Here is a 113,744-nt window from a genome sequence, read left to right as displayed (position 1 = left end):
GTGCCCCAGGTCGAGGCGGTGCGCGGCGAGTCGGCGGGCGAGACGGGCGCCCCGCCGCGTCGCGGGGAACCGCTGGGCGAACACGCTTACGGTGACGGCCTCTTGGGCCCGTGAAGCCGGTGCGCTCAGCGTTCCGGCGCCTCCCGGTCCGCCAACAGGGACGACACCCATACAAGCGCGGCTGTATCGGCGCGCACTCTGGACCGGGTGGGCAACTCCCCGTGGCAGGACTGAGATCACGTCGCCCGGGAACGCCCGCGGGCGGGTACGGGAGTCGTTCCCGTGCCCGCCCGTCGGCCCGTGAGACGTGGTTCACTGCACGCGACGGTCACCACAGGCAAGCCCCGAAGGGATCCTCCCCGTGCCGCACAGCATCGACGACGCCTTCACGGCACTCCCCCTGCGCGCCCTCGCCGACGCCGCCCTCGCGCGGGCGCGGTCCCTCGGCGCCTCGCACGCGGACTTCCGGCTGGAGCGGGTGCGCAGCGCTTCCTGGCGGCTGCGGGACGCCAGGCCCGCCGGGTCCTCCGACAGCACCGACCTGGGGTTCGCGGTGCGGGTCGTGCACGACGGCGCGTGGGGCTTCGCCTCGGGCGTGGACCTCACCCTGGACGCCGCCGCGAAGGTCGCCTCGCAGGCGGTGGCGATGGCGCGGCTCTCCGCCCGGGTCATCGAGGCGGCCGGACCGGACGCCGCCCCGGCCACGCCGCACGGGCGGTGGGGGTACGTGGAGCTGGCCGACGAGCCGGTGCACGCCGACCGGACGTGGGTCTCCTCGTACGAGATCGATCCGTTCGACGTGCCGGCCGAGGAGAAGGCGGGGCTGCTCGCGGAGTTCAGCGGGCGCCTCCTCGCCGCGGACGGGGTGGACCACGTGGACGCCTCGCTGCTCACCGTGCACGAGAACAAGTTCTACGCGGACACCGCCGGGACGGTGACCACGCAGCAGCGGGTCCGGCTGCACCCGGTGCTGACGGCCGTGGCGGTGGACGGGGCGAGCGGCGAGTTCGACTCGATGCGCACCCTGGCGCCCCCGGTCGGGCGGGGCTGGGAGTACCTCACCGGCACCGGCTGGGACTGGGACGCGGAACTGGCCGAGCTGCCGGAGCTGCTGGCCGAGAAGATGCGGGCGCCGAGCGTGGAGGCCGGGCGGTACGACCTGGTCGTCGACCCGTCCAACCTGTGGCTGACCATCCACGAGTCGATCGGGCACGCGACCGAGCTGGACCGTGCCCTCGGCTACGAGGCGGCGTACGCGGGCACCTCGTTCGCCACCTTCGACCGGCTGGGCACCCTGCGCTACGGCTCGGAGCTGATGAACGTCACCGGCGACCGCACCGCCGAGCACGGCCTGGCGACCGTCGGCTACGACGACGAGGGCGTCGCGGCGCAGTCCTGGGACCTGGTGCGCGACGGCACCCTCGTGGGCTACCAGCTCGACCGGCGGATCGCCCGGCTGACCGGGTTCGAGCGGTCCAACGGGTGTGCCTTCGCCGACTCCCCCGCGCACGTGCCGGTGCAGCGGATGGCCAACGTGTCGCTGCGGCCCGATCCCGGCGGGCTGTCCACCGAGGACCTGATCGGTGGCGTGGAGCGGGGCATCTACGTGGTCGGGGACCGCTCGTGGTCCATCGACATGCAGCGGTACAACTTCCAGTTCACCGGGCAGCGGTTCCACCGGATCGAGAACGGGCGCCTGGTGGGCCAGGTGCGGGACGTGGCGTACCAGGCGAGCACCACCGACTTCTGGGGCTCCATGGCGGCCGTCGGCGGCCCGCAGACCTATGTCCTGGGCGGCGCCTTCAACTGTGGCAAGGCCCAGCCGGGGCAGGTCGCCGCCGTGTCGCACGGCTGTCCGTCCGCCCTCTTCGAGGGCGTCACCATTCTGAACACCACGCAGGAGGCCGGCCGATGAGCGCGCGTACCGACAAGCCGCACGAGGTGGTCGAACGGGCGCTGGACCTGTCCCGTGCCGACGGCTGCGTCGTCCTCGCGGAGGAGCACTCCACCGCCAACCTGCGCTGGGCGGGCAACGCGCTCACCACCAACGGCGTCACGCGCGGGCGCACGCTCACGGTCGTCGCCACCGTCGACGGCCGGGAGGGCACCGCGTCCGGCGTGGTGTCCCGGTCGGCGGTGACCGCGGACGACCTGGAGCCGCTGGTACGGGCCGCGGAGGAGGCCGCGCGCGCCGCCGGGCCCGCGGAGGACGCGCAGCCGCTGGTCCGGGACGTGCCGGTGTCGGCGGACTTCACGGAGGGTCCCGCGGAGACCTCGTCGGCCGTGTTCGCGGAGTTCGCGCCGGCCCTCGGGGAGGCGTTCGCCCGCGCGCGGGCGGGCGGGCGCGAGCTGTACGGTTTCGCCCACCACGAGGTGACCTCCACGTACGTGGGGACCTCGACGGGGCTGCGGCTGCGGCACGACCAGCCGAACGGGACGCTGGAGGTGAACGCGAAGTCGCCGGACCGGACCCGGTCGGCGTGGGCGGGCCGTTCCACCCGGGACTTCCGGGACGCCGACCCGATCGCGCTCGACGCGGAGCTGGGCGTACGGCTGGGCTGGGCGGCACGGCGGGTGGAACTGCCCGCGGGGCGCTACGAGACGCTGCTGCCGCCGACCGCCGTCGCGGACCTGCTGATCTACCAGATGTGGTCGTCCTCGGGCCGGGACGCGGCCGAGGGGCGCACCGTGTTCTCCCGGCCGGGCGGCGGCACGCGCGTGGGCGACCGGGTCGCCGCGCTGCCGCTGACGCTGCGCGGCGACCCGCGGGAGCCGGGGCTGGAGTGCGCGCCCTTCGTGATCGCGCACTCCTCGGGCGGTGACGCGTCGGTGTTCGACAACGGGCTGCCGCTGGCGGCCACCGACTGGGTCCGCGAGGGCGAGCTGGCCCATCTGCCGACGACCCGGCACGGCGCGGAGCTGACCGGGCTGCCCGTGCGCCCGCCGGTCGGCAACCTGGTGCTGGAGGGGGGCTCCGACCGCTCGCTGGCGGAGATGGTCGCCGGCACCCGGCGCGGGCTGCTGCTGACCTGCCTGTGGTACATCCGCGAGGTGGACCCGGCGACGCTGCTGCTGACCGGCCTCACCCGTGACGGCGTCTACCTCGTCGAGGACGGGGAGGTGACCGGGGAGGTCAACAACTTCCGCTTCAACGAGTCGCCGGTGGACGTGCTGGGCCGGGCCACCGAGGCGGGGCGCACCGGCAGGACGCTGCCGCGGGAGTGGGCGGACTGGTTCACCCGGGCCGCGATGCCCCCGCTGCGCGTGCCCGAATTCAACATGAGCTCGGTCAGCCGGGGCGTATAACCTCGTAGGCATTGACCGCGGCCGTCCCCCGGACGGCCGCACGGCACCGATTCGCAGTAGCGGCATCACCGAGGAGACACGAGAACCGTGACGGACATCGTCGACGAGCTGAAGTGGCGCGGGCTGTTCGCCCAGTCCACCGACGAGGACGCCTTGCGCAAGGCGCTCGCGGACGGTCCCGTGACGTTCTATTGCGGTTTCGACCCGACCGCCCCCTCGCTGCACGTGGGGCACCTGGTGCAGGTGCTCACGGTGCGGCGGCTCCAGCGGGCGGGTCACCGGCCGCTGGCGCTGGTCGGCGGGGCTACCGGGCAGATCGGCGATCCGCGGCCGACGGCGGAGCGCACGCTGAACTCGCCGGAGACCGTGGCCGGCTGGGTGGAGCGGCTGCGCGGGCAGATCGAGCCGTTCCTGTCCTTCGAGGGCGAGAACGCGGCCGTCATGGTCAACAACCTCGACTGGACGCAGAACCTGTCGGCGATCGAGTTCCTGCGGGACGTCGGCAAGCACTTCCGGGTCAACAAGATGCTGACCAAGGACTCCGTCGCCCGCCGGCTGGAGTCGTCCGAGGGCATCAGTTACACGGAGTTCAGTTACCAGCTCCTCCAGGCCATGGACTTCCTCCAGCTCTACCGGAGGTACGGCTGCGTGCTCCAGCAGGGCGGCAGCGACCAGTGGGGCAACCTCACCGCGGGCCTGGACCTGCTGCACCGGCTGGAGCCGGACGCCACCGCGCACGCGTACGCGACGCCGCTGATGACGAAGGCGGACGGCACGAAGTTCGGCAAGACCGAGGGCGGCGCCGTCTGGCTCGACCCGGAGATGACGACGCCGTACGCCTTCTACCAGTTCTGGCTGAACGTGGACGACCGGGACATCTCGCGGTACATGCGCATCCTGTCCTTCCGGTCCCGCGCGGAGCTGGAGGAGCTGGAGAAGCAGACGGAGGAGCGTCCGCAGGCGCGGGCGGCGCAGCGGGCGCTGGCGGAGGAGCTGACCACGCTGGTGCACGGCGCGGAGCAGACGGCCGCCGTGATCGGCGCCTCGCGGGCGCTGTTCGGGCAGGGCGATCTCGCCGCGCTGGACGAGCGGACGCTGGCGGCGGCGCTGTCCGAGCTGCCGCGCGCGCGGGTGGCGGAGCTCGCCCCGGTCGTGGACCTGTTCGCCGAGGTCGGCCTGGTGGCCAGCAAGTCCGCCGCGCGGCGCACCGTGAAGGAGGGCGGCGCGTACGTGAACAACGTGAAGGTGGCCACCGAGGACGCGGTGCCCGGCCGCGAGGACCTGCTGCACGGGCGGTGGCTGGTGCTGCGCCGCGGTAAGCGGAACCTGGCCGCGGTGGAGGTCGGCGCCGGCTGAGACACGCCGAGGGGGCGGTTCCGTGGGCCATCTGGCTCCGGGACCGCCCCTTCGGCGTGTCGCGTCGGTGTACCGGCGGGGCTCAGGCCCGTTCGCGGCGGCGGTTGCCGCGCACCGCCATGTAGAGCGCGTCACCGACGGCGACGATGATGATGGCCGCCACGAGCTGGAACAGGTGCCGCCACCAGTCGATGCCGGAGGTGGCCGCCACCCCGGCCGCGCGGGCGACCGCGTTGCCGACGATGGCGCCGAGCATGCCGAAGATGGTGATCAGCCACAGGGGGCTGTGCTGCTTCCCCGGAATGATCGCCTTGGCGATCAGTCCCAGCACGAAACCGACGATGATCGCCCACAACCAGCCCATGTCTGCCTCCTCGTTTGCCCCACTCGGCTTGGCTCATTCGGCTCGGAGCACTACGGGAAGTCTCCGGTCGTACCGCGAACGGCGCATGCCGGGTACGACCGGACGGGGTACGGCGCCCCGGCGCCGGGCGTACTCCGGGCGGGCGGACCCGGGGCGCCCCGGTCTCGTCGGCGCGGAAGGCGCGGCGTACCGTGGGAAGGGTCCGGGACCGGGACCCCGAGCGGTCACGGACGGCAGCGGGGCGGGGAAGGGACCGATGCGGGCGGTTGGTGGAACGTGATGCGGAAGCGGAATGGCGGCGGCGCCGAGGTGTTCCGGATCACCGGAGCCCGAACGGGCCTCCAGGAGGATGTCCGCGCGCGGCAGCGCCGATACGTGATCTCCATGTCGATCAGGACGGTTTCGGTCATCCTGGCCGCGTGTCTGTGGGGTGTGGAACGGTACGTGTCGATCGTGGCCCTGGTGCTCGGCGCGGTGCTGCCGTACATCGCGGTGGTGATCGCCAACGCCGGCCGGGAGAACGCGCCGGGCCTGCCGTCGACGTTCGTGGCCGCGCCCACGCGCACGATGATCACCCCTCCCGGGTCCGGCGAGGACGCGGCGGAATCCGACGCGGAGGACGCGCAGAAGACCTCCGCCGCCGGGGCGGGGCACGAGCCGCACGGCCGTCCGTGACGGTCCGGCGCCGCCCCGCGGGCGGCGATTCCACGCCAGCGCGCGAGGCGGCTCGGATCAATCGTGTTGTTCCGGTGCCGGGCGGCAGGGGACCCGTGACATACTTCGTAGGCGCTCCGCATCCCCCGTCGGAGCGACGGACCGACGCCGGGCAGCTCCCCCCGTGGCTGCTCGGCGTCGCCTTTTCCGCGGCCGGGTGCCGCGCCCGTTCCGGGGGCTGTGAGACGAACCGTGAGTGACCAGACGCTTCCGATCTGCTCCGCCAAGGGCTGCCGTGCGGCGGCCGTGTGGGTGCTGGCCTGGAACAACCCCAAGATCCACACGCCGGAGCGGCGCAAGACGTGGCTCGCGTGCGAGGAGCACCGCGAGCACCTGTCCCAGTTCCTGGGGATGCGCGGTTTCCTGAAGGACGTCGTGGCCTTCGAGGAGTGGCGGGCCGCCGAGGACGCGTAGGGCCTCTCGTTGGGATCAAGCCGGATCAGGGAGGGGGCCGGCCTGATCCCAACGAAAGACCCCAGCCGCCGAGGTGGTTCGCCCGTCAGCCGCCGATCGCCGACATCGGGCGGTCGGGCTGGACGAAGGACGGGTCGTCGAGGCCCGCGCCCGCCTTCTTCCCCCACATCGCCTGCCGCCACAGCCGGGCGATCTCCTCGTCGGGCGCGTCCGAGCGCAGGGCGGCGCGCAGGTCGGTCTCCTCGCGGGCGAAGAGGCAGGTGCGCACCTGGCCGTCCGCGGTCAGGCGGGTGCGGTCGCAGGCGGAGCAGAACGGGCGGGTGACGGAGGCGATGACGCCGACGGTGTGGGGGCCGCCGTCCACGACCCAGCGTTCGGCGGGCGCCGAGCCACGCTCCTCGGTGCCCTCGGGGGTCAGCTCGAAGCGGGTGCGCAGCGCGGCGAGGATGTCGCCGGCGGTGACCATGCCCTCGCGCTTCCAGCCGTGCTGGGCGTCGAGGGGCATCTGCTCGATGAAGCGGAGTTCGTAGTCGTGCTCGACGGCCCAGGCGAGCAGGTCGGGGGCCTCGTCGGCGTTGAGGCCGGGCATGAGGACCGTGTTGACCTTGACGGGGGTCAGTCCGGCCTCCCGGGCGGCGCGCAGCCCCTCCAGGACGTCCTTGTGCCGGTCCCGGCGGGTGAGCGCCTTGAAGACGTCGGGTCGCAGGGTGTCCAGGGAGACGTTGACCCGGTCCAGTCCGGCGTCCTTGAGGGCGCGCGCGGTGCGGCCGAGACCGATGCCGTTGGTGGTCAGGGAGGTCTCGGGTCGCGGTTCCAGGGCGGCGACGCGGGCGACGATGCCGGGCAGCCCGGGGCGGAGCAGGGGCTCGCCGCCGGTGAAGCGGACCTCCTCGACGCCGAGGGAGGTGACCGCGATGCCGATGAGGCGGACGATCTCGTCGTCGGTCAGCAGATCGGGTTTGGCCAGCCACTGCAACCCTTCCTCGGGCATGCAGTAGGTGCAGCGCAGGTTGCAGCGGTCGGTGAGCGAGACCCGCAGGTCGGTGGCCACTCGTCCGTAGGTGTCGATGAGCATGGGGCCCCCTCCCTCGACATGAGCCGGCGGAGCGCTCCTGGTCTCCACCGACATCTGCGAGCCTACGTGACCCGCGCGGGACCGGCGGATCGGCGGTTCCTACGGCACGGGGGGCGGCCGCGTCGTGGACACCTCCAGGGGTGCCCGCGACGCGGCCGCGCCGTGTACGTGCGGCGTGCGGCGTGCGGCGTGCGGCTCAGTGCGCGCCGGTGCCGGTGAGGGAGCGGACCTCCAGTTCGGCGTACTTGGCGGTGTCGGGCTCCTCCTTGGACAGGAGGGTGCCGAGCCAGCCCATGAGGAAGCCGAAGGGGATGGAGATCAGGCCCGGGTTCTTCAGCGGGAACCAGGCGAAGTCCACGTCGGGGAACATCGCGGTGGGGTCGCCGGAGACCACGGGCGAGAAGAGCACCAGTCCGACGGCGACGACGAGGCCGCCGTAGATCGACCAGAGGGCTCCCTGGGTGGTGAACCGCTTCCAGAAGAGGCTGTAGAGGATGGTCGGCAGGTTGGCGGAGGCGGCGACCGCGAAGGCCAGGGCGACCAGGCCGGCCACGTTCAGGTCGCGGGCGAGGGTGCCGAGGCCGATGGAGACGACGCCGATGAAGACGGTCGCCCAGCGGGCGGCGCGCACCTCCTCGCGGCCGGTGGCCTTCCCCTTGCGGATGACGTTGGCGTAGATGTCGTGGGCGAAGGAGGACGAGGAGGCGAGGGTGAGTCCGGCGACCACGGCGAGGATCGTGGCGAAGGCGACCGCGGAGATGGTGGCGAGCAGGATCGCGCCCCAGGCCGAGTCGACGCCGCCGATGTGCAGGGCGAGCAGGGGCGCCGCGGTGTTGCCGGACGGGTTGGACGCCTTGATCTCGTCCTGGGAGATGAGCGCGGCGGCGCCGAAGCCGAGCGCGATGGTCATCAGGTAGAAGGCGCCGATGATGCCGATGGCCCAGTTCACGGACTTCCGGGCGGCCTTGGCGTTGGGCACCGTGTAGAACCGGATCAGGATGTGCGGCAGGCCGGCGGTGCCGAGCACCAGGGCGATGCCCAGGGAGATGAAGTCCAGCTTGGTGGTGCCGCTCGCCCCGTACTGGAGGCCGGGCTCCAGGAAGGCCGCGCCCTTGCCGCTGTTCTCGGCGGCCTGGCCGAGCAGGTCGGAGACGTTGAAGTGGAACTTGAGCAGCACCAGGAAGGTGATGAGGATCGTGCCGCCGATGAGGAGGACGGCCTTGACCATCTGGACCCAGGTGGTGCCCTTCATGCCGCCGATGGAGACGTACACGATCATCAGGACGCCGACCAGGGCGACGATGAGGACCTTGCCCGCGTCGGAGGTGATGCCGAGGAGCAGGGAGACGAGGACGCCCGCGCCGGCCATCTGGGCCAGCAGGTAGAAGATCGAGACGACGATCGTGGAGGTGCCGGCGGCGGTGCGCACGGGCCGCTGGCGCATCCGGTAGGCGAGGACGTCGCCCATGGTGTAGCGGCCGGAGTTGCGCAGCGGTTCGGCCACCAGGAGCAGGGCGACGAGCCAGGCGACCAGGAAGCCGATCGAGTACAGGAACCCGTCGTAGCCGAAGATGGCGATGGCGCCGGCGATGCCGAGGAAGGACGCGGCGGACATGTAGTCGCCGGAGACGGCGAGTCCGTTCTGCAGGGCGCTGAACTGCCGTCCGCCCGCGTAGAAGTCGGCGGCGTCCTTGGTCTGGCGGCCCGCCCAGATGGTGATGCCGAGCGTGGCGAGGACGAACAGTGCGAACAGGGTGATGATCAGGGGCCGGTGCTCGCCGGCCTCGTTCACGGCCAGGACCGTGTGCTGCGCGGTGCTCATGCGTCGCCCTCCATCCGGGACTTGATGGCCTCGGCCTTGGGGTCGAGCTGTGCGGCGGCGTGCCGCGAGTACCACCAGGCGATGAGGAAGGTGGTGACGAACTGGGCGAGGCCGAGGACGAGCGCGACGTTGATGTTGCCGAAGAGTCGGGTGCCCATGAAGCCGCCGGCGTAGTTCGACAGCAGCACGTAGAGCAGGTACCAGAGGACGAAGGCGATCGTCAGGGGGAAGGCGAAGGAGCGGAAGGAACGGCGCAGTTCACCGAACTCCGCACTGTTCTGCACCTCGGAGAACTCCTCGGCGGAGGGAAGTCGGTGTTCCTCTTTCGAGGGGGGCGGTGCGTCGGTGGCCACGGAGTCTCCTCGTACGACGGTCATGACGGCTGGTACCTCGTTCGGAGGCCGGGGCGGCTCGTGCCCCGGCTTCCCTGTCCAACGACACGGCGCGCCCCGGGGACCGGTTCAACACCCGTCGGACTTTCCGAACTCGGTCGCGGGAAGTCATTGCTGGCCAGCGACTTCGGGAGATAGCTTCACTCTGCACCACTTCCGTCATGTACCTGCCCGACCGCCACCTGTGTTCGGGCCGGTTCTCTTTCCGGATGATGTGGAGACCCCATGGTTCATCTGCGTTCCAGACGCCGGCTGGCCCTCGCCGTGCCCGTCGCGCTGTCCCTGACCGTGTCGCTCGGTTTCCTGCCCGCGACCGCGTCGGCGGCCCCGGACGGACGGACCGCCGCGCGGGCCGCCGGGGCCGCGGACGCGCCCGCCCTGGCGTACGTCGTCAACACGAAGACGGACCGCACCACGCTCGCCACCGTGCGGCACGCGATCTCCCGGGCCGGCGGCACGGTGGTCGAGACGCACGAGAAGATCGGCGTGTTCGTCGTGCACGCCTCGGACCCGGGCTTCGCCGCGGCGATGCGCGCGGTGCGCGGCGTGCAGTCGGCGGGCGCCACCCGCACCGCGCCGCTGGCCCCCGTGGGCACCACCGAGGAGGGCTCCGTGGAGATGCTCTCCGCGGAGCAGGCCGCGCGGACGACGCGCGCCTCCGCCGCCCAGGGGGCCGGGGAGCCCCTGGAGGCGGACCAGTGGGACCTGCGCGCGATAGGCGCCGACAAGGCCGCGAAGATCAACCCGGGCAGTCCCCGGGTCACCGTCGCCGTGATCGACACCGGCGTCGACGACACCCACCCCGACCTCGCCCCGAACTTCTCCGCCCGCCAGTCCGCCAACTGCGTGGGCGGCACGGCGGACACCAGCCCCGGCGCCTGGCGCCCCTACACCGACGGCGACTACCACGGCACCCACGTCGCCGGGGAGATAGCCGCGGCCCGCAACGGGATAGGCGTCGCCGGGGTCGCCCCCGGCGTCAAGGTCGCCGGCATCAAGGTGAGCGACCCGGACAACGGCCTCTTCTACGCGGAGAACGTCGTCTGCGCCTTCGTGTTCGCCGCCGACCACGGCGTGCAGATCACCAACAACAGCTATTACGTGGACCCGTGGATGTACAACTGCATGGACGACCCCGACCAGCGGGCGATCGTCGACGCGGTGAACCGGGCCCAGCTCTACGCCCAGCGCAAGGGCACCCTGCACTTCGCCTCGGCGGGCAACTCCAACCACGACCTGGCCTCGCGGGCCATCGCGGACGGCTCCAGCCCCAACGACACCACGCCGGTGCCGCGCACCATCGACCCGCGCACCTGCCTCGACCTGCCCACCCAGCTCCCGGGCGTCGTCACGGTGAGCGCGACGGGCGCGCAGAACCTCAAGTCGTACTACTCGTCCTACGGCAAGAACGTCGTCGACGTCGCCGCGCCCGGCGGTGACCGGCTCTACCAGATCCCCGACACGCCGTCGAAGGACGGCCGCATCCTGTCGACGATGCCGAACAACCAGTACGCCTACCTCCAGGGCACCTCGATGGCCTCGCCGCACGCCGCGGGCGTCGCCGCGCTGCTCAAGTCCAAGCATCCGCACGCCACTCCGGCCCAGTTGCGGGCGTTGCTGAAGGCCCAGGCCGTCAACCCCGGCTGCCCGGCCTCCTACGACCAGAACGGCGACGGCACGCCGGACGCGGTCTGCGAGGGCGGCAAGCGGGTCAATGGCTTCTACGGCCACGGCATCGTCGACGCGCTGCGCGCGGTGAAGTGACCCGCGCCCGCCGCGCGTCCCTCCCCCGCCCCCGGCCCCCGCGTGCCACCGGTGCCCCCGGCACCCCCGGCGCCTTCCGCACCCTCCGTACTCTCCGCACCTTCCGGCCGTCCCACGGCGGCCGTCCGAACGAACTGGAGTCATCGCCCATGACCGTGACCACCTCGCGTCACCGCCGCGCCATCGCCCTCCCGGCCGGTATGGCCCTCGCCACCGCCCTGGCCTTCCTGCCCAACGTGCAGGCCGCCGCCGCGGAGCCCGCCCCGACCGCCGTCACCGCGGACGCCGACGCGTACAGCTACGTCGTCAACGTCAAGTCCGGCAAGGCTCCTTCGGCGCAGGTGAAGAAGGCGATAGCCAAGGCGGGCGGCACGATCGTCACGTCCTACGACCGGATCGGCGTGGTCGTCGTCCACTCCGCGAACCCCGACTTCGCCACCTCGGTGCGCAAGACGCCCGGCGTCCACTCGGCCGGCGCCACCCGCACCGCCCCGCTGCCCTCGGCCGCCACCACCGACATGGGCGCCCCCAAGGTGCTCAGCGCCCAGGAGGTCGCCGCCGCCGAGGCCGCCGCCCAGGCCGACGGCAAGGACCCGCTGGAGTCCCTCCAGTGGGACCTGCCCGCCATCAAGGCGGACAAGGCGCACCAGAAGTCGCTCGGCAGCAGCAAGGTGACGGTCGCCGTGATCGACACCGGCGTCGACGACACCCACCCCGACCTCGCGCCCAACTTCGACCGCCGCGCCTCGGTCAACTGCGTCGCGGGCAAGCCCGACACCAGCGAGGGCGCCTGGCGTCCGGGCGCCGGCGAGAGCCCGCACGGCACGCACGTGGCCGGTGAGATCGCGGCCGCCAAGAACGGCATCGGCATGACCGGGGTGGCGCCGGGCGTGAAGGTCGCCGGCATCAAGGTGTCCAACCCGGACGGCTACTTCTACGCCGAGGCCGTGGTGTGCGGCTTCATGTGGGCGGCCGACCACGGCGTCGACGTGACCAACAACAGCTACTACGTGGACCCGTGGTACTTCAACTGCACCGACGACGCCGACCAGAAGGCGCTCGTCGAGGCCGTCACCCGGGCCACCCGCTACGCGGAGAAGAAGGGCGCGGTGAACGTCGCCGCGGCCGGCAACGAGAACTACGACCTGGCCTCCAAGCGCCTCGACGACTCCTCCTCCCCGAACGACGGCACCCCCGGCGACCGGGTGATCGACACCTCGAAGTGCTACGACATCCCGACCCAGCTCCCGGGTGTCGTCACCGTCGCCTCGACCGGCGCCAAGGGCATCAAGTCGTCCTTCTCCAACCACGGTCTGGGCGTCATCGACATCGCCGCGCCCGGCGGCGACTCGACGGCCTACCAGACGCCCGCCCCGCCGGCCACGAGCGGCCTCATCCTGGGCACCCTGCCGGGCGGCTCCTGGGGCTACATGGCGGGCACCTCCATGGCCGCGCCGCACGTCGCGGGCGTCGCCGCGCTGATCAAGTCGACCCACCCGCACGCCCCGGCCGCCATGGTCAAGGCCCTGCTGTACGCGCAGGCCGACCCGATGCCGTGCACCAAGCCGTACGACATCGACGGCGACGGCAAGGTGGACGCCGTGTGCGAGGGCAACAAGAACCGCAACGGGTTCTACGGCCGGGGCATGGCGGACGCGCTGGAAGCCGTCACCCGGTAGCGCCCCCGCGGGCCGGGCCGGTCGCCCGCCGGCCGGCCCGGCCCGCATGCTTCTGCCATGGGAGACATCGCGTACGTGTGGTCCGCCCTGGGCGGCGACCCGGCCCTGACGTCCCGCGTGTCGGCCGTCGAGCGCCCCGGTGCGCTCGACGCCCGGCTTCCGGTGCGCGAAGCGGCGCGGGCCTGCGTCGCCGCCTGCGCGCTGGCCGCCGCCGAACTGGCGGCGGCACGGGCCGGCTCGGGACCGGTACCGGCGGTGCGGGTCGACGACGGGGCCGTCGCCGCCGCCTTCACCGGCGAACGGCTGCTGCGCGTCGCCGGCCGGGAACCGGTGGCCTTCGCGCCGCTGTCCCGGCTGTGGCGCACGGCGGACGGCCGGCTGCGCACCCACGCCAACTACCCCCACCACCGCGAGCGGTTGCTGCGCGCGCTGGACGTGCCGGCGGACCCGGACGCGGTGGCCGCCGCGCTCGCCCGGCGGTCCGCGCTCGACGTGGAGGAGACCGTGTCCGCGGCCGGCGGACTCGCGGTGGCCCTGCGCACCCCGGCCCGGTGGGCGGCGTCCGCGCAGGGCGCGGCGGTGGCCCGCCTGCCGCTGGTGGAGCGCGGCACGCTGGACGCGGCCCCCGCGCCCGCCCTCCCCCTCGGCCCGTCCCCGGCGCTGCCGGCCGCCGGGGTACGCGTCCTGGACCTCACCCGGGTCCTCGCCGGACCGGTCGCCACCCGCGCCCTCGCCCTGCTCGGCGCGGACGTGCTGCGCCTGGAGCCGCCCGGCCTGCCGGAACTGCCCGACCTGCACGCCGAGACCGGCTTCGGGAAGCGGTCGGCGGCCCTGGACCTCGGCGCGGGCCGGAACGTCTTCGAGGAACTGCTCGCCACGGCGGACGTGGTCGTCACCGGGTACCGGCCCGGCGCCCTCGACCGGTTCGGGCTCTCGCCCCGGGCGCTGGCGGAGCGCCGGCCCGGTCTGGTCGTGGCGCGGCTGACGGCCTGGGGGCCGACGGGGCCGTGGGCCGGCCGGCGCGGTTTCGACAGCCTGGTGCAGGTGGCCACCGGCATCGCGCACGTCGAGGGCGGTGCCGGGCGGCCGGGGGCGCTGCCGGCGCAGGCCCTGGACCACGGCTCGGGCTACCTGCTGGCGGCGGGGGTGCTGCGGGCGCTGACCGAGCGGCTCCGCGAGGGCGGGAGCCGGACGGTGCGCGTGTCGCTGGCACGGACGGCGGCCTGGCTGCTGGACGGGGTCCCGGCCGACGGTCCCCGTGCCGAGGACGGAGGCGTGCGCCGGTGCGGGGCGGCGCGTACACCGGGCCGGAGCCGTGGCTCGCGGAGCGGGACAGCCCCCTCGGACGGCTGCGGTACGCCCTGCCCGCGGTCTCCTTCGCGGGCGGCCCGGCCGACTGGGCGGCGCCGCCGGGACCGGCGGGGGCGGACCGGGCGCGGTGGTCGTAGCGGGTGGTCGGGGCGGACGCGGCGCGGTGGTCGTCGCGGCGGACACGGGCGGCGCGGGTCGCCGAGGAGGGCGGGGACGGGGCCGGGCCGCCGGGGGTGGTGGGGCTCACGGGCCGGGCGAGGGGCGGGAGACGAGGAGCGGCGGCGGCCGGAAACCGCCCCCGTCGTCGGAACGCCGGACGGCCCCGTGTTTTCCTGGGCTTGCCCGGTTCTGGGAGAGCTGGTGAAGATCTCGGGGTGACCTTGACAAGACCCTCGTCGCCGTCGGCCCGCTCCGGCCGCCACGCCCGGCCCTCCTCCCCCGGCACCGGCCGGGCCGTCGCGCTCCTCGTCCTCGTCGCCCTCGGCGCGCTCATACCCGCGCTCGGCCCGGCCACCGCGCTGAGCGGCACCGGCGAGGCCGGCGCCCCCGGCACCGGGGGCATAGCCCTGCTGCGGACGGTGCTCTTCGCCGCGCTGGCCGTACCCGCCGGCGAACTCTTCCTCGACCGCATGGCCCGCGCCCTGCCCGGCGCTCCCCCGGACCGGCCCCGGAGCTGGTCCGTCCCCGCGGCGGCGGCCGGCCTCGTCGCCGCGCTGGGCCTCGCCTCCGTCGTCGCCACCGGCAACCTGGTGCCCGGCGGCTTCGCCGAGATCGACGTGGGCGGCCTCTACGCCTCCCGCGACGGCCGGCTCGCGCTGCTGGAGGTCAACGCCTTCCTCGCGGCCGGGCTCTGCGCCCTGTCCGCCCGGCCCCGCACCCAGGTCTGGCCGCTGGCCGTCGTGGTGGTCGCCGAGGCGCTGCGCGCGCACCCCGCCTCCGAGCAGAGTCCGCTGCTCGGCTCCGGCCTGACCGTGGTCCACCTCGTCTGCGCCTCGCTGTGGGCCGGCGGACTGGTCCACGCGCTGCGGACCATGCGCCGCTGGCGCGACGCGCCGGCCGGCGCCGCGCTGCTGGGCCGCTACGCGCGCGTGGCGGCCGTACTGCTCGCCGGTGTCACGGCGACGGGCGTGTGCAGTTCGCTGCGCCGGATGCCGGCCGGCACGATCCTGGACCAGTTGACGGAGACGGCCTACGGGCGCGTGCTGCTCGCCAAGGTGCTGCTGATGGTGGCCGTCGCCGCGCTCGCCCTGTGGGCCCGGGTCCGGCTGGCCCGCGCCGAGGACCCGCTGACCGCCTCCTCCCCCGCCCGCGCCGAGGTCGTGCTGCTGGGCCTGGTGGTGGCCGTCTCCGGGCTCCTGACGGCGCTTCCGCTGCCGATCCGGTGGTGACGCCGCCGCGCTCCGGCAGACCGGGCCCCCCGCCTGACGCCCCCTCCCGGAGGGCGCCCGCCGGGCCCGCGCACACCCGCCGCCCCCCGCCCGCGCCCGGGCCGGGGGACCTGCCGGACCGCAACGCCCCTGCCCGGGGAGGGAGCTGACGGGGCGCCGCGACGGGCGGTCGCCGGAGGGGACCTGCGGGGCCGGCCTGTCGGAGACGGCCCGTATCCTCAGTGACCATGCTCGAAGACCGTACGACCGCAGCGCCCTCGGCCACCCCGTGGCCGGCCGCGTATCCGCAGGGGTACGCGGTCGTCGACGTGGAGACCACCGGACTGGCCCGCGACGACCGCATCATCTCGGCCGCCGTCTACCGGCTGGACGCCCGCGGAGAGGTCGAGGACCACTGGTACACGCTGGTCAACCCCGAGCGCGATCCCGGCCCGGTGTGGATACACGGGCTCACCAGCGACGTGCTGGGCGGCGCCCCGCTCTTCGGGGACGTGGCCCGGGAGTTCGCGGAGCGGCTCGACGGACGGGTCCTGGTCGCGCACAACGCCGTCTTCGACTGGCAGATGATCGCCCGGGAGTACGCCCGCGCCCGCAGCGAGCCGCCGGTCCGCCAGCGGCTGTGCACCATCGCGCTCTCCAAGGAGCTGGGCCTGCCGCTGCCCAACCACAAGCTGGAGTCGCTGGCCGCGCACTTCGGCGTCGTCCAGCGGCACGCGCACCACGCCCTCGACGACGCCCGGGTCCTGGCGGAGGCGTTCCGGCCGAGCCTGCTGGCCGCGGCGGCGGGCGGCGTACGGCTGCCGCTGCACGAGTGCCGGCCGCTGACGGAGTGGACGGACCGGCCCTCCCCGCGCATCGGCCGGCAGGGCGGCTACGCGCAGCACGGCTGGCGCCCCTCGCGCAAGCGGCCGGCCTGCCCGTACCCCAACCCCGGCCGGTACGAACCGGGCAAACGCCTCAAGCAGGGGATGCGGGTGGCCTTTTCGGGTGACACCTCCGTCGAGCGGGAGCTGCTGGAGGACCGGGCGGTGGACGCCGGGCTGCACATCGCCACCAGCCTCTCCCGGCTGACCAGCCTCCTCGTCACCAACGACCCCGGCTCGGGCACGTCCAAGACGGTCAAGGCGCGGCAGTTCGGGACCCCGGTGGTGGACGAGGCGGCCTTCGGGCAGTTGCTGGCCGACGTCGAGCCGGCCGACGGGTAGCCGTACGGACGGGTGATTCCGGGCGACCCGCCCCGCGCCCGCTCGCCCGCGCCGGGGCCACGGCCCACCCTGTGACGCATGGCGACATGTGAGGTCTGCGGAAACACCTACGGAATGACCTTCGAGGTCCACGCCCAGGGAGCGGTGCACGTCTTCGACTGCTTCTCGTGCGCGATCCACCGGATGGCCCCGGTCTGCGAGCACTGCCGGGTGCAGATCATCGGGCAGGGCGTCGAGGCCGACGGCCACTTCTACTGCGGCGCCCACTGCGCCCGCGCCGAGGGGAGGGTGGGCATCGTCGACAGGGTGTGACCGGTGCGGAGGTCCGGCGGGGCCGGCCGCCGCCCCGCCGGACCCTCCGCGCGGGAGCCGGACGCCCGCGTTGTACCGTTCGTGGCGTGTACCGCTTCCTGTTGTCCCGCCAGTGGGTGATCCTCACCCTCGTGGCGCTCGCGCTCATCCCGACGATGATCGAGCTGGGCTTCTGGCAGCTGCACCGCCACGAGCGCAAGGTCACGCTGAACGAGGCGATCGCGCGGTCCCTGGCGGCGGAGCCCGTCCCGGCGGAGTCGCTGACCTCGCCGGGAGCGAAGATCCCGGCCGAGCACCGCTACCGCCGTGTGACGGCGACGGGCCGCTTCGACCCGGCCGACGAGGTGGTCGTGCGGCGCCGCACCAACGCGAGCGACAAGATCGGCTACCACGTCCTCACCCCCTTCGTGCTGGACGACGGCAAGGTGCTCGTCGTCAACCGGGGCTGGGTCCCTGCGGACGGCCCGAGCCAGTTCGCGTTCCCCGAGGTCCCGGCACCGCCGGAGGGCGAGATCACCGTCACCGGCCGGCTGATGCCGGACGAGACCACCGCGTCCAGCGGCATCAAGAACGTCGACCGGCTGCCGGACCGCCAGGTCATGCTGATCAACAGCGCCCAGGAGGCCCAGCGCCTCGGCCGGGAGGTCCTCGGCGGGTACGTCGAACTCACCTCGCCCGAGCCCGAGGGCAGCACGCCGCAGCAGATCGGCGCCCCGAACCACGGTGACATCGGCCCCCACATGGCGTACGCGATCCAGTGGTGGCTGTTCTGCGCGGGCGTACCGGTCGGCTGGTTCGTGCTGGTCCGGCGCGAGGTCCGGGACCGCGCGACCGCCGCCCGCGAGACGTCCGGCGCGGACGCGGAGCCGGAGACCGCCGGGGTCTGACCCCGCCGCCGCGGCCACCACGCGGCCCGCGGTCTCCCGTACCGCTCCCGCCCGTCCCCGTACGCGCCCTCGCCCCGGCGTGGCGCGAGGGGGCAGGATGGGGCCATGGATCTTGGACTGAAGGACCGGGTGTACGTCGTCACGGGAGCCACCCGCGGCCTGGGCCACGCCGCCGCGCGCGAACTGGTCGCCGACGGGGCGAAGGTGGTCGTGACGGGACGGGACGAGGAGAGTGTCGCGCGGGCGGCGTCCGCCCTGGGCCCGGGGGCCGTGGGCGTGGCCGCCGACAACGCTGACCCGGCCACCGCCGAACGGCTGATCGGGACCGCCCGGGAGCGCTTCGGGCGTTTCGACGGCGTGCTGATCAGCGTGGGCGGGCCGCCGCCCGGCTTCGTCGCCGACTCCACGGACGCGCAGTGGCAGGCGGCGTTCGAGTCGGTGTTCCTCGGCGCGGTGCGGCTGGCCCGCACGGCGGCGGGCGAGCTGGCGGAGGGCGGCGTGATCGGCTTCGTGCTCTCCGGGTCGGTGTACGAGCCCATCGCGGGCCTGACCATCTCCAACGGGCTCAGGCCGGGCCTCGCGGGCTTCGCCAAGTCCCTCGCCGACGAGCTGGGCCCGCGCGGCATCCGGGTCGTCGGCGTGCTCCCGGGCCGCATCGACACCGACCGGGTGCGCGAGCTGGACGCCCTGTCCGCCGATCCGGAGGCGACCAGGGCGGCGGCCGAGTCCCGCGTCCCGCTGCGCCGCTACGGCGCCCCGGAGGAGTTCGGCCGTACGGCGGCGTTCCTGCTGTCGCCGGCCGCCTCGTACATCACCGGGGTGATGATCCCGGTGGACGGCGGCGTGCGCCACGGCTTCTAGGCGGGCCGCGGGACACCACGAGCCCACCGCCCGCCACGAGACGCCTCGCCGTGCCGCCCGGCGGGCGGCACGGCGAGGCCGAGCCAGCCGGAGCGGGGGGTGGGGACGGCTCAGGTCACCCGTTCCGCGCCGTGCCGGACGGCTCTGAGGCGCACCTCCGCCGGGAGGGAGTCGAGGCCCGCCGAACCGCGGGCGCGGGCCAGCGGGCCGGTGGTGAGGTCGTCCAGCGCGGTCCCCGGGTCCACGTGCGGGGCCAGCACCAGCCGGAGCCGGGTGCGCGGGGCGTCCCGGCGGCCGGTGAGGCGGGCGCGGGCCCGTTCCACCCCGTCGATGCGGCCGGCCTCCTCGGCCAGGGCGTCCTCCAGGGCCCGGCCGCGCACCACGGCGCCCTCGCCGTCGCCCGAGTCGATCAGGACCTCAGCCGGCCGGCGGCGGCGCAGCACCGACGCCAGCCACCACAGGGCGAGCAGCAGCAGGACGGCGAGGGCGGCGATGACCACCGGCCACCACCAGCCCGCGTCCCGCCACCGGGTCCGCTCGGCGTCGCTGAGCAGCACGTCGTGCGGGCCCTGGTGGACCCACCAGCGCGGCGGCGACACGCCGTACCCGACGGCGAGCACGGAGCCGCCGAGGGCGATCAGGACCAGGCCGACGAGGGCGAGCAGCACCCGGTTGACGGTTCTGAGCACCGCCCTCACCCCTTCCGTCCCGGCCGCGTCACCCGTACCGCCACGGCGGGCGTCCGGGCCAGTCCGAGTCCCCGGGCCGCCTCGTCGAGCACTCCGGTCAGATCGCCGCGCACCTCGTCCACCTCCCTGAAGTGCGACACCGCCCGCACCTTCGCCGAACGGCGCCGCATCCGCACCCGCGCCGACTGGACCCCGGGGACCTCCACGGCGCGGTCGCGCAGCACGGTCGCGGCGGCCCGCCGGTCCAGCGCGGCACGCACGTCCGGGTGGGTGCGCCGCATCGGCAGCATCGCCCGCAGTCCCGGGGTGAGGGCCAGGGCGAGCAGCCACAGTCCGAGGGCGGCGGCGACGCCCGCGCCGACCAGGACCCAGGTGTCGTCCAGGTGCCGGTGGGCGAGCTGGCCGGCCAGTTCCCGGCGCCAGTCCATCGCCCGCCGTCCGGCGCGCACGGAGGCGATGTCGTAGAGGAAGAGGCCCGCGGCGCCCAGCAGGACCAGGGCGACGAGGCCGGCGGGGACCCGTCGGGCCGACCAGAAGCGTCCCGACCGGCCGGCGGCGCCGGCGGGGGGCGGGGGCGGCGCGGGCCCGGCACCGTCCTTCTCCAGGACGGGCATCGCGCGGGTCGCGCCCTCGTGCTCGTGCTCGTCGCGTTCGGTCATCGCGTCCTCCGCCGGGCCGCGCCGTACTCCGCCGGGGGGTGCAGCCGCTCCACCTGGACGGCGACCTCAGGCACCGCCATCCCCACGTAACCGCTCACCCGCTGGACCACCTGGTGGCGGACCCGGCCGCAGCGGGCGCCGAGGTCGCTCGGGTAGTCCAGTTCCAGGTGGACGCGGACGCGGGCGGTGTCGTGGTGGACGACGACGGTGGCGTGGGGGCGCTCCGCTTCGGGCGGCAGGGGCCCGACCGCCTCCCGCGCCGCCTGGGCGGCGATCTTGGCGACCACCCGGTCGGCGATCCGGGTGGCGCCGCGCTCGCCCGGCGGCACGGCGCCCGGACCCTCGCCGCGCTCGTCCGCCCCGTCGCTCACGCCTGTCACCGGCGCCGGTCGTCGCGGCTGCGGAAGAAGTCGCCGAGTTCCATGTCCCCCTCCAGGAACCGCCCGACGACGAAGCCGACGGCGCCCAGGGCAGCCACCAGCAGAAAGGCGCCGAACCCGCCGAAGTACCCGGCGAACCCCAGTGCCATGCCGGCGATCATGCCGACCACGGCCATGCTCATGGTGTGCTCCCCTCAGGTCCGCGTACCGGTCACTGGATGCGCGGCTCCGGTTCCTCGTCCTCCTCGTCGGGCAGCTTCACGTCGCTGACCGCGATGTTGACCTCGACGACTTCCAGACCGGTCATCCGCTCCACCGCCGCCACCACGTTCTCCCGGACGTCGCGCGCGACATCGGAGATCGACACGCCGTATTCGATGACGATCTCCAGATCGAGGGCGGTCTGCTTCTCGCCGACCTCGGCCTTCACCCCGCGCGTGACGGACCTGGTGCCGCCGGGGACCTTCTCCCGCACGGCTCCGAAGGTCCGCGACAGTCCGCTGCCCATGGCGTGCACGCCATCGACATCGCGTGCGGCCATTCCGGTGATCTTCTCCACCACTCCGTCGGCGATGGTGGTCCGGCCCCGGGTCCCGGGGTCGCCGCCGCCGCGCCGACCGCCCTGCTTGACCGCGCTCTCGGCCGTCGTCTCGCTCATGGTCGTACGTCCCTTCGGTCGTCCTCCTTCGACCACCGTAAGCAGGGTTCCCCGATCCCGCGCCGTGGATACGGCAGGGTGGAGGAATGACGACGGCGCAACGGTGGGCTCGGACGGTACGGGAGCAGTTGGGGCACGGCAGGTTCCTGCCCCTGGGGGGTCCGCTCGACGGGGTGTGGATCACCGAACGGGCGGCGCGGAACGTGCTGCTGACGGCGTTCGACGAGGTGCGGGGCGCGTGGGCGGGGACGCTGCGCGTGGGGCCGGCCGAGGAGGGGGACGTACGGGAGCCGGCCGTCCCGGCGCCGCCGAGCGGACTGCCGCCCGGCCCGCTGCGCGTCACGGCCGACTTCGCGGCGACGGCGGCGCGTCCGCTGCCGGAGACGGCGGACCGGCTGCGGGGGGCACTGGCCGAGACGGCCGGGCGGCTCGGGCTGACGGTGACGGAGGTGGACCTGCGGGCGACGGACCTGCTGGACCCGTCGGACGAGGGACGGCCGGGCGCCGGGACCGCCGACGGCGGCCCGGCGGCGGGCGGCGAAGAGGCGGCACCGCACGGCGGAGCGGCGGGGGCCGTCGGCGAAGAGGCGGCGGAAGGCGACGGAGCGGCGGGGGCGGCCACCGGGCGGGCGGAGACCGCCGGTTCGGACGCGTCCGAACGGGGGACGGGGGGCTCCGCGCGGCGACCGGGGACACCACCCGGGACCGGGGAGTCCGCCTCCGCCGGGGGGCCGGAGGGCCCGGCCTCGGACGAGGAGCGGGTGGCCGGGGCCGTGCTCGGGGTGGCGGGGGCGGACCGGCTGACGGGCACGCTCGGCCGCGCGGTGCACCTCTCCGAGCCCCCGCCGGGGCAGGCGGCACTGGCCCGGCGGCACGTCCGGGTGGAACTCGCGGTCGGCGCGGATCATCCGCCGCTGGAGGTGGCCCTGCGGGTGCGCGCCGCGGTGTCGGACGCGCTGGCGGACCATCCGACGGTGGCCGTGCTGGTGACGGCGGTCGGCTGAGCACAGCGTGCGCACCCCGCCGACCGCGCCCCCACCGGTGAAGCCGTGCTCAGGCGCCCGTCACTCGCCGAGGCCGGCCAGGTCGCGCAGGCGGCGGGCCTGGGCGGCGCGCTCGGCGGACCGCTGGGCGTCGTAGTCCCGGTCACGGGCGCCCCGGAGCAGCGCCTTGGTCTCGACGACGGCGTCGCGCGGCGCGGACAGCACCGCCGAGGCGAGGTCCCGCACGGCGCCGTCGAGCTGGTCGGCGGGCACGGCGAGGTTGGCCAGGCCCATGGTGACGGCCTCCTCGGCCGGCACGAAGCGCCCGGTGAGGCAGATCTCCAGCGCGCGGGAGTACCCGACGAGGCCCACCAGGGGGTGGGTGCCCGCGAGGTCCGGGACCAGGCCGAGGCTGGTCTCGCGCATGGCGAGCTGCGCGTCCTCGGCGACGATCCGCAGGTCGCAGGCGAGGGCGAGCTGGAGACCGGCCCCGATGGCGTGGCCCTGGACGGCGGCGATCGACACGATGTCGCTGCGCCGCCACCAGGTGAACGCCCGCTGGTACAGGGCGATGGTCGCGTCCAGTTCGGCGTCGGGCTCGCGCGCGAGGCCGAGGAACGACAGCTCGCCGTCGAAGCCCTCCGGCGTGAACGCCTTCCGGTCGAGCCCCGCCGAGAACGACTTCCCCTCGGCGCGCAGCACGACGACGCGGACCGAGCCCGGCAGCAACTGGCCGGCCTCGATCAGCGCCCGCCACAGGGCGGGGCCCTGCGCGTTGCGCTTGGCCGGGTTGGTCAGCGTCACCGTGGCGATGGCGTCGTCGACGGTGAGCCGCACACCGTCCTGGTCGAGAACGGGACCGTGATCGTGGGCGGGCGTGGCCATGGGGCGCCTCCGAGGGGTGCGGTCGTCGTCTCTGCCGGACGCGTGTGCCACGCGACGGCAGAGCTAAGTGACTGCACAGTAACCACCCGGCCGGCCGGAAGACCGACCGGGTGGCCACCATCGGAGCCGTGGGGCCGCCCGGGGCGGTCAGGCCGATGGGGCCTTCTTGCCCCGGGTCGCCCCGCCACGCCCTCGCAGCGTGACGCCCGACTCGCTGAGCATGCGGTGCACGAAGCCATACGAGCGGCCGGTTTCCTCGGCCAACGCCCGGATGCTCGCACCGGCGTCGTACTTCTTCTTCAGGTCTGCCGCGAGCTTGTCGCGCGCGGCGCCGGTCACCCGGCTGCCCTTCTTCAGAGTCTCGGCCACCCGTGCCTCCTCATGGGAAGTGCGCTCTGGTCTCCTCATGATCACCCCTCCCGGCCCGCATGGCCACCCATTCGGCAAGGTCGGTGAGACCGGGATGTGACGACAGGAGCGCATCCACACATGCGGAATCCCGAATTCCACAGGGTCGTGGACGTACCGCCGAACGGGTTCCCGCACGAAGTTCCTGGTCAGAACGGCGTCACGGCCGGGCCTCCGGAAAGGGAGGGCCCGGCCGTGACGTGGGTGGAGGACACACCTCCTGATGAGGAGATCTCACTCAGATGGTGGATCACGGATCGGCCGAATGATCCATCACCGATGGATCATCCATTCGGTCAAGCGAGGGCGACGAGGTCCGCGTAGTCCGCGCCCCACAGGTCCTCGACGCCGTCCGGCAGCAGGATGATCCGCTCCGGCTGGAGCGCCTCGACGGCGCCCTCGTCGTGGGTGACGAGGACGACCGCGCCCTTGTAGGTGCGCAGCGCGCCGAGGATCTCCTCCCGGCTGGCCGGGTCGAGGTTGTTGGTGGGCTCGTCGAGCAGGAGCACGTTGGCCGAGGAGACGACCAGGGTGGCCAGGGCCAGGCGGGTCTTCTCGCCGCCGGAGAGCACCCGGGCGGGCTTGTCCACGTCGTCGCCGGAGAAGAGGAACGAGCCGAGCACCTTGCGGACCTCCACGAGGTCCATGTCGGGCGCGGCGGAGCGCATGTTCTCCAGGACGGTGCGCTCGGGATCGAGGGTCTCGTGCTCCTGGGCGTAGTAGCCGAGCTTGAGGCCGTGGCCCTCGATCACCTGGCCGGTGTCGGGCTTCTCCACCCCGCCGAGCAGGCGCAGCAGCGTGGTCTTGCCCGCGCCGTTGAGGCCGAGGATGACCACGCGGGAGCCCTTGTCGATGGCCAGGTCGACGTCGGTGAAGATCTCCAGCGAGCCGTACGACTTGGACAGGCCCTCGGCGGTCAGCGGGGTCTTGCCGCAGGGCGCGGGCTCGGGGAAGCGGAGCTTGGCGACCTTGTCGGACTGGCGCACCGCGTCCAGGCCGCTGAGCAGCCGGTCGGCGCGGCGGGCCATGTTCTGCGCGGCGACCGTCTTGGTGGCCTTGGCGCGCATCTTGTCGGCCTGGGCGTTGAGCGCGGCGGCCTTCTTCTCGGCGTTGGCCCGCTCGCGCCTGCGGCGCTTCTCGTCGGCCTCGCGCTGCTGCTGGTAGAGCTTCCAGCCCATGTTGTAGATGTCGATGGCGGCGCGGTTGGCGTCCAGGTAGAACACCTTGTTGACGACCGTCTCGACCAGGTCGACGTCGTGGGAGATGACGACGAAGCCGCCGCGGTAGCTCTTGAGGTAGTCGCGCAGCCAGACGATCGAGTCGGCGTCGAGGTGGTTGGTCGGCTCGTCCAGGAGCAGGGTGTCGGCGTCCGAGAAGAGGATGCGGGCCAGCTCGATGCGGCGGCGCTGGCCGCCGGAGAGCGTGTGCAGGGGCTGGGACAGGACCCGGTCCGGGAGGTTGAGCGCGGCGGCGATGGTGGCGGCCTCGGCCTCGGCCGCGTACCCGCCCTTGGTGAGGAACTCGGTCTCCTGGCGCTCGTACTGCCTCAGCGCCTTCTCGCGGGTGGCGCCGCGGCCGGTGGCGATGCGCTCCTCGTTCTCGCGCATCTTGCGGATCAGTACGTCCAGTCCGCGGGCCGACAGGACGCGGTCGCGGGCGAGGACGTCGAGGTCGCCGGTGCGCGGGTCCTGCGGGAGGTAGCCGACGTCGCCGGAGCGGGTGACGGTGCCGCCGGCGGGCTGGCCCTCACCGGCGAGGACCTTGGTGAGGGTGGTCTTGCCGGCGCCGTTGCGGCCGACCAGGCCGATGCGGTCGCCCTTGGCGACGCGGAAGGTGGCGCTCTCGATGAGGATGCGGGCACCGGCGCGCAGCTCGATGCCGGAGGCGGAGATCACGGACAGACTCCAGGGCGGATATGAGGGGCGGGATGGGCGGTCGAGGACGGGTCCCGCCGGCTAATGCGCGAGGAGAATGGCCATGGGGCCAGTCTAACGGGGCCGAGCAAGCGGTTTTCCTCGGTCGCGCGCCCCGCCTCCGGCCGGGTGTCCGCCGGAGGCGGGACGCGGGGCGCGGGCGCGGGGCGTTGTCGGTGGGGGGTGCGAGACTGGCGTCACACGGGACTCCGGCCGTCTCGGCGTCCCGCGCCCCGTCCCCGACGCGCAGGGAGTGATCGGCATGGCAGGCACGGACGGCAACCGCCCCAGCGTCTTCCCGACACTGCTGTACGCGGACGCCAAGGCGGCGATCCGGCAGCTCACCCTGGCCTTCGGATTCACCGAACTGGCCGTGTACGAGGGGGAGGACGGCACGGTGGCCCACGCCGAGCTGGCGCAGGGCCAAGGCGCGGTGATGCTCGGCTCGAAGGGCACGGGGAGCCGGTTCGACGAGGCGATGCGCGACGCGGGCCCGGCGGGGGTGTACATCGCGGTGGACGACGTCGACGCGCACCACCGGCGGGCCGTCGAGCACGGCGCGGAGATCCTGATGCCGCCCACCGACCAGGAGTACGGCTCGCGGGACTACATGGCCCGCGATCTGGAGGGCAACGTGTGGAGCTTCGGCACCTACTCCCCCGGGCTTCCCGGCTGAGGTTCCCGCCGGGCGGGCGGCCGTGCGCCGCGCGCCCGGGGCACCGTCAGTTCCCTCCGGTGTGCACCTGGAAGGCGGCCCGCCGCACCGCTTTGGCGAGCGCCGGGTCGGGGTGGGCGGCGGCCAGCGCCACCAGCACCTGGACGGTACGGGGGTGGCCGACGGCCCGGACCTCGTCGAGCAGGGCCGGGACGGTGGGCTGCACCGCGGCCTCCAGGTGGCGCACGAGCAGCGGGGCCTCGCCGTGGTCGGCGACGGCGGCGGCGGTGTCGACCCACAGCCAGGTGGCCTCGCGCCGGGTCAGGACGTGGTGGGCGTCCTCGGGGTCGTCGCCGTCGTGCTCGGCCAGCCACAGCAGGGCGTAGGGCCGCAGTGTGGGCTCGTCGAGCACGGAGCGGACGTCGGGCTCGGCGGGGGCGCCGACCACGCGCAGCGCGTCGAAGGCGAGACCGCGCAGCAGGGCGTCCTCGCCGCGGGCGGCGGCGAGCAGTTCGGTGACGGCGCTGCCGACGGGCCGGGCGGCCAGCCAGGCCCGGTACTCGGCGCGGGCGGCGTTGGGGCGGAGCTGGGCGCAGCCGCGCAGCATGTCCTCGGCGCCCTGCTCGATGTTGCCGGCGGGACTCTGCGCGGCGACGCAGATCTGCTCCAGCTTGACCCAGACCGCCCAGCTCCCCAGCGGGGTGAGCGTGGCCTGTCCGTCGCCGCAGGTGAGGGCGCCCACGGAGGCGAGGGCGTGCAGGGCCCAGTCGAGGAGGGGGCCGAGTGGGGCGTCGGCCGCCCCGGGCGGCGGGGCGGGCTCCTCCTCGGGGGCGCGGGGGGCCGGGGGGCCGGGTTCGAGCCGGGGCCCGTAGGGCACCTCGCAGCGTTCGGTGCGCAGTTCCGTGACGCGCTGCCCGAGCAGGTCCAGGAGCTGCGTGACGGGGACGGGTCCGGCGGAGAGCTGGAGGAAGGAGAGCACCTGGGGCATCGCGGAGACCACCTCGGCGACGGCGGAGGGCTCCTGACCCGGCGGTTCGGGGTGGGCGAGGGACCAGGCGTCGAAGAGGGCGACCCAGCCGCGGAGCACGGCGCTGTCGTCGCGGTCCCAGGCGCGCAGCCGCCAGCCGGGGCGGGCGGTGTCGCCGTGCACCTCGACGAGGCCGGCGAGGCGGGCGGTGTCCCAGTCGGCGCGGACCCGGTCCACCGTCAGGCCCAGTTCGCGGGCGGCGTGTTCGGCGGTCGTATCGGAGAGGGTGGCCTTGCCGTCGGTGGTGGCGCTGCCCCGGCCGGGGCCGAGGGCCGTGTCGGCCCAGCGGGCGACGCGGACCGCGCCGGCCAGGCCGGAGCGTGCCATCCCGGCCAGCTCCGCGCGGGCCGGGGTGCCTTCCGGGGGGCGCGGCGCGGAGCGGTGCGGGCGGCGCTGGGCCATCGCTCTGGGGGCGGCGGCCAGGGGTCGCGGGCGGACGAGTCGGAGCCTGGAGTCGCGCGGGATACGGGACGTCACGGGGGCAGTCTTCCGTTTGACGGTCCGAAAACCCAAACGGAACGTCCCGGCCGGTTCCCGGGAGGCTCGGGCACGCGTCGCCGAGGGCGCTCCTCGCTCGGATCAGGCCAGTGGCACGATCCGAAACGGAACCGGCGTGCCGGGGCCGGGGCGGCGGCCCGGCGGGGTCACACCAGGGGCGTGAGGAAACGGCGCACGGCCTCTTCGTAGGGCTCGGGGGCGGCGTTCCACATGGCCGCGTGGGGGGCGTGCCGGACGGTGTGGAGGGCGACCATGCGGGGGTGGGTTTCGGCCAGTCGCCGGGAGGGCCCCCAGGGGGCCACCCGGTCGTCCGGGCCGTGGAAGATCAGGGTGGGCACGGCGGGGCGGTACAGGCCGGCCTCGTGGCGGTCCCGGTCGGCGTGGAGCCCGGCGCGGCCCTGGGCGGCGCGCACGGCGAGCGGCAGCAGCGGGGCGGGGGTGTGGCGGGCCGCGGCGAGGGCGCGCAGGGTCGCCTCCCAGCTCAGTACCGGGGAGTCGAGGATCAGGCCCGCGACGCGGTCGCGCAGGTCGGAGAGGGCGGCGGTGCGCAGGGCCATGGCGGCGCCGGTGGACCAGCCGAGCAGCACCACCTGGCGGGCGCCGTGGTCGACGGCGTAGCGGAGGGCGGCGTCCACGTCGCGCCACTCGGTCTCGCCGAAGTGCTGGAGCCCGTCCGGGGAGCGCGGGGCCCCGACGTCGCCCCGGTAGGCGAGGGCGAGCACGGGCAGGTGGCGGCGGTGCAGGGCGGCCATCACGTTGAGGGCGTGCTCGCGGGTGGTGCCGAGTCCGTGCACGGCGATGAGCCAGGTGGTGCGGGCCCCGGGCAGGAACCAGGCGGGCAGCGGGCCGAGTTCGCCGGGCACCCGCACGTCGGTGTGGTCCAGGCCGAGGGCGGTGCGCGGGGTGCCGACGTGCAGGTTGGGGGTGAGCCAGACGTGGTCGCCGGCGGCGAGGGTGCCGTGGGTGACGCCTTCGAGGCGGCGGACGACGGTGTCGGCACCGTGCCGGGTCCCGCTCAGGACGCCGCCGACGACCGCGTGGGTGCCGTCGCCGGCGAGTCCGTACCGGCCGGGACGGAGCGCGGCCAGGTCCCGGGTGAGGGTGATCTGGCCGGCGGCGGTGCCGTGCACGGTGAGCCGGGGTTCGGTGGGCAGCGGCCGGCCGGGGGACGCCTTGAGCGCCGCGTCGCTGGCGAACCGGCCGGCGGCGACGCTCGCTGCGCCGGCCGCCAGGGCTGCGGTGAGGGCGGCGGCCGTGGCTGTGACTGTGCGCATGGGGCCAGTCTCCCGGTGGAGTCGGAGGGCGGCCAGTGGACGGACGGCGGGGGGTGACGCGCCGGGTCCGCGGGCCGTCGGCGCGGGGCGGGGGCGGGGGCGGGTCCGTGCCGCCTCCGGTACCCGGGAAGCGGCGGGGTACGCCCGCCCCGTCACCGCCGGCCGTACCCCCGCAGCCGTCTCGCGGCGTCGGCGAGCTGGGGCTCCGTCAGGAGGGCGGGGGTGCGGCCCGGGACGGCGGAGGCCGTGAGCCACAGGCGGCACATCCACTCGAGCTGGGCGGTGCGGTCGTACGCCTCGTCGAGGCCGGCGCCGTGGGTGATCGTGCCGTGGTTGGCCAGCAGGCAGCCGGAGCGGCCGTCGAGGGCGGTGAGCATGGCGCGGGCCAGTTCCCCGGTGCCGTAGGGGGCGTAGGGGGCGACGCGGACGGGGCCGCCCAGCGCGGCGGCCATGTAGTGGACCGGGGGGAGTTCGGTGACGAGGGTGGAGACCGCGGTGGCGTACAGGGCGTGGGTGTGGACGACGGCGCGGGCGTCGGTGGTGCGGTAGACGGCGAGGTGGAGGGGGAGTTCGCTGGTGGGGACCAGTGTGCCGAGGACCTGGCGGCCGTCGAGGTCGACGCCGGTCACGTCGTCGGGCGTGAGCCGGTCGTAGGGCACGCCGGAGGGGGTGACGAGCACGGTGTCACCGACCCGGACCGAGACGTTCCCGGAGGTGCCGACGACCAGTCCGTCGGCGACCGTGCGCCGGGCGAAGGTGACAAGTGTCTCCCAGTCCCGAGGTGTAGCCGGCCGGTCGCCCCTGTTGTCCGTCATGTCCCGTGCCCCCTTCCGGGCGCCGGGGCCTCCCGGCGCGCTCGCCGCGCCGATCCTGCCAGGGACGTCTCCGGAGCGCAGCGGCGCGGGCACGGAGCGCCAGCGCGGCGGGGGCGGGGCGGGAGCGGGCACCCCCGTTTCCGGTCACCACGGGGCCCGATCCAGTTCATCTTCCGTTCACCCGGGTTACCTACGTTCGTCGCGCCAATGACCTCGAACGATTGCCTGGGTAAATGGAAAGCTTCTCGCTGATCCTCGCGATTGTGGTGGTAACCGCACTCGCGTTCGATTTCACGAACGGTTTCCACGACACCGCGAACGCGATGGCGACGACCATTTCGACCGGTGCGCTCAAGCCCAAGGTCGCGGTGGCCATGTCCGCCGTGCTGAACCTCGTGGGCGCCTTCCTCTCCGTGGAGGTCGCCAACACGATCTCCAAGGGTCTCGTCGACGAGACCGGCATCCGGCCCGAGGTCATCTTCGCCGCCCTGGTCGGCGCGATCCTCTGGAACCTGCTGACCTGGCTGGTCGGGCTCCCCTCCAGTTCCTCGCACGCCCTGATGGGCGGTCTGATCGGTGCCGCGGTCGCCTCCGCCGGCGTCGGCGCCGTCCACGGCGGGGTGCTCCTGACCAAGGTGCTGCTGCCCGCCGTCGCCGCCCCGGTCGTGGCCGGCGTCGCGGCGCTGGTCGGCACCCGGCTCACCTACCGCCTGGGCCGCAAGGCCGACGGCAAGGCCGCCGAGAAGGGCTACCGCGCCGGGCAGATCGCCTCGGCCGGCCTGGTCTCGCTGGCCCACGGCACCAACGACGCCCAGAAGACGATGGGCATCATCACCCTGGCCCTGATCGCCGGCGGCGCCCTCGCCCCCGCCTCCGACCCGCCCCTGTGGGTCATCCTCTCCGCGGGCCTGGCGATCGCGCTCGGCACCTACCTCGGTGGCTGGCGCATCATCCGCACCATGGGCCGGGGCCTCACCGACCTCCAGCCGCAGCAGGGCTTCGCCGCCCAGACCAGTGCCGCCACGGTCATCCTCGCCTCCTCGCACCTCGGCTTCTCCCTCTCCACCACGCACTCCGTCTCCGGCGCCGTGATGGGCTCGGGCCTCGGCCGCAAGGGCGGCGTGGTCCGCTGGTCGACCGCGACCCGGATGTTCGTCGCCTGGGGCCTGACGCTGCCGGCCGCCGCCTTCGTCGGCGCGCTCGCCGAGTGGGTCACCAAGCTCGGCGACTGGGGCACGGCGCTCGTCGCGGTCTTCCTGGTGGTCTCCAGCGCCGCGATCTGGAAGATCTCCCGCCGCGAGGTCATCGACCACACCAACGTCAACGGCGACGAGCCGGCCGCCGGGCCGGAGCCGGAGCCCGTCGGCGTGGTGACCGCGGCGATGGCCGCCGTGACCCCGCCGCCCGCCCTGACCGACGACCTGAAGGCCACCCTCCCGGCCCCCGCCGTGACCGCCGGTGCGCCCGACGCGCCGCCGACGCCGGCCGCCACCCCCGTCTGAGCCCGCCGGGCCCGGCTCCCGCACCGCGCCGGGCCCTCGCGGCCGGGTACGAAGGAAGAGAACCGTCATGAACATCGACTGGGCTGCCCTCGGCTCCGTCTTCGGAGTCAGCCTCGTGGCCACCGTGGGCCTCGTGGCCCTCTTCACCCTCGGCATCGTCGGCCTCTCCCGCCAGGAGCGGGCCGTCGCCCGGGGCGAGTCGGCGGCGCTCGCCGTCACCGGCGCGTACGCCTGCTTCGCGGCCTGCGCCGCGGCGGTGGCCTACGGGATCTACATGATCGTCGCCTGACCCTCCGGAAGGACGGCGTCCCCCGGGGCGCCCTTCGGGAGGACTTCGCGCGGGGCGTGGGACGGGAAGCGCCGTCCCACGCCCCGCGCGCCTCGCGCACCCCGCGCGCCTCGCGCACCCCGCGCGCCTCGCGCACCCCGCGCGCCTCGCGCACCCCGCGCGCCTCGCGCACCCCGCGCGCCGGTGTGCCGGCGCGCACCCGCGCCCTGTGGCCTCCCGCACACTCCTCCTTCGCAGGTCAACGGCAGGTTGACGGGTGTTCGCGGAGCGTGGTGGACTGCCGGGAGCCATCACGGCGGCAGGAGAGGAAGCCGGTGCGAATCCGGCGCGGTCCCGCCACTGTCACCGGGGCGTCATGCCCCGGGAGCCAGGAACTCTCGCCGCCGGTCTCGTCGAACCAGGGCGCGGACACCCTGAGTGAGGACCTATCGCCATGCGCGGCTGCCGTTCGAGGTACACCCACGACGCTCCCCCCGTCCCCCCGGCCGGCTGAGCGCCATGCGGGCCGAACGCGTCTTCGCGTACGGCGCCGCCGCCGGCCTCCTCGGTGACCTCCTCCTCGGCGATCCGCGCCGCGGACACCCCGTCGCCGCCTTCGGGCGGGCCGCGGGTGCCGTGGAACGGGCGCTGTGGCGGGACCACCGGGGCCGGGGCGCGCTGCACACCCTCGTCTGCGCCGGCGGCGCCGTGGCCCTCGGGGCCGGTGCCGCGCGGGCCGTCCGGTCCCGGCCGGCCGCCTCCGTCGCGCTGACCGCCGCCGCCACCTGGGCCGTCGTCGGCGGCACCTCGCTGGCGCGCGAGGCACGCGCCGTCGGGCGGGCGCTGGAGGCCGGGGAGGTGGACACGGCACGGGAGCGGCTGCCGCACCTGTGCGGGCGGGACCCGCGGGCCCTGGACGCCGACGGGATCGCGCGGGCCGTGGTGGAGTCCGTCGCCGAGAACACCTCGGACGCCGTGGTGGGCGCGCTGGTGTGGGGCGCCGCGGCCGGGGTGCCGGGGCTGCTCGGCTTCCGCGCGGTGAACACCCTCGACGCCATGGTCGGGCACAAGTCGCCCCGGTACCGGCGCTACGGCTGGGCCTCGGCCCGGCTCGACGACCTCGCGGGCTGGCCGGGCGCCCGGCTCACCGCCGTCCTCGCCACCGTCGCCGGCCCGGACCCCCGGGGCGCGGCGCGGGCCTGGCGGGCCGACGCCTCCCGGCACCCGAGCCCCAACGCCGGTCCCGTCGAGGCGGCCTTCGCGGGCGCCCTCGGCGTCCGGCTGGGCGGCACGCTCTCCTACGGCGGGCGCGTCGAGCACCGGCCGGTGCTCAACGGGGCCGGGGGCCGTCCGGCCGGGGCCGCCGACATCGAGCGGGCCGTCCGGCTCTCCCGGCGCGTGGGTCTGCTCGCGCTCGGCGTGTGCGCGGGCGCGCGCCTCCTCACGAGCGCCGCACTCGCCTGCACCCGGTCCGGCGCCCGCCCCGGTCGCGCCCGGCCGGCCGCCCTCGCGGGGCGGCCGGCGAAGGGACGGGTGTCGTGAGCGGGGGGCTTCTCGTCGCCGGCACCACCTCCGACGCCGGCAAGAGCGTGGTCACCGCCGGGATCTGCCGGTGGCTGGCGCGGCAGGGGGTGCGGGTCGCGCCGTTCAAGGCGCAGAACATGTCCCTGAACTCGTTCGTCACCCGCGAGGGCGCCGAGATCGGCCGGGCCCAGGCCATGCAGGCCCAGGCGTGCCGCGTCGAGCCGAGCGCGCTGATGAACCCGGTGCTGCTCAAGCCGGGCGGCGAGCGCAGCAGCCAGGTCGTGCTGCTCGGCAAACCGGTCGGCGAGATGAGCGCCCGCGGCTACCACGGCGGACGGCAGGCGGCCCTGCTCGGCACGGTGCTGGAGTGCCTGGCCGAACTGCGCGCCGGCCACGACGCGGTGATCTGCGAGGGCGCGGGCAGCCCCGCCGAGATCAACCTGCGCCGTACCGACATCGTCAACATGGGCATCGCCCGGGGCGCCGGCTTCCCCGTCCTCGTCGTCGGCGACATCGACCGGGGCGGCGTCTTCGCCTCCTTCTTCGGCACGGTGGCGCTGCTCTCCCCCGAGGACCAGGCGCTGGTGGCCGGGTTCCTCGTCAACAAGTTCCGCGGCGACGTGAGCCTGCTGGAACCCGGCCTGGACATGCTGCGCGGCCTCACCGGGCGGCGCACGTACGGCGTGCTGCCCTTCCGGCACGGGCTCGGCATCGACGAGGAGGACGGCATGAGCCTCGCCGCGCCCGGCGCGGAAGGGGGGCCGGGTACCGCGCCGCCGCACGGCGAGGACGTGCTGCGCGTCGCGGTGTGCGCGCTGCCGCTGATGTCCAACTTCACGGACGTGGACGCCCTCGCCGCCGAGCCGGGCGTCGTGGTCCGCTTCACCGACCGGCCCGAGGAGGTGGCCGACGCCGACCTCGTCGTCGTCCCCGGCACCCGGGGCACCGTCCGCGCCCTGGACTGGCTGCGCCGGCGCGGACTCGCCGACGCCCTGGTGCGCCGGCACCAAGACGGCCGGCCGGTGTTCGGCGTGTGCGGCGGCTACCAGCTCCTCGGCGAGGAGATCGAGGACGACGTGGAGAGCCGCCGGGGGCGGGTCGCGGGGCTCGGCGTGCTGCCGGTACGGGTGCGGTTCGCCCGCGAGAAGACCCTCGCCCGCCCGGCGGGCACCGCGCTCGGCGAGCCCGTCGAGGGCTACGAGATCCACCACGGCGTCGCCGAGGTACTCGGCGGGCGGACCCTCGTCTCCGACGGCCGCGGCGCTCCCCTGGACGGCTGCCGCTCGGGGACGACCTGGGGCACCCACTGGCACGGCGCGCTGGAGTCGGACGGCTTCCGGCGGGCCTTCCTGCGCGAGGTGGCCGCCGCCGCGGGCCGCCGTTTCGTACCCGCCCCCGGCACCTCCTTCGCCGCGCTGCGCGAGGAACGGCTCGACCGCCTCGGCGACCTGATCGAACGGCACGCGGACACCGACGCGCTGTGGCGGCTCGTCGAGTCCGGCACACCGCAAGGACTTCCCTTCATCCCCCCGGGAGCGCCCGCATGAGCACTGTGTTGTTGTTGTCGACCGCCGACACGGACCTTCTGGCGGCCCGCGCGGCGGACGCCGCCTACCGGATCGGCAACCCCTCCCGCGTCGACGTCGCCGAGGAGCTGCCGGCCCTGCTGGACGGCGCCGACATCGCCGTGGTCCGCCTGCTGGGCGGCAAGCGGGCCTGGGAGGACGGGCTCGCCGCGCTGCGGTCCGCCGGGGTGCCGACCGTGCTGCTCGGCGGCGAGAGCGTGCCGGACGCCGAGCTGATGGCCGAGTCGTCGGTGCCGGCCGGGGTGGTGGCGGAGGCGCTGCGCTACCTCGTCGAGGGCGGCCCGGAGAACCTCACCCAGCTCGCCCGGTTCCTCTCGGACACGGTGCTGCTGACCGGCGAGGGCTTCGAGGAGCCGCGGACGATGCCCGCGTACGGGGTGCGCGGGGCACGGCCCCTCGTCGACGGCCGCCCGACGGTGGGCGTGCTCTTCTACCGCGCCCACCAGCTCAGCGGCAACACCGCCTTCGTGGACACTCTCTGCGAGGCGATTGAGGCGCACGGAGCCAACGCCCTTCCGGTGTACTGCGGTTCGCTGCGCGGCGCCGATCCGGGGCTCTACGAGACGCTGGGCCGGGCCGACGCCCTGGTCGCCACCGTCCTCGCCTCCGGCGGCACCCACGCCTCGCAGGCGTCGGCCGGCGGCGACGAGGACGCCTGGGACATCGGGGCGCTGGCCGACCTCGACGTGCCCGTGCTCCAGGGACTCTGCCTCACCACCTCACGGGCCGCCTGGGACGCCTCCGACGCCGCCCTGTCCCCGATGGACGCGGCGATGCAGGTCGCCATCCCCGAGTTCGACGGCCGCCTCGTCACGGTGCCGTTCTCCTTCAAGGAACAGGGCCCGGACGACGTGCCGGTCTACGTCGCCGACCCGGAGCGGGCCGGGCGGGTGGCGGGCATCGCCGTACGGCACGCCCGGCTGCGGCACATGCCGAACGCGGACAAGAAGGTCGCGCTGGTCTTCACCGCCTACCCGACCAAGCACTCCCGGGTCGGCAACGCGGTCGGCCTGGACACCCCCGCCTCGGCGGTGCGGGTGCTGGACGCGCTGCGGGAGGCCGGGTACGCCGTCGACGGGTACCCCGACAACGGGGACGAGCTGATCCACCGGCTGATCGAGGCGGGCGGCCACGACGTGGAGTGGCTGACGGAGGACCAGCTCGCCGCCGCGCCCGCGCGGGTGCCGCTGGCCGACTACCGCTCCTGGTTCGCCACGCTGGACCCGGGGCTGCGGGCGGCGATGACCGGGGCGTGGGGCGAGCCGCCGGGCTCGCTGTACGTCGACGGCGACGAGATCGTGCTCGCCTCGCTGCGCTTCGGGAACGTCGTCGTGATGATCCAGCCGCCGCGCGGCTTCGGGGAGAACCCGATCGCCATCTACCACGATCCGGACATGCCGCCCTCGCACCACTACCTGGCGGCCTACCGGTGGCTGGAGAACACCTTCGGCGCCGACGCCGTCGTCCACATGGGCAAGCACGGCACGATGGAGTGGCTGCCCGGCAAGGGGCTCGGGCTGGGCGCCGGCTGCGCGCCCGACGCGGTCCTCGGCGACCTGCCGCTCGTCTACCCGTTCATCGTCAACGACCCCGGCGAGGGCACCCAGGCCAAGCGGCGCGGCCACGCCACCGTCGTCGACCACCTGGTGCCGCCGATGGCCCGCGCCGACACCTACGGCGACCTGGCCAAACTGGAGCAGCTGCTCGACGAGTACGCGCTCGTCTGCGACCTGGACCCGGCGAAGGCGCCGACGGTGCGGGCGCAGATCTGGACCCTGGTCAAGGCGGCCGAACTCCACCACGACCTGCGCGTGGACGACCAGCCGGGCGACGACGAGTTCGACGAGTTCGTCATGCACATCGACGGCTACCTCTGCGAGATCAAGGACGTGCAGATCCGCGACGGACTGCACATCCTGGGCGGCGGCCCGGTCGGCGAGCCGCGGGTCAACCTCGTGCTCGCGGTGCTGCGCGCCTCCCAGGTGTGGGGCGGGCGGGCGAACGCCCTGCCGGGTCTGCGGGCCGCCCTGGCCGAGCACTTCGGGCTGGTGGAGAAGGACCTCCTGGCCGAGCCGGGCGCCCCGGTGAAGGTGCCGGCGGAGCTGACCACCCTGGTGGACGGCCCGGCCCGGTCGGGCGCCGACGCGATCGACCTGCTGGAGCAGGTGTGCCGGCGCTTCGCCGAGGGCCTGGAGGAGCGCGGCTGGGCTCCCGCCGACTGCGCGCCCCTGGTGCGCGAGGTGCTGGGCACCGAACTCGCCGAGGCGGTCGCGGTGCTGGAGTTCGCCTGCACCGAAGTCGTGCCCCGGCTGGCCCGTACCGTCGACGAGATCGGCAACGTCCTGCACGCCCTGGACGGCGGCTACGTCCCCGCCGGGCCGTCCGGCTCCCCCACCCGGGGGCTGGTCAACGTGCTGCCGACCGGGCGGAACTTCTACTCGGTCGACCCCAAGGCGATCCCGTCCCGGCTGAGCTGGGAGGTCGGCCAGTCCCTCGCCGACTCCCTGGTGCGGCGCTACCTGGAGGACACCGGCACGTACCCGAAGTCGGTCGGCCTCACCGTGTGGGGCACCTCCGCGATGCGCACCCAGGGCGACGACATCGCCGAGATCCTGGCGCTGCTCGGCTGCCGCCCGGTGTGGGACGACGCCTCGCGCCGGGTCACCGGCTTCGAGGTGGTGCCGCCCGAGGAGCTGGGCCGGCCGCGCATCGACGTGACGGTGCGCATCTCGGGCTTCTTCCGGGACGCCTTCCCCCACGTCATCGGGCTGATCGACGACGCGGTGCGGACGGTGGCCGAGCTGGACGAGCCGGCCGAGACCAACTACGTACGGGCGCACGCCGACGAGGACACCGCCGAGCACGGGGACCGGCGCCGGGCCACGGCCCGCGTCTTCGGCTCCAAGCCCGGCGCGTACGGGGCGGGTCTGCTGCCTCTGATCGACGCCCGGAACTGGCGCTCCGACGCGGACCTCGCCGAGGTGTACGCGGTCTGGGGCGGTTACGCCTACGGGCGCGGGCTGGACGGGCGCGCGGCGCGCGGCGACATGGAGACGGCGTTCCGGCGGATCGCGGTGGCGGCGAAGAACGTCGACACGCGCGAGCACGACCTCGTCGACGCCGACGACTACTTCCAGTACCACGGCGGCATGGTCGCCATGGTGCGGCACCTGACGGGCGCCTCCCCCGAGGCGTACGTGGGCGACAGCGCCGTACCGGACCAGGTGCGGACGCGCACGCTCGGCGAGGAGACGCACCGCGTCTTCCGCGCCCGGGTGGTCAACCCGCGCTGGATGGCGGCGATGCGCCGCCACGGCTACAAGGGCGCCTTCGAGATGGCGGCCACCGTGGACTACCTCTTCGGCTACGACGCCACGGCGGGCGTGGTCGACGACTGGATGTACGAGAAGCTCAGCGCCGAGTACGTCTTCGACCCCGAGAACCGGGACTTCATGCGCGCGTCCAACCCGTGGGCGCTGCGGGGCATCACCGAACGCCTGCTGGAGGCGGCGGACCGCGGCCTGTGGGCGGAACCGGACGCGCAGACGCTGGAGCGGCTGCGCGCCACCTATCTGGAGCTGGAAGGCGACTTGGAGGGCGACGAGAAGTGACCACCCCGTTCCCGTTCACGGCCGTCGTGGGTCAGGACGACCTGCGACTGGCCCTGCTGCTCAACGCCGTGAGCCCCGCGGTCGGCGGAGTCCTCGTGCGGGGCGAGAAGGGCACCGCGAAGAGCACGGCGGTGCGCGCCCTGTCCGCGCTGCTGCCGCGGGTCGGCGTCGTGCCCGGCTGCCGCTTCTCCTGCGACCCCGCCTCCCCCGACCCCGCCTGCCCGGACGGGCCGCACGCGCCGGACGCCGGCGGGGAGGACCGCCCGGCGCGGATGGTGGAGCTGCCCGTCGGTGCCTCCGAGGACCGGCTGGTGGGCGCCCTCGACATCGAGCGGGCCCTCGCCGAGGGCGTCAAGGCGTTCGAGCCGGGGCTCCTCGCCGACGCCCACCGGGGCATCCTCTACGTCGACGAGGTCAACCTGCTCCACGACCACCTGGTCGACCTGCTGCTGGACGCCGCCGCGATGGGCTCCTCCTACGTCGAGCGCGAGGGTGTCTCCGTCCGGCACGCGGCGCGTTTCCTGCTGGTCGGCACCATGAACCCGGAGGAGGGCGAGCTGCGGCCGCAGCTCCTGGACCGGTTCGGGCTGACCGTCGAGGTCACCGCCTCCCGGGAGCCCGAGGAGCGGGTCGAGGTGGTCCGCCGCCGCCTCGCCCACGACGACGATCCGGCCGCCTTCGCCGCGCGCTGGGCCGGCGAGGAGGCGGCCGTACGGGAGCGGATCGCGGCGGCCCGCGCCCTGCTGCCGGCGGTGCGGCTGGGCGACGGGGCGCTGCGGCAGATCGCGGCGACCTGTGCCGCCTTCGAGGTGGACGGCATGCGCGCCGACATCGTGATGGCGCGGACGGCGACGGCGCTGGCGGCCTGGGCGGGGCGCACCGACGTGCTCGCCGAGGACGTGCGGCAGGCGGCGCTGCTCGCCCTGCCGCACCGGCGGCGCCGCAACCCGTTCGACGCGCCGGGGCTGGACGAGGAGAAGCTCGACGAGACGCTGGAGCAGTACGCCGGTCCGGAGCCGGACCGCTCCGAAGGCGACGGCGGCGACGGCGGGGACGGCGACGACGATCCCGATCCGGGGCCCGGCGGTCCCGGCGGGCAGCCGGAGCCGGAGGACGGCCCCGGCGACGGGGACGCCGGCGGCCGTGCCGGCTCCCCGGCGGACGCGCCGGACACGCCGGACGGCGAGCCCCGGCCCTCCGGCGCCGGGGAACGGGCCCCGGTGGGCGCCGCCGAGCCGTTCCGCACCCGGGTGCTGCACGTGCCCGGCATCGGCGAGGGCGCCGCGGGGCGCCGGTCGCGGGCGCGGACCGAGCAGGGCCGCACCACCGGGGCCCGGCGGCCCCGGGGGGCGCTGACCAGGCTGCACCTGGCGGCGACCGTGCGGGCGGCGGCGCCGCACCAGCGGGCGCGGGGCCGGTCGGGCCCCGGGCTGGTGGTGCGGCGGGACGACCTGCGGCAGGCGGTGCGCGAGGGACGCGAGTCCAACCTGGTGCTGTTCGTGGTCGACGCCTCCGGGTCGATGGCGGCGCGGCAGCGGATGGGCGCCGTCAAGGGCGCCGTGCTGTCGCTGCTGCTCGACGCCTACCAGCGGCGCGACAAGGTGGGCCTGGTGACCTTCCGCGGCTCGGCCGCCGAGGTGGCGCTGCCGCCGACCTCGTCGGTGGACGCGGCGGCGGTCCGGCTGGAGTCGCTGCCGACCGGCGGGCGGACGCCGCTCGCCGCCGGGCTGCTGCGGGCCCACGAGGTGCTGCGGGTGGAGCGGCTGCGCGATCCGGCCCGCCGGGCGCTGATCGTGGTCGTGACCGACGGCCGGGCCACCGGCGGCGTCGAACCGCTCGTGCTCGCCTCGCGGGCGGCGCGGCTGTTCGCCGCCGAGGGCACCGCGTCGGTCGTCGTGGACTGCGAGTCGGGTCCGGTGCGGCTCGGGCTGGCCGCCCGGCTCGCGGACGATCTGGGCGGTGCCGCGGTGACGCTGGAGGAGTTGCGCGCGGACACCGTCGCCGGGCTGGTCAGGGATGTGCGGGACGCCGGGACGAGGAGGGCCGCGTAATGCCGAAGGGACAGCCGAGTGTGGTGCCGGACGACGGCCTGACGACCCGTCAGCGGCGCAACCGCCCGCTGGTGGTGGTGCACACCGGGGCCGGCAAGGGCAAGTCGACGGCCGCCTTCGGGCTGGCGCTGCGCGCCTGGAACCAGGGGTGGCCGATCGGGGTGTTCCAGTTCGTCAAGTCGGCCAAGTGGAAGGTGGGCGAGGAGCACGCGCTGCGGGTGCTCGGCGCCTCCGGCGAGGGCGGCACCGTCGACTGGCACAAGATGGGCGAGGGCTGGTCGTGGGTGCAGCGCGACGCCCAGACGGACAACGAGGACAAGGCCCGCGAGGGCTGGGAGCAGGTCAAGCGGGACCTGGCCGCGGAGACGTACCGGCTGTACGTGCTCGACGAGTTCGCCTACCCGATGCACTGGGGCTGGGTCGACACCGACGAGGTCGTGGAGGTGCTGCGGACCCGTCCCGGCACCCAGCACGTGGTGATCACCGGCCGGAACGCGCCGGGGAAGCTGGTGGACCTCGCCGACCTGGTGACCGACATGTCGAAGGTCAAGCACCCGATGGACGCCGGGCAGAAGGGCCAGAGGGGCATCGAGTGGTGACGTCCGCGCCGCCCCGGCTGGTCGTCGCCGCGCCCTCCTCGGGCAGCGGCAAGACCACCGTGGCCACGGGGCTGATGGCCGCGTTCGCCGCGCGGGGGCTCGCCGTGTCCCCGCACAAGGTGGGACCGGACTACATCGACCCCGGCTACCACGCGCTCGCCACCGGGCGGCCGGGGCGCAACCTCGACGCCTACCTGTGCGGGCCCGGCCTGATCGGGCCGCTGTTCCTGCACGGGGCACGGGGCTGCGACCTCGCCGTCGTCGAGGGCGTGATGGGGCTGTACGACGGCGCCGCCGGGGAGGGCGAACTGGCCTCCACCGCGCAGGTCGCCACCGTGCTGCGGGCACCCGTCGTACTCGTCGTGGACGCCTCGGCCCAGTCGCGGTCGGTGGCGGCGCTGGTGCACGGCTTCGCCTCCTGGGACCCGCGGGTGCGGATCGGCGGCGTGATCCTCAACAAGGTCGGCTCCGACCGGCACGAGGCGCTGCTGCGGGAGGCGCTGGACGCCTCCGGGGTGCCGGTGCTCGGTGTGCTGCGCCGCACCCCGCAGGCCGCGACACCCGCCCGGCACCTGGGCCTGGTGCCGGTCGCCGAGCGGCGGGAGGCCGCCGTGGCGGCGGTGGCCGCGATGGGCGCCCAGGTGGCCGCGGGCTGCGACCTGGACGCGCTCGCCGCGCTCGCCCGGAGCGCAGGTCCGCTGCCGGGCCCGGCCTGGGACCCGGGGCCGGCGGCGCCCGCCGACGGCGCGGCGGCGACGGGCGGGGCGCCGGTGGTCGCCGTGGCCGGCGGGCCCGCGTTCACCTTCTCCTACGCCGAGCACGCCGAACTGCTCACCGCCGCCGGCGCCGAGGTCGCCGTCGTCGACCCGCTGCGCGACGAGGCACTGCCCGAGGGCACCCGCGGGCTCGTCGTCGGCGGCGGCTTTCCCGAGGTGTACGCCGCCGAACTCTCCGCCAACGCGCCGCTGCGCGCGGCCGTCGCCGCCCTCGCCGGGAGCGGGGCCCCGGTCGCCGCCGAGTGCGCCGGGCTGCTCTACCTGTGCCGGGAGCTGGACGGGCTCCCGCTGTGCGGCGTCCTGGACGCCTCCGCCCGCATGTCGCGGCGGCTGACGCTGGGCTACCGCGACGCCGTGGCCCTCGGCGACAGCGTCCTCGCCCCGGCCGGTACGCGGATGCGGGGCCACGAGTTCCACCGCGCCGTCGTCGAGCCGGGCGCCGGGCCCCTTCCCGCCTGGGGCCTGCGCACCCCCGAGCGGCGCGTCGAGGGCTTCGTGCGGGGCGGCGTGCACGCGAGTTTTCTGCACACCCACTGGGCGTCCGAGCCCGGTGTGGCCCGTCGGTTCGTGGAGAGGTGCCGGACGTCATGAGCAGCACGCTGATCGGGGTCGGGGTCGGCCCGGGGGACCCCGGACTGGTCACGGTGAAGGGGGTCGAGGCGCTGCGCGCGGCGGACGTCGTGGTCGTCCCGGTGATGGACACCGGGGAACGCGGCCGGGCCGAGGCGACCGTACTGCACTACGTGCCCGCCGAGAAGCTCGTACGGGTGGTGTTCGCCCTCAACGAGCGCGGCGACCGGGCCCGGCGCGAGGCGGCGTGGGACGCGGCCGGGGAGCGCGTGGCCGCACTGCTGCGCGCCCACCCGCGGGTCGCCTTCGCCACCATCGGCGACCCCAACGTGTACTCCACCTTCACCTACCTCGCCCAGACCGTCGGCGCCCTGGTGCCCTCCGCCGTGGTGGAGACCGTGCCCGGCATCACCGCCATGCAGGACCTCGCCGCCCGCTCGGGCGCCGTGCTGACCGAGGGCACCGAGCCGCTGACCCTGGTGCCGGTGACGGCCGGGGCGGCCGTGCTCCGGGAGGCGCTGGAGGGGCCGGGGACGGTCGTCGCCTACAAGTTCGGCCGGCAGGCGGCCGAGGTCGCCGAGGCGCTGCGGGAGACCGGCCGGCTGGAGGACGCCGTGTGGGGCTCGGCGCTCGGGCTGCCGGAGGAGTCCGTCCGCCCCGCCGCCGAACTGGACGGCGGCCCGCTGCCCTACCTGTCGACGCTGATCGCGCCGGCCCGGCGCACGGACGGGCGGGGCGGCAAGCTGTGAGCGGACCGGCGGCGGACGGCTCAGTCGGCGACGCCCACCACCAGCCAGATGAACGCGGCCCCCGCCACCGTGCACAGCAGGGTCGAGCGGGCCGGGTGCTCGTGGTGGGCCTCGGGCAGGATCTCGGCGGCGGCGAGGTAGAGCAGCACCCCGCCGAAGAGGCCGAGATACCCGCCGAGCGCCGCCTGCGGGATGCTGAAGAGCAGCGTGGACGCGGCACCCAGCACCGGCGCGACGGCGTCGGCGGCCAGCATGGCGACCGCCCGGCGGCGGGCGTTGCCGTACAGGCTCGTCAGTGTGTAGGTGTTGAAGCCGTCCGCGAAGTCGTGGGCCACCACGGCGGTCGCCACGGCCGCCCCCATGCCGCCGCCCACCTGGAAGGCGGCGCCGATCGCCACCCCGTCCATCGCGCTGTGCCCGACCATCGCGGCGGCGGCCGTCAGCCCCACCTCGGGCGAGTGCCGCCCGGCCTCGTCCGCCCCGTGCGCGGCTCGCCGCGCGGCGAGCAGGCGTTCGCCCAGATGGGCGAGGAGGAACCCGGCGACGAAGAGCAGCAGCGCCGTGGGCACGCCGAACACCTCGCCGTCCGCGGCCTCCAGCGCCTCCGGCAGCAGGTCGAGGCCGGCCACGCCCAGCATCAGGCCGCCGGCCAGTCCGAGGACCAGGTGGCGCCGGTCGGTCACCCGCTGGGCCGTCCAGCCGCCGGCCAGCGTCATCAGGAACGCGCCGAGCGCGACGAAGACCGCCATGACCCCTTGCTATCCGATCGGCGCGGGTGCGCGCGCGTGGGACGGCAGCGACCGCAGTACCCCTGTGCAGGAGAGGACCCATTCCCATGGCCGATGCATCCGCCGGCAAGGTGACCTTCGTCGGTGCCGGACCCGGCGCCGCCGATCTGCTGACCTTCCGCGCCGCGCGCGCCATCGCCGAGGCCGACGTCGTGATCTGGGCGGCGAGCCTGGTCCAGGCGGAGGTGCTGGAACACGCCCGCCCCGGGGCGGAGGTGCTGGACTCGGCCACGATGTCCCTGGAGGACGTCGTGGCCGTCTACCGGCGCGCCCACGCCCACGGCCTGCGGGTGGCCCGCGTCCACTCGGGCGACCCCGCCCTGTGGGGCGGCACGCAGGAACAGCTCGACCGGTGCGCCGCGATCGGCATCGCCACCGAGGTGGTGCCGGGCGTGTCCGCGTTCTCCGCGGTCGCGGCGCTCGCGGGACGGGAGCTGACCATCCCGGAGGTCGCCCAGTCGGTGATCCTCACCCGCCTCGGCGGCGGCAAGACGCCGATGCCGCCCGGGGAGGAGGTCCGCGAGTTCGCCCGGCACGGCACCACCATGGCCGTCTTCCTGTCGGCGGCCCGCAGCGGACAGCTCGTGCGGGAACTGCTGGAGGGCGGCTACCCGACCGGCACCCCGGTGGTCGTGGCGTACCAGGCCACCTGGCCCGAGGAGCTGATCGTCCGGTGCACGGTCGGCACGCTGGAGGAGACGGTCAAGGAGCACCGGCTCTGGAAGCACACGCTCTTCCTCGTCGGCCCGGCGCTCGACGCCCACGGCACCCGCTCGCACCTGTACCACCCGGGGCACTTCCACGGCTACCGCCGGGCCGACCCCGAGGCCCGGCGGGCGCTGCGCGAGCGCGGCGCCCGACAGGCGCCGGACGGGGCCGCCGCGCAGGCGGTGCCGGCGGAGCCCGCCGGCGAGGGGGCGGACGCGTGAGCGCGCGGGTCACCGTCGTCGGCACGGGCGTCGGGGCGCCGGCGGACGGTGTGCCGGCCGGGACGCGGCTCGTCGTGGGCGGCCGGCGCCACCTGGACGCCGTGCCGCTGCCCGAGGGGGCGCGGCGCATCGTCCTCGGCCCGCTCGCGCCCGCCCTGGACGCGATCGCGGAACACGTGGCCGACGGACGGCCGGTGGTGGTGCTGGCCTCGGGCGACCCCGGGTTCTTCGGGATCGTGCGGGCGCTGGCCGAACGGCTCGGTCCGGAGCGGCTGGACGTGCGGCCCGGGGTGTCGTCCGTCGCCGCCGCCTTCGCGCGGGCCGGGCTGCCCTGGGACGACGCGGTGGTGGCCAGCGCCCACGGGCGCGACCCGCGCACCGCGGCCAACCTGTGCCGCGCGCATCCCAAGGTGGCCGTGCTGACCGGGCCCGGCGCCGGCCCCGCCGAGCTGGGCGCCGCCCTCGGGGACCTGCCCCGGGTCCTGGTCGTCGCCTCGGCGCTCGGCACCGGCGCGGAGCGCGTGGAGCGGGTGACGCCCGCCGAGGCCGCCGCCCGGGACTGGGGGCCGGCGGTGAACGTCGTGCTGTGCCTGGACGAGACGCGCGCGGTGGGCACCGTCCGGACGGTCGCGGGGCCGGCCCGGCGGCCGGCCGGATGGGCTCTGGAGGAGACGGAGTTCGCCCACCGCGACTCGATGATCACCAAGTTCGAGGTGCGGGCGCTGGCGCTGGCCCGGCTCGGCCCGCGCCCCGGCGACCTGGTGTGGGACGTCGGCGCCGGCTCCGGGTCGGTGGCGGTGGAGTGCGCCCGCCTCGGCGCCGCCGTCACCGCCGTCGAGAAGAGCCCGGACGGCGTCGCCCGGATCGGCGCCAACGCCGCCGCGCACGGCGTCACGGTCCACGTGGTGCACGGCACGGCGCCCGGGGCGCTCGCCGCGCTGGACGACCCGGACGCGGTGTTCGTCGGCGGCGGCGGGCGGGATCTGCCCGCGGTCGTCGCGGCCTGCGCCCGGCGGGCCCGGCGCGCGGTGGTCGTCGCCGTGGCCGCGCTGGACCGCGTCCCGGCGGCGCGCGCGGCGCTGGCGGGGGCCGGGCTGGAGTGCGGCGGGGTGCTGCTCCAGTCCTCCCGGCTGGCGCCGCTGCCCGGGGACGTGACGCGGCTCGCCGCCGGCAACCCGGTCTTCCTGCTGTGGGGCCTGCGCCCCGCCACCCCCGCCACCACCCCCCGCGGCCGGGCCGCCGGGGACACCGACAGTGAAGGAGTGACCCAGTGATCGGCCTGATTTCCGCCACCGCGGCGGGGGCGGCGGCCCGGGACCGGCTGGCCGCGGCCTGGCCGGAGCGCACCCGCGTCTACGAGGGCCCCGTCGCGGACGCCGTACGGACCGCGTTCGCCGAGTGCGACGGGCTCGTCTGCTTCCTCGCCACCGGGGCCGTCGTCCGGCTCCTGGCACCGCTGCTGGACGACAAGCGCACCGACCCGGGCGTGGTCTGCGTCGACGAGGGCGGCCGGTTCGCCGTCTCGCTGGCCGGCGGGCACGCCGGGGGCGCCAACGACCTGGCCCGCGCGGTCGGCGAGGTGCTGGGAGCACGGCCGGTGGTGACCACGGCGACGGACGCCGTCGGGCTGCCGGGCCTGGACACGCTCGGCCTGCCCGTCGAAGGGGACGTCGCCGGGGTCTCCCGGGCCCTGCTGGACGGCGAGCCGGTCGTCCTGCGGGCCGACGTGGCCTGGCCGCTGCCGCCGCTGCCGCTGGCCGCGGACGGGCCGTACGCGATCCGGCTGACCGACCGTCTGGTGACGCCGGCCGAGCGGGAGGCGGTGCTGCGCCCGCCGACACTGGTCGTCGGGGTCGGCGGCTCCCGGGGCGTGCCCGCCGACGAGGTGCTGGACCTGGTCGGCGAGGCCCTGGCCGACGCCGGGCTCTGCCCGGCCTCCGTCGCCGAACTGGCCACCGTCGACGCCAAGTCCGAGGAGCCCGGCATCGTCGCCGCCGCCGGACGGCTCGGCGTGCCCCTGGTGACCCACCCGGCCGCCGAACTGGCCGGCGTCGAGGTGCCCCACCCCTCCGAGGCGCCGCTGGCCGCCGTCGGCACGCCCTCGGTCGCCGAGGCCGCGGCGCTGGCCCGGGGCGGAGAACTCCTCGTGCCCAAGCGGAAGTCGCGGCGCGCCGACGGACGGCCCGCGATGGCCACCTGCGCGGTGGTCCGGCGGCCGGTGCGCGGCCGGCTCGCGGTGGTCGGTCTCGGGCCGGGCGCCCGGGACCTGCTCACCCCCCGCGCCCGCGAGGAGCTGCGGCGGGCCTCCGTCCTGGTCGGCCTCGACCAGTACGTGGACCAGATCCGCGACCTGCTGCGCCCCGGCACCCGGGTGCTGGAGTCCGGGCTCGGCGCCGAGGAGGAACGCGCCCGCACGGCCGTGGCCGAGGCCCGGCGCGGGCAGGCGGTCGCCCTGATCGGCAGCGGCGACGCGGGGGTGTACGCGATGGCCTCGCCCGCGCTGGCCGAGGCGTCCGACGACATCGACGTGGTCGGCGTGCCCGGTGTGACGGCGGCCCTGGCGGCCGGCGCGATCCTCGGGGCGCCGCTCGGCCACGACCACGTCTCCATCAGCCTGTCCGACCTGCACACGCCGTGGGAGGTCATCGAGCGGCGGGTGCGCGCGGCGGCCGAAGCCGACCTCGTCGTGACCTTCTACAACCCGCGCAGCCGGGGCCGCGACTGGCAGCTCCCGAAGGCGCTGTCGGTCCTCGCGGAACACCGGGAGCCCGGCACCCCGGTCGGTGTGGTGCGCAACGCCTCGCGCGCCGACGAGTCGAGCCGGCTGACGACGCTGGCCGGGCTCGACCCGGCGACGGTCGACATGATGACGGTCGTGACGGTGGGCAACACCGCGACCCGGCGGATCGCCGGGCGCATGGTGACCCCGCGCGGCTACCGCTGGCAGGACGGCCGGGAGGGGGCGCGGTGAACCGGGTGGTCCACCCCATCGAGCAGGAGTCCTTCCGGCGGCTGCGCGCCCGGCTGGACACCTCGCCCCTCCCGCCGCTGACCCGCGCGGTCGTCGAGCGGGTCATCCACTCCGCGGCCGACCTGGAGTACGCCTCCGACCTGGTCATGGACGAGGCCGACCTGGTGCGGGCGCACGCCGCGCTGCACGCCGGGGCGCCCGTCGTCGTGGACGTCGAGATGGTCGCGGCCGGCATCACCCGCCGGGAGACGGTGTGCCGGCTGCGGGACGCCGTCGCCGGCCCCGGGCTGACCCGCTCGGCGCACGCGGTGCGGCTCGCCCACGAGCAGGTCGGGCCGGGCGCCCTGTGGGTGATCGGCTGCGCGCCGACCGCCCTGGAGGAACTGCTCGCCCTGGACGCCTCCCCCGCGCTCGTGATCGGGCTGCCCGTCGGTTTCGTCGGCGCCGCCGAGTCCAAGGCCGCGCTGCGCGAGAGCGGGCTGCCCGCCGTCAGCAACGTGTCCGAGAAGGGCGGTTCGGCCGTGGCCGCCGCCGCGCTCAACGCCCTGTTGTACCACCCCGCTCCGGACGGCACCCCGTCCGGGAAACCCGAGGAGACCCTGTGACCACCCCGCCCGCCCTGCTCATCGCCGGCCACGGGACCCGGGACGAGGCCGGAGCCGAGGCGTTCCGCGACTTCGTCCGCGAACTGGGCCGCCGCCACCCCCAGTCGCCCGTCGCGGGCGGCTTCATCGAACTCTCCCCGCCGCCGCTGGGCGAGGCCGTCGCCGACCTGGTCGCGCGCGGTGTGCGCCGGTTCGCGGCCGTGCCGCTGATGCTGGTGTCCGCCGGGCACGCCAAGGGCGACATCCCGGCCGCGCTGGCCCGCGAGAAGGAACGCCACCCGGGCATCACGTACACCTACGGCCGGCCGCTGGGCCCGCACCCCTCGCTGCTGCGGGTGCTGGAGCGGCGGTTCGCCGAGGCGGTCGACCCGTCCTGGGACCCCGCCGAGGTGACCGTGCTGCTGGTCGGGCGCGGCTCGACCGATCCGGACGCCAACGCCGAGGTGTTCAAGGCGGCCCGGCTGCTGTGGGAGGGGCGCGGCTACGCCGGTGTGGAGACGGCGTTCGTGTCGCTGGCCCGGCCGGACGTGCCGGGCGGGCTGGACCGCTGCCTGCGGCTGGGCGCGCGGCGGATCGTGGTCCTGCCGTACTTCCTGTTCACCGGCATCCTGCCGGACCGGGTGCGGCGCCAGACCGAGAGGTGGGCCGCCGCCCACCCGGAGGCCGAGGTCCGCTCGGCGGACGTCATCGGGCCGGAGCCGGAACTCCTGGACCTGGTCTGGGAGCGGTACGAGGAGGCCGTCGGGGGCGACCTGCGGATGAACTGCGACAGTTGCGTCTACCGGATCGCGCTGCCCGGCTTCGAGGACAAGGTGGGGCTGCCGCAGCAGCCCCACTACCACCCCGACGACGACGGCGGTCACCACCACGGGCACCATCACGGCCATGGACACGCACACTCGCACGCGCACTGATCCCGCCCCCGCCCCCGCCGCGCCCGGCCTCGCCGCGGGCGGGCACGACCTGCGCCACCACGGGGACGCCGAGGTCCGCGACGACGGCTCGGCGCTGGTGGACCTCGCGGTGAACGTGCGGACCGGCACCCCGCCCGCCTGGCTGCGCGAGCGCCTCGCCGGCTCGCTCGGCTCCCTCGCCGCCTACCCGGACGGCCGTGCGGCGCGGGCGGCGGTGGCGGCCCGGCACGGGCTGGGGCCGGAGCGGGTACTGCTGACGGCGGGCGCCGCGGAGGCGTTCGTGCTGCTGGCCCGCGCCCTCGACGTCCGCCGGCCGGTGGTGGTGCATCCGCAGTTCACGGAGCCGGAGGCGGCGCTCGCGGACGCCGGGCACCGGGTCGGGCGGGTGGTGCTGAACGCGGCGGACGGTTTCCGCCTCGATCCGGCCGCGGTACCGGCCGACGCCGACCTCGTGGTGATCGGCAACCCCACCAATCCGACCTCGGTGCTGCACCCGGCGGGCGCCGTCGCGGCGCTGGCCCGGCCGGGGCGGACGCTGGTGGTGGACGAGGCGTTCATGGACGCGGTGCCGGGCGAGCGGGAGGCGCTGGCCGGGCGGACGGACGTGCCGGGGCTGGTGGTGCTGCGCAGTCTGACCAAGACGTGGGGGCTGGCGGGGCTGCGGATCGGGTACGTGCTGGCGGCGCCGGGGACGGTGGCGCGGCTGGAACGGGCGCAGCCGCTGTGGCCGGTGTCGACTCCGGCGCTGGTGGCGGCCGAGGCGTGCGTGGGCCCGCGGGCGCTGGCGGAGGCCGCCGAGGCGGCCCGGCGGATCGCGGCGGACCGGGAGCACCTGGTCGCCGGGGTGCGCGGGCTGGCGGGGGCCGGGCTGCGGGTCGTGGAGCCGCCGCGGGGCCCGTTCGTGCTGCTCCGGCTCCCCGGGGCGGCGGCGGTGCGGCGGCGCCTGCGGGCCGCCGGGTACGCGGTCCGGCGCGGGGACACCTTCCCCGGCCTGGACGCGGAGTGGCTGCGGGTGGCGGTGCGGGACCGGGCGACGACCGACGCCTTCGTCCGCGCGCTGCGGGACGCGGTGGCGGAGGGCGCCTGAGCCCCGCGGGGCGCGGGCGCGCGGCGGCGACGGCTCGTCACCCTGAAGGCCGGCGGGCCCGAGCCCCGCGGGGGGCGCGTGCGCGCCCGTGCCCGCGGGAGGCGCCGCGCCGGGGCCCCGGTGTCCGCGTCCGGACGCCGGGGCCCCGCTGCCGTCAGTCCTGCCGGACCCCGCGAGCCCGGCGTGATCCCAAACGAGAGGCTCTAGCCGTGGCGGCGCCGGGCCAGGTAGAGGGCGCCACCGCCGGCCAGCACCAGCGCGCAGGCGCCGCCCGCGATGTACGGCGTGGCCGAGTTGCCGCCGGTCGCGGCGAGGTCGGCCTTGGCCGCCGGGGCGCCCTGCGGCTTCACGTCGGCGACCGTCTCGTCCGCGGGCTTCCGCCCCGGCGCTTCCTCGTCGGCGGGCGTGGTCGCGGGGGCCGGCTCGGCGGTCTCCGGTTCCTTCTCGGCGGGCGCGGCCGGGCTCTCGCAGGTGGCCTTCGCCAGCGTCACCGTGCCGTCGACCTCGGCCACGTTGAGGTCGAGCGGGTTGACGGACACCTTGAGTTCGAGGGCGGTGGCCGCCGCCGTACGGGAGGTGGTCTCGGAGCGGGACAGGTCGAGGCGGACCTCGCCGACGCCGGGCACCTTGACCTCCGTGGTGCCGCCGGCGGTCAGGGTGACCTTCTTGCCGAGGACCGTCACCGAGCCGAGCAGGTTGGACGAGGCGACCGGCTTCCCGCCGGCCTCGCAGGTCGCCTGGGAGGTGACCTGCTCCACCTCGATGACCGACAGCAGCGGCAGGCCGGGCACGTGCACCTTGGCCCGGACGAGGTTGGTGTACCCCTCGGCCTTGGTCTCGGTCACGGTGGCCTTGGCGTCGGCCACGTCGGCCCGCAGGACGCTGAAGGGCCTGCCGCCGTCGACACCGTCCAGCCGGGCGGTGAGCGCCGTCTGCTGCGCGCTCTCGGGCGCCTGGACCTCGTTGAGGGTGACGGCGAGCGGGAGCTGCACGGTCTTGTTGAGCAGGGCCACGTCGAGCCCGGTGCGCAGGACGACGGCGCTCGCGCGCCCCTGCTCCTCGGTGGCGTGGGCGGTGCCCGCCCCGGCCAGGACCGCGGGACCGGCGGCCAGGGCCGTGGCCGCCGCGACGGTGACCAGGCGGCGTGCGGGCATGCGGAAGGTGTTGCCGTTCAAGGTGGTGGGACCCCCAGAAAGACATGCGTGTGGGACACGCATGAGCGACATGCTTGGGACCCGGAAAGGATGTCCCCGCCCGCCCGCCAACCGTCAGCGTTCCTGGGTTACTTCACTCCATCGAGGGGTTTCCGCCCGCTTTTTCGAATCTTCCCTGGACGGGCGTTCGTCCGCTTCACTCCCCACGGTTAACCGACGACCCGCCCGTTCAGCACCACCCGGCGCGGAGCGCCGAGCACCCGCACGTCCGCGCGCGGGTCGCTCTCGTACACCACCAGGTCCGCCGGTGCGCCCTCGTCGAGCCCGGGGCGGCCGAGCCAGCGCCGGGCGGCCCACGTCGTCGCCGCCACGGCCTCGACGGGCGGGATGCCGGCGGTGACCAGTTCGGCCACCTCCGCCGCGGCCAGCCCGTGCGCGAGGGTGCCGCCGGCGTCGGTGCCGACGAAGACCGGGACCCCGGCGTCGTAGGCGTTGCGCACGGTCTCGTAGCGGCGGGCGTGGAGCCGGCGCATGTGGGCGGCCCAGCCGGGGTAGCGCTTCTCGCCGCCGTCGGCGAGCCCCGGGAAGGTGGCGATGTTGACGAGGGTCGGCACGATGGCGACGCCCCGCTCGGCGAAGAGGGGGATGGTCTCGTCGGTGAGCCCCGTCGCGTGCTCCACGCAGTCGATGCCGGCCTCCACCAGGTCCCGCAGGGAGTCCTCGGCGAAGCAGTGCGCGGTGACGCGGGCACCCAGCCGGTGGGCCTCGGCGCTCGCCGCCTCGACCGCCTCGCGCGGCCAGCAGGCGGACAGGTCGCCGAGGTCGCGGTCGATCCAGTCGCCGACCAGCTTGACCCAGCCGTCGCCGCGCCGGGCCTCCCGGGCGACGTGGGCGACCAGGTCCTCGGGCTCGACCTCCCAGGCGTAGTTGCGGATGTAGCGGCGGGTGCGGGCGATGTGCCGGCCCGCCCGGATGATCTTCGGCAGGTCCTCGCGGTCGTCGATCCAGCGGGTGTCGGAGGGCGAGCCGGCGTCGCGCAGCAGCAGCGTGCCCGCGTCCCGTTCGGTCAGCGCCTGCTTCTCGGCCGTCTCGGCGGGCACCGCGCCGTGCTCGTCGAGACCGACGTGGCAGTGGGCGTCGACCAGTCCGGGCAGCGCCCAGCCCTCGACGGTGCGGACGTCGCCGGCCCCGGCGGGGCGGTCGTACGAGATCCGGCCGTCGATCACCCACACCTCGTCGCGGACGTCCTCGTCCGCCGGTCCGACGAGCACCCGACCCTTCACATGCAGCACCGCGCGATCGCTCATGTCCGGCACCTTAGACGGTGGTCCCGGGGTGCTTCGAGGGGCCGCCGCGGACCCGTCCGCGCCCGGCCCGGTGGACGGCCCCACCAAGGCGGAAGCAATAATTCCGCCCGTGGGGGTGTGGCAACGGACGGCAGCGCCCCCGGCGGCGCGCACGGGCCCGGCACTACGCTCGGACCCGTCCGTCCGCCTCGTACGGTCCCGTCCGCCGCCGAGTGAGGAGAGCACCGCCGTGACCCACCCCTTCCTGGACCTGGCACCCATGACCGCCGGCCACTTCGCCGCGATCGAGGACCGGGTGGCGCGGCTGCTGGACACCCGGCAGGACGTGGTGATCATGCAGGGCGAGGCACTGCTGCCGCTGGAGGCCGCGATCCGCGGCACGGCCGGTCCGGACACCGTCGCCCTGAACATCGTCACCGGCCCCTACGGGCAGACCTTCGGCAACTGGCTGCGGGACTGCGGCGCCACGGTCCACGACCTCGCCGTGCCCTTCCACACGGCGGTCACCGCCGCGCAGGTCCGGGACGCCTTCGCCGCGCACCCGGAGATCGGCTTCGTCTCCCTGGTGCACGCGGAGGCGGCGACCGGCAACACCAACCCGGTCGCGGGCATCGGCGACGTGGTGCGGGAGCACGGCGCGCTGTTCTACCTGGACGCGGTGGCCTCCGTGGGCGCCGAGCCGGTGCTGCCGGACGCCTGGGGCGTGGACCTGTGCGTGATCGGCGCGCAGAAGGCGATGGGCGGCCCCGCCGGGGTGTCGGCGGTGTCGGTCAGCGAGCGGGCGTGGGCGCGCATGGCGGCGAACCCGGGGGCGCCGCGCCGCTCGTACCTCTCGCTGCTGGACTGGAAGGAGCGCTGGACGGACGCGGGGCGCACGGCGCTGCCGCACGCTCCGGCGCAGGTGGAGATGGTGGCGCTGGAGGCGTGCCTCGCGCGCATCGAGGAGGCGGGCGCCGGCGCGGTGCGGGCGCGGCACGCCGCCGCGGCGGCGGCCACCCGGGCCGGGGCGCTCGCGCTGGGCGGCGGCCTGGAGCCCTACGTGCGCGACGCGCGGGAGGCGGCCCCGGTGGCGACGACGCTGCGGACCCCGGCCGGCACCGACGCCTCCGCGCTGGTGGCCCGCGCCCTGGCGGCCGATCCGGCGCTGCCCCTGGCGGCGGGCGGGGGCGCGCTGGCCGGCGAGATGATCCGGGTCAACCACTACGGTCCGCACGCGGCCCGCGCCTCCGTGGAGGCGTGCCTGACGGCCCTCGGGTCGGCGCTGACGCGGACGGGCGCGGTGTGCGATCCGGCGGGGGCCCGCCGGGCGGCCGGCACGGCCTGGGACGAGGCGGTCGGCGCCGGTCTGTCGCACGCGTGAATTCGGCGTAATTTCCAAAGCTCACACAAATAGAATTAATGAATTCTCTTCAAAACAGCTTCCCGTATTCTTCTGCCCGCTTTCTTCGAGGCTAAACGCAGGGATTTCACGGACCCCCGAGGGGGCCGTCCGGGCGCCGCGCGCATGGGTTACGCGATTGTGACCCGATACACACGGCGCCCGTTTTGCGTATTTTAACCAGGCCAAACCCACCCATATCGCCGAAGCCTCGCGCGGCAGCACGCGCCCGCGTGATAACACACGACACCCTCATTCGTAACCCCGTCCGGCGATGCAATTTCGCATTTCGCTGGGTAAATTCAATTCGCATGACTGCCGCGCAAGCAGACCTGCAAATCGACCGTCCGAGAGTGGCCGACGGGGCCGCCCTGTGGCGGCTGGCGAGGGATTCCCGGGTCCTCGACCTGAACTCGTCCTACAGCTATCTGCTCTGGTGCCGCGACTTCGCCGCCACGTCGGCCGTGGCCCGCGACGAGCACGGCGAGCCCTTCGGCTTCGTCACCGGCTACCTCCGGCCGGACCGCCCCGACACCCTCCTGATCTGGCAGGTGGCCGTCGACGAGGCGTACCGCGGACGCCGGGTCGCCGCCGCGATGCTGGACGCCCTGTACGCCCGCGTGGCCGCCGGGCGGCCCTCGGTGCACACTGTGGAGACGACCATCGCGCCGGACAACAGCGCCTCCCGGCGGCTGTTCACCTCGTTCGCCGAGCGGCACGGCGCACGGCTGGAGCGCGAGGTGCTGTTCGACGCCGGCCTCTTCCCCGACGGACCGCACGAACCCGAGGTCCTGTACCGCATCGGACCCCTGACCAGCGCGACCGGCTCTCCCCCGCCGGCCCCCTGACCCCTCCCCGGCGCCGGCCCCCTGCCGGATCCCCGCGCCGGGTCCCGGCCGCCCCGACGGCCCTCCCGCCGGGACCACACCGGTCCCACCGGGCCCCACCGGTCCTCCGGTGCCCCGGCATCCGTCCGGCCTCCCCTCTCACCGAACCTCACGCAACGAGGAGCGATTCGTCGTGACCATCACCCAGCCCGACCTGAGTGTCTTCGAGACCCTGGAGTCCGAGGTACGCAGCTACTGCCGCGGCTGGCCCACTGTCTTCGACCGTGCGCACGGCAGCCGCATGTACGACGAGGACGGCCACGAGTACCTCGACTTCTTCGCCGGAGCAGGCTCGCTCAACTACGGCCACAACAACCCCGTGCTGAAACGGGCACTCATCGACTACCTGGAGCGAGACGGCGTCACGCACGGTCTCGACATGTCGACCACCGCCAAACGCCGCTTCCTGGAGACCTTCCAGAACCTGGTGCTGCGCCCCCGTGACCTTCCGTACAAGGTCATGTTCCCGGGCCCGACCGGCACCAACGCCGTGGAGTCGGCGCTCAAGCTGGCCCGGAAGGTCAAGGGCCGGGAGGCGATCGTCTCCTTCACCAACGCCTTCCACGGCATGTCCCTGGGCTCGCTCGCCGTCACCGGCAACGCCTTCAAGCGGGCCGGGGCCGGCATTCCGCTGGTCCACGGCACGCCGATGCCGTTCGACAACTACTTCGACGGCAAGGTCGAGGACTTCCTCTGGTTCGAGCGGCTGCTGGAGGACCAGGGCTCCGGCCTCAACAAGCCCGCCGCCGTGATCGTCGAGACCGTCCAGGGCGAGGGCGGCATCAACGTCGCCCGGCCCGAGTGGCTGCGCGCCCTGGCCGACCTGTGCGAACGCCAGGACATGCTGCTCATCGTCGACGACATCCAGATGGGCTGCGGACGCACCGGCGCCTTCTTCTCCTTCGAGGAGGCGGGCATCACCCCGGACATCGTCACCGTCTCCAAGTCGATCAGCGGCTACGGCCTGCCCATGTCGCTGTGCCTGTTCAAGCCGGAGCTGGACGTGTGGGAGCCGGGCGAGCACAACGGCACCTTCCGCGGCAACAACCCGGCCTTCGTCACCGCGACCGCCGCGCTGGAGACCTACTGGGCCGACGGGTCGGCGATGGAGAAGCAGACCCGGGCCCGCGGCGAGCAGGTCGAGCAGCACCTGATCTCCATCACCGAGGAGAACCTCGCCGACGTCCGCGAGTACCGGGGCCGCGGCCTGGTGTGGGGCATGGAGTTCCACGACAAGGAACGCGCCACCCGCATCGCGCGCCGCGCCTTCGAGCTGGGCCTGCTCATCGAGACCTCCGGCCCCGAGAGCGAGGTCGTCAAGCTGCTGCCGGCCCTCACCGTCACCCCCGACGAGCTGGACGAGGGCCTCAAGATCCTCGCCCGCGCCGTGCGCGAGACCGCCTGACCCGCCCGGCGCCCCCGCGCTCCGGTGCCCGCGGCCCCCGCGGCCGCGGGCCCCGGTCCCATCCGCCCATCCCTCACCGAGGAGGCATCGCACCACCGTGATCGTCCGTTCGTTCAAGGAGATCGAAGGCACCGACCGGCACGTGAAGTCCGCGTCCGGCACCTGGGAGAGCAAGCGCATCGTCCTCGCCAAGGAGAAGGTCGGCTTCTCCGTGCACGAGACGATCCTCTACGCCGGTACGGAGACGTCGATGTGGTACGCCAACCACATCGAGGCCGTCGTCTGCGTGGAGGGCGACGCCGAGCTGACCGACCGCGAGACCGGGAAGACCTACCACATCACCCCCGGCACCATGTACCTCCTGGACGGCCACGAGCGGCACACGCTCAAGGTCAAGGAGGACTTCCGCTGCATCTGTGTCTTCAACCCGCCCGTGACCGGACGGGAGGACCACGACGAGAACGGCGTCTACCCGCTGCTCACCGAGGAGGTGTGAGTGACCGTGACCACCACCACCGATCTCTACCCCACCCGCGGAGCCACCGAGGTGGCGACCCCCCGGCAGGACCCCGCGGTCTGGAGTGACCTCGACGCCCCCGGCCCCATCACCGGCGACGACCTGCGGGCCTTCGACCGGGACGGCTTCCTCGCCATCGACCGGCTGATCGGTCCGGACGAGGTCGCCGTCTACCACCGCGAGCTGGAACGGCTCGTCGGCGACCCGGAGATCCGCGCGGACGAACGCTCCATCGTGGAGCCGAAGTCCAAGGAGATCCGGTCCGTCTTCGAGGTGCACCGGATCAGCGAGGTCTTCGCCGGCCTGGTGCGCGACGAACGGGTGGTGGGCAGGGCCCGTCAGATCCTCGGCTCGGACGTCTACGTCCACCAGTCGCGGATCAACGTCAAGCCCGGCTTCGGCGCCAGCGGCTTCTACTGGCACTCCGACTTCGAGACCTGGCACGCCGAGGACGGCCTGCCGCGCATGCGCACGGTCTCCGTGTCGATCGCACTCACCGAGAACCACGACACCAACGGCGGACTCATGATCATGCCGGGGTCGCACAAGACGTTCCTCGGGTGCGCGGGGGCCACGCCGAAGGACAACTACAAGAAGTCCCTCCAGATGCAGGACGCGGGCACGCCCTCCGACGAGGCGCTGACCCGGATGGCCTCGGAGCACGGCATCCGGCTCTTCACCGGCAAGGCCGGCTCGGCGACCTGGTTCGACTGCAACGCCATGCACGGGTCCGGCGACAACATCACGCCGTTCCCGCGCAGCAACGTCTTCATCGTCTTCAACAGCGTGGAGAACACGGCAGTGGAGCCGTTCGCGGCGCCGGTCCGCCGGCCCGAGTACATCGGCGCGCGGGACTTCACCCCCGTGCGGTGATCCGTCCGGACGTCCGGGCCGGGACCCCCTCGTGTGGGACGGGGGGTCCCGGCCCGGTGCCGTCCCCGGCCGGCTCAGGCGCCCGCGCCGGACCCGGCCCCGTCCACCGCGCACCCGTCCGGGCCGCAGACCTCCGCGCCGGGGGCGGCCGGGGCGAGCGGGGCGCGCTCCCCCCAGGCCCGGGTGAGCGCGTCGGTGAAGACCTCGGCGCTCTGGGCGCCGGAGACCCCGTAGGCGCGGTCGATGACGAAGAAGGGGACGCCGGTGACACCGAGGGCCGCGGCCTCGCGCTCGTCGGCGCGGACCCGCTCCGCGTAGGCCGTGGGGTCGGCGAGCACGGCTCGCACGGCGTCCTTGTCCAGACCGGCGGCCACGGCCACCTCGACGACGTGGTCGTCGTCGGTGAAGACGGAGCGCTCCGCGGCGAAGTTGGCGCGGTAGAAGGCGTCGAGCAGCGCCTCCCGGCGACCGTGGTCGGCGGCCAGGTGCAGCAGACGGTGCAGGTCGAAGGTGGAGCCGTGGTCGCGGCCCCGGCTGCGGTAGTCCAGCCCCTCGGCGGCGGCCTGCGCGCCGAGGCGGTCCTCGCCGGCCAGCGCCTGGGCCTCGCTCATCTTGTACTTGGCGGTCAGCATGGCGTGGACGGGCTCGACGTCGCCCTTGGCCCGCCCGGGGTCCAGCTCGAAGGAGCGGTGGACGACCTCGACGCCGTCGCGGTGCGGGAAGGCCGCGAGCGCCTTCTCGAAGCGGGCCTTGCCCACGTAGCACCAGGGGCAGGCGATGTCGCTCCAGATCTCGACGCGCATGTCTCGGCTCTTCTCCGGCTCGTACGGGTGCGGAGACCTTCTCCGTCCGGAGCGGGAACGTCCGGGCGGCGGCGCGCATTCCCCGGTGCGGGCGGGCCCCGGCCCGCGGGGGCGGGGCTTCCCCCGCGGGCCGGGCCGGGTCAGCGTTCGAGGCGGCCGTTGAAGCGGCGCGGCAGGCCCAGCGGGTTGTCGTCCCGCAGCTCGGGCGGCAGCAGTGCCTCGGGGGTGTTCTGGTGCACGACCGGCCTGAGCCAGCGCTCCACGGCGGTGGCGCCGACCGAGGTGGAGGTGGAGGTGGTCGCCGGGTACGGGCCGCCGTGGTGCTGGGCGGCGGCCACCGCGACACCGGTGGGCCAGCCGTTGACCAGGACCCGGCCCGCCAGCGGGGTCAGCTCCGCGAGGAGGTCCGCGCCGCGCCCCTTGCCGGCGGCCTCCTCGGCGGAGAGCTGGGCGGTCGCGGTGAGGTTGCCCGGCAGCCGGGACAGCACGGCCGTCACCTCGGCGTCGGAGGCGTAGCGGGCCACGACGGTGACCGGGCCGAAGCACTCCTCCAGCAGCGGGGCGTGCCCGTCCCCGTCGGCGAGCCGGGCGGCCGGCACGGTGAGGACCCCGGCGCGGACCTCGTGCTCGCCGTCCGCCCCCGGGACGACCGGGGCCTGGACGCCGGGCAGCGCGGCGCGCTCGGCCACCCCGGCGGCGAAGGCGTCCCGCATGCGGTGGTCGAGCAGGACGCCGGGCGCGGCCGCGGCGACCGCGTCGGCGAGGGCGTCGACCAGGGCGTCGCCCGCCGCTCCGGCCGGCACCAGGACCAGGCCCGGCTTGACGCAGAACTGGCCGACGCCGAGGGTCATCGAGCCGGCCAGCCCGGCGCCTATCTCGGCGGCCCGTTCGGCGGCCGCCGCCTCGGTGACGACGACCGGGTTCAGCGAGCCCAGTTCGCCGTGGAAGGGGATCGGCACGGGCCGGGACACCGCCTCGTCGAACAGGGCGCGTCCGCCGCGCACCGACCCGGTGAAGCCGGCCGCGGCGACCAGCGGGTGCCGGATCAGCGCGAGGCCGGCGTCGAAGCCGTGCACCAGGCCGAGGACGCCCCCGGGCAGTCCGTGGCGGGCGGCGGCCCGGCGCAGCACCCCGGCGACCAGCGCGGAGAGGGCGGGGTGGTCGGGGTGGGCCTTGACCACCACGGGACAGCCGGCCGCGAGCGCGCTGGCGGTGTCGCCGCCGGGCACGGAGAAGGCGAAGGGGAAGTTGGAGGCCGCGTAGACGGCGACGACGCCGAGCGGCACCTTGAGGCGGCGCAGGTCCGGGACGGGCGGGGTCGCGGTGTCGTCGGGGTGGTCGATGACGACGTCGAGGAAGGCGCCCTCGTCGACCAGGGCGGCGAAGGCGCGCAACTGGTAGCAGGTGCGGGCGAGTTCTCCGGTGAGCCGGGGCGCTCCGAGCGCGGTCTCGGCGTCGGCGGCCTCGACCAGCGCGTCCCCGGCCGCCTGGAGTTCGTCGGCGGCGGTGCGCAGGAAGGCGGCGCGTACGGCGCGGTCGGCCAGGGCGTCCCGGGCGGCGTGCGCGGCACGGACGGCGGTGTCCACCTCCTGCGCCGTGGCCTCCGTAGCGACCTGTTCGCGCCGCTTCCCGGTACGGGGGTCGACACTCCAGACTGGTGCTGCTGCCACCGCGGGTCCCTCCACGTGCTCGGTCTCGGGTCGTTCGATATACTGAACACGGTCTCAGATCGTGAACAAGGGGAGATTATTTCCCGGCGGACGAAAGGGTCAAGGGCGATGCCGGCTGGCGAGGCGGGGGGCGGAGCGCAGGTCAAGTCCGCCGTGCGGACGGTGGAACTGCTGGAGTACTTCGCCGGGCGTCCCGGCATGCACTCCCTGGCCTCGGTCCAGGAGGCCGTGGGCTATCCCAAGTCCAGCCTCTACATGCTGCTGCGCACCCTGGTGGAGCTGGGCTGGGTGGAGACGGACGCGACCGGCACGCGGTACGGCATCGGCGTACGGGCGCTGCTGGTGGGCACGTCGTACATCGACGGCGACGAGGTGGTGGCGGCGGCGCGCCCGACGCTGGACCGGCTCTCCGACGACACCGCGGAGACCATCCACCTCGCCCGGCTCGACGGCACCAACGTGGTCTACCTGGCCACCCGTCAGTCCCAGCACCACCTGCGGCCCTTCACCCGGGTCGGCCGCAGGCTGCCCGCCCACTCGACCTCGCTGGGCAAGGCGCTGCTGAGCACCTACCCCGACGAGCAGGTGCGCACGATGCTGCCGGAGACGCTGCCCGCGCTGACCGAGAACACGATCACCGACCGGGAACGGCTCATCGAGGAACTGCGCACGGTCCGGGAGCGGGGCTTCGCGGTGGACCGCGAGGAGAACACCCTCGGGCTGCGCTGCTTCGGCGTGGCGATCCCCTACCGCACCCCGGCGCGGGACGCGGTGAGCTGCTCCGTGCCGGTGGCGCGGCTGACGCCCGCCCACGAACAGACGGTGAAGGACGCCCTGTTCGACGCGCGGGACCGACTGACCCTGGCAACCCGGAGGCTCTGAACCGTGCACATCGCCCTGCGTGAGGTCCACGACAGCGACCTGCCCGTCTTCTTCCGGCAGTCGAACGACCCGGAGGCCCTCTTCATGGCGGCCTTCACCCCGCGCGACCCGGCCGACTGGGACGCCTTCGCCGCGCGGTGGCGGCGGTCGCGCGCCTCGGGCGACGTGGTGCGCACCATCCTGGGCGACGGCGACGTGCTCGGCAGCGCCGCGGTCTACGGCGAGCCGGGCGAGCGGGAGGTCACCTACTGGGTCGACCGGGCGTACTGGGGCCGGGGCGTGGCGACCGGCGCGCTGCGCGCGCTGCTGGCCGAAGTGCCCGAGCGACCGCTGTTCGCGCGGGCGGCGGCGGACAACGCCGGGTCGCTGCGCGTGCTGGAGAAGTGCGGCTTCACACCGACCGCCCGTGCCCGCGGCTTCGCCCCCGCCCGGGGCGCGGAGATCGACGAGGTCGTGCTGCGCCTGCCCGCCTGACGCCGCCCGCCGCGTCCCGGCCCCACCGGCGGGTTCGTAAGCGGCGGCGCTTGACGGCCGGGTGCGGGCTCCTTAGCGTGTCCCGCCATGTGAACGCGGCGCACGCCCGGCCGCGCCTTCGCCGGTGACCCGAGGAGCCCCGAGGATGCCCGCACCCCGCACCGTCCTGCTCACCGGCGCCGCCGGCGGTATCGGCACCCTGATGCGGGACCTGCTGCCCGCGTACGGTTACCGGCTGCGCCTGTTCGACGTGCGGCCGGTGGAGGGCGAGCCGGAGGCGGTCGTCGCCGACCTCGCCGACGCGGCGGCGGTGCGCGAGGCGGTCCGGGGCGTGGACGCGATCGTGCACCTCGCGGGCATCTCCCTGGAGGCCCCGTTCGAGGACATCCTGCGGGCCAACATCCGGGGCGTGCACCACGTGTACGAGGCCGCCCGCGAGGAGGGCGTCCGCCGGGTCGTCTTCGCCTCCTCCCACCACGCCGTCGGCTTCACCCCGCACCCGCGGGAGGGCGACCCCCTCGTCCCCGTCGGCACCCCGCACCGCCCGGACACCTTCTACGGCCTGTCCAAGTCCTTCGGCGAGGACCTCGCCCAGCTCTACTGGGACAGGCACGGGGTGGAGACCGTCTCCGTCCGCATCGGCTCCTGCTTCCCCGAGCCGACCGGCGTGCGCGCGCTGGCGCTGTGGCTGAGCCCGGCCGACTGCGCCCGCCTGCTGCACGCCGCCCTGACCGCCGGGGACGTCGGCCACACCGTGGTCTACGGCTCCTCGGCCAACACCCGCCTGTGCTGGGACCTCGGCTCCGCGCGCGCCCTCGGCTACGAACCCCGGGACGACTCCGAGCCGTACGCGGCCCGGCTCCTCGCCGAACAGGGGGAACCCGACCCGGACGACCCCGCGCGGTCGCGGCTCGGCGGGCACTTCGTGACCGACCCGCCGATCTGGCCCCACTGACCGCCCGCCCCGTCCCGGCAGCCGCGCGCCGGGACGGCCCTCCCCCGCGACCGCCTCCGCAAGAGCCCGCTCCGGCAGCCGCTCCGGCAGCCGCTCGGGCAGCCGCCTCCGCAAGAGCCCGTCCCGGTGACCGATGCGGGCAGCCGTCTTCGGGAAAGCCCGCCCGGACCGGAGGCCGCTTCCCGCCCGCCGGGGCGCCCGCTCCCCTCCGGGCGGGCGGCGTGCCCGCCGCGGGCGCCCACTCCTGCCCGCACCGGGCGCCCGAACGGCGCCCACCCCCCGTCCGGCGCCCCCATAACGGGCCCCCGGCACCCCGTGCCGGGCCCGTGCGCCGGGCGGGACGGGCGCCCGGATCCGGCCGGGCAGACCGACCGGTCGGACCGTGTGGACCAGACCACCCGGCGCCGACCAGGCGATTCGCCCGCACCGGGCCGCCCCGGTCGGCCGGAACGGCGGAAAGCCGGTGCCCCCGGAGAGGGTCGGGCACCGATCGGGCCCGCCCACCGCCCATTCGGGCATCCGGATCGCCCGCTCTCCCCCGCCGGCCCGCCCCCTCGCAGGTCCGAGGCGGTCATCACCGAACCCGAACGGGCACAAACGGGCAATAGCGAAGCGATAACAAGCCTGGTCAGAACCTCATACCGCCTGTAGAACATCCTGCAAGGGCCGCTCGGGGCCCGAACGGGCAGCGCGATCAGGAAGCAGGTGGTCGACCCATGGGTCACGGGACGGCCGAGGAGCGCCAGCGCGAGATCGTGCGCATGGCCCGCGCCACCGGCTCGGTCGACGTCACCGCGCTCGCCGCCGACCTGGGCGTGGCGAAGGAGACCGTACGGCGGGACCTGCGCGCCCTGGAGGACCACGGCCTGGTGCGCCGCACCCACGGCGGCGCCTACCCCGTGGAGAGCGCCGGCTTCGAGACGACCCTCGCCTTCCGGGCCACCAGTCACGTCCCGGAGAAGCGCCGGGTGGCCAACGCCGCCGCCGAACTCCTCGGGGACGCCGAGACGGTCTTCGTCGACGAGGGCTTCACCCCGCAGCTCATCGCGGAGGCCCTGCCCCGGGACCGGCCGCTGACCGTGGTCACCGCCTCCCTGCCGGTCGCCGGGGCGCTCGCCGAGACCGGCACCATCCACGTCCTGCTGCTCGGCGGCAGGGTCCGCTCCGGCACTCTCGCCACGGTGGACCACTGGACGACGAAGATGCTCGCCGGCTTCGTCATCGACCTGGCGTTCATCGGCGCCAACGGCATCTCCCGCGAACACGGTCTGACCACGCCCGACCCCGCGGTCAGCGAGGTCAAGACCCAGGCGGTCCGCGCCGCGCGCCGGGTGGTGTTCGCGGGAGCCCACACCAAGTTCGGAGCGGTCAGCTTCTGCCGGTTCGCCGACATCGGCGCGCTGGAGGCCATCGTCACGAGCACCCTGCTCCCGGCGGCCGAGGCCCATCGCTACTCCCTGCTCGGGCCGCAGGTCCTGCGGGTCTGACGGCCGGCCCACGGCCCCGTACCTCTCCGCACCCCGTCACCCCGCACCACACGACACCCCCACACGTCGCACAAGTCACCGTAAATACCGACAGATTCTGGAGTACCCATGCGAACCCAGAGCCGACGCTCGCCACGGTCCCTCGTCACCGTGGCCGCGATCGGGACGCTGATCGCTCCGCTCGCCGCCTGCTCGGGCGCCGGCGGGTCCGGAGGGTCCGACGGCGCGAGAGCCATCAACGTCCTGATGGTGAACAACCCGCAGATGGTGGAGTTGCAGAAGCAGACGGCGGCCCACTTCACCAAGGAGACCGGCATCAAGGTGAACTTCACCGTCCTGCCGGAGAACGACGTCCGCGACAAAATCAGCCAGGACTTCGCCAACCAGGCCGGCCAGTACGACGTCGCCACCCTGAGCAACTACGAGATCCCGATCTATGCCAAGAACGGGTGGTTGCACTCCCTGGACGACCACGTCGCGAAGGACACCGCCTTCGACCAGGACGACATCCTCCCCTCCATGACCAAGGCGCTCACCGCGGAGGACGGCAAGCTCTACGGCGAGCCGTTCTACGGCGAGTCCTCCTTCCTGATGTACCGCAAGGACGTCCTGGAGAAGGAGGGGCTCTCCATGCCGGAGAAGCCCACCTGGAAGGAGGTCGCCGAGCTGGCCGCCGAGATCGACGGCTCGACGCCCGGCATGAAGGGCATCTGCCTGCGCGGCCTGCCCGGCTGGGGCGAGGTCATCGCGCCGCTGACCACGGTGGTCAACACCTACGGCGGCACCTGGTTCGACGAGAACTGGAAGGCCCGGCTCGACTCCGCGGAGTTCAAGCAGGCCACGCGGTTCTACGTCGACCTGGTCCGCGAGCACGGCGAGTCGGGCGCCGCCCAGGCCGGCTACGCCGAGTGTCTGAACAACATGACCCAGGGCAAGACGGCCATGTGGTACGACGCCACCGCCGGCGCCGGTTCCCTGGAGGCGAAGGGCTCCCCGGTCAAGGGCAAGATCGGCTACGCGCCGGCGCCGGTCGAGAAGACCGACGGCTCGGGCTGGCTCTACACCTGGGCGTGGGGCATCCAGAAGGCGTCCAAGAACTCCGACGACGCCTGGAAGTTCATCTCCTGGGCCTCCGGCAAGGAGTACGAGAAGCTCGTCGGCGAGACGGCCGGCTGGTCCAACGTCCCCGCCGGCAAGCGCGCCTCGACCTACGACATCCCGGAGTACCGCGCGGAGGCCGGCGCCTTCGCCGACGTCACCCGGGACGCCATCGCCGACGCCCGGCCCGACGACCCGGGCGTGCAGCCGCGGCCCGCGCCCGGCATCCAGTTCGTCGGCATCCCCGAGTTCACCGACCTGGGCACCAAGGTCTCCCAGGAGATCAGCTCCGCCATCGCCGGACGCCAGTCGGTGGACGAGGCGCTGAAGAAGGCCCAGAAGCTCGCCGAAGGCGTCGCCGACAAGTACGAGGGATCATGACCTTGACGTCCCCGCCCCGGGCCGCCGTCACCGTCCCCGGACGGCCGGCGGCCCGGCGGCCGAACCGCGTGCGTGCCTGGGCCACCCGGGCGCCCCTGCTGCCGGCGCTGATCTTCATGATCGTCGTCACCCAGCTCCCCTTCGTCGCCACACTGGTGATCTCGTTCTTCGACTGGAACGCGCTCTACCCCGACCAGCGCGGCTTCGCCGGCTTCGCCAACTACGGCGAGGTGCTGACCAACCCCGAACTGCGCAGGTCGGTGGGGACGACGATCCTGCTGACGGTCACCGTGGTGCTCGTCAGCCTGGTGCTGGGCCTGCTGCTGGCGCTGCTGCTGGACCGCCGCTTCCGCGGCCGGGCCGTGGTGCGCACCATGCTGATCGCACCGTTCCTGCTGGTGCCGGTCGCCGCGGCGCTGATGTGGAAGCACCTGCTGTTCAACCCGGAGTACGGGCTGTTCAACGGCATCCTGCACGCCGTCGGCGGGGACGGGGCCGCCCAGCCCGACTGGATCTCCGAGATGCCGCTCCTGGCGGTCGAGGCCGCGCTGATCTGGCAGTGGACCCCGTTCATGATGCTGATCCTGCTGGCCGGACTGCAGAGCCGCGACTCGGAACTGATCGAGGCGGCCCGGATGGACGGCGCGAACGGATGGCAGATCTTCGTGCACATCACGCTGCCCCACATGCGCCGCTACCTCGAACTCGGCGTGCTGCTCGGCTCGATCTACATCGTGCAGAACTTCGACGCGGTGTTCACCATCACCTCCGGTGGACTGGGCACCGCCAACCTGCCGTACACGATCTACCAGACGTTCTACCAGGCGCACGAGAACGGGCTCGCCTCCGCGGCCGGCGTCATCGTCGTGATCGGCTCGCTCATCCTGGCGACCTTCGCGCTGCGCGTGGTGTCGTCGCTGTTCCGTGAGGAGGTGTCCCGCTGATGGCCACCGCCACCGCCACCGCCGCGTCCCGGCCCGCCGCCGCCCCGCGCAAGGGCCGGGTCCAGGGGGCCGTCCTGGGCGTCGTCGCCTGGCTCGCCGGCCTCGTGTTCGTGATGCCGCTGCTCTGGATGGTGCTGACGTCCCTCCACTCGGAGACGGACGCGGCGACGAATCCGCCGTCGGTCGCCGCCTCCCTGACGCTGGACGGATACCGCGAGTTCTTCGGCCTGACCGGCGGCGCCAGCCCCTGGCCCGCGCTGGTCAACTCCCTGACCGCCTCCCTGGTCTCCACGCTGCTGACGCTGCTCCTGGCACTGCCGGCCGCGTACGCGCTGTCCATCCGGCCGGTGCGGAAGTGGACCGACGTCCTCTTCTTCTTCCTGTCGACGAAGATGCTGCCCCTGGTCGCCGCGCTCCTGCCGATCTACCTGTTCGCCAAGAACACCGGCCTGCTGGACAACATCTGGATGCTCGTCATCCTCTACACCGCGATGAACCTGCCGATCGCCGTCTGGATGATGCAGTCCTTCCTCGCCGAGGTCCCGGTGGCGATCATCGAGGCGGCCCAGATCGACGGCGCCCGGCTGCCCACCGTGCTGGGCCGCGTGGTCGCGCCGATCGCCCTGCCGGGCATCGCGGCGACCGCCCTGATCTGTTTCATCTTCAGCTGGAACGAGCTGATGTTCGCGCGCGTGCTCACGGGGGTGGTCGCGGAGACGGCCCCCGTCTTCCTCACCACGTTCATCACCAGCCAGGGCCTCTTCCTGGCGAAGGTGTGCGCCGCGTCGCTCGTCATCTCCCTGCCGGTGCTCGCCGCGGGGTTCGCCGCCCAGGACAAGCTGGTCCAGGGCCTGTCGTTGGGAGCCGTGAAATGAAGGCCGCCGTCATCGAGTCCGTGGGCAGGGCCGTCGTCGCCGAGGTCCCGGACCCGACGCCCGGGCCGCGCGAGGTCGTCGTCGAGGTCGCGGCCTGCGGCCTGTGCGGCACCGACCTGCACATCCTCCAGGGCGAGTTCGCCCCCACGCTCCCCATCGTGCCGGGCCACGAGTTCGCGGGCGAGGTGGTCGGCGTCGGCACCCAGGTCACCGAGGTGGCGGTCGGCGACCGGGTCGCGGTGGACCCGTCCCTGTACTGCCACGAGTGCCGCTTCTGCCGCAACGGCCAGAACAACATGTGCGAGAGCTGGGCCGCGATCGGCGTCACCACGCCGGGCGGGGCGGCGCAGTACGCGCTCGCCCCGGTGGCCAACTGCGTCAGACTGCCCGAGCACGTGCGCACCGCGGACGCGGCCCTCATCGAGCCGCTGTCCTGCGCGGTCCGCGGCTACGACGTCCTCCGGACCCGCCTCGGCGCCCACGTCCTGATCTACGGCTCGGGCACCATGGGCCTGATGATGCTGGAGCTGGCCAAGAAGACCGGCGCGGCCGGCGTCGACGTGGTCGACGTCAACCCGGCGCGGCTGGAGGCGGCCCGCGCCCTCGGTGTCTCGGCCTCGGCGGCGAACGCGGACGCACTGGACCGGCCGCAGGGCTGGGACCTGGTCATCGACGCCACCGGCAACGCGGCGGCGATCCAGGACGGACTGGGCCGGGTGGCCAAGGCCGGCACGTTCCTCCAGTTCGGCGTCGCCGACTACGCGACGCGCGTGACGATCGACCCGTACCGCATCTACAACCAGGAGATCACCATCACCGGGTCGATGGCGGTGCTGCACAGCTACGAGCGGGCGGCCGAGCTGTTCGCCAACGGGGTGCTGGACCCGGACGTGTTCATCAGCGACCGGGTGCCGCTGGATCAGTACCCGCAGGCCCTGGAGCAGTTCGCGTCGGGCGTCGGCCGGAAGATCCTGGTCGTCCCGTAGGCGGCGGCCCGAGGGGGCCGGGCGGACCGGCGGCGGCCGACGCGGGGGCGGGCCGGCGCCGGGGGGCGCCGGGCCGGGCACCCGCGGGAAAACCGGTGGGCCGCCGCTCGCCGCGCGTCCTACCATCCCCGCATGCCCCGACCCCACGGATTCGCCTACGAGGCGCACGAGAGCGGCACCGTCCGCATCACCCACCACGGGCATCCCGCGGCCACCCTGAACGGGCCGCGGGCCGCCCGGTTCCTCGACGAGGTGGCCGCCGGCGACCCCCAGCTGGTCATGGCCCGCTGGACCGGCAACTACAAGCGCGGCAACGAGCGCACCGCCCGCGAGCACCCCCGCAACCGGCGGCGCGGCCGGGCCTGAGAAGGCCGGGCCGGGCCGTCGCGGCGCGGCCGGGCCGGGCCGTCGCCCGCCGCCGCCACGGCCCCCGATCGGCCGAAGGGTAAGGGAACGGCAAAACCGCGTCGCTCGTTCACCCGGCATGACCGCAATGACCCCCGGCTCGAACATCCCGCTGTCCGTCGCCCGCGTGGCGGTGGACGTCGCCGCCCCCGTGCGGCTCGATGTCTCGGGCCTGCTGCTCACCGCCGACGGCAAGGTGCGCTCCGACGACGACTTCATCTTCTACAACCAGCCCTCCGGGCCGGGCGTGACCTACCGCTCCGGCGGCGGCACCGCCCCGGACGCCGTCACCGTCGACACCGCGGCCGTCCCCCCGGCCATCGAGAAGATCGTCGTGACCGCCAGCCCGGACGCGGCGGGGCAGTCCTTCCAGGGCATCGAGCCGACCGCGACCCTCCGCGACGCGGACACCGGAGCCGTCCTCGCCACCTTCACCCCGCCCCGGCTCGGCGCCGAGACGGCGCTGGTCGTCGTGGAGGTCTACCGGCGCGACGGCGCCTGGAAGGCCCGCGCGGTCGGCCAGGGGTACGCCGACGGACTCGCGGGCATCGCCACCGACTTCGGCGTCACCGTGGAGGAGCCGGCCGCCCCCGCCGCGCCGCCGGTCGCCGCCCCGCCCGCCCCCGCCCAGGCCCCGGCGTTCCCGCCGCCCCCGGTCGGCGCCCCCGCCATGCCCGCCGCCCCGCCCGCGCCGCCGGCCGTCCCGCCCGCCCCGGCCCCGGGCGCCGGGAAGATCAACCTGGACAAGGGCCGGGTCAGCCTCACCAAGAACCAGACGGTGTCGCTGGTCAAGGGCGGCCGGCCGGTGCTCTCGCAGGTCCGCATGGGCCTCGGCTGGGAGCCCGCCTACCGGGGCAAGGACATCGACCTGGACGCGTCGGTCATCGCGTACGGCCCACAGCGCGACCACATCGACAGCTGCTACTTCGGCAAGCTGCAGATCCTGGGCGGCGCCGTGCGGCACTCCGGGGACAACCTCACCGGCGAGGGCAGCGGCGACGACGAGACGATCACCGTCGACCTCGGCCGGCTCCCCCAGGAGGTCAGCGGACTGGTCTTCACCGTGAACTCCTTCTCCGGCCAGAAGTTCACCGAGGTCGCCAAGGCGTACTGCCGTCTCGTGGACGCCGCCAGCGGCGAGGAACTGGCCCGCTTCGACCTGACCTCCGCCGAACCGCAGACCGGCGTGATGATGGCGAAGCTGATCCGCCAGTTCAGCGGCGAGTGGGAGATGACCGCGATGGGCGACTTCGTCAAGTCCCGCACGGTGCGCGGCATGGTGAAGCCCGCCGCCGCGGCCCTGTAGGCACCGCCCGCCGGCCGGGGGCGCCCCGCGCGAGGCGCCCCCGCCCCGTCGCCGGGAGGGCGCCCCGGCTCAGTGACCGGCGCGGCGGGCGCGGGCCAGCTCGAAGCGGCTCGGGTAGCGGACCTTGAGGTTGCCCATGCGGACGCGGCCGGTGAAGCGCAGGACGGGGGCGCCCGCCTCGGGGCGGTCCGTGGCGCGGTTGACGACGTGGCCGAGGCCGGTGCTCACCTCGCTGGTGCGCACCTCCCACCCGCGCGGGACGACGACGACCATGTTGCCCATGCCGACGGTCACCTCGACCGTCACCTGGCGCCGCCGGCACTCGGCCCCGGTGAAGTCGACCTTGATGTTGCCCATGCCGGTGGTGGCCACGATCGTCGCCGGCACCACCCAGTAGCCGGTCTGGCGCAGGCTGCCGCTCCCCGCGTCCAGCACCAGCGGGTCCGGCCACCCCGCCGCCTGCGCCGCCTCGGGCAGGTCCGCGACGAGGGGTTCGAGGTCGCCGAAGGTCTTCGCGGCGAAGGCCGTCTCCAGCCGCTCCTCCAGTTCCTCCAGGGACAGCCGCCCCTCCCCCATGGCGTCTCGCAGCCGCTCGGCGACGGCCTCCCGGTCGGTGTCGGCGACCCGCAGGTTCCGGTCGGGGTCGGACGGTCGGCGGGGCGTCATGTCACCAGCGGTCATGGCCGGGAATTCTACGGCGCGGACTCCCCGCCCGGACCGCCCGGCCGCCGGGACGTGCCCGGCCGGCCCGCAGGGGGCACCGGTACCGGCCGGGACGCGGGCGCCTCCCGGAGCGGGCGGGATCACGCCGGGCTCGCGGGGTCCGGCCTGATCCCAACGAAAGACCCTAGAAGAGCGCGCTGTAGGCGTTCAGCGCGGGCTGGCCGCCGAGGTGGGCGTAGAGCACGGTCGCGTCGCGGGGGATCTCGCCCCGGCCGACCAGGTCGACGAGGCCGGCCATCGACTTCCCCTCGTACACGGGGTCGGTGACCATGCCCTCGGTGCGGGCGGCGAGCCGCATCGCGTCGAGGGTCGCCTCGTCGGGCACGCCGTAGATCCCGGCGTGGTAGCGCTCGTCCAGTTCCACGTCGGCCTCGGTCGGTTCGCCCGCGACGCCGAGGAGGCGGCCGGTGTTCCGGGCGATCCGGGCGATCTGCTCGCGGGTGCGGGCCGGTTCGGCGGAGGCGTCGATGCCGAGCACCCGGCGGGGCCGCCCGCCCGCCTCCTCCAGGGCGCGGAAGCCGGCGATCATGCCGGCCTGGGTGGAGCCGGTCACCGAGCAGACGACGACGGTGTCGAAGAAGACGCCCGCCTCGCGCTCCTGCTCGGCCACCTCGTGGGCCCAGCCGGCGAAGCCGAGCCCGCCCAGCGGGTGGTCGGAGGCCCCGGCGGGGATCGCGTACGGCTTGCCGCCGCCCTCCTCCACCTCGCGCAGCGCCTGTTCCCAGCTCTCCTTGAAGCCGATGCCGAACCCGGCCCTCACCAGCCGTACGTCGGCGCCGGCCAGCCGGGAGATCAGGATGTTGCCGACCTTGTCGTACACCGCGTCGGGCCAGTCGACCCAGCTCTCCTGCACCAGCACGCACTTGAGCCCGGCGCGGGCGGCGACGGCCGCGACCTGGCGGGTGTGGTTGGACTGCACGCCGCCGATGGAGACGAGGGTGTCGCAGCCCTGGGCGAGGGCGTCGGCGACCAGGTACTCCAGTTTGCGGGTCTTGTTGCCGCCGTAGGCGATGCCGGAGTTGAGGTCTTCCCGCTTGGCCCACACGGCGGCCCCGCCGAGGTGGTCGCTGAGCCGTTCCAGCGGGTGCACGGGCGAGGGCCCGAGGAGCAACGGGTACCGGGCGTACGAGGAAAGGGACATGGGGCGGTCCTCCGGATCACTCGGGGTCGGCGAGCCCTTCCAGGCTGCGCCAGATGTCCGCCGTGACACGGAGCGCCGTCTCCGTGTCCCCGGCCGCGCAGGCGTCGATCAGCCGTCCGTGCAGTCCGGCCGAGCGGCAGGTGCCGCCCTCGGCGAAGCGGCGGCGTTCCAGCCGGCGGATGAGCGGGGTGTAGCGGGCGACGGTCGACGCCGCGGCCCCGTTGCCGGCGACGCGGACGAGGACGTGGTGCAGCGCGTCGTCGGCGCGCAGGGCGCCGTCCACGTCGCCGGTGCGCACGGCGGCGGCGAAGCGGTCGTTGGCGGCGCGCATCTCGTCGAGGTCGGCCTCGCGCAGCCGGGGCACGGCGACGCGGGTGACCAGTTCGTGCATGGCACCGACCACGGCGGCGGCGTCGCGCACCTCGGCGGCGACGACCGGGGTGACCCGCGTGTAGCTCTGCGGCTTGCTCTCCAGCAGTCCCTCATCCACCAGGCGGGAGAACGCCTCGCGCACGGGCGCCCGGGAGAGCGCCAGCCGCTCGGCGAGGTCGGCGTCCCGCACGACGGCACCGGGCTCGATCTCCCCGGCGACGATCGCGTCACGGATCGCCTCGTAGGCACGGTCCCGGAGCAGGGTGCGGGGTACGGGTCGGATGGGCACGACTGAAATGTTAGATGTCAGACCCTCCCCGAACAAGGGGCCGCGCCCTCCGGTCCGGCACGGCCCCGGCGCTCCGCGTGCGCCCGCCCGGCCTCAGCCGGTCTGTTCGCCCTGCTGCGACCGCGCCTTGAACGCGGCCTTGCGCGCCTCCTTGGCCGTCCGCTTGTCCGGGTGGAGGCGGCCCACCGCCTCCAGCACCTCGGCGGTGGCCGGGTGGTCGACCCGCCAGACCGTCTCGAAGAAGCCGCTGTGCTGCCGGGCCAGCCCCTGGACCAGGGCGCGCAGTTCCTCGGATTCGCCCTCCGCGGCGAGCTGCGCGGCGAGCGTGTCCACGGTCAGCCAGAAGACCATCGCCTCCGGCGGCGCCGGCACGTCCCCGGCGCCGCGCTCGGTGAGCCAGACCCGGGCCAGCCCGCCCAGCTCCGCGTCGTCGAGCACGTCCCGCAGTGCCGGCTCGGCCTCCGGACCGAGCAGGGACAGCGCCTGCTGGCAGCGCAGCCGGCGCAGCGGGGCACCCGCGTCGGCCCCGCGCGCCGCGGCGAGCAGTTCGCGCGCCGCGTTCACGGGGTCCCGGCCGGCGAGCCATCCCTCGGTCTCGGCGTGCGCGGCGAGCGGCGGGTAGCCGGCCGTGCCGTCGAGCAGGGCGTCGGCGCCCTTGTCGGCGAGGTCGCCGACGGCCGGGGCGGTGAAACCGGCCTCCAGCAGGCGGGCGCGGAGCCCGTACAGGCCGAGCGGGGTGAGCCGCACCATGCCGTAGCGGGCGACGTCGGTCTCGTCGACGGGCGCCCCGGGCTCCTCGTCGACGTCGGCCATCAGGGCCTCGTCGACGGGCCGGTAGGCGACCAGGCCGACCGGCTCCAGCATCCGGAACTGGTCGTCCAGCCGCATCATCGCGTCGGAGACCTGCTCCAGCACGTCGTTGGTGGGCTCGTCCATGTCTCCGGGGACCAGCACCGAGGCGGCCAGCGCGGGCAGCGGCACGGGGGCGTCGCCGGGGGTGTTCTCGCCGACGGTGAGCAGGTAGAGGTTGGCGAGCACGCCGTCCAGGAAATCGGCCTCGGCCCCGGGGTCCCAGTCCAGGCCCGACAGGTCGACCGCGCCGCCCTCGGCGACCAGGTCCACCAGATCGTCCAGGTCGGGCACGCTCGCGTCGGCGAGGACGGTCTCCAGCGCGGTGAGCCACACGGCGAGCACGTCCTGCGGGGAGCCCCCGGTGAGCAGCGCCAGTTCCTCGCCGGCCGTGACGGTGCCCTCGTCCTCGTCGAGGATCGCGACGAGTCCGGCGTCCACCGCGACCCGCCAGGCCTCGCTCGCCTCCGCCGCCGCGTCGTCGCCGGTCAGCGCCAGCGCCGTCGCGGCGGCCGGGAGCTGCTCCTCGACGAGGGCGCCGCCCGCGTCGACACGGGTGTCCGGGCCCGCCCAGCGGGCGATCCGGACGGCCCGGGAGAGCACCGGCGCGGACAGCGCGTCGCGGGCCAGCTCCGCCTCGGGGCGCAGTCGTGCGGGCGGCAGGGTGGAGCGGTCTGACATCGGCTGTTTCTCCTCGCGCACCTCGTCCGCCGCACGGCCATCCGCCGCCGCACGGCTCAACCGCTCAGCCTAGACGGGTTTCCCCCCGACTCGCCGGGTTCATCTCGCCGACCCCCCTCGTACACGGCCCGAACCTTGACAACGCCCTTGGCCAGGCAGGAGATTGACGCGCGTAGAAAACGGGGGGCCGCCGTGCGCCGAGGCCGGCGCGCGACCGCCCTCCCGCCCCGCGCGTCCGTTCCGTCCCCGTCCGGCGTCCGTCACCTCCCCCCGCAGGAGCCCCGTTGGCCAGCCAGTCCGTCACGCGCCTCGCCGCGCTCACCGTCGCCGCCACCTGTTCGGCGGCGTCCGTCGTCGTCCTCGGTCCGCCCGCGCACGCCGACTCCGTGCGCATCCACGACATCCAGGGCACCACCAGGATCTCCCCGTACGCCGGCCGCCAGGTCGCCGACGTGCCCGGCGTCGTCACCGGCGTCCGCGACCACGGCTCCTCCCGGGGCTTCTGGTTCCAGGACCCGCGGCCCGACGACGACCCCGCCACCAGCGAGGGCGTGTTCGTCTTCACCGGCTCGGCCCCCGGGGTCGAGGCCGGCGACGCGGTCACCGTCTCCGGCACGGTCTCGGAGTTCGTGCCCGGCGGGACCGCCTCCGGCAACCAGTCGCTCACCGAGATCACCCGGCCCACGGTCACCGTGGTCTCCCGCGGCAACCCGGTGCCGGACCCGGTCGTCGTCTCGGCCCGCTCCGTGCCGCACGCCTACGCCCCGGCGGGCGACGCCGCCGCGAACGGCTCCGTCAACGCCCTGCCCCTGCGGCCCGACCGCTACGCCCTGGACTACTACGAGTCCCTGGAGGGCATGAACGTCCAGGTGGCCGACGCCCGCGTGGTCGGCGCGACCGACCCGTACACCGAGCTGTGGGTGACGGTGAAGCCCGGCGAGAACGCGAGCCCCCGGGGCGGCACCGTCTACGGCTCCCGCGACGCGCAGAACACCGGGCGGCTGCAGATCCAGACCCTGGGCGTACCGGCCGGCTTCCCCGCCGCCGACGTGGGCGACACCCTCGCGGGCGCCACCACCGGCCCGCTCGACTACAACCAGTTCGGCGGCTACACCCTGGTCGCCCGTAGTCTCGGCACGCTCACCGCCGGCGGGCTCGCCCGCGAGACGACCCGGGAGCAGCACCGCGACGAGCTGTCGGTGGCCACGTACAACGTCGAGAACCTCGACCCCTCCGACGGCACCTTCGCCGCGCACGCGGAGGCGATCGTCCGGAACCTGCGCTCACCGGACATCGTGTCCCTGGAGGAGATCCAGGACGACAACGGCGCCACGGACGACGGCACGGTGACCGCCGGCGTGACGGTGGGCAAGCTGATCGACGCCGTCGTCGCGGCCGGCGGCCCGCGCTACGACTGGCGCTCGGTGGACCCCGTCGACAAGGCGGACGGCGGGCAGCCGGGCGGCAACATCCGCCAGGTGTTCCTCTTCGACCCGCGGCGGGTCTCCTTCGCCGACCGTCCCGGCGGGGACGCGGTCACCGCGACCGGGGTGGTGAAGGTGCGCGGCAAGGCGGCGCTGACCCACTCCCCCGGCCGGGTCGACCCCGCGAACCCCGCCTGGCTGAACAGCCGCAAGCCGCTGGCCGGCGAGTTCTCGTTCCGCGGGCGGACGGTCTTCGTGATCGCCAACCACTTCGCGTCCAAGGGCGGCGACCAGGGGCTGACCTCCCAGTACCAGCCGCCGGCGCGGAGTTCGGAGACCCAGCGCCACCTCCAGGCGACGGCGGTGAACACCTTCGTCAAGCAGATCCTGGCGGTCCAGAAGAACGCGGACGTCATCGCCCTCGGCGACATCAACGACTTCGAGTTCTCCGGCACGACGGAACGCCTGGAGGCCGGCGGCGCGCTCTGGTCGGCGGTCAGGTCGCTGCCGCCGGGCGAGCGCTACTCGTACGTCTACCAGGGCAACAGCCAGGTGCTCGACCAGATCCTGGTGAGCCCGTCGATCCGGCGCGGGCACCTGTCCTACGACAGCGTGCACATCAACGCCGAGTTCCACGACCAGATCAGCGACCACGACCCGCAGGTGCTGCGGTACCGCCCCTGACACCAGGCGCCGCGCCGCGCGGTCCCGCCGGGGGGCGGGGCGCGCGGCGCGCTCGCCCGCGGGCCGGTGCCGTCCGGTACCGGGCCGGGCTCAGTGGTGCGGGCCGTGGCGGCGGCGCAGCACTCCGGCGGCGACGGCGGCGCCCGCCACCGCGCCCGCGACCAGCACCGGAGGCGGCGGGCGCCGCCCCGGCCGGACCTCGTCCTCCGTGACCGGCCCCGGTGCCCGTCCCCGGGCGGTGTCCCCGGCCCGGTGGGCCCGGCCCCGCACTCCGTGCCCGGCCTGCGCGGCGGAGCTGCGCAGTTGCACGCGCGCGGCGCCGGCCTTGTCCCGCAGGTCGGCGGCGCGGGTCCGGGCGCGGCCCTTCACATCGGCCTTGCCGGCCAGTTCCTCGACGGTGTCGCCGAGCTGACGGCGGGTCCGTTCGATCTGGCGGCGCAGTTCGTCGGGGCCCTTGGCCCCGGTGGCCGGCTCGGCGGTGGAGCCGGCGCGGGCGGCGTCCGCCCCGTCGGTGGTGTCCGTCATCGGTGCGCCCTTTCCCTGATCTCGTCGACGTCGGCCCTGACACTGCCGAGGGTCTCCTCGGGCTTCGGGGGTACGGCGCGGCGGAGTTGTGCGCGGCCGGCGAGCGCCAGCACGCCCGCGATCAGGAAGAGCGCCCCGGTCACGACGAGCGCCGCGGCCCAGACGGGCAGCACCAGCCAGAGCGCGGCGACGGCCGCGCCGGCCAGGGCGATCAGGCCGACGTACGCGAGGGCGCCCGCGGCCCCCAGCATGCCGCCGCCCCGGCCTGCCCGCCGCCCCTTCTCGGCCAGCTCCATCCTGGCGAGGGCGACCTCCTGGCGCACGAGCCGGGAAAGCTGTTCGGTGGCCTGCCCGACGAGTTCGCCCACGGAGTGGTGTTCGTCGCGCACGGGCCGGGTGTGCAGGGTCCCGGTCACGGTCCGCCTCCTCTCGGTTCGGGGACACCCCGGGTACCCCCGGCCGCGATGCCCTATCCGCGCCCGCCTCCAGCCCCGTCCACTCAGCGTTTCTTACGGACCCCCTGAGGGAGAATGAAGCAGAGCTTCACTGTCGGGCGGCGGGGACTGCTCCCATGACGTCCCTGACGACCGGGCCCCGCCCCGCCGCCCCCGTCGGCCGCGCCCTGTGCGCGATGGTCACGCCCGGCACCGCCTCGGGCGCCCTCGGCCTCGACGGTGCCGGACGTCTGGCCGACCGGCTGGTCTCGGGCGGCTGCGACGGGTCGGCGCTCTCCGGTACGACGGGCGAGTCGCCGACCACGACGGACGCGGAGAAGGCCGCGCTGGTCACGGCGGTGCGGGAGGCGGGCGGGGGGGGCGGGCGGCGCTGATCGCCGGGGTCGGCGCGGCGGACACCCGGCACGCCGTCGCGCCGGCCCGCGCGGCGCGGGAGGCGCGGGAGGCGCGGGAGGCGCGGGAGGCGCGGGAGGCGGGCGCGGACGGGCTGCCGGTGGCCGCCCCGTTCTCCGGCAGGCCCCCGCAGGGGCCCTGGAGGCGCACTGCCGGGAGGGCGCCGACGGCTGCGGCCTGCCGCTCGTCCTCTACGGCATTCCCGCCCGCACCGGCGTCCGGATCGAGCCGACACCGTGATCCGCCTGGCCGGGCCCCGAGGATCGTCACCGGCAAGCACTGCGCGTACGACCTGCTCGGCACCCGGCGGGGTGCTCTCCCGCACCGGTCCGGCCTGCTACGCGGGCTGCGGGGAACAGATCCTCCCGCCGTACGCCGTCGGCGCCGCCGGCTGCGTCGGCACCGTCGCCGACGTCGCGCCGGAACCGCTGCGCGCCGTCCTCGACGCCTTCGACGCCTTCGACGCCGGGGACACGGCGGAGGCGGCCCGCCGCCGGCGCCGGCTGCTGCCGCCGACCGGAGGCGGTGACGGCGACGTCCCTGCCCGGCACGGTCACCACGAAGGCGCCCCTGACCGCCCTCGGCCTGCCCCGCCCGGCCCCCGTCGGGACGACGACGAGGCTCCTGGCCTCCTACGCGTGCCTGGGCTGATCCCCCGCCCTGCCTACGCCGCCGGGCGCCCTCCCCGCCTCGGGGAGAGCGCCAGGACGGATGCCGGCACCGCGTCAGTTGTGGCTGTGCAGGATCTCGTTGAGGCCGCTCCAGACGGCGTTGTTCGGGCGGGCCTCGACGGTGCCGGTGACCGAGTTGCGGCGGAAGAGGATGTGGGAGGCGCCGGACAGCTCGCGGGCCTTGACGACCTGGCCGTCGGGCATGGTCACGCGGGTGCCGGCGGTGACGTACAGGCCGGCCTCGACCACGCACTCGTCGCCCAGCGCGATGCCCACGCCCGCCTCGGCGCCGACCAGGCAGCGTTCGCCGATGGCGATGATCACGTTGCCGCCGCCGGAGAGCGTGCCCATGGTGGAGGCGCCGCCGCCGATGTCCGAGCCGTCGCCGACCACGACGCCGGCCGAGATGCGGCCCTCGACCATGGAGGTGCCGAGCGTGCCGGCGTTGAAGTTGACGAAGCCCTCGTGCATGACCGTGGTGCCCTCGGCGAGGTGGGCGCCCAGGCGCACCCGGTCGGCGTCGGCGATGCGGACGCCCGTGGGGACGACGTAGTCCGTCATGCGCGGGAACTTGTCGAGGGAGGTCACCTGGAGGTGGTGGCCCTCGGCACGGGCGTTGAGGCGGACCTTCTCGACGTCTGCGACGGCGACCGGGCCCAGCGAGGTCCAGGCGACGTTGGCGAGGTGGCCGAAGATGCCGTCCAGGTTCTGGCCGTGCGGCTTGACCAGGCGGTGCGAGAGCAGGTGCAGGCGCAGGTAGGCGTCGTGCGCGTCGAGCGGCTTCTCGTCGAGGGAGGCGATGACCGTGCGGACCGCGACGACCTCGACCCCGCGGCGGGCGTCCGGGCCGATCGCCGCGGTCGCGCCGCCGCCGAGGAGTTCGGCGGCGCGCTCGGCGGAGAGCCGCTCGGTGCCGGCCGGGCCGGGTTCGGCGGTGAGTCCGGGGGCCGGGAACCAGGTGTCGAGGACGGTTCCGTCGGCGGCGATCGTGGCGAGGCCGGCGGCAACGGCGCCGGTGGCGCGGGGAGCAGTCGTGTCGGTCATGAGGGCAACCTAACCGGCCGGGGGCGCCGGGTGCGAACCGGTCGCCGGGACGTCTCGCCAGGTGGCGGCCCCGTGGTGCCCGGGATGCGCCCGAACGGCCCCGGGACACGCCGAGCGCCCGACGTGAACCGCCGCCGGACACGCCGGGTGCACGCACGAAGCACCCGGGACACGCCGGGTGCCCCGCCCGAGCCCGCCTCCGGGCACCCGGCGCCCGCGTCCGCGCCGCCCCCGGGTCCGGACCTCATCCCAGCAGCCGGGCCAGCGCCCCACGGGCGTACGCCTCGTCGTACGGGGTGCCCGTCAGCAGCACCTGGAGGCAGATCCCGTCCATCAGGGCGACCAGCGCCCGTGCCGTCGGCGGGTCGGTGCGGTGGGCGAGCAGCCCCGACACCTCCTCGGCCCACTCGGCGGCGACCGGGCGCAGGGCGGGGCGGCGCAGCGCGGCGAGATACAGCTCGTACTCCAGCTCCACCCCGGTGCGGTCGCCCGCCAGCCACTCGCCGAGCACCCCGGCGAGTGCCCCGGCCAGGTCGGAGTGCGGGTCGACGAGGGCGGGGTGCTCGGCGAGGACGGTGGCGAACCCCTCGTTGGCCTGCCGCAGTGCGGCCACGAGCAGTTCGTCCAGGGTGGCGAAGTGGTACGTCGTGGAGCCGAGCGGCACGTCGGCCTCGGCGGCGACCGCGCGGTGGCTGAGCCCGGCGATGCCCCGGCGTCCGACGACCCGGATCGCCGCGTCGATGATCCGCTGGCGCCGGCCGGGGTCGTGGCGGCGGGCCATCAGTGCGCGCCGCCCAGGTTGAGCACGACCACCCCGACGATGATCAGCGCGATGCCGGCGGCCTTGGCGGCGGTCAGCCCCTCGCCCATGAACATCACCCCGATGGTGGCGATCGCGGCGGTGCCGATGCCCGACCAGATGGCGTAGGCGGTGCCGACCGAGAGGGTCTTGAGCGTCTGGGCCAGCAGGGCGAAGGAGACGACGTAGCCGAGGAGCGTCAGCAGCGAGGGCCCGAGCCGGCTGAAGCCCTCGCTGTACTTCATGGCGGTGGTCCCGGCAACCTCGGCGGCGATGGCTGCGGCGAGCAGCAGATATCCCATGTGTACGAGCGTACATAACGGCGTTGCCCGGGAACGGGGCCGGTCCGCCCGCGCGGGCCCCGGCCCCGCGCACGAGGAGACGGCGACGCCCGCGCGGGGCGCCGCCGTCTCCGGTGACACGGGGTGGTGCTCCGGCACACGCCGGTACGGAAGGGACCGCGGTCCGACGGCCGCTACGACGGCTCAGACGTTGAAGCCCAGGGCCCGCAACTGCTCGCGGCCGTCGTCCGTGATCTTGTCGGGGCCCCACGGCGGCATCCAGACCCAGTTGATCCGCAGTTCGTTGACGATGCCGTCGGTGACGGACTTCGCCTGGTCCTCGATCACGTCCGTCAGCGGGCACGCCGCCGACGTCAGGGTCATGTCGATGGTCGCGATGTTCGACTCGTCGACGTGGATGCCGTAGATGAGGCCCAGGTTGACGACGTCGATGCCCAGCTCGGGGTCGACGACGTCCATCAGGGCCTCGCGGACCTCCTCCTCCGAGGCCGGCTTCATCTCCACGGTCTCGCTCATGCCGTCTCCTTCTGGGCGCCGGCGCCGTCCAGCGCCTGGGCCGTCGCGTCCTTCCAGGCCATCCAGCTCAGCAGGGCGCACTTGACCCTGGCCGGGTACTTGGACACCCCGGCGAACGCCACGGCGTCCTCCAGGACGTCCTCCATCGCCTCGTCGGGCTCGATCCTGCCCTTGGACTGCATCAGCTCCAGGAAGGTCTCCTGGATGCGACGCGCCTCGGCCAGGTCTTTGCCGACCAGCAGTTCGTTCAGCACGGAGGCCGACGCCTGGCTGATGGAACAGCCCTGGCCCTCGTAGGAGACGTCCTTGACCGTCGTACCGTCGTACTTCACGCGCAGCGTGATCTCGTCGCCGCACGTCGGGTTGACGTGGTGCACCTCGGCGTCGCCGTCCCGCAGGCCCCGGCCCTGCGGGTTCTTGTAGTGGTCCAGGATCACTTCCTGGTACATGGAGTCCAGCTTCATGCGATCGCTCGTCCCGTCAGCCGAAGAAGTTCCGTACGTGCTCCAGGCCGTCGACCAGTGCGTCGATCTCGGCCGGCGTGGAGTACAGATAGAACGACGCTCGCGTGGTCGCAGGAATTCCGTAGCGCAGGCAGACCGGGCGCGCGCAGTGGTGCCCGACCCGGACGGCGATGCCCTGCTCGTCGAGGACCTGGCCCACGTCGTGCGGGTGGATGTCGCCGAGCGTGAAGGAGATCGCCGCGCCGCGCTCCTCGGCCGTGGCGGGGCCGATGATGCGCAGGTCGGGGACCTCCAGCAGCCGCTTCACCGCGTACTCGGTGAGGGCGTGCTCGTGGGCGAGGACCCGGTCCATGCCGATCGAGTTCAGGTAGTCGATGGCCGCGCCCAGGCCGACGGCCTGCGCGACCGGCGGCGTGCCCGCCTCGAACTTGTACGGCGCGGGGGCGTAGGTCGAGGAGTGCATCGACACGGTCTCGATCATCTCGCCGCCGCCGAGGAACGGAGGCAGGTCCTCCAGCAGTTCCTGGCGGCCCCAGAGGACGCCGATGCCGGTCGGGCCGCACATCTTGTGGCCGGTGAAGGCCACGAAGTCGGCCTGGAGGGCCTGGACGTCCATCGGCATGTGCGGCGCGGCCTGGGAGGCGTCGATGCAGACCAGCGCGCCGACCTCCTGGGCGCGGCGCACGATCGCCTCGACCGGGTTCTGGGTGCCGAGGATGTTGGAGACCAGCACGAAGGAGACGATCTTCGTCTTCTCGTTGATGACCTCTTCCAGGTCGGACAGGTCGAGGCGGCCGTCGTCCGTCAGGCCGAACCAGCGGAGCTTCGCGCCGGTGCGCTGCGCGAGGAGCTGCCACGGCACGATGTTGGAGTGGTGCTCCATCTCCGTGATGACGATCTCGGTCTCGTGGTCCACGCGGTAGGGCTCGTCGGCCCAGCCGAGCATGTTCGCCACGAGGTTCAGCGACTCCGAGGCGTTCTTCGTGAAGATGACCTCGTCGCGGCTGGGCGCGTTGATGAACTCCGCGACCTTGTCGCGCGCCCCCTCGTACAGTGCCGTGGCCTCCTCGGCGAGGACGTGCACGCCACGGTGGACGTTGGCGTTGTGCTGCTCGTAGTACTCGTCGAGCGCGTCGATGACCTGGCGCGGGGTCTGCGAGGTCGCGGCGTTGTCGAGGTAGACGAGCGTCTTCCCGTCGTGGACCCGGCGGTCCAGGATGGGGAAGTCCTTGCGGATCGCCTCGGTGTCGAGGAGGCCCGGCAGCTGTGTCACGCGGATACGCCACCCTTCGTGTACGCCTCGTAGCCCTCGTTCTCCAGGGTGTCGGCGAGCTCGGGACCGCCGGACTCGGCGATCCGGCCGTCGGCGAAGACGTGGACGTGGTCGGGCTTGATGTAGCGCAGGATGCGCGTGTAGTGCGTGATCAGCAGGGTGCCGACCTCGCCGGTCCCGCGGACCCGGTTGACGCCCTCGGAGACGACGCGCAGGGCGTCGACGTCGAGGCCGGAGTCGGTCTCGTCGAGGATCGCGATCTTCGGCTTGATCAGTTCGAGCTGGAGGATCTCGTGGCGCTTCTTCTCACCGCCGGAGAAGCCCTCGTTGACGTTGCGCTCGGCGAAGGCGGGGTCCATGTGGAGGCGCTCCATGGTCTCCTTGACCTCCTTCACCCAGTGCCGCAGCTTGGGAGCCTCGCCGCGGACGGCGGTGGCGGAGGTGCGCAGGAAGTTGGAGACGGAGACGCCGGGGACCTCGACCGGGTACTGCATGGCGAGGAAGAGGCCGGCGCGGGCGCGCTCGTCGACGGACATCTCCAGGACGTCCTCGCCGTCGAGGGTGACGGTGCCGCCGGAGACGGTGTACTTGGGGTGGCCGGCGAGGGCGTAGGCGAGGGTCGACTTGCCCGAGCCGTTGGGGCCCATGATGGCGTGCGTCTCGCCCTGCTTCACGGTGAGGTCGACGCCCTTGAGGATCTCCTTCGTGGCGTTGTCGGCCTCGACGGTGACGTGCAGGTCTCGGATTTCAAGCGTTGCCATGGGTGCCTCAGGACTCCTGGGTGACGGAGACGAGCACGTCGTCCCCTTCGATCTTTACGGGGTATACGGGGACGGGGCGCGTCGCCGGAAGGCTGTCGGGCTTGCCCGAGCGGAGGTCGAAGCGCGAGCCGTGCAGCCAGCACTCGATGTGGCAGTCGTCGACCTCGCCCTCGGACAGCGAGACGTTCGCGTGCGAGCAGATGTCGTTGATCGCGAAGACCTCGCCCTCGGTGCGCACGAGGGAGACCGGCGTGCCGTCGAGTTCCACCCGCTTGGGGGTGTCCTCCTCCAGCTCGGCCAGTCCGCAGACGCGTACGAAGGTCATGCGACCGCGGCCTCCAGCTCCTCTTCGATCTTGGCGATGAGACGCTCCTCGATGTCCGGGACGCCGATCTGCTGGACCAGTTCGGCGAAGAAGCCCCGGACCACCAGGCGGCGGGCGTCCTTCTCGGGGATGCCGCGCGCCATCAGGTAGAAGAGCTGCTCGTCGTCGAACCGGCCGGTCGCGGAGGCGTGTCCGGCGCCGACGATCTCGCCGGTCTCGATCTCCAGGTTGGGCACGGAGTCGACCCGGGCGCCGTCGGTGAGCACCAGGTTGCGGTTCATCTCGTAGGTGTCGGTGCCCTCGGCCTTGGCCTCGATGAGCACGTCGCCGATCCACACCGCGTGCGCGTCGTCGCCCTGGAGCGCGCCCTTGTAGACGACGTTCGACTTGCAGTGCGGCACGTTGTGGTCGACCAGAAGGCGGTGCTCCTGGTGCTGGCCCGCGTCGGTGAAGTAGAGGCCGAACAGCTCGGCCTCGCCGCCGGGACCGGCGTACGCCACGCGCGGGTGGAGGCGGACCACGTCGCCGCCGAAGGTGACGACGACGGACTTGAAGGAGGCGTCGCGGCCGACGAGGGCGTTGTGCTGGCCCACGTGCACGGCGCGCTCGTCCCAGTCCTGGACGGAGACGACGGTCAGCTTGGCGCCGTCGCCGAGGACGAACTCGACGTTGGCGGCGAGCACCGCGTCACCGGTGTGGTCGATGACGACCACGGCCTCGGCGAAGGCACCCAGCTCGATCACGTGGTGGCCGTAGGCGACGCCGCCCTCGCCGCGCACGGCGATGCGGATCGGCTCGGTGAGCACCGCCTCCTTGGCGACGGTGATCACGCCGGCCTCGGCGAACGCGGAGTACGCCTGGGCGGCGACGCGGTCCACCGGGGCGCCGGTCCGGCCGAGCCGGGCGTCGTCGCGGCCGACGGTCTCCACGGTGACGCCCTCGGGCGCCTCGACCGCGATCTTCACGGCCTCGCCGGAGGCGACCGCGGTGCCGTCGTGCAGTCCGCGCAGTCGCTCCAGCGGAGTGAACCGCCACTCCTCCTCACGGCCGTGGGGGACGGGGAAGTCCGCCACGTCGAAGGACGGGGGCGCGCTCATGCGGGTGGCGACCGTCGAGGACGCCTCGGCGGCCACCGCGATCGCGCCGGCGGTGGTGGAACCCACCGGCGGGGGTCCCCCCTGCCCCGGCGCGTTCGAGGACGTGGGGGAGTTCTGAGCCTCAGCCATGGCTGTCGTAGTGCTCGCTTTCCTTTGCGTAAGTGGCGTGACGGGGGCGGCGGGGCGGCCGGGTCAGCCGACCGCGCCTTCCATCTGGAGCTCGATCAGCCGGTTGAGTTCGAGCGCGTACTCCATCGGCAGTTCCTTGGCGATCGGCTCGACGAAGCCGCGCACGATCATCGCCATGGCCTCGTCCTCGGAGAGACCGCGGCTCATCAGGTAGAAGAGCTGGTCCTCGGAGACCTTGGAGACGGTCGCCTCGTGGCCCATGGACACGTCGTCCTCGCGGACGTCCACGTAGGGGTAGGTGTCCGAGCGGGAGATCGTGTCGACGAGCAGCGCGTCGCACAGGACGTTCGACTTGGAGCCGGGGGCTCCCTCGCCGATCTCGATCAGCCCGCGGTAGGAGGTACGGCCGCCGCCGCGCGCCACCGACTTGGAGACGATGTTGGAGGACGTGTTCGGGGCCATGTGGACCATCTTGGCGCCGGCGTCCTGGTGCTGGCCCTCGCCCGCGAAGGCGATGGACAGGGTCTCGCCCTTGGCGTGCTCGCCCATGAGGTAGACGGCCGGGTACTTCATGGTCACCTTGGAGCCGATGTTGCCGTCGACCCATTCCATGGTGGCGCCCTCGTAGGCGACGGCGCGCTTGGTGACCAGGTTGTAGACGTTGTTCGACCAGTTCTGGATGGTCGTGTAGCGGCAGCGGGCGTTCTTCTTGACGATGATCTCGACGACCGCGGAGTGCAGCGAGTCCGACTTGTAGATCGGGGCGGTGCAGCCCTCGACGTAGTGCACGTACGCGCCCTCGTCGACGATGATCAGGGTCCGCTCGAACTGGCCCATGTTCTCGGTGTTGATCCGGAAGTAGGCCTGGAGCGGGATCTCCACGTGCACGCCCGGGGGCACGTAGATGAAGGAGCCGCCGGACCACACGGCGGTGTTCAGCGCGGCGAACTTGTTGTCACCGGCCGGGATGACGGTGCCGAAGTACTCCTTGAAGAGCTCCGGGTGCTCCTTGAGCGCGGTGTCGGTGTCCAGGAAGATGACGCCCTGCTCCTCCAGGTCCTCGCGGATCTGGTGGTAGACGACCTCCGACTCGTACTGCGCGGCGACACCGGCGACCAGGCGCTGCTTCTCCGCCTCCGGGATGCCGAGCTTGTCGTAGGTGTTCTTGATGTCCTCGGGCAGGTCCTCCCAGGACTGCGCCTGCTTCTCCGTGGACCGCACGAAGTACTTGATGTTGTCGAAGTCGATCCCCGACAGGTCCGAGCCCCAGTTCGGCATGGGCTTCTTCTCGAAGAGCTTGAGGCCCTTGAGGCGGAGCTTGGTCATCCACTCCGGCTCGGACTTCTTCCCGGAGATGTCCCGGACGACGTCCTCGTTGATGCCGCGCCTGGCGGAGGCGCCGGCCGTGTCGGAGTCGGCCCAGCCGTACTCGTACTTGCCCAGGCCCTCGAGTTCGGGGTGGGCAGTCTCCGTGGGGAGAGTCATGCGGGGTTCCTCCCGGCCGTGCGTGCGGATGCGTTGTCGGTGTTCGTGGAAGTCTGGGGGACGAAGGTGGTGCAGACACCGTCGCCGTGCGCGATGGTCGCCAGGCGCTGCACGTGCGTGCCGAGCAGTTCGGCGAAGAACTCCGTCTCCGCCTCGCAGATCTGCGGGAACTCTCCGGCGACGTGGGCGACCGGGCAGTGGTGCTGGCAGAGCTGCTCGCCCTGCTGCGGGGGAGGCGCGCTGCGCGCCGTGGCAGCGTACCCGTCGGCGCTCAGGGCCTTGGCCAGCGCCGCGGTCCGCTGGTGCGGAGGGGCTGCCTCCACCGCCTTGCGGTAGGAGCCCGCGAGGGACGCGAAGCGGGCGCGGGCGAAGGCGGCGACCGCCTGCTGCCCGCCCTCGCGCTCGGCGATCCAGCGCAGGGCGTCCGCCGCGAGCTTGTCGTAGGACTGGTCGAAGGCGTCGCGCCCGCAGTCGGTGAGCGCGAAGACCTTCGCGGGCCGCCCGCGCGTGCGCGCGCCGTAGACCCGCTGCTCACGGGCTTCGACGACGTCGTCGGCGGCCAGCGCGTCCAGGTGCCGCCGCACGGCGGCCTGGGTGAGGCCGAGACGCCCGGCCAGCGCGGCCACCGTCGACGGCCCGTGGACCAGGATGGAGCGCGCGACGCGGTTGCGCGTGGATCGCTCACCGGTCGCGAGTTCCTCTCGCGGAGCCTCGCCAACGTTTTTCACAACGCCATTGTTGCGTAATTCATCCGGGCCCGGCAACCCGTGATCGGATCACCCTAAGGTGCGCTCCGTCACTTAGGCATACCTAAGCCGACCTGCGGAAACGATCTTTGATCGATCGTTCCGGCTTCACCCGCGCCCTCCCGCGCGCCTCCGGCCGCGCCCCCGCGCACCCCCTCCGACCGGGCCGCACCGCCCGCACGCACTCCCCGCGCGACACGCCGGACGGCCGCCGGAGTGGCCCCCGGACGGCCACCGGGAGCGCCGTCCCGCGCGCGGGGGTTCCCCCACCCGCCCGCCGGGGGCGCCCGGCGCGTCCCTAGACTCTGGACCCATGCGAAGCGAGCCCGTGGTCCAGGTCCAGGCCCTGGTGAAGCGGTACGGCACGAAGACCGCGGTGGACGGCCTCGACCTGGTGGCCCGAGCGGGCGTGACCGCCGTCCTCGGCCCCAACGGCGCCGGCAAGACGACCACGGTCGAGATCTGCGAGGGGTACCGCAGGCCGGACTCCGGCACGGTACGCGTCCTGGGCCTCGACCCGGTGGCCCAGGGCCCCGCGCTGCGGCCCCGGATCGGCGTGATGCTCCAGTCGGGCGGCGTCTACTCCGGCGCCCGCGCCGACGAGATGCTGCGCCACGTCGCCGCGCTGCACGCCCACCCGCTGGACGTGGACGACCTCGTCGAGCGCCTGGGGCTCGGTTCCTGCGGCCGGACCGGCTACCGCCGGCTCTCCGGCGGCCAGCAGCGGCGGCTCGCCCTCGCCATGGCCGTGGTCGGCCGCCCCGAACTGGTCTTCCTCGACGAGCCCGGCGCCGGCCTCGACCCGCAGGCACGCCGCGCCACCTGGGACCTGGTGCGCGATCTGCGCGCCGACGGCGTGTCGGTGATCCTCACCACCCACCACATGGACGAGGCCGAGCAGCTCGCCGACGACGTCGCCGTCATCGACGCCGGCCGGGTCGTCGCCCAGGGCTCGCCCGAGGAGCTGTGCCGCGGCGGCGCGGAGAACACGCTGCGCTTCACCGGACGCCCCGGGCTCGACGTCGCCTCCCTGCTCAAGGCCCTCCCGGCGCACTCCTCGGCCGCCGAGCTGGCACCCGGTTCCTACCGGGTGACCGGCACCGTCGACCCGCAACTGCTCGCCACGGTGACCTCCTGGTGCGCCCAGCACGGGGTCATGCCGGACCGCATCTCGGTGGAGCGGCACACCCTGGAGGACGTCTTCCTGGAGCTGACCGGCAAGGAGCTGCGCGCATGACCACCACGCCCCCCGGCACCTTCACGCCCCGGCCCGGGGCCGCGCCGCTCCCCCGCATGATCGCCGCCCAGGCGATGCTGGAGACGCGGATGCTGCTGCGCAACGGCGAGCAACTGCTGCTCACGGTGATCATCCCGGCGCTGCTGCTGGTGCTGTTCAGCTCCGTGGACATCGTCGACACGGGCGAGGGCGCGGCCGTCGACTTCCTCGCCCCGGGCATCCTGGCGCTCGCCGTGCTCTCCACCGCGTTCACCGGACAGGCCATCGCCACCGGCTTCGAACGCCGCTACGGGGTGCTCAAGCGGCTCGCCGTCTCCCCGCTGCCGCGCTGGGGGCTGATGACCGCCAAGACGCTGGCCGTGCTGGTCACCGAGGTGCTCCAGGTGATCCTGCTGACGGCGATCGCCTTCGCGCTGGGCTGGTCGCCGCACGGCAACCCGTTCGCCGTGGTGCTGCTCCTGGCCCTCGGCACGGCCGCCTTCTCCGGCCTCGGACTGCTGATGGCGGGCACGCTGAAGGCGGAGGCCACGCTCGCCGCCGCCAACCTGGTCTTCCTGCTGCTGCTCGTGGGCGGCGGGGTCGTGGTGCCGCTGGACCGCTTCCCGGACGCCGCGCAGGCGGTCCTGGGGCTGCTGCCGATCACCGCGCTCTCGGACGGGCTGCGGGACGTGCTCCAGCACGGGGCGTCGGTCCCCTGGGGCGACCTCGGCGTCCTCGCCGTGTGGGCGGTCGCCGGACTCGCCGCGGCCGGCAGGTTCTTCCGCTGGGAGTGACCGGGGCGGCACGGCCGGCCGCAGCCCGCGCCGACCCCGAGTACGCGGCACGGCACGGCCGGCCGGAGCCCGCGCCGGCCGCGGGTACCCGGCATGGCCCGGCACGCCGGCCGCCCGCCGACTCCCGCGGCCGGCCGGGAGACGGTGCCGGTCCTGCGGGAGCCGTGCGCAGGGCCGGAGCCGGACCCTCGTGAAAGCGTGCACAAGCGGCCCCCTACCATGGACGGCGTGCCAAACGTGACCCGTGCCGACGCCACCGCCGCCGTGCGCAATCCCCTCGCCTTCATCGCCGCACGCTGGACCCCGGACCCCCGGACGGTCCGGCGGGCGGCCCTCGCCGCGCTCGTCATGGCGGTGGTCATCGTGGTCACCGGCGGCGCCGTCCGGCTGACCGGCTCCGGGCTGGGCTGCCCGACCTGGCCGAAGTGCACCGACGACTCGCTCACCAGCACCCGCGAGATGGGACTGCACGGGGTCATCGAGTTCGGCAACCGCCTGCTGACCTACGTGCTGTGCGCGGCCGTCGGCTGGGCGATCGTCGCCGCCCGCTCGCAGAAGCCGTACCGGCGCGATCTGGTCCGGCTGGGCTGGCTCCAGTTCTGGGTCGTCATGGGCAACGCGGTCCTCGGCGGCATCGTCGTGCTGGTCGGCCTGAACCCGTACACGGTGGCCGCGCACTTCATGCTGTCCACCGCGCTGATCGCGGTGGCGACGGTGATGTGGCAGCGCGCCGGGGAGGGCGACGCGGCGCCACGCCCCCTGGTCGGCGCGGCCGTGCGCCAGTTGGTGTGGGTGCTGGTCGCCGTGTGCGTGCTGCTGATCGCGGTGGGCACGGTGGTCACCGGCGCCGGTCCGCACGCGGGCGACTCCAGCGAGGTGGCGCGGATGCCGCTCGACTGGGAGATGGTCTCCAAGCTGCACGCCGTGCTGGCGTGGGTCGTGGTGACGCTGACCTTCGCCCTGTGGTTCGTGCTCAAGGCCGTCGACGCGCCCCGCGGCCCCTCGGCCCGCACCCGGGACCTCTTCGTCATCCTGCTGCTCCAGGGCGTCCTCGGCTACGTGCAGTTCTTCACCGACCTGCCCGAGGTCCTGGTCGGCCTCCACATGTTCGGCTCGTGCCTGGTGTGGATCGCCACGGTCCGGGTGCTGCTCGCGCTGCGGGAACGGCCGCTCGCAAAGACCGGCGTGCCCGGTCCGGCCGAGGAGTCCTCGCTGACCCCCGCCTGAGCGCGGCTCACTCCAGCCCGTACACCCGTGCCGCGTTGTCCGCCGCGATCAGGCGGGCCACGCGGCGCGCGTCCGTACGGGACCACGCCCCCTCGGCCACCCAGGTGCCCAGCACCCGCTCCAGCGCCTCGCGGAAGAGCCGGGCGCCCACCACGTGCAGTTCGGGCAGGTCCCGGGCCCCGGTGGAGAAGAGCACCTTGCCGAAGGGGGCCTGCTCCAGGACCTCCGCCAGCACCGCCGCGGCACGCACGCCGGTTCGCGCGAGGGAGGCCCCCGCGTCGGTGTGCACGTGCGGGAAGACGGCGGCCAGGTGGGCGGCCTGACGGTGGTGCGGGTAGCCGTGCAGCAGGACCAGATCGGTGCCGAGCCCGGCGGTGGCCCGGACGAACTCCGTGAGCAGCACCGGGTCGGTGCGGTCCAGGCGCAGGCCCGGTTCGCCGAGCCCGGTGTGCAGTTGCAGCGGCAGGCCGGAGGCCACGGCGCTCCACAGCAGGTGGCGCAGGAGCACCGGGTCACCGAGTTCGCCGCCGGCCTCGCGCCCGGCGAGCCAGCGGCCGGCGGCGCCGCGCACCTCGCCGGGGCCCGGCGGTTCCGGGGCGAGGGCCAGTCCGTGGCGGACGCCGGCGACGGAGCTGAAGGCGACCGCGTGCCCGGCGCAGGCGTGCACCGCCTCGGCGAGGTTCGCGAGGAAGGACTCGACGGTGCCGGAGGTGTCGGCGACCTGCTCGGCGAGCGGCTCCAGGCGCACGATCTCACGGGCGCCCGCCCCGCCCGCGGCGGCCATCTCGGCGGGACCGGAGAGGTCGCCGGGCGGGCCGGTGTCGACCAGGTACGTGGTGATGCCGCTGCCGCGCAGCAGCCGCCGGCCGGTTTCCAGGGCGCCCAGTTCGCGGCGCCGGGCGAGGTAGCGGGCGGGCGGGCAGTGCGCCTCCAGCCCGAGCAGCGGGGGGCACCAGCGGCGGACCGCGAACCCGGTCTGCGTGTCGAAGAGGGTGGTGCCCGGCGCGGGCGGACCCTCGGTACGGCCGAGCCGCGCCTCGAACGTGCCGAGGCCCAGCTCCCTGCGCAGGACCCCGTGGCAGTGCTGGTCCACCAGGAACGGTGTCTCGATCATCCCGACTCCCCCACCCCGTGCGCGCTCGCGCCGGCCGGCCTCACCGCTTCCAACGGGTGAACCGGTGCCGAGGTGTTGCCCCGGGACGAGGCCGGGCGTGTCACCGGACGGGGAGAGCCGGGGCCGGCCCCGCGGGCGGGACGCCGGACGTGCGGGCCGGCGGTGCGCCGGAGCGGGCCCGCGGCACGGCGCCCGGTCCCGCCCGGCGCGCCACGCCGGGTGGCCGCCTCACGGCACGGCGGAGCACCGCCGGGCGTGTCGGCGCCCGCGCCGGGCCGGTGTCCTTCCCGCGGGGGAACGCCGCGGGACGTCGGGCCGCGGGACGTCGGGCCGCGCCGGGAGCACCGGAGGGCCGTCAGGCCGCGCCAGGGGCGCCGGCTGATGCCGGCCGGGCCACGCCCGCGTCAGCCGTTCTTCGGACCGCCGACCTGGAGGCCGGCCATGCGGGACCACTCGTAGGGCCCCGTCTTCACCCGCGCCGCGAACTCGCCGTCGAAGGCGTCGTGGACGGTGATCCCGGACTTCGCGACGGCCCGCCGGGCGCTCTCGTACGAGGGGGCCATGAGGTCGCCCCAGGTGCCGTCCGCGCCGACGAGCACGATGCGGGCGCCGCGCTCGCCGACGTAGGAGACCTGGCCCTCGGCGCCGCCGTGCGCCTTGGCGAAGGTGTCGATCCACCGCGCGAGCCGGGCCACCTGGCGTCCGTGCCCGGCGCCGGTCTTCGCGTCAACCTGCTGCGTGTCTGCCATGCCCAGGATGCTACCGACGGGTAGCGCGAACGGCGACGGGCGGGGTGCGTGGCCTGGGCCACGCACCCCGCCCGTCGGAGGCGAGGAGGACGCCGGCTACCGCAGGAAGGGGTCGACCGCGATGGCCAGGAAGAGCACGGAGACGTAGGTGATGGACCAGTGGAAGAGGCGCATCTCCTTGAGCTTGACGCCCGTGACCTCGGCCTTGGCCCGGTTCTGCAGCCCGTGCGCCTCCCACAGCCACATGCCGCCGGCCAGCAGGGCGACCACCGTGTAGAACCAGCCGGTGTAGCCCAGCGGCGTCAGCAGCAGCGAGACGAGGACCATCACCCAGCTGTAGATCACGATCTGGCGGGCGACGACCTTGTTGGAGGCGATGACCGGGAGCATGGGCACGCCCACGCGCGCGTAGTCCTCCTTGACCTTCATGGACAGCGGCCAGTAGTGCGGCGGCGTCCAGAAGAACATCACCAGGAAGAGGATGACCGGCGCCCAGGACATCGAGTTGGTCACGGAGGACCAGCCGATCAGCACCGGCAGGCAGCCGGCGATGCCGCCCCACACGATGTTCTGCGAGGTGCGCCGCTTGAGGATCATCGTGTAGACGACCACGTAGAAGAGGAGCGCGCCGAGGGCGAGCCAGGCGGAGAGCCAGTTGACCGTGAGGCCGAACATCAGCGTCGAGACGATCGCCAGGGTGATGCCGAAGGCGAGGCACTCGCGGGGGCTGACCATGCCGGTGACGAGCGGACGCTGCGAGGTGCGGTCCATGAGCGCGTCGATGTCACGGTCGATGTACATGTTCAGCGCGTTGGCGCCGCCCGCGGAGAGGTAGCCGCCGACACAGGTGAGCAGCACCAGCCGCAGGTCGGGGACGCCCTGTTCGGCCAGGAACATCACCGGAACCGTGGTGATCAGCAGAAGCTCGATGATCCGCGGCTTGGTCAGTGCCACGAACGCCTTGACACGGGCCCCGAACGGCCGGTGACTCGGGCTCTGGCTCGTCCCGATAACCCCCGCAGGACGGGATTCAACGGCCGTCACGCACACCCCTGACAGAGACATCCCAGCAAGCCCTCCGTGTGAAGTGCCGGTAAAGGCTCGCGCGTACCACGCCACTTTAGACGTTGCCGATACCCCGGCTCTTCGCGGGGGGGTGGGGTCGTGCGGAAAGGGGCGCTCCGACGTGCGTACGCGGAGTCGATTGAGCAGTCGGATGAGCGGCCGCGTATTCACTTGTCCAAATGCCGTTTCCCCCGGTCGGCAGGCGGATCGGGAAGACCCCCGGCAGTCGGGTTTCCGGGGAAAAACGCACGTACTTACGGGGGTAGGCTCGGCAATGGCCGGCCGCGTACGGATACGCCGGCACCCGGTGAGCGTCATGTACACCGGCTTCCGACACCGGAGAGGAGCCCTGACTCAGGGTGAGCACCAAGCCGACCACCGCAGACCTCGAGTGGACCGAGCTGGACCAGCGGGCGGTGGACACCGCCCGCGTCCTGGCCGCCGACGCCGTACAGAAGGTTGGCAACGGCCATCCCGGTACGGCGATGAGCCTGGCTCCCGCCGCGTACACCCTCTTCCAGAAGGTGATGCGGCACGACCCCGCCGACGCGGACTGGGTCGGGCGCGACCGCTTCGTGCTGTCCGCCGGACATTCGTCCCTGACCCTCTACACCCAGCTCTACCTGGCCGGCTTCGGCCTGGAGCTGGACGACCTGAAGGCGTTCCGCACCTGGGGCTCGAAGACCCCGGGGCACCCCGAGTACGGCCACACGACCGGTGTGGAGACGACGACCGGGCCGCTCGGCCAGGGCGTCGCCAACGCGGTCGGCATGGCGATGGCCGCCCGCTACGAGCGCGGGCTGTTCGACCCCCAGGCCCCGGCGGGCGAGTCCCCCTTCGACCACTTCGTCTACTGCGTCGCCGGTGACGGCTGCCTCCAGGAGGGCATCTCCGCCGAGGCGTCCTCCCTCGCCGGGCACCAGAAGCTGGGCAACCTGGTCCTGCTCTGGGACGACAACCACATCTCGATCGAGGGCGACACGGAGACCGCGGTCTCCGAGGACACGGTCAAGCGGTACGAGTCGTACGGCTGGCACGTGCAGCGGGTGGCCCCCCAGGAGAACGGCGACCTGGACCCGCACGCCATCCACCGGGCGATCGAGGAGGCGCGGCGGGTCACCGACCGGCCGTCCTTCATCGCCATGCGGTCGATCATCGCCTGGCCCGCCCCCAACGCGCAGAACACCGAGGCGTCGCACGGCTCGGCCCTCGGCGACGAGGAGGTGGCCGCCACCAAGCGCGTGCTGGGCTTCGACCCGGAGCGGACCTTCGAGGTCTCCGACGAGGTCATCGCGCACACCCGCAAGGCCCTGGAGCGCGGCCGGGCCGCCCGCGCGGCGTGGGAGGAGTCCTTCCGGCAGTGGCGGGAGCAGAACCCGGAGCGCGCCGCCGAGTACGACCGGATCGCCCAGGGCGAGCTGCCCAAGGGCTGGGAGGAGGCGATCCCGGTCTTCGAGACGGGCAAGGGCGTCGCCACCCGTGCCGCCTCCGGCAAGGTACTCCAGGCGCTCGGCGCCCTCGTGCCCGAGCTGTGGGGCGGCTCCGCCGACCTCGCCGGCTCGAACAACACGACGATCGACAAGACCAGCTCCTTCCTCCCCGAGGGCAACCCGCTGCCCGAGGCGGACCCGTACGGCCGCACCATCCACTACGGCATCCGCGAGCACGCGATGGCCGCGCAGATGAACGGCATCGCCCTGCACGGCAACACGCGCATCTACGGCGGCACCTTCCTGGTGTTCTCCGACTACATGCGCAACGCGGTGCGGCTGTCGGCGCTGATGCACCTGCCGGTGACGTACGTGTGGACGCACGACTCCATCGGCCTGGGCGAGGACGGCCCGACCCACCAGCCGGTCGAGCACCTGGCCTCGCTGCGCGCCATCCCGGGCCTGAACGTGGTCCGGCCGGCCGACGCCAACGAGACGGCGATCGCCTGGCGCGAGATCATGCGCCGCTGGACCAAGGAGTTCGGCAAGGGCGCCCCGCACGGCCTGGCCCTCACCCGCCAGGGCGTGCCGGTCTACGAGCCGAACGACGACGCGGCCAGGGGCGGCTACGTGCTGTTCGAGGCCGAGGGCGGCGAGCCGCAGGTCCTCCTCGTCGCCACCGGCTCGGAGGTGCACCTCGCCGTCGAGGCGCGCGAGCGCCTGCAGGCCGACGGCGTGCCCACCCGGGTGGTGTCGATGCCGTCGGTGGAGTGGTTCGAGGAGCAGGACCAGGGGTACCGGGACAGCGTCCTGCCGCCCTCCGTCAAGGCCCGTGTCGCGGTGGAGGCAGGTGTCGGGCTGACCTGGCACAAGTACGTCGGGGACGCCGGGCGCATCGTCTCCCTGGAGCACTTCGGTGCCTCGGCCGACGGTCCGACCCTCTTCCGCGAGTTCGGTTTCACCCCCGAGAACGTGGTCGCCGCCGCCCGGGAATCGCTGGCCGCGGCCCGGCGCTGACGCTCGTACACGGCACACAGGAACATAGGAGATGCATTTTCCATGACAGACGCACTGAAGCGCCTCTCCCAGGAGGGCGTCGCGATCTGGCTGGACGACCTGTCGCGCAAGCGGATCACGTCCGGCAACCTCGCCGAGCTGATCGACCAGCAGCACGTCGTGGGCGTCACCACCAACCCGTCGATCTTCCAGAAGGCGATCTCGCAGGGTGACGGCTACGACCGTCAGCTCGCGGACCTCGCGGTCCGCGGGGTGACCGTCGAGGAGGCCATCCGGATGATCACCACGGCGGACGTCCGCGACGCCGCCGACATCCTGCGCCCCGTCTTCGACGCCACCGACGGCAAGGACGGCCGGGTCTCCATCGAGGTGGACCCGCGCCTCGCCCACCACACGGAGGCGACGGTCGCCGAGGCCAAGCAGCTCGCCTGGCTGGTGGACCGGCCCAACACGCTGATCAAGATCCCGGCGACCGAGGCCGGGCTCCCGGCGATCGCCGAGACCATCGGCCTGGGCATCAGCGTCAACGTCACGCTGATCTTCTCCCTGGAGCGCTACCGCAAGGTCATGGACGCCTTCCTGACCGGTCTGGAGAAGGCCCGGGAGCGCGGACTGGACCTGTCGCTGATCCACTCGGTCGCGTCCTTCTTCGTCTCCCGCGTGGACACCGAGATCGACAAGCGGCTCGACGCGCTCGGCACCGACGAGGCCAAGGCGCTGCGCGGCAAGGCCGCCGTGGCCAACGCCCGCCTCGCCTACCAGGCGTACGAGGAGGTCTTCTCCTCCGACCGCTGGAACGCGCTGGAGCGCGAGGGCGCCAACCGCCAGCGGCCCCTGTGGGCGTCGACCGGCGTCAAGGACCCGGCGTACGCCGACACGATGTACGTCACCGACCTGGTCGCGCCGAACACGGTCAACACCATGCCGGAGGCGACGCTCCAGGCCACCGAGGACCACGGGCGGATCACCGGCGACACCGTCTCGGGCACCTACGAGCAGGCCCGCGCCGACCTGGACGCGGTCGAGAAGCTCGGCATCTCCTACGACGAGGTGGTGCAGCTCCTGGAGGACGAGGGCGTCGACAAGTTCGAGGCGTCCTGGAACGACCTGCTGAAGTCGACCGAGGCGGAGCTGCGTCGCCTCGCCCCCTCGGAGGGCTAGGACATTGTCGAGCAGCAACCCGCTGCGTGACCCCGCAGACCGACGGCTCCCGCGCATCGCGGGGCCGTCGGGTCTGGTCATCTTCGGCGTCACGGGCGACCTCTCCCGCAAGAAGCTCATGCCCGCCGTCTACGACCTGGCGAACCGGGGTCTGCTGCCGCCGGGCTTCTCGCTGGTGGGCTTCGCCCGCCGCGACTGGGAGAACGAGGACTTCGCGCAGGTCGTGCACGACGCCGTCAAGGAACACGCGCGCACCACCTTCCGCGAGGAGGTCTGGCAGCAGCTCCTGCAGGGCATGCGCTTCGTGCAGGGCACCTTCGACGACGACGACTCGTTCGAGCGGCTGCGCGACACGATCGACGAGCTGGACAAGGCGCAGGGCACGGGCGGCAACTTCGCCTTCTACCTCTCGGTGCCGCCGAAGTCCTTCCCGGTGGTGATCCAGCAGCTCCGCAAGCACGGGCTGGCGGACCAGTCCGGCGGCTCCTGGCGGCGCGCGGTGATCGAGAAGCCCTTCGGCCACGACCTGCGGTCGGCCGAGGAGCTGAACGCGATCGTCCACGAGGTCTTCGCCCCGGACCAGGTCTTCCGCATCGACCACTACCTGGGCAAGGAGACCGTCCAGAACATCCTGGCGCTGCGCTTCGCCAACACCATGTTCGAACCGATCTGGAACCGGTCCTACGTGGACCACGTGCAGATCACCATGGCCGAGGACATCGGCATCGGCGGCCGGGCCGGCTACTACGACGGCATCGGCGCCGCCCGCGACGTCATCCAGAACCACCTCCTGCAACTCCTCGCCCTGACCGCGATGGAGGAGCCCGCCTCCTTCGACGCGGACGCGCTGGCCGCGGAGAAGACCAAGGTGCTCGGCGCGGTCCGGCTCCCCGCGGACCTCGGCCGCGACACGGTGCGCGGACAGTACGCGGCGGGCTGGCAGGGCGGCGCGAAGGCGGTCGGTTACCTGGAGGAAGAGGGCATCGACCCGAAGTCCACCACCGACACCTACGCGGCGATCAAGGTCGGCATCGACAACCGCCGCTGGGCGGGCGTCCCCTTCTACCTGCGCACCGGCAAACGCCTCGGCCGCCGGGTCACGGAGATCGCCGTGGTCTTCCAGCGGGCCCCGCACTCCCCCTTCGACACGAGCGCGACGGAGGAACTGGGCCAGAACGCGATCGTCATCCGCGTCCAGCCCGACGAGGGCGTCACGGTCCGCTTCGGCTCCAAGGTGCCCGGCACCTCCATGGAGATCCGGGACGTGTCCATGGACTTCGCCTACGGCGAGTCCTTCACCGAGTCCAGCCCCGAGGCGTACGAACGCCTCATCCTGGACGTGCTGCTCGGCGACGCCAACCTCTTCCCGCGCACCGAGGAGGTCGAGCTGTCCTGGAAGATCCTCGACCCGATCGAGCGGTACTGGGACGAGAACGGCACCCCGGCCCAGTACCCGGCCGGTACCTGGGGGCCGGTCGAGGCCGACGAGATGCTGGAGCGAGACGGACGGAGCTGGCGCCGGCCATGAAGACAGACCTCACGGACACCACGGCCAGCAAGATCAACAAGGCGCTGGTGCAGGGCCGCCGGGCCAGCGGCACCCCCGCCGTCGGCATGGTGCTCACGCTGGTCATCGTCACCGACGAGGAGAACGCCTACGACGCGCTGAGGGCGGCGAGCGACGCCGCGCACGAACACCCCTCGCGCACCCTCGTCGTCATCAAGCGCGTCTCGCGCTCCCCCCGGGAGCGCACGCGGTCCCGGCTCGACGCCGAGGTGCGCATCGGCGCGGACGCCGGCACCGGCGAGACGGTGGTGCTGCGGCTGTACGGCGAGGTCGTCGACCACGCCCAGTCGGTGGTGCTGCCGCTGCTGCTGCCGGACGCCCCGGTGGTGGTGTGGTGGCCGGTGAACGCGCCGCTGGACCCGGCCAACGACCCGCTCGGGGCGCTCGCCCAGCGCCGGGTCACCGACACCTACGCCTGCGAGGAGCCGGTGCGCGAGCTGGTCGCGCGCGCGGAGTCGTACACGCCCGGGGACACCGACCTGTCGTGGACCCGGATCACGCCCTGGCGCTCGATGCTGGCGGCGGCCCTGGACCAGGTCGACTGCCGGGTGCAGTCGGTCGAGGTGGAGGGCGAGGCGTTCAACCCGAGCTGCGAGCTGCTGGCGATGTGGCTCGCGGACCGGCTGGACGTCCCGGTGGAGCGTTCCGCCTCCGGCGGGCCGGGGCTGACGGCGGTCCGGATGGAGACGGACTGCGGTCCGGTCGTCCTGGACCGGGCGGACGGTTCGCTGGCCACCCTGTCCATCCAGGGCCAGCCGGCCCGCGCGGTGGCGCTCAAGCGCCGCGAGACCGCCGAGCTGATGGCGGAGGAGCTGCGCCGGCTCGACCCGGACGACACCTACGCCTCGGCGCTCCGCTACGGCGTCAACCGGCTGAACGCGCCACCCAAAGGAGCCGGGGGGCGGTCTCCCGGGGCAGGCGCTCCCGTCGAGACGGCTGCGGAAGCTCCCGCGCGGGACACGGCGCGGGAGGAGGAACAGGTGAGGAAGGCGGCGACGACGTGAGCACTCCCCAGGTGGTCGTGCACCGGGACAAGGAGCTGATGGCCGAGGCGGCCGCGGCCCGGCTGATCACGAAGATCGTGGACGCGCAGGCGTCGCGGGGCTCGGCGTCCGTGGTGCTGACCGGCGGCCGCAACGGCAACGGCCTGCTCGCCGCCCTGGCGGGTTCGTCCGCCCGGGACGCCGTCGACTGGTCGCGGCTGGACCTGTGGTGGGGCGACGAGCGCTTCCTGCCCGAGGGCGATCCGGAGCGCAACGTGACGCAGGCGCGCGAGGCGCTGCTGGACGCGGTGCCGGTCGACCCGGCGCGGGTGCGGGCGATGCCCGCCTCGGACGGTCCCCACGGCTCGGACGTGGAGGCCGCCGCGGCGGCCTACGCGCGGGAGCTGGCGGAGGCCGCCGGGCCGGAGGACCACGCCGCGGTGCCCTCGTTCGACGTGCTGCTGCTGGGCGTCGGACCGGACACGCACGTGGCGTCGCTCTTCCCGGAGCTGCCCGCGGTGCGGGAGGCGGAGCGGACGGTGGTCGGCGTCCGCGGCGCCCCCAAGCCGCCGCCGACCCGGGTCTCCCTGACCCTGCCGGCGATCCGGGCGGCCCGCGAGGTGTGGCTGCTGGCGGCCGGGGAGGACAAGGCGAAGGCGGTGGCGGTCGCGCTGTCCGGCGCCGGCGAGGTCCAGGCCCCGGCGGCCGGGGCGCGGGGCCGCTCGCGCACCCTGTGGCTGCTGGACGCGGCGGCGGCCTCCGGGCTGCCCCGGTCGATGTATCCGCCGGCGTCGGCGTAGTACCCGCTCGGCAGGACGCCGGGCCCCGTGCCACGGGGCCCGGCGTCGCCGTCTTCGGACGCGGCCGGGGCCGTCGCCTGCTGGCCGAAGGCGGCCGGGGGTCAGGAACCGCCGGGGCGCGGGGCGTACGGGTCGCCGGCACGGTGGGGGCGCGGCGGGGCCGTGTAGGGGTTGCCGTGACCGTGGGGGCCGCCGGGGCCGTACGGGGCCCTCCCCGGTCGGGGCGGCGGGTAGGGAGTGCCCGGCGGCGGGGCGTACGGCGCCTGCGGCGGGACGTGCGGGCCCCGGGGCGGGCCGGGCCGCCGGTGGGCCGCCGGGTGCCGGGTGAGCCGGATGCCGTGGTGGCGGCGCAGCCGGCCCGTCTCCAGCAAAGCGATCGCGGTGACCGTCACGGGCGCCCCGAGGATGAAGACGACGCCCATGGTGAGGCTGAGCCCGTGCAGGTCGCCGGTGGCGAGGTCGATGAGGGCGATCAGCCAGGTCGTCACGGTCGCCAGCAGCGGCGGCAGGCAGCGGTGGACGCCCGCCGTGCCGAAGAAGTTGCCCGAGACGTGCACGGCGCCGCGGATCACGACCACCACCATCCACAGTCCCAGTGGCCCGGTGACCAGGACGAGCAGCGGTGAGCCGGTCGCCGACCGCAGCAGGTAGACCGTGAGCACGATCCACCCCACGAAGAGCAGCAGCAGCTTGGCCGAGTTGAGCAGCGGCACCTTGAGCGTGCGGACCGGGCCGTCGCGGCGCCACACCCAGAGCATGGCGCCGACCGTGAGCGGGGTGAGGAACAGCAGGAGGGCGGAGGCCGTCAGCATGTTCTCCAGCACCTCGTCGAAGCTGAACCCGCCCTGGACGACGGTGTAGACGCCGAGCGCGGCGACCGTGCCGGCGATGAGCCGGACCCGTTTGAGGCGTTCGACGGAGGCGTCGACGGACGGCGGGATCCACGCCGGGTGGAACAGCGCGCGGGCCAGCCGTTTGGGCCGCAGCGCGTCCCGCGCCGTCAGTCCGCCGCCCGTCCAACTCCCCGGCGCACGCGCCATGGTGAACTCCCCCGAGTGATGATCCGAATGATCACGGGAGTCTACGGGAGGCGGGCGGCGGTCCGCCGCCCGCCTCCCGTGGCCGGTGCGAGGGGGTCACCTCCGGCCGCGCTGCTCCCGGTAGGCGGCGACCAGCGCCCGGGTGGAGGGGTCGAGGCCGGGCACCTCGGCGCCCTCGGTGAGCGCCGGTTCGACCCGCTTGGCCAGCACCTTGCCGAGTTCGACGCCCCATTGGTCGAAGGAGTCGATGTTCCAGACGGCGCCCTGGACGAAGACCTTGTGTTCGTAGAGGGCGATGAGCTGGCCGAGGACGGAGGGGGTGAGCTGGGGGGCGAGGATGGTGGTGGTGGGGTGGTCGCCGTGGAAGGTCTTGTGGGGGACGAGTTCCTCGGGGACGCCTTCCTCGCGGACCTCGTCGGGTGTCTTGCCGAAGGCGAGGGCCTGGGTCTGGGCGAAGAAGTTGGCCATCAGCAGGTCGTGCTGGGCGCCGAGGGTGTCGTCGAGTCCCGGTACGGGCCGGGCGAAGCCGATGAAGTCGGCGGGGATCAGCTTGGTGCCCTGGTGGATCAACTGGTAGTAGGCGTGCTGGCCGTTGGTGCCGGGGGTGCCCCACACCACGGGCCCGGTCTGCCACCGCACCGGCTGCCCGTCACGGTCGACGGACTTGCCGTTGGACTCCATGTCGAGTTGCTGGAGGTAGGCGGTGAAGCGGGAGAGGTGGTGGCTGTAGGGCAGCACCGCGTGGGACTGGGCGCCCAGGAAGTTGCCGTACCAGATGCCCAGCAGGCCCATCAGCAGCGGCACGTTGGCCTCGGGCGGCGCCGCGCGGAAGTGCTCGTCGACGAGGTGGAAACCGTCCAGCAGCTCACGGAAGCGGTCCGGGCCGATGGCGATCATCAGGGAGAGGCCGATGGCCGAGTCGAAGGAGTACCGGCCGCCGACCCAGTCCCAGAACTCGAACATGTTGGCCGTGTCGATACCGAACTCCGCGACCTTCTGCGCGTTCGTGGACAACGCGACGAAGTGCCGGGCCACGGCCGCCTCGTCACCGAGGGCGTCCAGCAGCCGGCTCCGCGCGGACGTGGCGTTGGTGATCGTCTCGATCGTCGTGAACGTCTTCGAGGCGACGACGAACAGCGTCTCCGCCGGATCCAGGTCCCGCGTCGCCTCGTACAGATCGGCCCCGTCCACGTTCGACACGAACCGGAACACCAGGGAGCGGTCGCTGTAGTCACGCAGCGCCTCGTAGGCCATCGCGGGGCCGAGGTCGGAACCACCGATGCCGATGTTCACCACGTTCCGGATACGCCGGCCGGTGTACCCGGTCCACTCCCCGGAACGCACCCGCTCCGCGAAGGCCGCCATCCTGTCCAGCACGGCGTGCACCCCGGGGACCACGTTCTCCCCGTCCACCTCGACGACCGCCCCCCGCGGCGCCCGCAGCGCCGTGTGCAGAACGGCGCGGTCCTCCGTCGTGTTGATCCGCTCCCCGCGGAACATCGCATCCCGCAACGCGAACACACCGGTCGCGGACGCCAGTTCACGCAACAACGCCAGCGTCTCATCGGTCACGAGGTGCTTGGAGTAGTCGACGTACAGGTCGCCCACCCGCAGGGTCCAGGAGCTGCCCCGCTCCGGGTCGGCGGCGAACAGCTCGCGCAGGCGCACCTCTCCGAGTTCCTGGTGGTGCTTGGCCAGCGCGGTCCATTCGGGCATCTGGTCGAGCCTGATACGGCCGTCTGCGTTCATGTCGGACTTCAGCCTTCTTCCTTGCGTGTGGCAGCGTCCCCGCCGATCCAACCTAAGCGATCAGCGTGGAAGAAGGGTGTCGAACGACTCCGGCCAGGCACCCCTGGGGTGTCCGGCCGGTCTTCTCTAGATCTCGCCGCGCAGCTTGGCGAGTGCCTCGGCGAGGATCGCCTCGCCGTCCGCGTCGCTGCGACGCTCGCGCACGTAGGCCAGGTGCGTCTTGTAGGGCTCGGTGCGCGGCGGGTCCGGCGGGTTCTCCCGGTCCTGTCCGGCGGGGAAGCCGCAGCGCGGGCAGTCCCAGGTCTCCGGGACCTGTGCGTCGCTCGCGAAGCTCGGCTGTGTCTCGTGTCCGTTGGAGCACCAGAAGGAGATGCGCAGACGCGGCGCTGACTCGCCGCGCTCGGCCTCGCCCATCGGCCCCGCCCCGACCCGGCTTCCCCGGATCGCGTTGCCACTTGCCACGGTCGTAACTCCCTGCGTGATGGTGCCGCGAAGCGAGTCGGCGTTCCGCTTCGCCGCGAGCGCCTCAGTCTACGAAAGGCCCAACGCGCGTCCAGTGATTGGAGTTACAAGCCCAAGCGCCCAGACGCAAGCCTCATGATAGGCCGCGCCGAGCGGCGCGTACCGGACATGGGGCCCGTGGTGCGCGGTGTGCCGCCGCCCGAGTCCGGCCGGCCGGTCGGCGTGATCAGCCGTTCGCCTTCATCAGCAGGCCGAGCGCGATGATGCACGCGAACCACAGCAGACCGACCACGACGGTGATCCGGTCGAGGTTGCGCTCGGCGACCGAGGAGCCGCCGACGGACGACTGCATGCCGCCACCGAACATGTCGGAGAGACCGCCGCCCTTCCCCTTGTGCATCAGCACCAGCAGCATCAGCAGCAGGCTGAAGACGATCAGGGCGATCGAGAACCCCAAAACCACGGCTGGACCAACTTCCTCGGACTCGGATGAATGACGGGGGCATGGTGACGCCTGGGCGGCCGGGCCGCACAGGGGCGCACTACCATGCCCCCGCAAGAGTACGACGTATCGCGGCTACCGCATACTCACTGGTCGCGGAAGCGGACGATCTTGACGAACTCGTCGGCGTCCAGTGAGGCACCGCCGACGAGGGCGCCGTCGATGTCGGGCTGGGCCATGATCTCGGCGACGTTGCCGGACTTGACCGAGCCGCCGTACTGGATGCGGACCTTGTCCGCCAGTTCCTGCGAGTACAGCTCGGCGATCTTGCCGCGGATCGCCGCGCAGACCTCCTGGGCGTCCCCGGCGCCGCAGACCTTGCCGGTGCCGATGGCCCAGACGGGCTCGTAGGCGACGACGACGGTCTCGGCCTGCTCGGCGGGCAGGTCCTTCAGACCGCCCTCGACCTGGGCGAGGGTGTGGGCGACGTGGTTGCCCGCCTCGCGGACCTCCAGTTCCTCGCCGACGCACAGGATCGGGGTGAGGCCGTGCTTGTAGGCGGCCCTGACCTTGGCGTTGACCTGCTCGTCGGTCTCGGCGTGGTACTGCCGGCGCTCGGAGTGGCCGACGGCCACGAAGGCGCACTTCAGCTTGGCCAGCATCGGTCCGGAGATCTCGCCGGTGTAGGCGCCGCCGTCGTGGGCGGAGATGTCCTGGGCACCGTACTTGATCTTGAGCTTGTCCCCCTCGACGAGGGTCTGCACGGAGCGCAGGTCGGTGAAGGGCGCGAGGACGGCGACCTCGACGGCCTCGTAGTCCTTGTCGGCGAGGGCGAAGGCGAGCTTCTGGACGTGGGCGATGGCCTCCAGGTGGTTGAGGTTCATCTTCCAGTTGCCGGCCATCAGCGGCGTGCGGGTGGTCATGCGGGGTCAGTCCTCCAGTGCGGCGAGGCCGGGGAGCGTCTTGCCCTCGAGGTATTCGAGGGAGGCGCCGCCGCCGGTCGAGATGTGGCCGAATGCGTTCTCGTCGAAGCCGAGCGTGCGCACGGCCGCGGCGGAGTCGCCGCCGCCGACCACGGTGAAGCCCGGGGCGTCGACGAGGGCCTGGGCGACCGCCTTGGTGCCCTCGGCGTAGTCGGGGTGCTCGAAGACGCCCATGGGGCCGTTCCAGAAGACGGTGGCCGCGTCGGCGAGCTTGGATGCGTACAGCTTGTCGGTCTCGGGGCCGATGTCCAGGCCCTGCTGGTCGGCCGGGATGGCGTCCGCGGCGACGGTGGTGGGGTGGGTGGGCGCCTTCGCCTCGAGGTCCGGGAACCGCGAGGAGACCCGCACGTCCACGGGGAGGACCAGTTCGACGCCGTTCTTCTCGGCGCGCTCCATGTACTCCCGGACGGCCGGGAGCTGGTCCTCCTGGAGCAGGGAGGTGCCGATCTCGTGGCCCTGGGCCTTGAGGAAGGTGTAGGCCATGCCGCCGCCGATCAGGATGCGGTCGGCGCGGCCGAGCAGTTCGTCGATGACGGCGAGCTTGTCGGAGACCTTGGCGCCGCCGAGCGCGACCACGTAGGGGCGCCGGACCTCGTCGGTGAGCCTGCGCAGGACGCCGACCTCGGTGGCGATGAGGTGGCCGGCGTAGTGCGGCAGGCGCTGGGGCAGGTCGTAGACGGAGGCGTGCTTGCGGTGCACGGCACCGAAGCCGTCGCCCACGTAGACGTCCGCGAGGCCGGCCAGCCGGTCGGCGAAGGCGGCGCGCTCGGCGTCGTCCTTGCTGGTCTCGCCGGGGTTGAAGCGCAGGTTCTCCAGGACGGCGACCTGTCCGCCGGCGAGGCCGGCGACGGTGGCGGCGGCGGAATCGCCGGCCGTGTCCGTGGCGAAGGCGACCTCGGTTCCGAGGAGTTCGCCGAGGCGGGCGGCGGCCGGGGCCAGGGAGTAGGCGGGGTCCGGGGCGCCCTTGGGGCGGCCCAGGTGCGAGGCGACGACGACGCGCGCGCCCGCGTCGGCCAGGGCCTTGACGGTGGGCAGCACGGCGCGGATGCGGCCGTCGTCGGTGATGGTCGTGCCGGCCAGCGGCACGTTGAGGTCGGCACGGACGAAGACGCGCTTGCCGGCCACGCCTTCCGAGAGCAGTTCGTCGATCGTCTTCATAACAGCGGCTCCTGGGCTCTTGATCGCTCGTGATCCTACGAGGACGGGTGGTGCCGGACGTGGGTCAGGGCCCGGACGGCGTGACCGCACGCCGCCCGGGCCCTGCTCTCACATGAAGTGTCCGCTCCGGTCGATCAGAGCTGGTTGCCGACGAAGACGGTGAGGTCGACGAGGCGGTTGGAGTAGCCCCACTCGTTGTCGTACCACCCGATGATCTTCACGTTCTTGCCCTCCTGGACCATGGTCAGGGAGGAGTCGAAGGTGCAGGACGCCGGTGCGTTGACGATGTCGGAGGAGACGATGGCGTCCTCGGTGTACTCGAGGATGCCCTTCAGCTCGCCCTCCGCGGCCTTCTGGAAGGCCGCGTTGACCTCTTCCTTGGTGACCTCGCGGCTCAGCTCGACGACGAGGTCGGTCACCGAGCCGGTGGGGACCGGGACGCGCATGGCGATGCCGTCCAGCTTGCCCTTGAGCTGCGGCAGGACCAGGGCGGTCGCCTTCGCGGCGCCGGTGGTCGTCGGGATGATGTTCTCCGCGGCGGCCCGCGCGCGGCGCAGGTCCTTGTGCGGGAAGTCCAGGATGCGCTGGTCGTTCGTGTAGGCGTGCACCGTCGTCATCAGGCCGCGCACGATGCCGAAGTTCTCGTCGAGGACCTTCGCCATCGGCGCCACGCAGTTGGTGGTGCAGGAGGCGTTGGAGATGACGGTGTGCTTGGCCGGGTCGTAGTCGTCCTGGTTGACGCCCATGACGACGGTGACGTCCTCGTTCTTCGCCGGGGCGGAGATGATGACCTTCTTGGCGCCGCCGGTGAGGTGCTTCTCGGCGTCTTCCTTCTTGGTGAAGATGCCGGTCGACTCGATCACGATGTCGACGCCCAGCTCGCCCCAGGGGATCTCGGCCGGGTTGCGCTCGGACAGGACCTTGATGGTCTTGCCGCCGACGGTGATGGTGTCCTCGGTGTGCGAGACCTCCTGCTTGAGGCGGCCGAGGATGGTGTCGTACTTGAGCAGGTGGGCGGTGGTCGCGGTGTCACCCAGGTCGTTGACAGCCACGATCTCGATGTCTGCACCCTGCTCCAGCAGCGCGCGGAAGTAGTTACGACCGATGCGGCCAAAGCCGTTGATGCCTACGCGGATCGTCACGAACCGATCTCCTCGTTGGTACGCCGGCTGCGTGCCGGCGAGCTGTATGGGATGTCCCCGACCACCCTCGACCCTACCTCCCGGAGGCGGGCGGAGTGACATCGAGACGACGCATACCCGGCACGGTGGCCGGTACCCGTAGGTAGGGGTACGGACCACCCCGATTCCGGGGACGTATCACCCGATTCCGGGACGCCGCGAGGACGGTCGTTGACCGGGGGCGTCACTCGTTCCGGGCAGGGGTACGCGCTGTTCACGAGGGGTTCCGGAGGGTGTACGGGGGTGTACCGGAGGGGTCTCGGAGGGTGTCCGGAGCGTGCCCGGGGAAGGGCTCCGGAGGTGGCCGCGCACGGGCGCCGGGGGCCGGAAACGGGCGTCCGGGGCGCCGGGTGATGACGGGGTCCGCGGGCCGGTGCGGGAGTGCCGGCGGGGTGTCCGGGGCGAGGGCGGGCGACGGCGGTCCGCCCGCACCGGCGGATGCCCGGCACGCCCCGGATGTTTCTTTCCCGGACGGGTGAAGGAGCCGCCGGAAAAGGCCGGTGCCGGTACCCGTTCGGGTACCGGCACCGGCTTGTTGACGGTCTGTCGGGAACGGACGGCGGATCAGCCCACGAGGTTGTCCGCCAGCTCCTCGCCGAGGTTGGCCTCGGTACCCGGGATGCCGAGGTCCGAGGCGCGCTTGTCGGCCATGGCCAGCAGGCGGCGGATGCGCCCGGCCACCGCGTCCTTGGTCAGCGGCGGGTCGGCGAGAGCGCCCAGTTCCTCCAGCGAGGCCTGCTTGTGGTCCATGCGCAGCCGGCCCGCGGCGGCGAGGTGCTCGGGCACGTCGTCGGCGAGGATCTCCAGCGCCCGCTGCACCCGGGCGCCGGCGGCGACGGCCGCGCGGGCCGAACGGCGCAGGTTGGCGTCGTCGAAGTTGGCGAGACGGTTCGCCGTGGCCCGGACCTCGCGGCGCATCCGCCGCTCCTCCCAGGCCAGGACGGACTCGTGGGCCCCGAGCCGGGTGAGCAGGGCGCCGATCGCGTCGCCGTCACGGACCACGACCCGGTCCACCCCCCGCACCTCGCGGGCCTTCGCGGCGATCGACAGTCTGCGGGCGGCGCCGACCAGGGCGAGGGCGGCCTCGGGGCCGGGGCAGGTCACCTCCAGGGAGGAGGACCGGCCGGGCTCGGTGAGCGAGCCGTGCGCCAGGAAGGCGCCGCGCCAGGCCGCCTCGGCGTCGCAGGTGGCGCCGGAGACCACCTGCGGGGGCAGCCCCCGGATGGGGCGGCCCCGGCCGTCCACCAGGCCGGTCTGGCGGGCGAGCTGGTCACCTCCCGCGACCACCCGCACCACGTAGCGCGAGCCGCGGCGCAGCCCGCCGGGCGCCATCACGATCAGTTCCGAGCTGTGGCCGAAAATCTCCAGGACGTCCCGCTTGAGGCGCCGGGCCGCCATCGCCGTGTCCAGCTCCGCCTCGATCACGATGCGCCCACTCACCAGGTGGAGGCCGCCGGCGAACCGCAGCACGGAGGAGACCTCCGCCTTCCGGCAGCAGGTACGGGTGACGGGAAGCCGGGAGACCTCGTCCTTCACCGCTGGCGTCATCGCCATGGGCCGATCCTTCCATGCATCCGAAAAATACGGTCGTACGCGGCGGCCAACAGTTCCGGATCATGCCTCGGGGTCTTGTCGGTCCGTGCGACCGGAGCCAGCTCGACCGCGGCGCCGAACCCCTTGGCGGCGTCGGTGAGCGAGTCACGGTCGGGCACGGCGGCCTCGTCGGCCAGCACCACGTCCAGGGCGAGTTTAGGGGCGTGTCGTCCCAAAACCTCCAAATGACGCTGCGGAGAGAAGCCTTCCGTTTCGCCGGGCTGGGGGGCGAGGTTGAGCGAGAGCACCCTGCGGGCCTTGGTCTGGGTGAGCGCGTCGAGCAGTTCGGGCACGAGCAGGTGCGGGATGACGGAGGAGAACCAGGAGCCCGGACCGAGCACGACCCAGTCCGCGTCGAGCACCGCCGCCACCGCGTCCGGCACGGCCGGCGGATCGTGCGGCACCAGGTGCACGGACTGCACCTCGCCGGGGGTGAGCGCGACCGTGGCCTGTCCGCGCACCGTCTCCACGTCCTCGGGCCGCTCCGGATCGTGGCCCCTTACCAGGGCCTGGAGCTCCAGCGGTACGGCGGACATGGGCAGCACCCGCCCGTGCGCGCCGAGCAGCCGGCCGACCAGGTCCAGGGCCTGGACATGGTCGCCGAGCTGCTCCCACAGGGCGACGATCAGCAGATTGCCGACCGCGTGTTCGTGCAGTTCGCCCTGGGACTGGAAGCGGTGCTGGATCACCCGCGCCCAGGTCTGGCCCCAGTCGTCGTCCCCGCACAGCGCGGCCAGCGCCTTGCGCAGGTCGCCGGGGGGCAGGACACCCAGTTCGTCGCGGAGGCGTCCGCTGGAGCCGCCGTCGTCGGCCACGGTGACGACGGCGGTGAGGTCGCCGGTGATCCGGCGCAGTGCGGCGAGCGAGGCGGACAGCCCCATGCCGCCGCCGAGGGCGACGACCTTGGGCTGGGTGCCGCGGCGGCGCGGCTTGCCGCCGCGCGCCTCGGCGGGGCGGGCGGTGCGGGACTCGGCGGCCCTGCCGCCGCGTCCCTCCGGCACCACCCGGCGCAGCCTGCTCAGCCGCGGAGTACGTCCTGTCATTCCCGTCCCATGTCCCGGTGGACGACCACCGTCTCCACGCCCTCGGCGGCGAGCCTGGCGGCGAGCTTCTCCGACATGGCCACGGACCGGTGCTTGCCGCCGGTGCAGCCGACGGCGACGGTCACATAGCGCTTGCCCTCACGACGGTAGCCCGCCGCGATCAGCTGGAGCAGCTCGGCATAGCGGTCGAGGAACTCCTTGGCCCCGGGCTGGTTGAGGACGTAGGCCGAGACCTCCTCGTTCAGACCGCTGAAGGGACGCAGTTCCGGGACCCAGTGCGGGTTGGGCAGGAAGCGCATGTCCACGACCAGGTCGGCGTCGACCGGGAGGCCGTACTTGAAGCCGAAGGACATGACGGTGGCCCGCAGCTCGGGCTCCTCGTCGCCGGCGAACTGCGCGTCCATCTTGGCGCGCAGCTCGTGCACGTTGAGGCTGGAGGTGTCGATCACCAGGTCGGCGTCGCCCCGCAGCTCGCGCAGCAGTTCCCGCTCGGCGTCAATGCCGTCGACGATGCGGCCGTCGCCCTGGAGGGGATGCGGGCGGCGCACCGACTCGAAACGGCGCACCAGCGCCTCGTCCGAGGACTCCAGAAAAACGATCCTCCGGGTGACCCCCCGGGAGTCGAGGTCGGCGAGGGACTCGCGCAGGTTGTCGAAGAAGCGCCGGCCGCGGACGTCGACGACGACCGCGATGCGGGCCACGTTGCCCTGCGAGCGGGCGCCCAGCTCCACCATGGTGGGGATCAGCGCGGGCGGCAGGTTGTCGACGACGAACCAGCCGAGGTCCTCCAGACACTTCGCCGCCGTCGAGCGGCCGGCTCCGGACATACCGGAGATGATCACCAGCTCGGGGATGCCCGTGTCGTGCGTCCCGGCTGTCTCGTTGCCCGTACTCACGTGTGCTCCGTTGTCGTGGCGCCCGTCGGGCCGGGCGGTCCCTGGACCCGCGTCCTCGCCGGTCGTGCGCGGGGTCCGCTCCGGTGTGGGCTGTGTGTCGTGCTCGGTCATCTCTCCTGCCCCCGTCGTTCGTCCGGGGTGCCCGCGGACACGGGCTCCCCCGGGGCATCCGCCGTCGTCTCGGGTGCCCCGTCCTCGTCTTCCATGATCTCTCCGGTGGCCGTGTTCACGGCGGGCGCGGCCGGCGCGGCCCCCGCGAGGGCCACCGCGACGGTCTCGGCCGTCTTGCGTCCTATACCGGGTACCTCGCAGATCTGGTCGATCGTCGCCGACCGGAGTTTCTTCACCGAACCGAAGTGTTTGAGGAGCGCCTGCTTACGGGTCTCCCCCAGTCCGGGCACGTCGTCGAGGGGGCCCGAGCGGAAGCGCTTGGCGCGTTTGGCGCGCTGGTAGGCGATGGCGAAGCGGTGTGCCTCGTCCCGGACCCGCTGGAGCAGGTACAGTCCCTCGCTCGTGCGGGGCAGGACGACCGGGTCGTCGTCGCCGGGCAGCCAGACCTCCTCCAGCCGCTTGGCCAGCCCGCACACGGCGATGTCGTCGATGCCCAGCTCGTCCAGGGCCCGCTGCGCCGCCGCGACCTGCGGCTGCCCGCCGTCGACGACGACGAGCTGGGGCGGGTAGGCGAACCGCCGGGGCCGCCCGTCCTCGTCCTTGAGCCCTTCCGGGCCGCCGCCCGCCGGGGCGCCGGCCCCGCCGTTCCCGGGGGCCGACGGGGCGCCGGGAACGGCGACGGGCGTGTCCCCGGGCGGGGCGGCCGGTGCGCCCCCGGCGGCGGGCGGTCCGGCCGGGCCGCCGTGCGGGTCCCCGGCCCCGTCCCCGGCGGGCTCCTGCCCCGCCCACTCCCCCGTCCGTTCCTTCTCGGCGAGGTAGCGGCGGAAGCGACGGGTGATCACCTCGTGCATGGAGCGGACGTCGTCCTGCCCCCGGAAGCCCTTGATCTGGAACCGCCGGTACTCGCTCTTGCGGGCCAGCCCGTCCTCGAAGACGACCATGGAGGCGACCACGTCGTCGCCCTGGAGGTGCGAGACGTCGTAGCACTCGATGCGCAGCGGCGCGCTGTCCAGACCCAGCGCGTCGGCGATCTCCTCCAGGGCACGCGAACGCGTGGTGAGGTCGGAGGCGCGCTTGGTCTTGTGCAGGACGAGCGCCTGCTGCGCGTTGCGCTGCACCGTCTCCATGAGGGCCTTCTTGTCGCCACGCTGCGGAATGCGCAGCGACACGCCCGAACCGCGCCGGTCCGTCAGCCACTGCTGCACCGGCTCCACCGGCTCGGGCAGGGCCGGGACCAGCACCTCACGGGGCACGGCGTCCCCGCTCTCCTCCCCGTAGAGCTGCTGGAGGGCGTGCTCGACGAGGGCGGCGGTGGTGACCTCCTCGACCTTGTCGGTGACCCAGCCGCGCTGGCCCCGGACGCGTCCGCCGCGCACGTGGAAGATCTGGACCGCCGCCTCCAGCTCGTCCTCGGCGACGGCGATCAGGTCGGCGTCGGTCGCGTCGGCGAGCACGACCGCGCTCTTCTCCATGGCCTTCCGCAGGGCCCCGATGTCGTCCCGCAGGCGAGCCGCGCGCTCGTACTCCATCTCCTCGGCCGCCTCCCCCATTCGCGCCTCCAGGCGGCGCAGGTAGGTGCCGGTGCGGCCGGCCATGAAGTCGCAGAACTCCTCCGCCAGCTCCCGGTGGCCCTCGGCGGAGATCCGCTCCACGCAGGGTGCCGAGCACTTGCCGATGTAGCCGAGGAGGCAGGGGCGGCCGGTGCGCGCGGCGTTCTTGAAGACGCCGGCCGAGCAGGTGCGCACCGGGAAGACCCGCAGCAGCAGGTCGACCGTGTCGCGGATCGCCCAGGCGTGCCCGTACGGCCCGAAGTAGCGCACGCCCTTCTTCTTCTGGCCCCGCATGACCTGCACCCGGGGGAACTCCTCGTTCATCGTCACCGCGAGGTACGGGTAGCTCTTGTCGTCGCGGTACTTGACGTTGAACCGGGGGTCGTACTCCTTGATCCAGGAGTACTCCAGCTGGAGCGCCTCGACCTCCGTGGACACCACCGTCCACTCCACGGAGGCGGCCGTGGTGACCATGGTGCGCGTACGCGGGTGCAGTCCGGCGAGGTCCTGGAAATAGTTCGCCAGGCGCTGGCGCAGGCTCTTCGCCTTTCCGACGTAGATCACCCGTCGGTGCTCGTCACGGAACCTGTACACCCCCGGGGAGTCCGGGATCTCACCCGGCCTGGGGCGGTAGCTGGAGGGGTCGGCCATGTCTCACACCCTACTGGCGGGGGCCGACAGAACGCCGGGGCTGTGGACAGCAGCCGCCGGCGTTGCGGACAGCGGCCGGCGGGCCGGTGGATCACCGGAAACGGGGCCGGTGACGGCGGCCCGCGGGCCCGCCGCCTCGGGAGGCCCGGCGGGTCTGCGCGGGGCCCGAGGGGAGGTGGTGGGAGGTGGAGGTGGTGCAGACGGAGGGGGAGGTGGTGGAGATGCGGGGCTGGGCGGCGGTGCGAGGTGGGGGCGCGGGGCAGGGGCTCGGGCGACGGCGCCGTCAGAGCGGGGGCCGGGGCGGGCCGGGGCGGGCCGGGGACGGGCGGAGTCCGGGCGAAGCGGGCGGGCCCGTGTGTTCTCGGCCAGGAGTCCACGGCGCTCCCGCGCCAAGTGTTGTCGGGACTTGGTCAACACGCTTCAATGCGGGGGAACTCGGGGCCATGAAGCGCGGCGTACGGAGACGAGGACCCCCTGCGCCGCGTCGGGGGCGGCCCCGCGGATTCGCGCCGAACGGTCTGACCAGCCGTCGTGGACCTCCACAGAAAGGCCCCTGCATGCCGCACGCCGCTCAGCACGCGGACCCCGCCCCCACCGAACTCG

General features: G+C 74.0%; 104 protein-coding genes, 4 pseudogenes and 1 riboswitch (2 of these 109 running past the window's edge). Of the genes and pseudogenes, 56 read left to right on the top strand and 52 right to left on the bottom strand.

Annotation, left to right across the window (positions count from 1 at the left end; translation table 11 throughout):
• Positions 1-84 (bottom strand): annotated as a pseudogene (locus VM636_RS23660) (ATP-binding protein); its annotated part reaches 303 nt to the left of the window's first position; the annotation flags it as partial.
• Between the two features lie 277 nt (positions 85-361).
• Here VM636_RS23660 and VM636_RS23655 point away from each other — a divergent pair.
• The 3 genes from VM636_RS23655 (at position 362) to tyrS (ending at position 4,662) form a co-directional block, all read left to right on the top strand.
• Complete coding sequence (locus VM636_RS23655; protein WP_030419942.1) at positions 362-1,915, top strand: TldD/PmbA family protein; 1,554 nt, start codon at positions 362-364, stop codon at positions 1,913-1,915.
• Positions 1,912-3,306, top strand: a complete 1,395-nt coding sequence (locus VM636_RS23650; protein WP_030419943.1) for a metallopeptidase TldD-related protein — start codon at positions 1,912-1,914, stop codon at positions 3,304-3,306. The genes VM636_RS23655 and VM636_RS23650 overlap by 4 nt, the downstream gene beginning before the upstream one ends.
• Before the next feature lie 87 nt (positions 3,307-3,393).
• A complete protein-coding gene (gene tyrS, locus VM636_RS23645; RefSeq protein WP_030419944.1) occupies positions 3,394-4,662 on the top strand; it encodes a tyrosine--tRNA ligase in 1,269 nt (422 codons plus the stop codon).
• 82 nt (positions 4,663-4,744) lie between these two features.
• Here tyrS and VM636_RS23640 read toward each other — a convergent pair whose 3' ends face one another.
• On the bottom strand, positions 4,745-5,026 hold the full coding sequence (locus tag VM636_RS23640) for a GlsB/YeaQ/YmgE family stress response membrane protein (protein ID WP_030419945.1): 282 nt from the start codon (positions 5,024-5,026) through the stop codon (positions 4,745-4,747).
• 279 nt (positions 5,027-5,305) lie between these two features.
• On the opposite strand from VM636_RS23640, the gene VM636_RS23635 reads away from it, so the two are divergent.
• Together VM636_RS23635 and VM636_RS23630 are read left to right on the top strand one after the other, a co-directional pair.
• Positions 5,306-5,701: a DUF3099 domain-containing protein gene (locus VM636_RS23635; protein WP_030419946.1), complete on the top strand. Its 396-nt coding sequence runs from the start codon at positions 5,306-5,308 to the stop codon at positions 5,699-5,701.
• A 231-nt stretch (positions 5,702-5,932) separates the two neighbouring features.
• Positions 5,933-6,154 (top strand): hypothetical protein, encoded by a 222-nt coding sequence (locus VM636_RS23630; RefSeq protein ID WP_030419947.1) that lies wholly within the window; start codon positions 5,933-5,935, stop codon positions 6,152-6,154.
• Between the two features lie 85 nt (positions 6,155-6,239).
• On the opposite strand, the gene moaA is transcribed toward VM636_RS23630, so the two are convergent.
• From moaA to VM636_RS23615, 3 genes are all read right to left on the bottom strand, one after another.
• Complete coding sequence (gene moaA / locus VM636_RS23625) at positions 6,240-7,229, bottom strand: GTP 3',8-cyclase MoaA (protein WP_030419948.1); 990 nt, start codon at positions 7,227-7,229, stop codon at positions 6,240-6,242.
• Positions 7,230-7,425: 196 nt separating this feature from the next.
• Complete coding sequence (locus VM636_RS23620; protein WP_030419949.1) at positions 7,426-9,051, bottom strand: cation acetate symporter; 1,626 nt, start codon at positions 9,049-9,051, stop codon at positions 7,426-7,428.
• Complete coding sequence (locus tag VM636_RS23615) at positions 9,048-9,404, bottom strand: DUF485 domain-containing protein (RefSeq protein ID WP_030419950.1); 357 nt, start codon at positions 9,402-9,404, stop codon at positions 9,048-9,050. Before VM636_RS23615 ends, VM636_RS23620 begins: the two co-directional genes overlap by 4 nt.
• Before the next feature lie 264 nt (positions 9,405-9,668).
• Here VM636_RS23615 and VM636_RS23610 point away from each other — a divergent pair, with 264 nt between their 5' ends.
• From VM636_RS23610 to VM636_RS23575, 8 genes and pseudogenes are all read left to right on the top strand, one after another.
• A complete protein-coding gene (locus tag VM636_RS23610) occupies positions 9,669-11,207 on the top strand; it encodes a S8 family serine peptidase (protein WP_030419951.1) in 1,539 nt (512 codons plus the stop codon).
• A gap of 149 nt (positions 11,208-11,356) precedes the next feature.
• Complete coding sequence (locus VM636_RS23605) at positions 11,357-12,886, top strand: S8 family serine peptidase (RefSeq protein ID WP_030419952.1); 1,530 nt, start codon at positions 11,357-11,359, stop codon at positions 12,884-12,886.
• Positions 12,887-12,943: 57 nt separating this feature from the next.
• A pseudogene (locus VM636_RS23600) lies at positions 12,944-14,334 on the top strand (CoA transferase).
• Between the two features lie 237 nt (positions 14,335-14,571).
• A complete protein-coding gene (locus VM636_RS23595; RefSeq protein ID WP_053912668.1) occupies positions 14,572-15,585 on the top strand; it encodes a CopD family protein in 1,014 nt (337 codons plus the stop codon).
• A gap of 227 nt (positions 15,586-15,812) precedes the next feature.
• Positions 15,813-16,790 carry a DEDDh family exonuclease gene (locus tag VM636_RS23590; protein WP_030419955.1) on the top strand — a complete coding sequence of 326 codons (978 nt, stop codon included), beginning with the start codon at positions 15,813-15,815 and terminating at the stop codon, positions 16,788-16,790.
• A gap of 78 nt (positions 16,791-16,868) precedes the next feature.
• Positions 16,869-17,102 (top strand): hypothetical protein, encoded by a 234-nt coding sequence (locus VM636_RS23585; protein ID WP_078855877.1) that lies wholly within the window; start codon positions 16,869-16,871, stop codon positions 17,100-17,102.
• Between the two features lie 86 nt (positions 17,103-17,188).
• Positions 17,189-17,989, top strand: coding sequence for an SURF1 family protein (locus VM636_RS23580; protein ID WP_030419957.1), 801 nt, complete (start codon positions 17,189-17,191; stop codon positions 17,987-17,989).
• A gap of 105 nt (positions 17,990-18,094) precedes the next feature.
• Complete coding sequence (locus VM636_RS23575) at positions 18,095-18,850, top strand: SDR family oxidoreductase (protein ID WP_030419958.1); 756 nt, start codon at positions 18,095-18,097, stop codon at positions 18,848-18,850.
• Positions 18,851-18,960: 110 nt separating this feature from the next.
• On the opposite strand, the gene amaP is transcribed toward VM636_RS23575, so the two are convergent.
• The 5 genes from amaP to VM636_RS23550 are packed head-to-tail and all read right to left on the bottom strand — an operon-like array spanning position 18,961 to position 21,236.
• Entirely contained in the window at positions 18,961-19,548 is a 588-nt protein-coding gene (gene amaP / locus VM636_RS23570) for an alkaline shock response membrane anchor protein AmaP (RefSeq protein ID WP_030419959.1), read from the bottom strand.
• Positions 19,545-20,198, bottom strand: a complete 654-nt coding sequence (locus VM636_RS23565; RefSeq protein ID WP_338485611.1) for a DUF6286 domain-containing protein — start codon at positions 20,196-20,198, stop codon at positions 19,545-19,547. The genes amaP and VM636_RS23565 overlap by 4 nt, the downstream gene beginning before the upstream one ends.
• A complete protein-coding gene (locus tag VM636_RS23560) occupies positions 20,195-20,578 on the bottom strand; it encodes a hypothetical protein (RefSeq protein ID WP_030419961.1) in 384 nt (127 codons plus the stop codon). Before VM636_RS23560 ends, VM636_RS23565 begins: the two co-directional genes overlap by 4 nt.
• Positions 20,575-20,760 (bottom strand): hypothetical protein, encoded by a 186-nt coding sequence (locus tag VM636_RS23555; RefSeq protein ID WP_030419962.1) that lies wholly within the window; start codon positions 20,758-20,760, stop codon positions 20,575-20,577. Before VM636_RS23555 ends, VM636_RS23560 begins: the two co-directional genes overlap by 4 nt.
• Positions 20,761-20,789: 29 nt before the next feature.
• On the bottom strand, positions 20,790-21,236 hold the full coding sequence (locus VM636_RS23550) for an Asp23/Gls24 family envelope stress response protein (protein ID WP_030419963.1): 447 nt from the start codon (positions 21,234-21,236) through the stop codon (positions 20,790-20,792).
• An 86-nt stretch (positions 21,237-21,322) separates the two neighbouring features.
• Between VM636_RS23550 and VM636_RS23545 the strand changes: the two genes are divergently transcribed.
• Positions 21,323-22,240, top strand: coding sequence for a hypothetical protein (locus VM636_RS23545; RefSeq protein ID WP_053912666.1), 918 nt, complete (start codon positions 21,323-21,325; stop codon positions 22,238-22,240).
• A 60-nt stretch (positions 22,241-22,300) separates the two neighbouring features.
• Here VM636_RS23545 and VM636_RS23540 read toward each other — a convergent pair whose 3' ends face one another.
• From VM636_RS23540 to VM636_RS23530, 3 genes are all read right to left on the bottom strand, one after another.
• Entirely contained in the window at positions 22,301-23,104 is an 804-nt protein-coding gene (locus VM636_RS23540; protein WP_338485608.1) for an enoyl-CoA hydratase/isomerase family protein, read from the bottom strand.
• 147 nt (positions 23,105-23,251) lie between these two features.
• Entirely contained in the window at positions 23,252-23,473 is a 222-nt protein-coding gene (locus VM636_RS23535; protein WP_029385158.1) for a helix-turn-helix domain-containing protein, read from the bottom strand.
• Between the two features lie 335 nt (positions 23,474-23,808).
• Positions 23,809-25,407 (bottom strand): ABC-F family ATP-binding cassette domain-containing protein, encoded by a 1,599-nt coding sequence (locus VM636_RS23530; protein ID WP_030419966.1) that lies wholly within the window; start codon positions 25,405-25,407, stop codon positions 23,809-23,811.
• 280 nt (positions 25,408-25,687) lie between these two features.
• On the opposite strand from VM636_RS23530, the gene VM636_RS23525 reads away from it, so the two are divergent.
• Positions 25,688-26,101 (top strand): VOC family protein, encoded by a 414-nt coding sequence (locus tag VM636_RS23525; protein WP_030419967.1) that lies wholly within the window; start codon positions 25,688-25,690, stop codon positions 26,099-26,101.
• A 46-nt stretch (positions 26,102-26,147) separates the two neighbouring features.
• Here VM636_RS23525 and VM636_RS23520 read toward each other — a convergent pair whose 3' ends face one another.
• The 3 genes from VM636_RS23520 to VM636_RS23510 all read right to left on the bottom strand — a co-directional run bounded on the left by VM636_RS23520 (position 26,148) and on the right by VM636_RS23510 (position 29,694).
• Positions 26,148-27,584, bottom strand: coding sequence for a hypothetical protein (locus VM636_RS23520; RefSeq protein ID WP_234312559.1), 1,437 nt, complete (start codon positions 27,582-27,584; stop codon positions 26,148-26,150).
• 167 nt (positions 27,585-27,751) lie between these two features.
• A complete protein-coding gene (locus tag VM636_RS23515; RefSeq protein WP_053912664.1) occupies positions 27,752-28,879 on the bottom strand; it encodes an alpha/beta fold hydrolase in 1,128 nt (375 codons plus the stop codon).
• Between the two features lie 152 nt (positions 28,880-29,031).
• Positions 29,032-29,694: a class II aldolase/adducin family protein gene (locus VM636_RS23510; RefSeq protein ID WP_053912663.1), complete on the bottom strand. Its 663-nt coding sequence runs from the start codon at positions 29,692-29,694 to the stop codon at positions 29,032-29,034.
• A 233-nt stretch (positions 29,695-29,927) separates the two neighbouring features.
• Here VM636_RS23510 and VM636_RS23505 point away from each other — a divergent pair, with 233 nt between their 5' ends.
• The 9 genes from VM636_RS23505 (at position 29,928) to cobI (ending at position 42,930) form a co-directional block, all read left to right on the top strand.
• On the top strand, positions 29,928-31,196 hold the full coding sequence (locus tag VM636_RS23505) for an inorganic phosphate transporter (RefSeq protein ID WP_030419971.1): 1,269 nt from the start codon (positions 29,928-29,930) through the stop codon (positions 31,194-31,196).
• A 67-nt stretch (positions 31,197-31,263) separates the two neighbouring features.
• Complete coding sequence (locus VM636_RS23500) at positions 31,264-31,485, top strand: hypothetical protein (RefSeq protein WP_030419972.1); 222 nt, start codon at positions 31,264-31,266, stop codon at positions 31,483-31,485.
• Between the two features lie 264 nt (positions 31,486-31,749).
• A riboswitch (cobalamin riboswitch) is annotated at positions 31,750-31,882 on the top strand.
• Positions 31,883-31,983: 101 nt separating this feature from the next.
• Positions 31,984-33,006 (top strand): cobalamin biosynthesis protein, encoded by a 1,023-nt coding sequence (locus VM636_RS23495; RefSeq protein ID WP_078855879.1) that lies wholly within the window; start codon positions 31,984-31,986, stop codon positions 33,004-33,006.
• Positions 33,003-34,535, top strand: a complete 1,533-nt coding sequence (locus tag VM636_RS23490) for a cobyric acid synthase (RefSeq protein WP_030419974.1) — start codon at positions 33,003-33,005, stop codon at positions 34,533-34,535. Before VM636_RS23495 ends, VM636_RS23490 begins: the two co-directional genes overlap by 4 nt.
• Complete coding sequence (gene cobN, locus VM636_RS23485; RefSeq protein ID WP_338485595.1) at positions 34,532-38,185, top strand: cobaltochelatase subunit CobN; 3,654 nt, start codon at positions 34,532-34,534, stop codon at positions 38,183-38,185. The genes VM636_RS23490 and cobN overlap by 4 nt, the downstream gene beginning before the upstream one ends.
• Entirely contained in the window at positions 38,182-40,236 is a 2,055-nt protein-coding gene (locus tag VM636_RS23480; RefSeq protein ID WP_030419976.1) for a putative cobaltochelatase, read from the top strand. The genes cobN and VM636_RS23480 overlap by 4 nt, the downstream gene beginning before the upstream one ends.
• Positions 40,236-40,835, top strand: coding sequence for a cob(I)yrinic acid a,c-diamide adenosyltransferase (gene cobO, locus VM636_RS23475; protein WP_338485593.1), 600 nt, complete (start codon positions 40,236-40,238; stop codon positions 40,833-40,835). Before VM636_RS23480 ends, cobO begins: the two co-directional genes overlap by 1 nt.
• Complete coding sequence (locus tag VM636_RS23470) at positions 40,832-42,202, top strand: cobyrinate a,c-diamide synthase (protein WP_037858069.1); 1,371 nt, start codon at positions 40,832-40,834, stop codon at positions 42,200-42,202. The genes cobO and VM636_RS23470 overlap by 4 nt, the downstream gene beginning before the upstream one ends.
• Positions 42,199-42,930, top strand: a complete 732-nt coding sequence (cobI, locus tag VM636_RS23465; RefSeq protein ID WP_030419979.1) for a precorrin-2 C(20)-methyltransferase — start codon at positions 42,199-42,201, stop codon at positions 42,928-42,930. Before VM636_RS23470 ends, cobI begins: the two co-directional genes overlap by 4 nt.
• Before the next feature lie 20 nt (positions 42,931-42,950).
• Here cobI and VM636_RS23460 read toward each other — a convergent pair whose 3' ends face one another.
• The gene (locus VM636_RS23460) at positions 42,951-43,679 is read right to left on the bottom strand and encodes a ZIP family metal transporter (protein WP_030419980.1); all 729 of its coding nucleotides are present in this window, start codon (positions 43,677-43,679) and stop codon (positions 42,951-42,953) included.
• 86 nt (positions 43,680-43,765) lie between these two features.
• Between VM636_RS23460 and cobM the strand changes: the two are divergent.
• The 6 genes and pseudogenes from cobM to cobC form a co-directional block, all read left to right on the top strand.
• Positions 43,766-44,575, top strand: a pseudogene (gene cobM / locus VM636_RS23455) (precorrin-4 C(11)-methyltransferase); the annotation flags it as partial.
• Positions 44,576-44,643: 68 nt separating this feature from the next.
• The gene (locus VM636_RS23450) at positions 44,644-45,921 is read left to right on the top strand and encodes a bifunctional cobalt-precorrin-7 (C(5))-methyltransferase/cobalt-precorrin-6B (C(15))-methyltransferase (protein ID WP_030419982.1); all 1,278 of its coding nucleotides are present in this window, start codon (positions 44,644-44,646) and stop codon (positions 45,919-45,921) included.
• Complete coding sequence (cobJ, locus tag VM636_RS23445; protein WP_030419983.1) at positions 45,918-47,618, top strand: precorrin-3B C(17)-methyltransferase; 1,701 nt, start codon at positions 45,918-45,920, stop codon at positions 47,616-47,618. Before VM636_RS23450 ends, cobJ begins: the two co-directional genes overlap by 4 nt.
• Positions 47,615-48,223, top strand: a complete 609-nt coding sequence (locus tag VM636_RS23440; protein WP_030419984.1) for a precorrin-8X methylmutase — start codon at positions 47,615-47,617, stop codon at positions 48,221-48,223. The genes cobJ and VM636_RS23440 overlap by 4 nt, the downstream gene beginning before the upstream one ends.
• Positions 48,220-49,137 (top strand): sirohydrochlorin chelatase, encoded by a 918-nt coding sequence (locus VM636_RS23435; RefSeq protein ID WP_030419985.1) that lies wholly within the window; start codon positions 48,220-48,222, stop codon positions 49,135-49,137. Before VM636_RS23440 ends, VM636_RS23435 begins: the two co-directional genes overlap by 4 nt.
• A complete protein-coding gene (gene cobC / locus VM636_RS23430; RefSeq protein WP_030419986.1) occupies positions 49,109-50,224 on the top strand; it encodes an Rv2231c family pyridoxal phosphate-dependent protein CobC in 1,116 nt (371 codons plus the stop codon). Before VM636_RS23435 ends, cobC begins: the two co-directional genes overlap by 29 nt.
• Positions 50,225-50,427: 203 nt before the next feature.
• Here cobC and VM636_RS23425 read toward each other — a convergent pair whose 3' ends face one another.
• Entirely contained in the window at positions 50,428-51,399 is a 972-nt protein-coding gene (locus VM636_RS23425) for an SCO1860 family LAETG-anchored protein (RefSeq protein WP_030419987.1), read from the bottom strand.
• 188 nt (positions 51,400-51,587) lie between these two features.
• Entirely contained in the window at positions 51,588-52,685 is a 1,098-nt protein-coding gene (locus tag VM636_RS23420; protein WP_338485584.1) for an amidohydrolase family protein, read from the bottom strand.
• Positions 52,686-52,914: 229 nt separating this feature from the next.
• Here VM636_RS23420 and VM636_RS23415 point away from each other — a divergent pair, with 229 nt between their 5' ends.
• The 5 genes from VM636_RS23415 to thpD all read left to right on the top strand — a co-directional run bounded on the left by VM636_RS23415 (position 52,915) and on the right by thpD (position 57,745).
• On the top strand, positions 52,915-54,045 hold the full coding sequence (locus VM636_RS23415) for an aminotransferase class V-fold PLP-dependent enzyme (protein WP_053912656.1): 1,131 nt from the start codon (positions 52,915-52,917) through the stop codon (positions 54,043-54,045).
• 329 nt (positions 54,046-54,374) lie between these two features.
• Positions 54,375-54,911 carry a diaminobutyrate acetyltransferase gene (gene ectA / locus VM636_RS23410; protein WP_030419990.1) on the top strand — a complete coding sequence of 179 codons (537 nt, stop codon included), beginning with the start codon at positions 54,375-54,377 and terminating at the stop codon, positions 54,909-54,911.
• 172 nt (positions 54,912-55,083) lie between these two features.
• Complete coding sequence (ectB, locus tag VM636_RS23405; protein ID WP_030419991.1) at positions 55,084-56,355, top strand: diaminobutyrate--2-oxoglutarate transaminase; 1,272 nt, start codon at positions 55,084-55,086, stop codon at positions 56,353-56,355.
• Between the two features lie 97 nt (positions 56,356-56,452).
• Entirely contained in the window at positions 56,453-56,851 is a 399-nt protein-coding gene (locus tag VM636_RS23400) for an ectoine synthase (RefSeq protein ID WP_030419992.1), read from the top strand.
• Positions 56,852-57,745 (top strand): ectoine hydroxylase, encoded by an 894-nt coding sequence (gene thpD / locus VM636_RS23395; RefSeq protein WP_030419993.1) that lies wholly within the window; start codon positions 56,852-56,854, stop codon positions 57,743-57,745.
• 74 nt (positions 57,746-57,819) lie between these two features.
• On the opposite strand, the gene VM636_RS23390 is transcribed toward thpD, so the two are convergent.
• Both VM636_RS23390 and VM636_RS23385 read right to left on the bottom strand, forming a co-directional pair.
• Entirely contained in the window at positions 57,820-58,548 is a 729-nt protein-coding gene (locus VM636_RS23390) for a DsbA family oxidoreductase (protein ID WP_338485581.1), read from the bottom strand.
• A gap of 140 nt (positions 58,549-58,688) precedes the next feature.
• Positions 58,689-60,218, bottom strand: a complete 1,530-nt coding sequence (locus VM636_RS23385; protein ID WP_053912655.1) for an aldehyde dehydrogenase (NADP(+)) — start codon at positions 60,216-60,218, stop codon at positions 58,689-58,691.
• Positions 60,219-60,326: 108 nt separating this feature from the next.
• Here VM636_RS23385 and VM636_RS23380 point away from each other — a divergent pair, with 108 nt between their 5' ends.
• The 10 genes from VM636_RS23380 (at position 60,327) to VM636_RS23335 (ending at position 70,011) form a co-directional block, all read left to right on the top strand.
• Positions 60,327-61,100 carry an IclR family transcriptional regulator gene (locus VM636_RS23380; protein WP_053912654.1) on the top strand — a complete coding sequence of 258 codons (774 nt, stop codon included), beginning with the start codon at positions 60,327-60,329 and terminating at the stop codon, positions 61,098-61,100.
• A 3-nt stretch (positions 61,101-61,103) separates the two neighbouring features.
• On the top strand, positions 61,104-61,574 hold the full coding sequence (locus tag VM636_RS23375) for a GNAT family N-acetyltransferase (RefSeq protein ID WP_030419997.1): 471 nt from the start codon (positions 61,104-61,106) through the stop codon (positions 61,572-61,574).
• Positions 61,575-61,719: 145 nt separating this feature from the next.
• Positions 61,720-62,529: an NAD(P)-dependent oxidoreductase gene (locus VM636_RS23370; RefSeq protein WP_338485579.1), complete on the top strand. Its 810-nt coding sequence runs from the start codon at positions 61,720-61,722 to the stop codon at positions 62,527-62,529.
• 716 nt (positions 62,530-63,245) lie between these two features.
• The gene (locus VM636_RS23365; RefSeq protein ID WP_030419999.1) at positions 63,246-64,016 is read left to right on the top strand and encodes a DeoR/GlpR family DNA-binding transcription regulator; all 771 of its coding nucleotides are present in this window, start codon (positions 63,246-63,248) and stop codon (positions 64,014-64,016) included.
• A 108-nt stretch (positions 64,017-64,124) separates the two neighbouring features.
• Positions 64,125-65,495: a sugar ABC transporter substrate-binding protein gene (locus VM636_RS23360; RefSeq protein ID WP_338485577.1), complete on the top strand. Its 1,371-nt coding sequence runs from the start codon at positions 64,125-64,127 to the stop codon at positions 65,493-65,495.
• Positions 65,492-66,439, top strand: coding sequence for a sugar ABC transporter permease (locus VM636_RS23355; protein WP_053912653.1), 948 nt, complete (start codon positions 65,492-65,494; stop codon positions 66,437-66,439). The genes VM636_RS23360 and VM636_RS23355 overlap by 4 nt, the downstream gene beginning before the upstream one ends.
• Entirely contained in the window at positions 66,439-67,314 is an 876-nt protein-coding gene (locus tag VM636_RS23350; protein WP_338485575.1) for a carbohydrate ABC transporter permease, read from the top strand. The genes VM636_RS23355 and VM636_RS23350 overlap by 1 nt, the downstream gene beginning before the upstream one ends.
• The gene (locus VM636_RS23345; protein WP_030420003.1) at positions 67,311-68,300 is read left to right on the top strand and encodes a zinc-dependent alcohol dehydrogenase family protein; all 990 of its coding nucleotides are present in this window, start codon (positions 67,311-67,313) and stop codon (positions 68,298-68,300) included. Before VM636_RS23350 ends, VM636_RS23345 begins: the two co-directional genes overlap by 4 nt.
• A 132-nt stretch (positions 68,301-68,432) precedes the next feature.
• Positions 68,433-68,666, top strand: a complete 234-nt coding sequence (locus VM636_RS23340) for a hypothetical protein (RefSeq protein WP_030420004.1) — start codon at positions 68,433-68,435, stop codon at positions 68,664-68,666.
• Between the two features lie 127 nt (positions 68,667-68,793).
• Positions 68,794-70,011 (top strand): TerD family protein, encoded by a 1,218-nt coding sequence (locus VM636_RS23335; RefSeq protein WP_053912651.1) that lies wholly within the window; start codon positions 68,794-68,796, stop codon positions 70,009-70,011.
• A gap of 69 nt (positions 70,012-70,080) precedes the next feature.
• Here VM636_RS23335 and VM636_RS23330 read toward each other — a convergent pair whose 3' ends face one another.
• From VM636_RS23330 to VM636_RS23315, 4 genes are all read right to left on the bottom strand, one after another.
• Positions 70,081-70,692 (bottom strand): DUF1707 domain-containing protein, encoded by a 612-nt coding sequence (locus tag VM636_RS23330; RefSeq protein WP_030420006.1) that lies wholly within the window; start codon positions 70,690-70,692, stop codon positions 70,081-70,083.
• A 166-nt stretch (positions 70,693-70,858) separates the two neighbouring features.
• Positions 70,859-71,875: a 1-aminocyclopropane-1-carboxylate deaminase gene (locus VM636_RS23325; RefSeq protein ID WP_030420007.1), complete on the bottom strand. Its 1,017-nt coding sequence runs from the start codon at positions 71,873-71,875 to the stop codon at positions 70,859-70,861.
• 16 nt (positions 71,876-71,891) lie between these two features.
• Positions 71,892-72,536, bottom strand: a complete 645-nt coding sequence (locus VM636_RS23320) for a GntR family transcriptional regulator (RefSeq protein WP_030420008.1) — start codon at positions 72,534-72,536, stop codon at positions 71,892-71,894.
• A 93-nt stretch (positions 72,537-72,629) separates the two neighbouring features.
• Entirely contained in the window at positions 72,630-74,066 is a 1,437-nt protein-coding gene (locus VM636_RS23315; RefSeq protein ID WP_053912650.1) for a hypothetical protein, read from the bottom strand.
• Positions 74,067-74,350: 284 nt separating this feature from the next.
• Between VM636_RS23315 and VM636_RS23310 the strand changes: the two genes are divergently transcribed.
• Entirely contained in the window at positions 74,351-76,174 is a 1,824-nt protein-coding gene (locus VM636_RS23310; protein ID WP_030420010.1) for an endonuclease/exonuclease/phosphatase family protein, read from the top strand.
• Between the two features lie 90 nt (positions 76,175-76,264).
• Here VM636_RS23310 and VM636_RS23305 read toward each other — a convergent pair whose 3' ends face one another.
• Both VM636_RS23305 and VM636_RS23300 read right to left on the bottom strand, forming a co-directional pair.
• Positions 76,265-76,699, bottom strand: coding sequence for a DUF3618 domain-containing protein (locus tag VM636_RS23305; RefSeq protein ID WP_030420011.1), 435 nt, complete (start codon positions 76,697-76,699; stop codon positions 76,265-76,267).
• Positions 76,696-77,115, bottom strand: a complete 420-nt coding sequence (locus VM636_RS23300) for a phage holin family protein (protein WP_030420012.1) — start codon at positions 77,113-77,115, stop codon at positions 76,696-76,698. The genes VM636_RS23305 and VM636_RS23300 overlap by 4 nt, the downstream gene beginning before the upstream one ends.
• Before the next feature lie 155 nt (positions 77,116-77,270).
• Here VM636_RS23300 and VM636_RS23295 point away from each other — a divergent pair.
• Positions 77,271-78,198 (top strand): annotated as a pseudogene (locus VM636_RS23295) (dihydrodipicolinate synthase family protein).
• 74 nt (positions 78,199-78,272) lie between these two features.
• Here the strand turns inward: VM636_RS23295 and dapD are convergent.
• The 11 genes from dapD to VM636_RS23240 all read right to left on the bottom strand — a co-directional run bounded on the left by dapD (position 78,273) and on the right by VM636_RS23240 (position 87,141).
• The gene (dapD, locus tag VM636_RS23290; RefSeq protein WP_030420013.1) at positions 78,273-79,262 is read right to left on the bottom strand and encodes a 2,3,4,5-tetrahydropyridine-2,6-dicarboxylate N-succinyltransferase; all 990 of its coding nucleotides are present in this window, start codon (positions 79,260-79,262) and stop codon (positions 78,273-78,275) included.
• Between the two features lie 244 nt (positions 79,263-79,506).
• The gene (locus VM636_RS23285) at positions 79,507-80,043 is read right to left on the bottom strand and encodes a TetR family transcriptional regulator (protein ID WP_053912647.1); all 537 of its coding nucleotides are present in this window, start codon (positions 80,041-80,043) and stop codon (positions 79,507-79,509) included.
• Entirely contained in the window at positions 80,043-80,363 is a 321-nt protein-coding gene (locus VM636_RS23280; RefSeq protein ID WP_030420015.1) for a multidrug efflux SMR transporter, read from the bottom strand. Before VM636_RS23280 ends, VM636_RS23285 begins: the two co-directional genes overlap by 1 nt.
• Positions 80,364-80,546: 183 nt before the next feature.
• On the bottom strand, positions 80,547-80,879 hold the full coding sequence (locus VM636_RS23275; protein ID WP_030420016.1) for a metal-sulfur cluster assembly factor: 333 nt from the start codon (positions 80,877-80,879) through the stop codon (positions 80,547-80,549).
• Positions 80,876-81,343, bottom strand: coding sequence for a Fe-S cluster assembly sulfur transfer protein SufU (gene sufU / locus VM636_RS23270; protein WP_030420017.1), 468 nt, complete (start codon positions 81,341-81,343; stop codon positions 80,876-80,878). The genes VM636_RS23275 and sufU overlap by 4 nt, the downstream gene beginning before the upstream one ends.
• A 16-nt stretch (positions 81,344-81,359) precedes the next feature.
• On the bottom strand, positions 81,360-82,616 hold the full coding sequence (locus tag VM636_RS23265) for a cysteine desulfurase (RefSeq protein ID WP_030420018.1): 1,257 nt from the start codon (positions 82,614-82,616) through the stop codon (positions 81,360-81,362).
• Positions 82,613-83,377, bottom strand: coding sequence for a Fe-S cluster assembly ATPase SufC (gene sufC / locus VM636_RS23260; RefSeq protein WP_053912646.1), 765 nt, complete (start codon positions 83,375-83,377; stop codon positions 82,613-82,615). The genes VM636_RS23265 and sufC overlap by 4 nt, the downstream gene beginning before the upstream one ends.
• A gap of 7 nt (positions 83,378-83,384) precedes the next feature.
• Positions 83,385-83,702, bottom strand: coding sequence for a non-heme iron oxygenase ferredoxin subunit (locus tag VM636_RS23255; RefSeq protein WP_030420020.1), 318 nt, complete (start codon positions 83,700-83,702; stop codon positions 83,385-83,387).
• Positions 83,699-84,928, bottom strand: a complete 1,230-nt coding sequence (sufD, locus tag VM636_RS23250) for a Fe-S cluster assembly protein SufD (protein WP_051821301.1) — start codon at positions 84,926-84,928, stop codon at positions 83,699-83,701. The genes VM636_RS23255 and sufD overlap by 4 nt, the downstream gene beginning before the upstream one ends.
• A 63-nt stretch (positions 84,929-84,991) precedes the next feature.
• Positions 84,992-86,413, bottom strand: coding sequence for a Fe-S cluster assembly protein SufB (gene sufB / locus VM636_RS23245; protein WP_030420022.1), 1,422 nt, complete (start codon positions 86,411-86,413; stop codon positions 84,992-84,994).
• Entirely contained in the window at positions 86,410-87,141 is a 732-nt protein-coding gene (locus VM636_RS23240) for a transcriptional regulator (RefSeq protein ID WP_030420023.1), read from the bottom strand. Before VM636_RS23240 ends, sufB begins: the two co-directional genes overlap by 4 nt.
• 331 nt (positions 87,142-87,472) lie before the next feature.
• Between VM636_RS23240 and VM636_RS23235 the strand changes: the two genes are divergently transcribed.
• The 3 genes from VM636_RS23235 to VM636_RS23225 all read left to right on the top strand — a co-directional run bounded on the left by VM636_RS23235 (position 87,473) and on the right by VM636_RS23225 (position 90,396).
• Positions 87,473-88,396 carry an ABC transporter ATP-binding protein gene (locus VM636_RS23235; protein ID WP_078855882.1) on the top strand — a complete coding sequence of 308 codons (924 nt, stop codon included), beginning with the start codon at positions 87,473-87,475 and terminating at the stop codon, positions 88,394-88,396.
• Positions 88,393-89,169, top strand: a complete 777-nt coding sequence (locus VM636_RS23230; protein ID WP_030420025.1) for an ABC transporter permease — start codon at positions 88,393-88,395, stop codon at positions 89,167-89,169. Before VM636_RS23235 ends, VM636_RS23230 begins: the two co-directional genes overlap by 4 nt.
• A gap of 219 nt (positions 89,170-89,388) precedes the next feature.
• On the top strand, positions 89,389-90,396 hold the full coding sequence (locus VM636_RS23225) for a COX15/CtaA family protein (RefSeq protein ID WP_030420026.1): 1,008 nt from the start codon (positions 89,389-89,391) through the stop codon (positions 90,394-90,396).
• 7 nt (positions 90,397-90,403) lie between these two features.
• Here the strand turns inward: VM636_RS23225 and VM636_RS23220 are convergent, their stop codons facing one another.
• The 3 genes from VM636_RS23220 to VM636_RS23210 all read right to left on the bottom strand — a co-directional run bounded on the left by VM636_RS23220 (position 90,404) and on the right by VM636_RS23210 (position 93,309).
• Entirely contained in the window at positions 90,404-91,510 is a 1,107-nt protein-coding gene (locus VM636_RS23220; protein WP_053912645.1) for an amidohydrolase family protein, read from the bottom strand.
• Positions 91,511-91,914: 404 nt separating this feature from the next.
• Positions 91,915-92,259, bottom strand: coding sequence for a hypothetical protein (locus VM636_RS23215; RefSeq protein WP_030420028.1), 345 nt, complete (start codon positions 92,257-92,259; stop codon positions 91,915-91,917).
• 96 nt (positions 92,260-92,355) lie between these two features.
• Complete coding sequence (locus VM636_RS23210) at positions 92,356-93,309, bottom strand: heme o synthase (protein ID WP_199809373.1); 954 nt, start codon at positions 93,307-93,309, stop codon at positions 92,356-92,358.
• A gap of 374 nt (positions 93,310-93,683) precedes the next feature.
• Between VM636_RS23210 and tkt the strand changes: the two genes are divergently transcribed.
• Genes tkt through pgl form a run of 5 tightly spaced genes read left to right on the top strand, consistent with a single transcriptional unit; the run spans position 93,684 to position 100,282 of the window.
• Positions 93,684-95,771 carry a transketolase gene (gene tkt, locus VM636_RS23205; RefSeq protein ID WP_338485566.1) on the top strand — a complete coding sequence of 696 codons (2,088 nt, stop codon included), beginning with the start codon at positions 93,684-93,686 and terminating at the stop codon, positions 95,769-95,771.
• Between the two features lie 42 nt (positions 95,772-95,813).
• Entirely contained in the window at positions 95,814-96,932 is a 1,119-nt protein-coding gene (tal, locus tag VM636_RS23200) for a transaldolase (protein WP_030420031.1), read from the top strand.
• Positions 96,933-96,936: 4 nt separating this feature from the next.
• A complete protein-coding gene (gene zwf, locus VM636_RS23195; RefSeq protein ID WP_053912644.1) occupies positions 96,937-98,460 on the top strand; it encodes a glucose-6-phosphate dehydrogenase in 1,524 nt (507 codons plus the stop codon).
• Positions 98,457-99,503 (top strand): glucose-6-phosphate dehydrogenase assembly protein OpcA, encoded by a 1,047-nt coding sequence (opcA, locus tag VM636_RS23190; protein WP_030423429.1) that lies wholly within the window; start codon positions 98,457-98,459, stop codon positions 99,501-99,503. The genes zwf and opcA overlap by 4 nt, the downstream gene beginning before the upstream one ends.
• Positions 99,500-100,282, top strand: a complete 783-nt coding sequence (pgl, locus tag VM636_RS23185; RefSeq protein ID WP_030423428.1) for a 6-phosphogluconolactonase — start codon at positions 99,500-99,502, stop codon at positions 100,280-100,282. The genes opcA and pgl overlap by 4 nt, the downstream gene beginning before the upstream one ends.
• A 101-nt stretch (positions 100,283-100,383) precedes the next feature.
• On the opposite strand, the gene VM636_RS23180 is transcribed toward pgl, so the two are convergent.
• The 11 genes from VM636_RS23180 to uvrC form a co-directional block, all read right to left on the bottom strand.
• The gene (locus tag VM636_RS23180; RefSeq protein WP_053912643.1) at positions 100,384-101,322 is read right to left on the bottom strand and encodes a hypothetical protein; all 939 of its coding nucleotides are present in this window, start codon (positions 101,320-101,322) and stop codon (positions 100,384-100,386) included.
• Positions 101,323-101,418: 96 nt separating this feature from the next.
• Positions 101,419-103,071, bottom strand: coding sequence for a glucose-6-phosphate isomerase (gene pgi, locus VM636_RS23175; RefSeq protein WP_338485562.1), 1,653 nt, complete (start codon positions 103,069-103,071; stop codon positions 101,419-101,421).
• Positions 103,072-103,197: 126 nt separating this feature from the next.
• The gene (locus VM636_RS23170) at positions 103,198-103,533 is read right to left on the bottom strand and encodes an RNA polymerase-binding protein RbpA (RefSeq protein ID WP_078856302.1); all 336 of its coding nucleotides are present in this window, start codon (positions 103,531-103,533) and stop codon (positions 103,198-103,200) included.
• 226 nt (positions 103,534-103,759) lie between these two features.
• Positions 103,760-103,996, bottom strand: a complete 237-nt coding sequence (gene secG / locus VM636_RS23165; RefSeq protein WP_078856301.1) for a preprotein translocase subunit SecG — start codon at positions 103,994-103,996, stop codon at positions 103,760-103,762.
• A 125-nt stretch (positions 103,997-104,121) separates the two neighbouring features.
• Complete coding sequence (tpiA, locus tag VM636_RS23160; protein ID WP_030423293.1) at positions 104,122-104,898, bottom strand: triose-phosphate isomerase; 777 nt, start codon at positions 104,896-104,898, stop codon at positions 104,122-104,124.
• 6 nt (positions 104,899-104,904) lie between these two features.
• Positions 104,905-106,116: a phosphoglycerate kinase gene (locus VM636_RS23155; protein ID WP_338485557.1), complete on the bottom strand. Its 1,212-nt coding sequence runs from the start codon at positions 106,114-106,116 to the stop codon at positions 104,905-104,907.
• Positions 106,117-106,250: 134 nt separating this feature from the next.
• Positions 106,251-107,258 (bottom strand): type I glyceraldehyde-3-phosphate dehydrogenase, encoded by a 1,008-nt coding sequence (gene gap / locus VM636_RS23150; protein WP_053912641.1) that lies wholly within the window; start codon positions 107,256-107,258, stop codon positions 106,251-106,253.
• A 603-nt stretch (positions 107,259-107,861) separates the two neighbouring features.
• Complete coding sequence (gene whiA / locus VM636_RS23145; RefSeq protein WP_030423290.1) at positions 107,862-108,851, bottom strand: DNA-binding protein WhiA; 990 nt, start codon at positions 108,849-108,851, stop codon at positions 107,862-107,864.
• Positions 108,842-109,933, bottom strand: a complete 1,092-nt coding sequence (gene yvcK, locus VM636_RS23140; RefSeq protein WP_030423289.1) for a uridine diphosphate-N-acetylglucosamine-binding protein YvcK — start codon at positions 109,931-109,933, stop codon at positions 108,842-108,844. Before yvcK ends, whiA begins: the two co-directional genes overlap by 10 nt.
• Positions 109,930-110,940 (bottom strand): RNase adapter RapZ, encoded by a 1,011-nt coding sequence (gene rapZ / locus VM636_RS23135; protein WP_030423288.1) that lies wholly within the window; start codon positions 110,938-110,940, stop codon positions 109,930-109,932. The genes yvcK and rapZ overlap by 4 nt, the downstream gene beginning before the upstream one ends.
• Positions 110,937-113,141 (bottom strand): excinuclease ABC subunit UvrC, encoded by a 2,205-nt coding sequence (gene uvrC / locus VM636_RS23130; RefSeq protein ID WP_030423287.1) that lies wholly within the window; start codon positions 113,139-113,141, stop codon positions 110,937-110,939. Before uvrC ends, rapZ begins: the two co-directional genes overlap by 4 nt.
• A gap of 557 nt (positions 113,142-113,698) precedes the next feature.
• On the opposite strand from uvrC, the gene VM636_RS23125 reads away from it, so the two are divergent.
• A protein-coding gene (locus VM636_RS23125; RefSeq protein ID WP_338485554.1) for a hypothetical protein crosses the window boundary here: on the top strand, positions 113,699-113,744 show its 5' end (the start). It continues 905 nt past the right edge of the window; only the first 46 of its 951 coding nucleotides appear in the window; its start codon is at positions 113,699-113,701; the stop codon falls past the right edge of the window.

The organism is Streptomyces sp. SCSIO 75703 (assembly GCF_036607905.1).
Classification (GTDB): Bacteria; Actinomycetota; Actinomycetes; order Streptomycetales; family Streptomycetaceae; genus Streptomyces.
The sequence above is the reverse complement of the archived record's forward strand: the minus strand, read 5'-3'. Positions and strand labels throughout refer to the sequence as shown.

Coding starts and splice junctions, on each gene's coding strand:
- VM636_RS23545 (WP_053912666.1), top strand. CDS start 21,323: ATGACGACGGCGCAACGGTGGGCTCGGACGGTACGGGAGCAGTTGGGG.
- VM636_RS23635 (WP_030419946.1), top strand. CDS start 5,306: ATGCGGAAGCGGAATGGCGGCGGCGCCGAGGTGTTCCGGATCACCGGA.
- VM636_RS23355 (WP_053912653.1), top strand. CDS start 65,492: ATGACCTTGACGTCCCCGCCCCGGGCCGCCGTCACCGTCCCCGGACGG.
- VM636_RS23505 (WP_030419971.1), top strand. CDS start 29,928: ATGGAAAGCTTCTCGCTGATCCTCGCGATTGTGGTGGTAACCGCACTC.
- VM636_RS23305 (WP_030420011.1), bottom strand. CDS start 76,699: ATGACGGACACCACCGACGGGGCGGACGCCGCCCGCGCCGGCTCCACC.
- VM636_RS23335 (WP_053912651.1), top strand. CDS start 68,794: ATGACCCCCGGCTCGAACATCCCGCTGTCCGTCGCCCGCGTGGCGGTG.
- cobO (WP_338485593.1), top strand. CDS start 40,236: ATGCCGAAGGGACAGCCGAGTGTGGTGCCGGACGACGGCCTGACGACC.
- VM636_RS23330 (WP_030420006.1), bottom strand. CDS start 70,692: ATGACCGCTGGTGACATGACGCCCCGCCGACCGTCCGACCCCGACCGG.
- VM636_RS23280 (WP_030420015.1), bottom strand. CDS start 80,363: ATGGGATATCTGCTGCTCGCCGCAGCCATCGCCGCCGAGGTTGCCGGG.
- sufC (WP_053912646.1), bottom strand. CDS start 83,377: ATGGCAACGCTTGAAATCCGAGACCTGCACGTCACCGTCGAGGCCGAC.
- cobC (WP_030419986.1), top strand. CDS start 49,109: ATGGACACGCACACTCGCACGCGCACTGATCCCGCCCCCGCCCCCGCC.
- VM636_RS23590 (WP_030419955.1), top strand. CDS start 15,813: ATGCTCGAAGACCGTACGACCGCAGCGCCCTCGGCCACCCCGTGGCCG.
- VM636_RS23380 (WP_053912654.1), top strand. CDS start 60,327: ATGCCGGCTGGCGAGGCGGGGGGCGGAGCGCAGGTCAAGTCCGCCGTG.
- VM636_RS23350 (WP_338485575.1), top strand. CDS start 66,439: ATGGCCACCGCCACCGCCACCGCCGCGTCCCGGCCCGCCGCCGCCCCG.
- VM636_RS23230 (WP_030420025.1), top strand. CDS start 88,393: ATGACCACCACGCCCCCCGGCACCTTCACGCCCCGGCCCGGGGCCGCG.
- VM636_RS23315 (WP_053912650.1), bottom strand. CDS start 74,066: ATGTCAGACCGCTCCACCCTGCCGCCCGCACGACTGCGCCCCGAGGCG.
- VM636_RS23495 (WP_078855879.1), top strand. CDS start 31,984: ATGCGGGCCGAACGCGTCTTCGCGTACGGCGCCGCCGCCGGCCTCCTC.
- VM636_RS23585 (WP_078855877.1), top strand. CDS start 16,869: ATGGCGACATGTGAGGTCTGCGGAAACACCTACGGAATGACCTTCGAG.
- whiA (WP_030423290.1), bottom strand. CDS start 108,851: ATGGCGATGACGCCAGCGGTGAAGGACGAGGTCTCCCGGCTTCCCGTC.
- VM636_RS23220 (WP_053912645.1), bottom strand. CDS start 91,510: ATGATCGAGACACCGTTCCTGGTGGACCAGCACTGCCACGGGGTCCTG.
- VM636_RS23510 (WP_053912663.1), bottom strand. CDS start 29,694: ATGACGGACAACAGGGGCGACCGGCCGGCTACACCTCGGGACTGGGAG.
- VM636_RS23285 (WP_053912647.1), bottom strand. CDS start 80,043: ATGGCCCGCCGCCACGACCCCGGCCGGCGCCAGCGGATCATCGACGCG.
- sufU (WP_030420017.1), bottom strand. CDS start 81,343: ATGAAGCTGGACTCCATGTACCAGGAAGTGATCCTGGACCACTACAAG.
- tpiA (WP_030423293.1), bottom strand. CDS start 104,898: ATGACCACCCGCACGCCGCTGATGGCCGGCAACTGGAAGATGAACCTC.
- VM636_RS23540 (WP_338485608.1), bottom strand. CDS start 23,104: ATGGCCACGCCCGCCCACGATCACGGTCCCGTTCTCGACCAGGACGGT.
- VM636_RS23515 (WP_053912664.1), bottom strand. CDS start 28,879: ATGCGCACAGTCACAGCCACGGCCGCCGCCCTCACCGCAGCCCTGGCG.
- pgi (WP_338485562.1), bottom strand. CDS start 103,071: ATGAACGCAGACGGCCGTATCAGGCTCGACCAGATGCCCGAATGGACC.
- opcA (WP_030423429.1), top strand. CDS start 98,457: ATGAAGACAGACCTCACGGACACCACGGCCAGCAAGATCAACAAGGCG.
- VM636_RS23640 (WP_030419945.1), bottom strand. CDS start 5,026: ATGGGCTGGTTGTGGGCGATCATCGTCGGTTTCGTGCTGGGACTGATC.
- moaA (WP_030419948.1), bottom strand. CDS start 7,229: ATGCTCATCGACACCTACGGACGAGTGGCCACCGACCTGCGGGTCTCG.
- VM636_RS23525 (WP_030419967.1), top strand. CDS start 25,688: ATGGCAGGCACGGACGGCAACCGCCCCAGCGTCTTCCCGACACTGCTG.
- VM636_RS23390 (WP_338485581.1), bottom strand. CDS start 58,548: ATGCGCGTCGAGATCTGGAGCGACATCGCCTGCCCCTGGTGCTACGTG.
- VM636_RS23340 (WP_030420004.1), top strand. CDS start 68,433: ATGCCCCGACCCCACGGATTCGCCTACGAGGCGCACGAGAGCGGCACC.
- rapZ (WP_030423288.1), bottom strand. CDS start 110,940: ATGACCGAGCACGACACACAGCCCACACCGGAGCGGACCCCGCGCACG.
- cobN (WP_338485595.1), top strand. CDS start 34,532: ATGAGCACTGTGTTGTTGTTGTCGACCGCCGACACGGACCTTCTGGCG.
- VM636_RS23225 (WP_030420026.1), top strand. CDS start 89,389: ATGGACGGCGTGCCAAACGTGACCCGTGCCGACGCCACCGCCGCCGTG.
- VM636_RS23575 (WP_030419958.1), top strand. CDS start 18,095: ATGGATCTTGGACTGAAGGACCGGGTGTACGTCGTCACGGGAGCCACC.
- VM636_RS23360 (WP_338485577.1), top strand. CDS start 64,125: ATGCGAACCCAGAGCCGACGCTCGCCACGGTCCCTCGTCACCGTGGCC.
- VM636_RS23215 (WP_030420028.1), bottom strand. CDS start 92,259: ATGGCAGACACGCAGCAGGTTGACGCGAAGACCGGCGCCGGGCACGGA.
- tal (WP_030420031.1), top strand. CDS start 95,814: ATGACAGACGCACTGAAGCGCCTCTCCCAGGAGGGCGTCGCGATCTGG.
- dapD (WP_030420013.1), bottom strand. CDS start 79,262: ATGACCGACACGACTGCTCCCCGCGCCACCGGCGCCGTTGCCGCCGGC.
- VM636_RS23365 (WP_030419999.1), top strand. CDS start 63,246: ATGGGTCACGGGACGGCCGAGGAGCGCCAGCGCGAGATCGTGCGCATG.
- sufD (WP_051821301.1), bottom strand. CDS start 84,928: ATGGCTGAGGCTCAGAACTCCCCCACGTCCTCGAACGCGCCGGGGCAG.
- ectA (WP_030419990.1), top strand. CDS start 54,375: ATGACTGCCGCGCAAGCAGACCTGCAAATCGACCGTCCGAGAGTGGCC.
- VM636_RS23325 (WP_030420007.1), bottom strand. CDS start 71,875: ATGTCCCTTTCCTCGTACGCCCGGTACCCGTTGCTCCTCGGGCCCTCG.
- VM636_RS23235 (WP_078855882.1), top strand. CDS start 87,473: ATGCGAAGCGAGCCCGTGGTCCAGGTCCAGGCCCTGGTGAAGCGGTAC.
- VM636_RS23500 (WP_030419972.1), top strand. CDS start 31,264: ATGAACATCGACTGGGCTGCCCTCGGCTCCGTCTTCGGAGTCAGCCTC.
- cobI (WP_030419979.1), top strand. CDS start 42,199: ATGAGCAGCACGCTGATCGGGGTCGGGGTCGGCCCGGGGGACCCCGGA.
- VM636_RS23460 (WP_030419980.1), bottom strand. CDS start 43,679: ATGGCGGTCTTCGTCGCGCTCGGCGCGTTCCTGATGACGCTGGCCGGC.
- VM636_RS23345 (WP_030420003.1), top strand. CDS start 67,311: ATGAAGGCCGCCGTCATCGAGTCCGTGGGCAGGGCCGTCGTCGCCGAG.
- VM636_RS23610 (WP_030419951.1), top strand. CDS start 9,669: ATGGTTCATCTGCGTTCCAGACGCCGGCTGGCCCTCGCCGTGCCCGTC.
- VM636_RS23555 (WP_030419962.1), bottom strand. CDS start 20,760: ATGAGCATGGCCGTGGTCGGCATGATCGCCGGCATGGCACTGGGGTTC.
- VM636_RS23565 (WP_338485611.1), bottom strand. CDS start 20,198: ATGACCGAACGCGACGAGCACGAGCACGAGGGCGCGACCCGCGCGATG.
- VM636_RS23370 (WP_338485579.1), top strand. CDS start 61,720: ATGCCCGCACCCCGCACCGTCCTGCTCACCGGCGCCGCCGGCGGTATC.
- VM636_RS23620 (WP_030419949.1), bottom strand. CDS start 9,051: ATGAGCACCGCGCAGCACACGGTCCTGGCCGTGAACGAGGCCGGCGAG.
- VM636_RS23155 (WP_338485557.1), bottom strand. CDS start 106,116: ATGAAGACGATCGACGAACTGCTCTCGGAAGGCGTGGCCGGCAAGCGC.
- VM636_RS23255 (WP_030420020.1), bottom strand. CDS start 83,702: ATGACCTTCGTACGCGTCTGCGGACTGGCCGAGCTGGAGGAGGACACC.
- VM636_RS23420 (WP_338485584.1), bottom strand. CDS start 52,685: ATGAGCGATCGCGCGGTGCTGCATGTGAAGGGTCGGGTGCTCGTCGGA.
- yvcK (WP_030423289.1), bottom strand. CDS start 109,933: ATGACAGGACGTACTCCGCGGCTGAGCAGGCTGCGCCGGGTGGTGCCG.
- VM636_RS23275 (WP_030420016.1), bottom strand. CDS start 80,879: ATGAGCGAGACCGTGGAGATGAAGCCGGCCTCGGAGGAGGAGGTCCGC.
- VM636_RS23650 (WP_030419943.1), top strand. CDS start 1,912: ATGAGCGCGCGTACCGACAAGCCGCACGAGGTGGTCGAACGGGCGCTG.
- VM636_RS23605 (WP_030419952.1), top strand. CDS start 11,357: ATGACCGTGACCACCTCGCGTCACCGCCGCGCCATCGCCCTCCCGGCC.
- uvrC (WP_030423287.1), bottom strand. CDS start 113,141: ATGGCCGACCCCTCCAGCTACCGCCCCAGGCCGGGTGAGATCCCGGAC.
- VM636_RS23180 (WP_053912643.1), bottom strand. CDS start 101,322: ATGGCGCGTGCGCCGGGGAGTTGGACGGGCGGCGGACTGACGGCGCGG.
- VM636_RS23550 (WP_030419963.1), bottom strand. CDS start 21,236: ATGAGCGAGACGACGGCCGAGAGCGCGGTCAAGCAGGGCGGTCGGCGC.
- sufB (WP_030420022.1), bottom strand. CDS start 86,413: ATGACTCTCCCCACGGAGACTGCCCACCCCGAACTCGAGGGCCTGGGC.